The sequence below is a fragment of the Robertkochia flava genome (assembly GCF_020166515.1).
GTDB lineage: Bacteria > Bacteroidota > Bacteroidia > Flavobacteriales > Flavobacteriaceae > Robertkochia > Robertkochia flava.
In genome coordinates this window covers 1-114246 of the sequence record NZ_JAINZT010000005.1, presented here as the reverse complement: position 1 = coordinate 114246, position 114246 = coordinate 1, and the positions used below count along the sequence as shown (strand labels likewise).

General features: G+C 45.7%; 114 protein-coding genes, 1 tRNA gene, 1 rRNA gene and 1 pseudogene (1 of these 117 only partly in view). 72 read left to right on the top strand and 45 right to left on the bottom strand.

The features are described 5' to 3' along the window. Positions 1-1283 carry the 3' portion of a M20/M25/M40 family metallo-hydrolase gene (locus tag K7R11_RS07000; protein ID WP_224489830.1) on the top strand. It extends 220 nt beyond the left edge of the window, so the window shows 1283 of its 1503 coding nt (coding positions 221-1503); its start codon lies off the left edge, out of view; it ends in the stop codon at positions 1281-1283. A 67-nt stretch (positions 1284-1350) separates the two neighbouring features. Beyond that, positions 1351-1491, top strand: coding sequence for a hypothetical protein (locus tag K7R11_RS06995; RefSeq protein WP_224489829.1), 141 nt, complete (start codon positions 1351-1353; stop codon positions 1489-1491). A 62-nt stretch (positions 1492-1553) separates the two neighbouring features. Here K7R11_RS06995 and K7R11_RS06990 read toward each other — a convergent pair whose 3' ends face one another. Continuing rightward, positions 1554-2234 carry a uracil-DNA glycosylase family protein gene (locus K7R11_RS06990; RefSeq protein ID WP_224489828.1) on the bottom strand — a complete coding sequence of 227 codons (681 nt, stop codon included), beginning with the start codon at positions 2232-2234 and terminating at the stop codon, positions 1554-1556. 56 nt (positions 2235-2290) lie between these two features. On the opposite strand from K7R11_RS06990, the gene K7R11_RS06985 reads away from it, so the two are divergent. Further along, a complete protein-coding gene (locus K7R11_RS06985; protein ID WP_224489827.1) occupies positions 2291-2419 on the top strand; it encodes a 30S ribosomal protein THX in 129 nt (42 codons plus the stop codon). Positions 2420-2759: 340 nt separating this feature from the next. Here K7R11_RS06985 and yaaA read toward each other — a convergent pair whose 3' ends face one another. From yaaA to K7R11_RS06965, 4 genes are all read right to left on the bottom strand, one after another. Beyond that, a complete protein-coding gene (gene yaaA / locus K7R11_RS06980) occupies positions 2760-3521 on the bottom strand; it encodes a peroxide stress protein YaaA (protein ID WP_224489826.1) in 762 nt (253 codons plus the stop codon). A 6-nt stretch (positions 3522-3527) separates the two neighbouring features. Further along, positions 3528-4181: a VOC family protein gene (locus K7R11_RS06975; protein ID WP_224489825.1), complete on the bottom strand. Its 654-nt coding sequence runs from the start codon at positions 4179-4181 to the stop codon at positions 3528-3530. 80 nt (positions 4182-4261) lie between these two features. Then, positions 4262-5296: an RluA family pseudouridine synthase gene (locus K7R11_RS06970; RefSeq protein ID WP_224489824.1), complete on the bottom strand. Its 1035-nt coding sequence runs from the start codon at positions 5294-5296 to the stop codon at positions 4262-4264. 2 nt (positions 5297-5298) lie between these two features. After that, a complete protein-coding gene (locus tag K7R11_RS06965) occupies positions 5299-5871 on the bottom strand; it encodes a PASTA domain-containing protein (RefSeq protein ID WP_224489823.1) in 573 nt (190 codons plus the stop codon). A gap of 142 nt (positions 5872-6013) precedes the next feature. Between K7R11_RS06965 and K7R11_RS06960 the strand changes: the two genes are divergently transcribed. Both K7R11_RS06960 and coaD read left to right on the top strand, forming a co-directional pair. Then, positions 6014-6994: a D-alanine--D-alanine ligase gene (locus tag K7R11_RS06960; protein WP_224489822.1), complete on the top strand. Its 981-nt coding sequence runs from the start codon at positions 6014-6016 to the stop codon at positions 6992-6994. A 41-nt stretch (positions 6995-7035) separates the two neighbouring features. Next, on the top strand, positions 7036-7494 hold the full coding sequence (gene coaD / locus K7R11_RS06955) for a pantetheine-phosphate adenylyltransferase (RefSeq protein ID WP_224489821.1): 459 nt from the start codon (positions 7036-7038) through the stop codon (positions 7492-7494). A 50-nt stretch (positions 7495-7544) separates the two neighbouring features. Here the strand turns inward: coaD and K7R11_RS06950 are convergent, their stop codons facing one another. Then, positions 7545-9137: a SulP family inorganic anion transporter gene (locus K7R11_RS06950; RefSeq protein ID WP_224489820.1), complete on the bottom strand. Its 1593-nt coding sequence runs from the start codon at positions 9135-9137 to the stop codon at positions 7545-7547. A 228-nt stretch (positions 9138-9365) separates the two neighbouring features. Between K7R11_RS06950 and K7R11_RS06945 the strand changes: the two genes are divergently transcribed. Then, positions 9366-11069: a M14 family metallopeptidase gene (locus tag K7R11_RS06945; protein WP_224490231.1), complete on the top strand. Its 1704-nt coding sequence runs from the start codon at positions 9366-9368 to the stop codon at positions 11067-11069. Here the strand turns inward: K7R11_RS06945 and K7R11_RS06940 are convergent. Then, on the bottom strand, positions 11056-11658 hold the full coding sequence (locus tag K7R11_RS06940; RefSeq protein ID WP_224489819.1) for an NUDIX hydrolase: 603 nt from the start codon (positions 11656-11658) through the stop codon (positions 11056-11058). The two genes, K7R11_RS06945 and K7R11_RS06940, sit on opposite strands and share 14 nt — an antisense overlap. A gap of 7 nt (positions 11659-11665) precedes the next feature. Here K7R11_RS06940 and pyrE point away from each other — a divergent pair, with 7 nt between their 5' ends. Both pyrE and K7R11_RS06930 read left to right on the top strand, forming a co-directional pair. Next, positions 11666-12304, top strand: a complete 639-nt coding sequence (gene pyrE, locus K7R11_RS06935; RefSeq protein WP_224489818.1) for an orotate phosphoribosyltransferase — start codon at positions 11666-11668, stop codon at positions 12302-12304. Between the two features lie 9 nt (positions 12305-12313). Then, entirely contained in the window at positions 12314-12706 is a 393-nt protein-coding gene (locus K7R11_RS06930; RefSeq protein WP_224489817.1) for an SRPBCC family protein, read from the top strand. A gap of 108 nt (positions 12707-12814) precedes the next feature. On the opposite strand, the gene K7R11_RS06925 is transcribed toward K7R11_RS06930, so the two are convergent. Further along, positions 12815-13546, bottom strand: a complete 732-nt coding sequence (locus K7R11_RS06925) for a biotin--[acetyl-CoA-carboxylase] ligase (protein ID WP_224489816.1) — start codon at positions 13544-13546, stop codon at positions 12815-12817. A 94-nt stretch (positions 13547-13640) separates the two neighbouring features. Here K7R11_RS06925 and rsfS point away from each other — a divergent pair, with 94 nt between their 5' ends. From rsfS to K7R11_RS06895, 6 genes are all read left to right on the top strand, one after another. Then, positions 13641-14009, top strand: coding sequence for a ribosome silencing factor (rsfS, locus tag K7R11_RS06920; protein WP_224489815.1), 369 nt, complete (start codon positions 13641-13643; stop codon positions 14007-14009). A gap of 24 nt (positions 14010-14033) precedes the next feature. Continuing rightward, positions 14034-16007, top strand: coding sequence for an ATP-dependent zinc metalloprotease FtsH (gene ftsH, locus K7R11_RS06915; protein WP_224489814.1), 1974 nt, complete (start codon positions 14034-14036; stop codon positions 16005-16007). A gap of 111 nt (positions 16008-16118) precedes the next feature. Beyond that, positions 16119-16727, top strand: a complete 609-nt coding sequence (locus K7R11_RS06910) for an LUD domain-containing protein (protein ID WP_224489813.1) — start codon at positions 16119-16121, stop codon at positions 16725-16727. A gap of 1 nt (position 16728) precedes the next feature. Then, positions 16729-17544, top strand: coding sequence for a phosphatidate cytidylyltransferase (locus tag K7R11_RS06905; protein ID WP_224489812.1), 816 nt, complete (start codon positions 16729-16731; stop codon positions 17542-17544). Then, positions 17534-18184 carry a phosphatidylserine decarboxylase family protein gene (locus K7R11_RS06900; RefSeq protein WP_224489811.1) on the top strand — a complete coding sequence of 217 codons (651 nt, stop codon included), beginning with the start codon at positions 17534-17536 and terminating at the stop codon, positions 18182-18184. Before K7R11_RS06905 ends, K7R11_RS06900 begins: the two co-directional genes overlap by 11 nt. Positions 18185-18186: 2 nt before the next feature. Further along, positions 18187-18474 carry an acyl-CoA-binding protein gene (locus K7R11_RS06895; protein WP_224489810.1) on the top strand — a complete coding sequence of 96 codons (288 nt, stop codon included), beginning with the start codon at positions 18187-18189 and terminating at the stop codon, positions 18472-18474. 65 nt (positions 18475-18539) lie between these two features. Here the strand turns inward: K7R11_RS06895 and K7R11_RS06890 are convergent, their stop codons facing one another. Further along, the gene (locus K7R11_RS06890; protein ID WP_224489809.1) at positions 18540-21173 is read right to left on the bottom strand and encodes a valine--tRNA ligase; all 2634 of its coding nucleotides are present in this window, start codon (positions 21171-21173) and stop codon (positions 18540-18542) included. 129 nt (positions 21174-21302) lie between these two features. Here K7R11_RS06890 and K7R11_RS06885 point away from each other — a divergent pair, with 129 nt between their 5' ends. After that, positions 21303-21689, top strand: coding sequence for a DUF1573 domain-containing protein (locus tag K7R11_RS06885; RefSeq protein WP_224489808.1), 387 nt, complete (start codon positions 21303-21305; stop codon positions 21687-21689). A gap of 184 nt (positions 21690-21873) precedes the next feature. Here K7R11_RS06885 and K7R11_RS06880 read toward each other — a convergent pair whose 3' ends face one another. From K7R11_RS06880 to K7R11_RS06865, 4 genes are all read right to left on the bottom strand, one after another. Continuing rightward, a complete protein-coding gene (locus tag K7R11_RS06880; RefSeq protein WP_224489807.1) occupies positions 21874-23067 on the bottom strand; it encodes a M14 family metallopeptidase in 1194 nt (397 codons plus the stop codon). Further along, the gene (locus K7R11_RS06875; protein ID WP_224489806.1) at positions 23057-24901 is read right to left on the bottom strand and encodes a CBS domain-containing protein; all 1845 of its coding nucleotides are present in this window, start codon (positions 24899-24901) and stop codon (positions 23057-23059) included. Before K7R11_RS06875 ends, K7R11_RS06880 begins: the two co-directional genes overlap by 11 nt. Positions 24902-24989: 88 nt before the next feature. After that, the gene (locus tag K7R11_RS15125; RefSeq protein ID WP_410528196.1) at positions 24990-25256 is read right to left on the bottom strand and encodes a PDZ domain-containing protein; all 267 of its coding nucleotides are present in this window, start codon (positions 25254-25256) and stop codon (positions 24990-24992) included. Positions 25257-25283: 27 nt separating this feature from the next. Beyond that, on the bottom strand, positions 25284-26327 hold the full coding sequence (locus tag K7R11_RS06865) for a retropepsin-like aspartic protease (RefSeq protein ID WP_224489800.1): 1044 nt from the start codon (positions 26325-26327) through the stop codon (positions 25284-25286). A 158-nt stretch (positions 26328-26485) separates the two neighbouring features. On the opposite strand from K7R11_RS06865, the gene K7R11_RS06860 reads away from it, so the two are divergent. From K7R11_RS06860 to K7R11_RS06815, 10 genes are all read left to right on the top strand, one after another. Next, a complete protein-coding gene (locus K7R11_RS06860) occupies positions 26486-27676 on the top strand; it encodes a pyridoxal phosphate-dependent aminotransferase (RefSeq protein WP_224489795.1) in 1191 nt (396 codons plus the stop codon). Then, the gene (gene murB, locus K7R11_RS06855) at positions 27669-28685 is read left to right on the top strand and encodes a UDP-N-acetylmuramate dehydrogenase (protein WP_224489793.1); all 1017 of its coding nucleotides are present in this window, start codon (positions 27669-27671) and stop codon (positions 28683-28685) included. Before K7R11_RS06860 ends, murB begins: the two co-directional genes overlap by 8 nt. 144 nt (positions 28686-28829) lie before the next feature. Continuing rightward, a complete protein-coding gene (locus tag K7R11_RS06850; RefSeq protein WP_224489791.1) occupies positions 28830-29396 on the top strand; it encodes an RNA polymerase sigma factor in 567 nt (188 codons plus the stop codon). 5 nt (positions 29397-29401) lie between these two features. Continuing rightward, the gene (locus K7R11_RS06845; RefSeq protein WP_224489789.1) at positions 29402-30205 is read left to right on the top strand and encodes an anti-sigma factor domain-containing protein; all 804 of its coding nucleotides are present in this window, start codon (positions 29402-29404) and stop codon (positions 30203-30205) included. 162 nt (positions 30206-30367) lie between these two features. Further along, entirely contained in the window at positions 30368-30574 is a 207-nt protein-coding gene (locus K7R11_RS06840) for a membrane or secreted protein (protein ID WP_224489787.1), read from the top strand. Positions 30575-30683: 109 nt separating this feature from the next. Next, complete coding sequence (locus tag K7R11_RS06835; RefSeq protein ID WP_224489784.1) at positions 30684-31250, top strand: RNA polymerase sigma factor; 567 nt, start codon at positions 30684-30686, stop codon at positions 31248-31250. Positions 31251-31317: 67 nt separating this feature from the next. Next, positions 31318-32526 carry an Nramp family divalent metal transporter gene (locus tag K7R11_RS06830; protein ID WP_224489776.1) on the top strand — a complete coding sequence of 403 codons (1209 nt, stop codon included), beginning with the start codon at positions 31318-31320 and terminating at the stop codon, positions 32524-32526. Positions 32527-32575: 49 nt separating this feature from the next. Then, positions 32576-33454 (top strand): lipoyl synthase, encoded by an 879-nt coding sequence (gene lipA / locus K7R11_RS06825; RefSeq protein WP_224489773.1) that lies wholly within the window; start codon positions 32576-32578, stop codon positions 33452-33454. Between the two features lie 63 nt (positions 33455-33517). Beyond that, entirely contained in the window at positions 33518-34516 is a 999-nt protein-coding gene (gap, locus tag K7R11_RS06820; RefSeq protein ID WP_224489769.1) for a type I glyceraldehyde-3-phosphate dehydrogenase, read from the top strand. A 27-nt stretch (positions 34517-34543) separates the two neighbouring features. Continuing rightward, entirely contained in the window at positions 34544-36775 is a 2232-nt protein-coding gene (locus K7R11_RS06815; protein WP_224489766.1) for a response regulator, read from the top strand. 18 nt (positions 36776-36793) lie between these two features. Here K7R11_RS06815 and lpxK read toward each other — a convergent pair whose 3' ends face one another. Continuing rightward, positions 36794-37801: a tetraacyldisaccharide 4'-kinase gene (gene lpxK / locus K7R11_RS06810; RefSeq protein ID WP_224489764.1), complete on the bottom strand. Its 1008-nt coding sequence runs from the start codon at positions 37799-37801 to the stop codon at positions 36794-36796. Between the two features lie 43 nt (positions 37802-37844). Here lpxK and K7R11_RS06805 point away from each other — a divergent pair, with 43 nt between their 5' ends. From K7R11_RS06805 to K7R11_RS06750, 12 genes and pseudogenes are all read left to right on the top strand, one after another. Continuing rightward, positions 37845-38939: a Nif3-like dinuclear metal center hexameric protein gene (locus tag K7R11_RS06805; RefSeq protein ID WP_224489758.1), complete on the top strand. Its 1095-nt coding sequence runs from the start codon at positions 37845-37847 to the stop codon at positions 38937-38939. 5 nt (positions 38940-38944) lie between these two features. Then, positions 38945-39724 (top strand): zinc ribbon domain-containing protein, encoded by a 780-nt coding sequence (locus K7R11_RS06800; protein WP_224489743.1) that lies wholly within the window; start codon positions 38945-38947, stop codon positions 39722-39724. A gap of 499 nt (positions 39725-40223) precedes the next feature. Continuing rightward, positions 40224-41354, top strand: coding sequence for an NAD(P)/FAD-dependent oxidoreductase (locus tag K7R11_RS06795; protein ID WP_224489738.1), 1131 nt, complete (start codon positions 40224-40226; stop codon positions 41352-41354). Continuing rightward, positions 41354-41992, top strand: a complete 639-nt coding sequence (locus tag K7R11_RS06790) for a methyltransferase domain-containing protein (protein ID WP_317196471.1) — start codon at positions 41354-41356, stop codon at positions 41990-41992. The genes K7R11_RS06795 and K7R11_RS06790 overlap by 1 nt, the downstream gene beginning before the upstream one ends. 72 nt (positions 41993-42064) lie before the next feature. Further along, complete coding sequence (locus tag K7R11_RS06785; RefSeq protein ID WP_224489736.1) at positions 42065-43117, top strand: type III polyketide synthase; 1053 nt, start codon at positions 42065-42067, stop codon at positions 43115-43117. 1 nt (position 43118) lies between these two features. Beyond that, positions 43119-43913 carry an SDR family oxidoreductase gene (locus tag K7R11_RS06780; RefSeq protein WP_224489732.1) on the top strand — a complete coding sequence of 265 codons (795 nt, stop codon included), beginning with the start codon at positions 43119-43121 and terminating at the stop codon, positions 43911-43913. Between the two features lies 1 nt (position 43914). After that, a complete protein-coding gene (locus tag K7R11_RS06775; RefSeq protein ID WP_224489727.1) occupies positions 43915-44352 on the top strand; it encodes a 3-hydroxyacyl-ACP dehydratase FabZ family protein in 438 nt (145 codons plus the stop codon). A gap of 69 nt (positions 44353-44421) precedes the next feature. After that, positions 44422-45696 (top strand): beta-ketoacyl-[acyl-carrier-protein] synthase family protein, encoded by a 1275-nt coding sequence (locus tag K7R11_RS06770; protein ID WP_224490229.1) that lies wholly within the window; start codon positions 44422-44424, stop codon positions 45694-45696. 15 nt (positions 45697-45711) lie between these two features. Then, on the top strand, positions 45712-45963 hold the full coding sequence (locus K7R11_RS06765) for an acyl carrier protein (protein ID WP_224489700.1): 252 nt from the start codon (positions 45712-45714) through the stop codon (positions 45961-45963). Continuing rightward, a complete protein-coding gene (locus K7R11_RS06760) occupies positions 45963-46505 on the top strand; it encodes a 4'-phosphopantetheinyl transferase family protein (protein ID WP_224490228.1) in 543 nt (180 codons plus the stop codon). The genes K7R11_RS06765 and K7R11_RS06760 overlap by 1 nt, the downstream gene beginning before the upstream one ends. A 186-nt stretch (positions 46506-46691) precedes the next feature. Beyond that, complete coding sequence (locus K7R11_RS06755) at positions 46692-47108, top strand: DUF4174 domain-containing protein (protein ID WP_224489679.1); 417 nt, start codon at positions 46692-46694, stop codon at positions 47106-47108. Between the two features lie 10 nt (positions 47109-47118). Then, a pseudogene (locus K7R11_RS06750) lies at positions 47119-48961 on the top strand (ABC transporter ATP-binding protein). A 21-nt stretch (positions 48962-48982) separates the two neighbouring features. Here K7R11_RS06750 and K7R11_RS06745 read toward each other — a convergent pair. The 3 genes from K7R11_RS06745 to K7R11_RS06735 all read right to left on the bottom strand — a co-directional run bounded on the left by K7R11_RS06745 (position 48983) and on the right by K7R11_RS06735 (position 51600). Next, a complete protein-coding gene (locus K7R11_RS06745; protein WP_224489677.1) occupies positions 48983-49165 on the bottom strand; it encodes a hypothetical protein in 183 nt (60 codons plus the stop codon). 24 nt (positions 49166-49189) lie between these two features. Further along, a complete protein-coding gene (locus K7R11_RS06740) occupies positions 49190-50023 on the bottom strand; it encodes a VOC family protein (protein WP_224489675.1) in 834 nt (277 codons plus the stop codon). Positions 50024-50253: 230 nt separating this feature from the next. Then, complete coding sequence (locus tag K7R11_RS06735; RefSeq protein WP_224489673.1) at positions 50254-51600, bottom strand: FAD-dependent oxidoreductase; 1347 nt, start codon at positions 51598-51600, stop codon at positions 50254-50256. Between the two features lie 221 nt (positions 51601-51821). On the opposite strand from K7R11_RS06735, the gene K7R11_RS06730 reads away from it, so the two are divergent. The 5 genes from K7R11_RS06730 (at position 51822) to K7R11_RS06710 (ending at position 56186) form a co-directional block, all read left to right on the top strand. Further along, positions 51822-52064 (top strand): hypothetical protein, encoded by a 243-nt coding sequence (locus tag K7R11_RS06730; protein WP_224489671.1) that lies wholly within the window; start codon positions 51822-51824, stop codon positions 52062-52064. A 75-nt stretch (positions 52065-52139) separates the two neighbouring features. Then, the gene (locus K7R11_RS06725) at positions 52140-52334 is read left to right on the top strand and encodes a DUF2256 domain-containing protein (RefSeq protein WP_410528193.1); all 195 of its coding nucleotides are present in this window, start codon (positions 52140-52142) and stop codon (positions 52332-52334) included. Further along, positions 52259-53572 carry a DASH family cryptochrome gene (locus K7R11_RS06720; protein ID WP_224489668.1) on the top strand — a complete coding sequence of 438 codons (1314 nt, stop codon included), beginning with the start codon at positions 52259-52261 and terminating at the stop codon, positions 53570-53572. Before K7R11_RS06725 ends, K7R11_RS06720 begins: the two co-directional genes overlap by 76 nt. A 10-nt stretch (positions 53573-53582) precedes the next feature. Beyond that, a complete protein-coding gene (locus tag K7R11_RS06715; protein WP_224489666.1) occupies positions 53583-55118 on the top strand; it encodes a cryptochrome/photolyase family protein in 1536 nt (511 codons plus the stop codon). A 306-nt stretch (positions 55119-55424) separates the two neighbouring features. Further along, positions 55425-56186 carry an SDR family oxidoreductase gene (locus K7R11_RS06710; RefSeq protein WP_224489664.1) on the top strand — a complete coding sequence of 254 codons (762 nt, stop codon included), beginning with the start codon at positions 55425-55427 and terminating at the stop codon, positions 56184-56186. Between the two features lie 10 nt (positions 56187-56196). On the opposite strand, the gene K7R11_RS06705 is transcribed toward K7R11_RS06710, so the two are convergent. Continuing rightward, positions 56197-56622 carry a (4Fe-4S)-binding protein gene (locus tag K7R11_RS06705; RefSeq protein ID WP_224489662.1) on the bottom strand — a complete coding sequence of 142 codons (426 nt, stop codon included), beginning with the start codon at positions 56620-56622 and terminating at the stop codon, positions 56197-56199. A gap of 168 nt (positions 56623-56790) precedes the next feature. Between K7R11_RS06705 and K7R11_RS06700 the strand changes: the two genes are divergently transcribed. Continuing rightward, positions 56791-57450 carry a hypothetical protein gene (locus tag K7R11_RS06700; RefSeq protein ID WP_224489660.1) on the top strand — a complete coding sequence of 220 codons (660 nt, stop codon included), beginning with the start codon at positions 56791-56793 and terminating at the stop codon, positions 57448-57450. 17 nt (positions 57451-57467) lie between these two features. Here K7R11_RS06700 and K7R11_RS06695 read toward each other — a convergent pair whose 3' ends face one another. Next, a complete protein-coding gene (locus K7R11_RS06695; RefSeq protein ID WP_224489658.1) occupies positions 57468-58622 on the bottom strand; it encodes an MFS transporter in 1155 nt (384 codons plus the stop codon). Between the two features lie 97 nt (positions 58623-58719). Between K7R11_RS06695 and K7R11_RS06690 the strand changes: the two genes are divergently transcribed. Together K7R11_RS06690 and K7R11_RS06685 are read left to right on the top strand one after the other, a co-directional pair. Beyond that, positions 58720-59586, top strand: coding sequence for a helix-turn-helix domain-containing protein (locus tag K7R11_RS06690; RefSeq protein WP_224489656.1), 867 nt, complete (start codon positions 58720-58722; stop codon positions 59584-59586). A gap of 76 nt (positions 59587-59662) precedes the next feature. Further along, positions 59663-60391, top strand: a complete 729-nt coding sequence (locus K7R11_RS06685) for a pirin family protein (protein WP_224489653.1) — start codon at positions 59663-59665, stop codon at positions 60389-60391. A gap of 36 nt (positions 60392-60427) precedes the next feature. On the opposite strand, the gene kynU is transcribed toward K7R11_RS06685, so the two are convergent. Next, a complete protein-coding gene (kynU, locus tag K7R11_RS06680) occupies positions 60428-61696 on the bottom strand; it encodes a kynureninase (RefSeq protein ID WP_224489652.1) in 1269 nt (422 codons plus the stop codon). 129 nt (positions 61697-61825) lie between these two features. Here kynU and K7R11_RS06675 point away from each other — a divergent pair, with 129 nt between their 5' ends. Beyond that, positions 61826-62467: an O-methyltransferase gene (locus K7R11_RS06675; protein WP_224489651.1), complete on the top strand. Its 642-nt coding sequence runs from the start codon at positions 61826-61828 to the stop codon at positions 62465-62467. A gap of 7 nt (positions 62468-62474) precedes the next feature. Here the strand turns inward: K7R11_RS06675 and K7R11_RS06670 are convergent, their stop codons facing one another. The 4 genes from K7R11_RS06670 to gpmI form a co-directional block, all read right to left on the bottom strand. After that, complete coding sequence (locus K7R11_RS06670; protein ID WP_224489650.1) at positions 62475-63038, bottom strand: phosphatase PAP2 family protein; 564 nt, start codon at positions 63036-63038, stop codon at positions 62475-62477. Beyond that, entirely contained in the window at positions 63038-63310 is a 273-nt protein-coding gene (locus K7R11_RS06665) for a Sec-independent protein translocase subunit TatA/TatB (RefSeq protein ID WP_224489649.1), read from the bottom strand. Before K7R11_RS06665 ends, K7R11_RS06670 begins: the two co-directional genes overlap by 1 nt. Before the next feature lie 88 nt (positions 63311-63398). After that, positions 63399-63962: a thioredoxin family protein gene (locus K7R11_RS06660; protein WP_224489648.1), complete on the bottom strand. Its 564-nt coding sequence runs from the start codon at positions 63960-63962 to the stop codon at positions 63399-63401. 19 nt (positions 63963-63981) lie between these two features. After that, on the bottom strand, positions 63982-65502 hold the full coding sequence (gene gpmI / locus K7R11_RS06655) for a 2,3-bisphosphoglycerate-independent phosphoglycerate mutase (protein WP_224489646.1): 1521 nt from the start codon (positions 65500-65502) through the stop codon (positions 63982-63984). Positions 65503-65744: 242 nt separating this feature from the next. Between gpmI and K7R11_RS06650 the strand changes: the two genes are divergently transcribed. Continuing rightward, positions 65745-66134 (top strand): ankyrin repeat domain-containing protein, encoded by a 390-nt coding sequence (locus K7R11_RS06650; RefSeq protein WP_224489644.1) that lies wholly within the window; start codon positions 65745-65747, stop codon positions 66132-66134. Between the two features lie 81 nt (positions 66135-66215). Here the strand turns inward: K7R11_RS06650 and K7R11_RS06645 are convergent, their stop codons facing one another. From K7R11_RS06645 to K7R11_RS06630, 4 genes are all read right to left on the bottom strand, one after another. Further along, positions 66216-66383: a DUF6747 family protein gene (locus tag K7R11_RS06645; RefSeq protein ID WP_224489642.1), complete on the bottom strand. Its 168-nt coding sequence runs from the start codon at positions 66381-66383 to the stop codon at positions 66216-66218. A gap of 241 nt (positions 66384-66624) precedes the next feature. Then, positions 66625-67401, bottom strand: a complete 777-nt coding sequence (locus tag K7R11_RS06640) for a M48 family metalloprotease (RefSeq protein WP_224489639.1) — start codon at positions 67399-67401, stop codon at positions 66625-66627. Positions 67402-67461: 60 nt separating this feature from the next. Further along, positions 67462-68172, bottom strand: coding sequence for a M15 family metallopeptidase (locus K7R11_RS06635; RefSeq protein WP_224489637.1), 711 nt, complete (start codon positions 68170-68172; stop codon positions 67462-67464). A gap of 11 nt (positions 68173-68183) precedes the next feature. After that, positions 68184-69128, bottom strand: a complete 945-nt coding sequence (locus K7R11_RS06630; RefSeq protein WP_224489636.1) for a GNAT family N-acetyltransferase — start codon at positions 69126-69128, stop codon at positions 68184-68186. Between the two features lie 182 nt (positions 69129-69310). Here K7R11_RS06630 and K7R11_RS06625 point away from each other — a divergent pair. Then, positions 69311-69383, top strand: a tRNA-Gly gene (locus tag K7R11_RS06625). Positions 69384-69464: 81 nt separating this feature from the next. Beyond that, positions 69465-70196, top strand: coding sequence for a 23S rRNA pseudouridine(2604) synthase RluF (rluF, locus tag K7R11_RS06620; RefSeq protein WP_224489635.1), 732 nt, complete (start codon positions 69465-69467; stop codon positions 70194-70196). A gap of 1 nt (position 70197) precedes the next feature. Here the strand turns inward: rluF and pepE are convergent, their stop codons facing one another. After that, complete coding sequence (gene pepE, locus K7R11_RS06615) at positions 70198-70902, bottom strand: dipeptidase PepE (RefSeq protein WP_224489634.1); 705 nt, start codon at positions 70900-70902, stop codon at positions 70198-70200. A 182-nt stretch (positions 70903-71084) separates the two neighbouring features. Here pepE and K7R11_RS06610 point away from each other — a divergent pair, with 182 nt between their 5' ends. The 9 genes from K7R11_RS06610 to K7R11_RS06570 all read left to right on the top strand — a co-directional run bounded on the left by K7R11_RS06610 (position 71085) and on the right by K7R11_RS06570 (position 81800). Next, positions 71085-71825: a carboxypeptidase-like regulatory domain-containing protein gene (locus tag K7R11_RS06610; protein ID WP_224489633.1), complete on the top strand. Its 741-nt coding sequence runs from the start codon at positions 71085-71087 to the stop codon at positions 71823-71825. A 173-nt stretch (positions 71826-71998) separates the two neighbouring features. After that, entirely contained in the window at positions 71999-72502 is a 504-nt protein-coding gene (locus K7R11_RS06605) for a DUF6702 family protein (protein ID WP_224489632.1), read from the top strand. A gap of 60 nt (positions 72503-72562) precedes the next feature. Beyond that, positions 72563-74875, top strand: a complete 2313-nt coding sequence (locus tag K7R11_RS06600) for a M1 family metallopeptidase (RefSeq protein WP_224489630.1) — start codon at positions 72563-72565, stop codon at positions 74873-74875. Positions 74876-75002: 127 nt separating this feature from the next. Further along, the gene (locus tag K7R11_RS06595; RefSeq protein ID WP_224489628.1) at positions 75003-75677 is read left to right on the top strand and encodes a TetR/AcrR family transcriptional regulator; all 675 of its coding nucleotides are present in this window, start codon (positions 75003-75005) and stop codon (positions 75675-75677) included. Positions 75678-75682: 5 nt separating this feature from the next. Continuing rightward, positions 75683-77368, top strand: a complete 1686-nt coding sequence (locus K7R11_RS06590) for a peptidase domain-containing ABC transporter (protein WP_224489626.1) — start codon at positions 75683-75685, stop codon at positions 77366-77368. Further along, the gene (locus tag K7R11_RS06585; protein WP_224489625.1) at positions 77368-78723 is read left to right on the top strand and encodes an HlyD family secretion protein; all 1356 of its coding nucleotides are present in this window, start codon (positions 77368-77370) and stop codon (positions 78721-78723) included. Before K7R11_RS06590 ends, K7R11_RS06585 begins: the two co-directional genes overlap by 1 nt. A 1-nt stretch (position 78724) precedes the next feature. Continuing rightward, on the top strand, positions 78725-80119 hold the full coding sequence (locus K7R11_RS06580; RefSeq protein ID WP_224489624.1) for a TolC family protein: 1395 nt from the start codon (positions 78725-78727) through the stop codon (positions 80117-80119). Between the two features lie 86 nt (positions 80120-80205). Continuing rightward, complete coding sequence (gene map / locus K7R11_RS06575) at positions 80206-81021, top strand: type I methionyl aminopeptidase (protein ID WP_224489623.1); 816 nt, start codon at positions 80206-80208, stop codon at positions 81019-81021. 14 nt (positions 81022-81035) lie between these two features. Continuing rightward, complete coding sequence (locus tag K7R11_RS06570; protein WP_224489622.1) at positions 81036-81800, top strand: class I SAM-dependent methyltransferase; 765 nt, start codon at positions 81036-81038, stop codon at positions 81798-81800. A gap of 5 nt (positions 81801-81805) precedes the next feature. Here K7R11_RS06570 and K7R11_RS06565 read toward each other — a convergent pair whose 3' ends face one another. The 8 genes from K7R11_RS06565 to K7R11_RS06530 form a co-directional block, all read right to left on the bottom strand. After that, positions 81806-82852, bottom strand: a complete 1047-nt coding sequence (locus tag K7R11_RS06565) for an FAD:protein FMN transferase (RefSeq protein ID WP_410528192.1) — start codon at positions 82850-82852, stop codon at positions 81806-81808. Next, positions 82827-83189 (bottom strand): Na(+)-translocating NADH-quinone reductase subunit F, encoded by a 363-nt coding sequence (locus K7R11_RS06560; protein ID WP_224489620.1) that lies wholly within the window; start codon positions 83187-83189, stop codon positions 82827-82829. Before K7R11_RS06560 ends, K7R11_RS06565 begins: the two co-directional genes overlap by 26 nt. A 75-nt stretch (positions 83190-83264) precedes the next feature. After that, positions 83265-84557 carry an NADH:ubiquinone reductase (Na(+)-transporting) subunit F gene (gene nqrF, locus K7R11_RS06555; protein WP_224489618.1) on the bottom strand — a complete coding sequence of 431 codons (1293 nt, stop codon included), beginning with the start codon at positions 84555-84557 and terminating at the stop codon, positions 83265-83267. A 21-nt stretch (positions 84558-84578) separates the two neighbouring features. Then, on the bottom strand, positions 84579-85193 hold the full coding sequence (nqrE, locus tag K7R11_RS06550) for an NADH:ubiquinone reductase (Na(+)-transporting) subunit E (RefSeq protein WP_224489616.1): 615 nt from the start codon (positions 85191-85193) through the stop codon (positions 84579-84581). A 28-nt stretch (positions 85194-85221) separates the two neighbouring features. Beyond that, on the bottom strand, positions 85222-85944 hold the full coding sequence (locus K7R11_RS06545; RefSeq protein WP_224489614.1) for an NADH:ubiquinone reductase (Na(+)-transporting) subunit D: 723 nt from the start codon (positions 85942-85944) through the stop codon (positions 85222-85224). Between the two features lie 2 nt (positions 85945-85946). Further along, positions 85947-86675: an NADH:ubiquinone reductase (Na(+)-transporting) subunit C gene (gene nqrC / locus K7R11_RS06540; protein ID WP_224489612.1), complete on the bottom strand. Its 729-nt coding sequence runs from the start codon at positions 86673-86675 to the stop codon at positions 85947-85949. A gap of 2 nt (positions 86676-86677) precedes the next feature. Beyond that, positions 86678-87835, bottom strand: coding sequence for an NADH:ubiquinone reductase (Na(+)-transporting) subunit B (locus K7R11_RS06535; RefSeq protein WP_224489610.1), 1158 nt, complete (start codon positions 87833-87835; stop codon positions 86678-86680). An 11-nt stretch (positions 87836-87846) separates the two neighbouring features. Further along, positions 87847-89190 carry a Na(+)-translocating NADH-quinone reductase subunit A gene (locus K7R11_RS06530; RefSeq protein ID WP_224489608.1) on the bottom strand — a complete coding sequence of 448 codons (1344 nt, stop codon included), beginning with the start codon at positions 89188-89190 and terminating at the stop codon, positions 87847-87849. A 158-nt stretch (positions 89191-89348) separates the two neighbouring features. Here K7R11_RS06530 and K7R11_RS06525 point away from each other — a divergent pair, with 158 nt between their 5' ends. The 4 genes from K7R11_RS06525 to pruA all read left to right on the top strand — a co-directional run bounded on the left by K7R11_RS06525 (position 89349) and on the right by pruA (position 93902). Then, a complete protein-coding gene (locus K7R11_RS06525; RefSeq protein ID WP_224489607.1) occupies positions 89349-90605 on the top strand; it encodes a type IX secretion system plug protein in 1257 nt (418 codons plus the stop codon). Between the two features lie 3 nt (positions 90606-90608). Then, positions 90609-91799, top strand: coding sequence for a DUF3667 domain-containing protein (locus K7R11_RS06520; RefSeq protein WP_224489606.1), 1191 nt, complete (start codon positions 90609-90611; stop codon positions 91797-91799). A gap of 4 nt (positions 91800-91803) precedes the next feature. Next, positions 91804-92190 (top strand): Co2+/Mg2+ efflux protein ApaG, encoded by a 387-nt coding sequence (gene apaG, locus K7R11_RS06515; RefSeq protein ID WP_224489605.1) that lies wholly within the window; start codon positions 91804-91806, stop codon positions 92188-92190. Positions 92191-92276: 86 nt separating this feature from the next. Further along, on the top strand, positions 92277-93902 hold the full coding sequence (pruA, locus tag K7R11_RS06510) for an L-glutamate gamma-semialdehyde dehydrogenase (protein WP_224489604.1): 1626 nt from the start codon (positions 92277-92279) through the stop codon (positions 93900-93902). Positions 93903-94066: 164 nt separating this feature from the next. Here pruA and K7R11_RS06505 read toward each other — a convergent pair whose 3' ends face one another. Next, positions 94067-94921, bottom strand: a complete 855-nt coding sequence (locus K7R11_RS06505; protein ID WP_224489603.1) for a CHRD domain-containing protein — start codon at positions 94919-94921, stop codon at positions 94067-94069. A 347-nt stretch (positions 94922-95268) separates the two neighbouring features. Between K7R11_RS06505 and K7R11_RS06500 the strand changes: the two genes are divergently transcribed. Continuing rightward, on the top strand, positions 95269-95544 hold the full coding sequence (locus K7R11_RS06500) for a hypothetical protein (RefSeq protein WP_224489602.1): 276 nt from the start codon (positions 95269-95271) through the stop codon (positions 95542-95544). Between the two features lie 4 nt (positions 95545-95548). Here K7R11_RS06500 and rsmG read toward each other — a convergent pair whose 3' ends face one another. Then, complete coding sequence (gene rsmG / locus K7R11_RS06495) at positions 95549-96184, bottom strand: 16S rRNA (guanine(527)-N(7))-methyltransferase RsmG (protein WP_224489601.1); 636 nt, start codon at positions 96182-96184, stop codon at positions 95549-95551. Between the two features lie 152 nt (positions 96185-96336). Between rsmG and K7R11_RS06490 the strand changes: the two genes are divergently transcribed. Then, positions 96337-97449, top strand: coding sequence for a fatty acid desaturase family protein (locus tag K7R11_RS06490; RefSeq protein WP_224489600.1), 1113 nt, complete (start codon positions 96337-96339; stop codon positions 97447-97449). A gap of 16 nt (positions 97450-97465) precedes the next feature. Beyond that, complete coding sequence (locus tag K7R11_RS06485; protein WP_224489599.1) at positions 97466-98653, top strand: pyridoxal phosphate-dependent aminotransferase; 1188 nt, start codon at positions 97466-97468, stop codon at positions 98651-98653. A 78-nt stretch (positions 98654-98731) separates the two neighbouring features. Here K7R11_RS06485 and K7R11_RS06480 read toward each other — a convergent pair whose 3' ends face one another. Together K7R11_RS06480 and trkA are read right to left on the bottom strand one after the other, a co-directional pair. After that, the gene (locus K7R11_RS06480) at positions 98732-100189 is read right to left on the bottom strand and encodes a TrkH family potassium uptake protein (protein ID WP_224490227.1); all 1458 of its coding nucleotides are present in this window, start codon (positions 100187-100189) and stop codon (positions 98732-98734) included. A gap of 41 nt (positions 100190-100230) precedes the next feature. Continuing rightward, the gene (gene trkA / locus K7R11_RS06475; RefSeq protein ID WP_224489598.1) at positions 100231-101580 is read right to left on the bottom strand and encodes a Trk system potassium transporter TrkA; all 1350 of its coding nucleotides are present in this window, start codon (positions 101578-101580) and stop codon (positions 100231-100233) included. 128 nt (positions 101581-101708) lie between these two features. Between trkA and ubiE the strand changes: the two genes are divergently transcribed. Both ubiE and porT read left to right on the top strand, forming a co-directional pair. Then, a complete protein-coding gene (gene ubiE, locus K7R11_RS06470) occupies positions 101709-102443 on the top strand; it encodes a bifunctional demethylmenaquinone methyltransferase/2-methoxy-6-polyprenyl-1,4-benzoquinol methylase UbiE (RefSeq protein ID WP_224489597.1) in 735 nt (244 codons plus the stop codon). 74 nt (positions 102444-102517) lie between these two features. Further along, positions 102518-103219 (top strand): type IX secretion/gliding motility protein PorT/SprT, encoded by a 702-nt coding sequence (porT, locus tag K7R11_RS06465; protein ID WP_224489596.1) that lies wholly within the window; start codon positions 102518-102520, stop codon positions 103217-103219. Between the two features lie 7 nt (positions 103220-103226). On the opposite strand, the gene K7R11_RS06460 is transcribed toward porT, so the two are convergent. Further along, positions 103227-103958, bottom strand: coding sequence for a TrmH family RNA methyltransferase (locus K7R11_RS06460; protein WP_224489594.1), 732 nt, complete (start codon positions 103956-103958; stop codon positions 103227-103229). Positions 103959-104003: 45 nt separating this feature from the next. Here K7R11_RS06460 and tamL point away from each other — a divergent pair, with 45 nt between their 5' ends. From tamL to accD, 3 genes are all read left to right on the top strand, one after another. Further along, positions 104004-106538, top strand: coding sequence for a translocation and assembly module lipoprotein TamL (gene tamL / locus K7R11_RS06455; RefSeq protein WP_224489593.1), 2535 nt, complete (start codon positions 104004-104006; stop codon positions 106536-106538). 63 nt (positions 106539-106601) lie between these two features. After that, on the top strand, positions 106602-107675 hold the full coding sequence (fbaA, locus tag K7R11_RS06450) for a class II fructose-bisphosphate aldolase (protein WP_224489592.1): 1074 nt from the start codon (positions 106602-106604) through the stop codon (positions 107673-107675). Between the two features lie 44 nt (positions 107676-107719). Further along, entirely contained in the window at positions 107720-108577 is an 858-nt protein-coding gene (gene accD / locus K7R11_RS06445) for an acetyl-CoA carboxylase, carboxyltransferase subunit beta (protein ID WP_224489591.1), read from the top strand. Between the two features lie 86 nt (positions 108578-108663). Here the strand turns inward: accD and K7R11_RS06440 are convergent, their stop codons facing one another. Beyond that, positions 108664-109512, bottom strand: coding sequence for a hypothetical protein (locus K7R11_RS06440; protein WP_224489590.1), 849 nt, complete (start codon positions 109510-109512; stop codon positions 108664-108666). A gap of 147 nt (positions 109513-109659) precedes the next feature. Here K7R11_RS06440 and rpsO point away from each other — a divergent pair, with 147 nt between their 5' ends. After that, positions 109660-109929: a 30S ribosomal protein S15 gene (rpsO, locus tag K7R11_RS06435; protein WP_224489588.1), complete on the top strand. Its 270-nt coding sequence runs from the start codon at positions 109660-109662 to the stop codon at positions 109927-109929. A 229-nt stretch (positions 109930-110158) separates the two neighbouring features. Continuing rightward, positions 110159-112429, top strand: a complete 2271-nt coding sequence (locus K7R11_RS06430) for a polyribonucleotide nucleotidyltransferase (protein ID WP_224489586.1) — start codon at positions 110159-110161, stop codon at positions 112427-112429. 397 nt (positions 112430-112826) lie between these two features. Here K7R11_RS06430 and trhA read toward each other — a convergent pair whose 3' ends face one another. Beyond that, the gene (gene trhA, locus K7R11_RS06425) at positions 112827-113453 is read right to left on the bottom strand and encodes a PAQR family membrane homeostasis protein TrhA (protein ID WP_224489585.1); all 627 of its coding nucleotides are present in this window, start codon (positions 113451-113453) and stop codon (positions 112827-112829) included. Positions 113454-113928: 475 nt separating this feature from the next. Continuing rightward, positions 113929-114036: ribosomal RNA gene (rrf, locus tag K7R11_RS06420) — 5S ribosomal RNA — on the bottom strand. Positions 114037-114246: the final 210 nt, after the last annotated feature.

Sequence of the window (114246 nt, the reverse complement as noted above, 5' to 3'; positions counted from 1 at the left end):
CTTCTAATGTTCCCCTTTTCTTTGCCTCCGGAAAAATCAAGGAAGATCGTCCGACCGTACTCTTTTACATGCATTTTGACGGCCAGGCAACAGATCCGTCGAAATGGGATCAGACCAACCCGTACAATGTAGTACTGAAAGAAAAAAACGGAGAACAATGGAACGCCATAGACGAGAATGCACTTAATAATGAACTCGATCTCAACTGGCGCATCTTCGGACGCTCGGTCTCAGACGATAAAGGTCCTATTGTCATGTTCCTCAATGCCTATGACCAGTTCGTAGCCAGCGGACAAACCCCCGGGTTTAATATCAAGGTGATCCTGGATGGGGAAGAAGAAAAATCCAGCAAACCCCTGCCCGGGGCTGTTGAAAAATACCGGGAACTTTTTGAAGCAGATTTGCTTATCATAAATGACGGTCCTGTACACCCCTCGGGCAAACCTACCTTAGTTTATGGCTGCAGGGGCATCACCACCCTCAAACTAACCACCTATGGTCCGGTAAAACCCCAGCACAGCGGGCACTTTGGCAATTATGCCCCCAACCCCGCCTTTACCCTATCTCGCATGCTCAGTGCTTTCAAAGATGAAAATGGCAAGGTCCTGGTGCCCGGGTATCATGATGGTATTACCCTAAGCCCGGATATCAAAGCAGCACTTGCTGCTGTACCCGAAAATACAGAACTTCTGAAAGAACGGCAGCAAATCGCTGTCCCCGAAGCAGTAGGTTCCAGTTACCAGGAATCACTTCAGTTTCCCTCCCTGAATGTTCGCGGACTCCAGAGCGCATGGACCGGAAGCGAGGCAAGAACTATTGTTCCGGAAAAGGCCGTGGCCGAGCTCGACCTCAGACTTGTGCCGGAAACACCAGGGCAGCGCCAGAAAGATCTGATCCGCACCTTCCTGCAAGATCAGGGATACTATATTACCGCGGAAGAACCTTCAAAAGAAATCCGAATGGCACACCCCAATATCGTGCGATTCGAAGAAGGATCGGTCACAGAGGCATTTCGAACCGCTATGAATAGCAAGGAGGCGCTGTGGCTGCAAAACACATTGAGAACTGCTTTTAAGGAAGAGCCCGTAAATATTCGTATCATGGGAGGCACCGTTCCTATCTCCCCCTTTATCAATACCCTGAAAATTCCTGCTATTATCGTCCCACTGGTGAATCCGGATAACAATCAGCACAGCCCCAATGAGAACCTGAGCCTGGAACGTATCAATTACGGACTACACCTGTATGAGGCTTTGTTTTCCAGTGATTTAACAGGAATTTAAATCAATTTTAAGAAGAATTCACCTTCTGATGTGTATCTTATAGTGAATCAGTAAAAACAAAGATATTATGGGAGAGATTAGCGATAAGAAATGGAAAAGAAAAAAGGAACAAACCAACCCTACAAATCCAACAGGTAAAACCAATGCAGACCTGAACGATTTTGATATCGACGAGAAAACTATTAGAAAGCAACAAAATAAGAAGTAATTACCGCACCTACACGGTAAGCACTTTTTTAAAACCTCTGGAATAGGATTTCAGAGGTTTTTTTATAGATCCTCCCAAAACCGGGTTGTAAAGTACGGTGTATACTGCTGTACCCGGAAATCCAGGGTGGTGAATCCCGGATCCTTTCCCTTCTTCATTTTATAGGATTGCATTGCACCGATGGCCCTGTTGGCAGAACCACTGGGCGCCGTCAAAGAAACGGTATGAATGACCCTGCCACCGATCTCCACCCTGTGAATTCTTGGAACTTCATTGGCTATCGTGTTCATAGGTATTCCGAGCGTGCGAAGCTGCTGCCTGAAGAAGTACTCAGGACCATTTTTGGAATTCCCACCTGTAAACAGTAAGGCTTTGACCTGCTTAAGGTGTTTCAGGGCCCCTGCCAGGTTTCGAAGCTCCGCAGATTGCATCCCGATATCGGAAGCATCAATTTTTTCTCTGATGGCGCATTCCACCATATCATAAACTCCGATGCCATTGCTGGTAAGCAAGCTCTTTCGTTCTTCCACCGCCTTTTCGGTTGATGCATAGGTCAGACGGGTATTGAAAACTCTTTCGAGCACCGGCCATAACAGGCCATCGCGGCTGCCATAACAAAAGTCTACATCATCCGGCAGTAATTCCCGGGTTGTAAATCTCGGGGGAGGCAGAGTACCAACAATAAGGCGGTCTGCCCCGGAAGGCAGAAAGGGTTGGTATGGATGTGTATGCCGGAATGCCATTTGACTTGAAATTCTAAAATAATTAACTTTAAGGATAAACCAAAAACAAACAATATATGGGTAAAGGTGATGTTAAAACGAAACGTGGAAAAATAAACCGTGGAACTTACGGGGTAAGGCGAAGAAGAAAGATCAAAAAGCGTCGGCCTGTCGAGGAACAGCTTAGTGTGGACACCAAGAAATAAGCACCCCGCTCTGTCGGCCCCGGAAGAAAGCCATGGACCACCTCTATTTCCGCTATCCCGGGGCTGGATGACACCGGACACCCCCCTCTTTTTACAATCTTATGATCTCCATTTCAGATGGCGATCCCATTATCAGGTCGGGCTGAGGTGATGATACCCTAAGACCGGGAAAAGTCTCCTGGCTCCCGGTCCGGGAGGGTTCGTATGGCAGATGGAAAGCCTGAAAACAATTAATCGCAATCGGCCTCCTGGCAGGACGGGGGTCGGCACCCATGTGCTGCCAGAAGGGGTATGAGGTTATCCTGAACCGTTCTGCAGCCAGGGAGGTTAACAACATAAATTAGCGCACAAACACAGGTTCATGCTCCTTCTTTGTGTATTCTTTACTGTAACGATACCCATCCCAGTTAAACCCTTTCAGTTTTTCCAGGGTATCTACATCATTATCGATAATATAGCGAACCATTGCCCCACGGGCTTTTTTTGCGAAAAAACTGATCACCTTTAATTTGTCATTTTTCCAATCCTTGAAGGCCGGGGTGATCACAGGCACCTTAAGTGCTTTTTTATCAACTGCCTTAAAATATTCATTACTGGCAAGGTTAACGAACAGTTCGTCTTCTCTCAGTTCTTCATTGAGTTTAGCCGTTACCTTTTTCTTCCAGAAGTCATAGAGATTTTTACTGCCGTTTACTCCGAAGGAGGTTCCCATTTCCAATCGATATGGCTGCATAAGATCCAGCGGCTTCAAAACACCATAGAGTCCGCTTAGGATGCGAAGGCGTTCCTGAAGGGTCTCGATCTTATCTTCGGAAATCGTATAGGCATCCAGACCGGTATACACATCCCCGTTAAAAGCATAGACCGCCTGACGGGAATTCTTGTCTGTAAAGGGAAGCTCGAAGGCCTGGTTGCGCTCCCAATTTAACTGCGCCAGTTGATCTGAGATACCCATCAACTCTGATAATTGAGCAGGGGACTTCTTTCTCAAGGCTTTATTTAATTGTTCTGCCTCCTTATCAAATACAGGTTGAGTCGTTTTTTTTACCGGGATTTCAGATTCATAGTCCAGCGATTTAGCCGGGGATATTACCATCTTCATAAACTGTTATTTTATTTCGGTTATTTCTTGATCGTGATATTCAAAGTTAAGATCGCCCCTAACCCTCAGATGCGCCGGCAAAACCTTGTCCCCTGTTGGAAACCACGTTTTCTGATCGGGGTTGGCCAGGATAAAAAGTCCCTCCGGATCTCCTGCCGAGCCAAATCGCATGAAATCTCCGCTGTATTTGGCAATTGGCCCAAGGGTATTAAGCTTTTCATATAAGCCCTCCATGTCTGAAGCCGGCAATCCGACTTCTCCAATCCCGGTAATCTTCTCAGGTGAAAAATCGCCATGCAGGGTTCCTTTCACATCCCTCCGGGCTATGAACTCCACTATGTTGCGATCGGGATCATAAAAATACTGTGACTTGGCGTTCCAATTGGGGAAATCAATGATGTCATGTCCTTCATATGGCAGGTGGTCCACTCTTTCTGATAGAAAGGCATGGGCCTGTTTAAAGCTGTTTCCCGGGATAAGGAAGGCAAAATGAACCGGGTTACAAATCTCTGATTGTGAAAAAATCAGATCAGACCAACCTGCCTTATACCTCACATGGGTGGCCGATCCCTCCAGAAATGGAAGGCCCATTACACCCCCGTAAAACTGCTTTTGCTGTTCCAGGTTTTTGGTAAATAAAGTGAGTTCACTGATCTTCATCAGTATAAAAGTACAATTTACCCTTCGGGCTGAAAAATGACGAAAACATCTATTTTCTATTCAGGCATAATGCTTACCTATCAGGCATCGCGATGTTTGGCGTAATTGCGCCACTTTTCAATAGCCTGGCTCATGTCTTCCGGAATTTCAGAACTGAAGCTCATAAATTCGCCGGTCTCAGGATGCTCGAACCCAAGGGTTTTAGCATGTAAGGCCTGACGCGGCAGTACCTTAAAACAATTTTCAACGAATTGCTTGTACTTGGTAAAAGTGGTTCCCTTTAGAATCTTCTCTCCCCCGTACCGCTCATCATTAAACAGGGTATGTCCTGCGTATTTCATGTGTACCCTGATCTGGTGGGTACGCCCGGTTTCGAGTTTGCAAGACACCAGGGTAACGTACCCCAGCCTTTCCAAAACCTTATAGTGGGTTACGGCCTCTTTCCCCTGATCTCCATCAGGAAAAACGGCCATTTGAAGCCTGTTCTTGGGATGCCTGCCGATATGTCCTTCGACCGTACCTTCCTCTTCCTCTATATTGCCCCAAACCAAAGCCACATATTCGCGTTCGCTGGTCTTGTCAAAAAACTGTTTGGAGAGATGATTCAGCGCATGTTCCGTTTTCGCCACCACCAGCAAACCACTGGTATCCTTGTCGATACGATGCACAAGACCCGGGCGTTCATTACTGTTCATCGGGAGGTTGTTGAAGTGAAAAATCAACGCATTGATCAGGGTCCCTGAATAATTTCCGTGACCGGGGTGAACCACCATTCCAGCAGGCTTATTGATGACCAACAAACTGTCGTCCTCATAAACAATATCCAGGGGGATATCTTCGGGGGTCAGGAGGTATTCATGGGGAGGATGTTCAAACAGCACCTTTACCACATCAAATGCCTTCACCTTATAATTCGATTTGACCGCTTCTCCATTCACATAGATATTTCCATTCTTTGCGGCCTGCTGTATCTTATTACGGGTGGCATTCTCTATGAAATTCATCAGGAATTTGTCCACGCGTAAGGGCTCCTGCCCTTTCCCTGCTGTAAAACTGTAATGTTCATACAATTCATCATCCTGATTCAGGTCGTCTGTCTGATCTGTTAATGCCATATCTAATTATTAACCTTTACTCCCTCTTTGTTACCGTTTCCACACACCAGTACCAGTTTGGTGGTTTTAGGCAATTGCGTTCCGGGATTGATCCGCTTACCTTCAAACTCCACATAATAGACCATATCCTTACCTAACTCATTGATATATTCTATCCGGTCCAACTCCAGGCCAACGGCCTTGAGCATGGATTCTGCATTTCTTTTTGTTTTCTGAATCACATTGGGCACACTCACCTTTCGGTAGCCTGAGGGATTCAGGGTCAGGTAGATCTTTCTGCCTTGCTTTACCTGCTTATTGGGGGCGGGATTCTGTTCGATAACCGAAAACCTGGGGTAATCAGGATTAAAGTTTGTAGAATCCAGGATCACACTTCGCAAACCGGCGTCGCCCAGAATATCATTCACTTCCCTTATGGTTTTTTTAGACAGGTCGGGCACCAGTACAAATTCCCCGTGATTGGTAGTGCTTTTCAGGTACTGCATTACTCCAAAGGCCAGGGCTACCAGAACAATCACAGCAATTACAATTTGTTTTAAGAAGGTCTTACTAAATAGAAATTTAAATAGGTTCATGCATAAAATTTATTTGGCAAAGATATAAAAACCCGCTCCATCTCAGGGGTGCAAATTTTTTGAGAATTACCGTACATCGGGTTTTTAAATATTGTGCAATTAATAATACATTTGAATAACGAATAAAACATAAAATCGGTATATGACCAAAAAGAACATTGGGGTGATCATGGGGGGATACACTTCAGAATTCCAAATCTCCCTGAAGAGCGGACAAGTGGTCTGCGATACCCTCAATAAGGAGCACTACCGGGTATTTCCTTTACACCTGCTAAAGGACAAGTGGACCGGATTTCTTGAAGACGGAACAGAACTCGACATTGACCGCTCCGATTTTTCCCTGAATGCGGAGGGTGAAAAGATCACCTTTGACTGTATTTTCAATGCCATTCACGGCAGTCCCGGGGAGAACGGTTACATCCAGGCCTACCTGGAATTACTGGGCATTCCGCAAACATCCTGCGGTATGTATCAGTCTGCCCTTACCTATAACAAAAGAGATTGCCTCTCGGTACTGCGATCCTATGGCATCAAAACCGCCGGGTATTATTACCTCAACCTGGGAGACCCTATAGATACAGAAGCTATCATTGAGAAAGTGGGCTTACCATGTTTTGTTAAGGCCAACAAGGCAGGGTCCAGTTTCGGGATCTCAAAGGTATCGGATAAGAACGATCTGCTCAAGGCTATCGAAGTCTCCTTCAGGGAAGACGACGAGATCCTGATCGAGTCATTTCTGGAAGGCACAGAAGTTTCAGTAGGAGTTATTACCTATCGGGGAGAAGTTAAAGTAATGCCCGTAACAGAGATCGTTACAGAAAATGATTTCTTTGATTACGAGGCAAAATACCAAGGAAAATCCCAGGAGATCACTCCTGCCAGGATCAGCCATGAGGAAGAGGCCCGCGTAAAAGAGGTGGCAGAGCGTGTTTACCGGATTCTCCGGATGAAAGGCTTCAGCCGCAGCGAGTTTATTTTCGTAAACGGAGAACCGCACCTGTTGGAGATAAATACCGTTCCGGGACTCACCCGGGAAAGCATTCTCCCTCAACAAGCCAGGGTGGAAGGGATCAGCCTCAGCGATCTTTTTGAAAGTGCTATCGAAGAGGCCCTTCGGGGATAGCCTTTAAATTTGTTATCTTTAAGAAAAATCGATCTGAACATATGCGACGAGCCATATTCCCGGGATCCTTTGACCCGATCACTCTTGGACATTATGACATCATCACCCGGGGGGTTACCCTCTTTGATGAACTCATCATTGCCATAGGTATCAACGCCGAGAAAAAATATATGTTTTCTCTCGAGGAACGCAAACGATTCGTGGAAGAGGCTTTCGCCCATGAAAAGCGGATCAGGGTCATGACCTACCAGGGATTAACGGTAGATTTTTGTAAAGCCGTTGATGCAGAATTCATTCTGCGCGGATTGAGAAATCCGGCAGATTTTGAATTCGAAAAGGCCATCGCCCATACCAACCGTAAGCTCAGCGAGATCGAAACAGTATTTCTGCTGACCTCTTCGGGAAAAAGCTACATTTCCTCCTCCATTGTAAGAGATGTCATTCGAAACGGAGGGGATTACACCGGCCTGGTGCCCGATACCGTGCGCTGGAAAGAATAAGAGCTACTAGAAACAAAAAAGGCTGCCTTTCGGGCAGCCTTTATATTTTGCTATTTCATGACATTGGCCATGACGTGGTAACGCGGATCATCCACATCCTCCTCGATAACCTGGGCTAACTTTGGTGAAGCCTTGATCATTAATCGCTGACATTCTTCACTGAGGTGTTTTATCCTCACCTTCTTGCCCAGCGCCTCGTATTTTTCAACCAGGTTGAACAGGGCCTCCAGGGCAGAATGGTCGGCCACCTTGGATTCGATAAAATCGATCTCCACATGGTCAGGATCATTCTTTACATCAAATTTATTATTAAAGGCCTGAATACTTCCAAAGAACAGCGGCCCCCATATCTCATAAACCTTGGTACCGTCCTCACGAAGGTACTTCCTGGCACGGATACGCTTTGCATTTTCCCAGGCAAAAACCAGGGCAGAAATGATCACCCCTGCGATAACGGCTATGGCAAGATCAAAGAACACGGTAAGCGAGGAAACCGCGATAAGTACGATAGCATCGCTTTTAGGGATCTTATTGAGTATCCTGAAGCTACTCCAGGCAAAAGTTCCGATAACCACCATAAACATCACCCCTACCAAAGCGGCAATAGGTACTTGTTCAATGAGCCCGCTTGCAAACAGGATAAAAAACAAGAGTGTCACCGCGGCTACCACCCCGGAAAGCCGGGTGCGCCCACCTCCTTTGATGTTGATAATAGACTGTCCGATCATGGCACAACCACCCATACCTCCAAAAAGTCCGGTGATGATGTTCGCTCCTCCCTGGGCCATACATTCCCGGTTGGAGTTCCCGCGGGTCTCGGTAAGTTCGTCAACAAGATTCAGGGTCATCAGCGATTCTATCAATCCGATAGCTGCCAGAATAACCGCATAAGGACCAATAAATCTGAGGGTTTCCATGTTCATGGGCACCTTACTGAAGATATCCGCCTGGAACTGTGGCAGGCCTCCCTTGAGTCCTTCTCCTCCTCCGTCACGAATAAAGGAACCAACGGTAGCCACATCGAGTTTCCCGAAGATCACGATGGCCGATACCACGAGAATAGCGAGAAGAGCCTCCGGTAATTTCTTATTGAGCTTAGGCAGCCCCCACATGATGAGCATGGTAAGCCCCACAAGGCCCAGCATCATCCAAAGGTCGGCTCCCTGCATCCAGACCCGGTCTCCGTTTACCACATGTTTAAACATACCTAATTGAGACAGAAATATAACGATGGCAAGACCATTAACAAACCCCATCATTACCGGATGCGGAATGAGTCTCACAAATTTTCCCAGCTTAAAGATTCCGGCCAGCATTTGGATGATCCCCATTAGAATCACGGTGGCGAAAAGGTAGTACAACCCCAGGTTCTCTCCTTCTGCGCCCATGGCATTTCCCTGCGCTACAAGGGTTACCATAACCACAGCCAGCGCTCCGGTAGCTCCCGAGATCATGCCGGGCCTTCCACCAAAGACAGACGTGATCAAACCGATCATGAATGCAGCATAAAGTCCCACCAAGGGCGGAACTCCCGCCACAAAGGCAAATGCTACTGCCTCAGGAATAAGGGCTAGAGCCACTGTTAATCCACTAAAAATATCATCCTTGGCGTTAGCCGCCCGCTTTCTGATAAACTCTGTCATTGATGCCTGAATTTTGAGCCTGCAAAACTACTTCATTTTTTTAGATGCACAAGGATTTCCCCAAGGAGATACCGCCCTGAAAACCAACAGTGTGCAATACACCTCAATTTAACAGACAGGAATCTATAGAATTTCACCCCCTCTCATATGTCTTAAAATGGCTACTTTTGAATCCAAACCCACAGAAATCGCATTACTTTGAAAACATATTGTTCGCTATTTTTTCTGATGATCACAGTTTTGACTCAGGCTCAAAACCAGGCCACTGACCTAAGCACCCGATTTGAGAACTCAGGCGGAACGGAAACACCAACCTACCAGGAGGTTATCGCCTATTACCAGTTACTGGCCGATACCTTTGAAGAAATCAGTATGGAAGAAAAAGGCCTCACCGACAGCGGTTATCCCCTGCATCTTGTAAAGTACGATGCAGCTAGTCGAAAGGAGGATGCAACCGCCCCTTTGGTAATGCTTATCAATAATGGCATTCACCCGGGAGAACCCGATGGTATCGATGCCACGATGATGCTCTTCAGAGATCTGGCCACAGGCAAAATAACTGCTCCCGAAAATGCCATCATTGCCACCATACCGGTATATAATATCGGGGGCGCTCTGAACCGAAACAGCCATAGTCGCACCAACCAAAACGGTCCTGTCGCGTATGGCTTCAGAGGGAACGCCAGGAATTACGACCTGAACCGGGATTTTATAAAATCAGACACCAAAAACGCCAGAGCCTTTGCAGAAATTTTCCACGAGGTCCATCCGGATATTTTTATTGACAACCATGTGAGCAATGGCGCCGATTACCAGTATACCCTTACCCACCTTTTTACTCAGCACAACAAACTGGGAGGCAGTACTGGAGCGTTCCTTCACAATACCCTGCGCCCGGAACTGGAGAAAAAGCTGGCGGATGCCAAATGGGATATTACCCCCTATGTGAACGTGTTTAACGAAGTTCCTGAAAAAGGGTTCAGCCAGTTTTTTGATTCTCCCAGGTATTCCACCGGATACACCACTTTATGGAACACCCTGGGAATGATGGTGGAAACCCATATGCTTAAACCGTATAAGCCAAGGGTAGAAGGCACTTATGAACTCATGAAAGCCATGCTGGCCATCGCGGAAGAGCAACACGAGACCATCAAAAAAGTAAGGAGGCAGCGATTGGAATCCCTTATGACAACAGAGAACTATCCGATCTCCTGGTCCTTAGATACCACCAGGGGGCGGACCCTCAACTTTAAGGGTTACAAGGGAGAAATCACGACCAGCGAAGTGACCGGGCTTGACCGGTTAAAATATGACCGGAACCAACCGTTTACAAAAGAGGTCCGGTATCAGGACGAATTTGAGCCCTCAGCGACTGTGACCGTACCTGAAGCCTACCTGCTTCCCGTGGGATGGCACCAGGTTACAGAATTGCTGCGACTCAATGGTATTGAAATGGAATTATTGAAAAAAGATACGACCCTGAAAGCAGAGTCCTATAAGATCAAAGGATACAAGACCCGTACCTCAGCTTACGAAGGGCACTACCCCCATTACAGTACATCAGTGGAAAAATCAGTGGTTACCAAAACCTTTGAAGCTCATCTATACTACCTGATCCCACTCCGGCAGGAAGGTATCCGGTATCTGTTGGAGACCCTGGAGCCTGAGGCTACTGATTCTTTCTTCAACTGGAATTTCTTTGATACTATTCTCCAGCAAAAGGAAGGATTCTCTCCCTATGTCTGGGAGGATAAAGCCAAGGCAATACTGGATAACGACCCTGAGCTTGCCCAAGCCTTTGAGAAAAAACGCAGTTCAGATAAGGAGTTCAGGGAAAACTGGTACGCGCAACTGGACTGGTTACACAAACATTCTCATAATTATGAAAAAGCCCACCTGCAGTATCCTGTATACCGGGTTATGAGGCAATAACCTCCTGTTCAAAAAAACTCTTAATATTCTCGTAAGAATTCTCCAGGGCCTTGGACACCTCCTGCTCATCAAGCCAGGTAGCCACTTCTATTCCCTCATCACACTGAGGAGAAAGCGTTCCGGAATATTTGGAATGCATGAGGTACCAATGGGTTTCTTTAAGCTTGTATACCCCGTTCCTGCGAAAGATATGGTAGGTCTTTTTAAGAAAGTGATCTAATTTTAGTTTTTTTACCCCGGTCTCCTCTTCCACTTCCCTTACCGCAGCATCTGGTATGGCCTCCCCTTTATCTACCTTTCCTTTCGGCAGGTCCCATTTACCATTTCTGAAAATAAAAAGGGTCTGGCCCTCAGGATTGCGCACCAGTCCTCCTGCGGCGATGACCAGGGGTACCTTTTTAGTGAACTTTTTGAGTAGAGAAGCCTCCTCCGGATGATAGATCCTGGCCGCTTTGATCTTACCTTTTTCCAGCTGATCTATAACTTCAGCAATATCAACGGTATCCATGAGAAACAGCTTAAAATCGGTTTCTTTCGCAAGCCTGGAGGTCAAAAAAATGCGATGACCATTTACAAAAACTTCATACATTTGCATCATGATTTTAAACAAAGATACCGCTAGAAAAACAGCAGAACTTTTGTTGCAAATTAAGGCAATAAAGTTGAATCCAAAAAATCCTTTTACTTGGGCTTCAGGCTGGAAATCACCTATCTATTGCGATAACCGCATCGTTTTATCCTACCCACCTATTCGCAATTACTTCCGTGAACAGATGGCCCGGCAGATAGAGGAGCTCTATGGCACGCCTGATGCTATCGCCGGAGTGGCTACCGGTGCTATTGGAATCGGAATGCTGGTGGCAGAATACCTCAACCTTCCTTTCGTATACGTGCGCCCGGAACCTAAAAAGCACGGACGTGGAAATCAGATCGAAGGTAACCTGGATTCGGGTAAGAACGTGGTAGTGGTGGAAGATCTTATCAGTACAGGCAAGAGCAGCCTCAATGCGGTAAAGGCCCTAAAAGAGGCCGGGGTCAATGTAAAGGGAATGATTGCGATCTTTACCTATGGCTTTGAGGTGGCCGACAGCAATTTCAGGGACCAGGAGATAACCCTTCACACCCTTAGTAATTATCAGCATCTTCTGGATCAGGCCGTAGCCACGAATTATATCAGCGAAAAAGAATTACATACACTTCAAGACTGGAGAACAGCTCCGGATACTTGGAAATAAATTGAAAAGATGACAATAGACACTCCTAAAAAACTGGTGAACCGATCAAAGGAAGAGCTGTATAACTTTCTGGTTGATGTAAAGAACTTTGAAAAGCTCATGCCGGAAAATATAAGCAAATTTGAGGTGCTGGAAGAAGAGAAATTTCTCTTCGCACTTCAGGGCATGCCCGAGATCGTACTAAAGGTAAAGGAAAAACATCCGTATGAAAAAATCGTTCTGGGTGCGGCCAGCGATAAGCTTCCCTTTACCCTGACAGCCCATATTAATGAAACCGCATCAGGGAACAGTGAAGCCTCCCTGGTTTTCGACGGCGACTTTAATCCAATGATGGGGATGATGATCAAAGGACCGATAACCTCCTTCATTAACACGCTTACTGATAATATGGCGAAACTCTGATAAGAGGGAGAATAGAGAGTAGAGAGTAGAGAGTAGAATAAGATTATAAAGGGAGTCCGGTACGGAAGCGCCTTAATCTTTAGTATTTACGCTTTACTCTTTTCTTTTTTAATACAGCAGGGTAATTTCTTTTAATTCAAAGGTTTTTAGTATCTCGTCTTCCAGAAGTACTTTCAGGCGTCCGTCTTCATCGACCCCTTTAATAAAGCCCATAAAAAGATTTCCTTCGGTATCCTTAAAGGTAGAAGGCTTGTCTTTCCGGAAGAGCCGGGATTCGTACAATTCACGGATCTTTTCAAACTCCTTATTTGCCACCCAGGGCACATAATATCGTACCCGATCGGTGATCTTATACAACACTTCCTCCCTCACATAATGTGCTCCAGTGATCTTTTTCAAGGATGATGCACTCACCAACCCCTTGAATTCGGTTTGGTTCAGGTTGAGGCCTACTCCAATAATTGCAGCGGTAATTCTTCCGTTTCGAAGAATATTCTCGATAAGAATCCCCCCGACCTTATAGTTTGCTGACAAAATGTCGTTAGGCCATTTAATCTTTACCCCGGGAATTGAAAAGCTTTGCAACACGTCATATACGGCCAGGGAAATGACCATACTAATGTAAAATTGCCTATCCGTTTCCAATTGCAAGACCTTCTTATACAGGCTAAAGGTGAGGTTCTTACCCGGTTCTGCCTCCCAAACTGTCCCCATCTGCCCCCTGCCACCGGTCTGGTGATCTGCCAGCACCACCGTGTAATCTGCGGGCTGAATGCGGGCGACCAACTGTTTTAAATACGTATTGGTCGAATCAATGGCATCAAGTTTGATTAAATTCATACGGAATACTACATTTATTAAAAGGTAATCTTATGTTAATGGAGGTAGTTGAAAATTCAAAAAAATAATAACTTTGTGAAAATAACTTTTTTTAATGGTAAAAACGAGTAGTAGTGCAGATCAGTTGATCACATATATCTTAAAAGGGATTGAGGAGGTTAAAGGAAAGGATGTTACTATTTTAGATTTAAGAGAATTAGACAACACGGTTTGCGATTACTTCGTAATCTGCAACGGAACTTCAAATACGCAGGTAAAAGCCATCGTAAATTCCATCCAAAAAACAGTCAGTCGCGCGATCAAAGACAAACCCTGGCATGTGGAAGGTACCGACAATGCCGAATGGGTACTTATTGATTATGTGAACGTGGTAGTTCATGTATTTCAGAAAAACATTCGCGAATATTACGACATCGAAGGTCTTTGGGGCGACGCAAAGATGACCGCAGTCCCTATGAGTTAGAACCTATTAACTTCACTTATTTAAATGGCAAAAGAAACAAACAATACAAATCCGAAAAAACCCAGGTTCAGTTCTTACTGGATCTATGGGATCATATTACTCTTCATCATTGGGATGCAGTTATTTTCCGGTGGAAGCGGGTGGTCTACCCCTCCGGAAATTACGCCTGCCAAGATGGAGCGCTATCTTGCAGAAGGTGACATCACTAAAATTGAGATCATCACCAATACAAAAAGCGCCAAGATCTACCTTACTGAGGAAGCCCTTAAGAAAGATATTCACAAGAATGCACAGGGACAGACCCTGCTGCCCAGCGCATCTCAGGTGCCCTCGTATACTGTAAAGTTCGGGGACGCCCAGAATTTTGAGAATTCCATCAATGCGGCCCTGGAAAGCAACAGCATGCAGGACACTGTAGAGGTGAGATTCGACCAGGAATCCAACATGCTTGGGGAACTGTTACTCACCCTTCTGCCCTTTATCCTGATCATTGGGATCTGGATCTTCCTGATGCGCAGAATGTCCGGAGGTGCCACCGGCGGTGCCGGAGGTCAGATCTTCAACATCGGAAAATCGAAGGCGAGGCTCTTCGATGAAAAGACCGATATGAAGGTGACCTTTAAAGATGTAGCCGGACTGGAAGGTGCAAAAGAAGAGGTTCAGGAAATCGTCGATTTTCTTAAGAACCCTGAAAAATATACCTCCCTTGGAGGTAAGATCCCTAAGGGAGCCCTTTTGGTAGGCCCTCCAGGAACCGGTAAAACACTATTAGCCAAAGCTGTGGCTGGAGAAGCAAAGGTTCCTTTCTTTTCACTTTCCGGATCAGACTTTGTTGAAATGTTCGTAGGTGTCGGAGCCTCAAGGGTAAGAGACCTCTTCAAACAAGCCAAAGACAAATCCCCGGCCATCATCTTTATCGACGAGATCGACGCTATCGGAAGGGCCCGTGGAAAAAACAACTTCACAGGCAGTAACGACGAAAGGGAAAACACCCTTAACCAGCTCCTTACCGAAATGGACGGATTTGGCACCAACACCAATGTGATCGTGCTGGCTGCCACCAACCGCGCAGACATCCTGGACAAGGCCCTGATGCGAGCAGGTCGTTTTGACAGGCAGATCTATGTAGACCTGCCAGACGTAAGGGAGCGTAAAGAAATCTTTGATGTACACCTGCGACCTATAAAAACCTCTGAATCGCTGGACCTGGATTTCCTGGCCAAGCAAACTCCCGGTTTCTCCGGGGCAGACATCGCCAACGTATGTAACGAGGCGGCACTGATTGCTGCGAGAAAGGGTAAAAGCGCTGTAGACAAACAAGACTTCCTAGATGCGGTAGACCGTATTGTTGGAGGACTGGAGAAAAAAAATAAGATCATTACTCCCGACGAAAAGAAAACCATAGCCTATCACGAAGCCGGTCACGCCACAGTAAGCTGGCTGCTTGAACATGCTGCACCACTGGTAAAGGTCACTATTGTGCCGCGCGGTCAAAGCCTTGGTGCCGCCTGGTACCTGCCGGAGGAACGACTCATCGTGCGTCCCGAACAAATGGCAGACGAAATGTGTGCCACCATGGGAGGCCGGGCTGCAGAGAAGGTTATGTTCGATAAAATATCTACCGGAGCACTGAGTGACCTGGAGAAGGTAACCAAACAGGCCCGTGCCATGGTAACCATCTATGGCCTCAATGACCAAATCGGGAATCTCACCTACTACGATTCCACCGGTCAGTCAGACTATAACTTCTCTAAACCATACAGTGAAGAAACAGCGAAGATCATAGACAAGGAGATCTCCCGTATTATAGAAGAACAATACCTTCGAGCGATTAAGCTGCTGGAGGAAAACAAGGACAAGCTCACCACTCTTGCCGATCGCCTTCTGGAAAAGGAGGTTATTTTCAAAGACGACCTTGAGCGAATTTTCGGGAAGCGACCTTTTGAAAAAAAGGATGACTCGGAGAAAAAAGAGGAAGAGCTGCAAGAAAAGGAGTAACACAAAAAAGAGCGTAAATACAAAATTTGCGCTCTTTTTATACGTTATAGACCTATATTTTTTAATTTTATAAATGATAATTGCTAAACCTGCATTCCCCTAATATTTATAATGAACTTTCTTAAACGACTTTTTGGATCTAAGGAAAATAAAAAAAAGGACACTACCGTTGCCGGGGAGCGTGGTAAGTTCATGCCTGAGATCCAACTACCAACCGATGAGAAATTCACCATAAATTTTAAGAAGAACGGAGGCAAATTCCTGTATTGTGATTCCATGCAGGAAATCATGGAATGCTTCCACAATATTCTCGCTGAGAATTCCTGGTCTCCGGCTGATGTTTGTTGTATAGATGATACCCTGGCATCCAGATTCAGGACGTTCAATATATCCAGCAGAAAACACTGTTACGGAACCACCCTGCTTCTCACCCGCTGTGAGAACCTCGTAGCCGACAACGGCTCTATCCTGATCAGCTCCAACCAGATCAAGGAAAGTAAACTGCACGACCTGCCCGACAACTTCATTGTTTTTGCCACTACCAGTCAGCTGATTGACAACCTAGGAGAAGGGTTACACGGGATAAAGTCAAAGAATAAGGCGCAGATCCCTACCAACATCACTACCATTAAACATTTCAATAACCAGGAAGAAAAAGATTTTCTGTCTTACGGGAGTACATCAAAAAACTTATATTTGCTCTTATTGGAAGATTTATAAGATGCGAGAACTCCTCAAGCGCACCATTACAGGTGTTTTATACATTCTGCTACTGTTAGCCGCAGTTTTTTTAAGTGATGATGCCTTCGATTTTCTCTTCATGATCTTTGGAATAATCTGTTTATATGAGTTTAAAAAGATCATCAGACTTCAGGGCTATTACATTTTCATTGCCTTCCTGCTCTTGTGGTGGTTTCATATCTATCTTCTCGCCGGACTGGAAAGAAGGATCCTCATTAGCGGAATCCTGCTAACGGCAACCCTCATTGTTGACCTGATCATGATCAAAAAGCTGTATTCCACCGATCGGCCCAGTTACTCCAATGCTCAGAAATTCATGATCTCCCTCCTGTATATCGGGGGCGGATGTATCTTTCTCACCATGATTCCCTATACCAAAGGATATTTCACAAAATCCCTGATCATCGGTATTTTCATCCTGATCTGGGTAAACGACTCTTTTGCCTACCTGGTTGGGCGCAGTTTCGGGAAACACAAGCTATTCGAGCGGGTATCTCCTAAGAAAACCATAGAAGGCTTTTTGGGCGGATTTATTTTTGCAATAATTGCTTCGTATTTTTTATACCTATACAGTAATGAATTAACTTTGCTTCAATGGGCCATCCTGGCGGTAGTGGTAGTTATTGCCGGAACCCTTGGCGACCTTGTGGAGTCAAAGTTTAAGCGAATGGCCGGAGTAAAAGACAGCGGTGCCATCCTGCCGGGACACGGGGGATTGCTGGACCGATTGGACAGCCTGGTATTCGCAGCCCCTTTCGCCTATTTAACCCTTCAAATTTTCGACTATGTTTCATAAGGAAGGATATAAAATCATCATTGCCACGCTATTTGTGGTTATTGCTGGAATTCTGCTTGCACAGTTCTATATTCCCACACCCTGGCTACAGAAAACAGTCCAGGTAGTTTTCCTGATCCTGCTGATTACCATCCTCCAGTTTTTCCGCAACCCAAAGCGGATAGCCACCCTTAATGACACCCACGTGATCGCTCCGGTAGACGGAAAGGTCGTGGTTATCGAAGAGGTTTATGAAAAGGAATATTTTAAGGACCAGCGCATGCAGGTATCCATATTTATGTCGCCGGTTAATGTTCACGTCACCCGCTATGCCATTGGAGGAACGGTGAATTTCAGCAAATACCACCCCGGAAAATACCTGGTGGCATGGCACCCAAAGGCTTCCGAAGAAAACGAACGCACAACCATAGTGGTAGAGAATCCGCATTTTGGAGAAGTACTTTACCGGCAGATCGCAGGAGCGCTGGCTAAGCGTATCGTAAACTATGCAAAGGAAGGCATGCAAGTTATACAAGGAGAGGATGCCGGGTTTATTAAGTTCGGCTCCCGGGTAGACCTGTTTCTGCCACTCGATGCCGAGATCCATGTAAGCCTTAATCAAAAAGTAAAGGGCGGAATTGATATCATCGCAAGTAAATAAGAATGAAAAAGAAGGAGCTTGACAAGGAATTTGAACAAGCGGTGGAATTCATGAACAATTATCACGATCCGCTGCCTGCCGATCTCTTGTTACGCCTTTACGCCTATTATAAAAAAGCCACCCGGAGCGAGGCGCCACCGGGAAGCAGGCGCGCCATCATTAATGCCTTCAAGACCAATGCCCTGTTCCAGGCGGGCCAGATCAGCGAAAAAAAGGCAAAGCAACTATACATTGAGCTGGTGCAAACTTATTTTAGCGACACCTATCCCGATCATCCGGAAACAAAATAAAAAACCCACTTTCTTAAAGTGGGTTTTTTATTTGAACTAACCTGCCGGATCGCAGGTTTGGGATACTATTTTAAGGAGGCAAGACTCTCCTTTATCGTCTCTATCTTGGCAAGGGCATCGGCCTCTTTTTTCTTCTCCATAGCCACCACCTGATCCGGGGCGTTATTTACAAATCGCTCATTAGAAAGTTTCTTCTGTACGCTCTTGAGGAACCCTTCGGTATACTTTAATTCCTCTTCCAGCTTTTCGATCTCTTCCTCTACATTCACCGCTCCTGTTACCGGTATAAAATACTCATTGGAACGCACCCTGAAGGATAATGCCCCTTCCGGTTTTTCATCTGTATAGGTAAGCGCATCTACATTCCCAAGCTTGCGAATGATGGCATCGAGAGCCTTTCCGGCATTCTCGTTATTCAGCACCTTAAGATCGATCGCATTTTTAAAGGCTATATTCTTTTCCTTTCGGATGGTTCGTATTCCGGAAATTACTTCTGCTGCCAATTCGAAATCAGCAATAAGCTTTTCGTCACCGGCTTCAGCCTCCGGCCATGGAGAAATAATAAGCGCCTCTTCCGGAGTTCTCACCTTCATATGCTGCCAGATCTCCTCCGTGAGAAAAGGCATAAAGGGATGAAGCACTTTAAGGTTATCCTCGAACAAGGCAATGACCTCATTAAAAGTTTTAATATCTATTGGCTGCTGATATGCAGGCTTCACCATTTCAAGAAGCCAGGAACAGAAATCATCCCAGATAAGCTTGTAGGTCGCCATCAGGGCATCAGATATCCTGTACTTGTCGAACTGATCCTCAATATTCTTAAGCGTCAGGCTGAATTTACTTTTATACCAGGCTATGGCTCTTTCTGCAGCCTCCGGTTGCTCAAGGGCATCGTTAACCTCCCAGCTCTTAACCAAACGGAAGGCATTCCAGATCTTATTGGCAAATCCCTTCCCCTGCTGGCAGAGTGCCTCATCGAACAACAGGTCATTACCTGCCGCCGAACTCAGTAAAAGCCCTACCCGAACTCCGTCTGCACCATACTCCTTAATGAGTCCGAGGGCATCCGGAGAGTTCCCGAGGGATTTAGACATCTTACGCCTTTGCTTGTCCCTTACCAACCCGGTGAGATAGATATTAGTAAAAGGCTTCTCCCCCCTGAATTCATATCCGGCAATGATCATCCTGGCCACCCAGAAGAACAGGATGTCCGGACCGGTAACCAGGTCGTTGGTCGGATAGTAATACTTTATCTCTTCATTTTCAGGCTCAAGAATACCTCCGAAGACACTCATCGGCCATAACCAGGCTGAGAACCAGGTATCCAGGGAATCTTCCTCCTGTTTAAGATCGGCAGCAGAAAGATGTTCATTTCCAGTTATCTTCCGGGCCTTCTCAAGTGCCTCCTCCTCATGTTCTGCAACTACAAAATCTTCTTTCCCTTCTCCGTAATACCATGCAGGGATCTGGTGCCCCCACCACAGCTGTCTGGATATATTCCAGTCGCGGATGTTTTCCATCCAGTGCCTGTAAGTGTTTTCAAATTTCTTTGGAAAGAGTTTGATCTCTTCATCTTCCAGCACCGCCTTTATAGCAGGCTTTACCAACTCTTCCATTTTCAGGAACCACTGATCAGACAACCTCGGCTCGATGACCGCTTTGGTCCGCTCGGAGGTCCCTACTTTATTAATATGATTTTCTGTTTTAACCAGGTATCCCTTTTCCTCCAGTTCTTTGGAGATGGCCTTACGCACGGCAAAACGGTCTAAACCTTCATAATGCAGGCCGTGGGCATTCAGCGTGGCATCATCGTTAAAAATATCGACAACCTCCAGGCCGTGCTTGTCCCCAAGCATTTTATCGTTCTCATCGTGTGCAGGAGTTACCTTCAGGCACCCGGTACCAAACTCCACATCCACATATTCATCTTCGATGATCGGTATCGCCCTGTTTGCCAGCGGCACTATAGCTTTCTTCCCTTTAAGGTGACGGTAACGCTCATCCTCAGGGTTAATACAAATGGCAGTATCTCCGAGAATGGTCTCAGGACGGGTGGTGGCAATGGTCACCTTTTCGTCACTTCCTTCAATAGGATACTCCAGGTAATACAACAAGCCCTGACGCTCCTCATAGATGACCTCCTCATCAGAAAGGGTGGTTTTCGCCTCAGGATCCCAGTTCACCATCCGGTGTCCTTTATAGATCAGGCCTTTATTGTAAAGATCCACGAAAACCCGGATCACCGAGGCCGACATATCGTCATCCATGGTGAATTTGGTTCGGTCCCAATCACAGGAACACCCCAGTTTTTTAAGCTGCTCCAGGATCACCCCCCCATACTCTTCTGTCCATTCCCAGGCATGCTCCAGGAACTCCTCCCTGCTAAGATCACTTTTTTCAATGCCCCGGGCCTTGAGTTTGGCCACTACCTTTGCCTCTGTTGCTATGGAAGCATGATCGGTGCCCGGCACCCAGCAAGCGTTAAACCCTTTTAAACGAGCCCTTCTGATGAGAACATCCTGTATGGTATTGTTAAGCATATGTCCCATATGCAACACCCCGGTAACGTTTGGCGGAGGAATTACGATCGTATAAGGATCTCTCCCATCGGGAACCGAACGAAAGTAACGGTTCTGCATCCAGTAATCATACCATTTACCTTCAATGGTATTGGCCTCGTATTTAGAAGGAATATTCATCTTGAGAAACTCAGTTTTGGCATTAAAGTTGCAAAAGTAGCCATAAGAACAGGATTTTAAAAGAAAAGATTAAATTTTGAAGACTGTACAAAATCAATTACATTTACCTTTCACTTAAATCTTATAATGATGAAAAAATTACTAATGCTTTTATTTGTGGGATTCACCTGCCTCGGTGTTTCAGCACAGGAAAAAGTAGCCAAGATCGAATTCAAAAGCGATGTTATCGATTACGGTGAGATCGCTCGTGGCAGCGATGGAGTTCGTGTTTTCGAATTCACCAATACAGGAAATGCACCTCTTATTATTTCTAAAGTAACTTCATCCTGCGGATGCACCATTCCAAAGAAACCGGAAGAACCCGTTATGCCCGGACAAACAGGGCAGATCGAGGTAAAATATGACACTCAAAGGGTAGGACACATCAGAAAGACCATTATGGTTACATCGAATGCCGACACCCCGAAAGTGCCACTTAAGATCAAGGGCCAGGTATTGCCTGACTCTGGCAAATAAGCCATTTCAATGTAAAATTTTAAAGGCCTGAGTAATCAGGCCTTTTTTTATGGATTCTCCTTCCGCGCTTTTACTTCTTTTTTCAATGAAAAATTCATTTCTTATATACAGCGCCCGGGGCGGTACAAGCCGTTTAAAAAAGATAATGACAAAGGACCATCCCGCAATTAAAAAATGACTTCTTTCAGGGACGTGAATATCGAAGGGGGTAGCGTTCTTTTCTTGCAATGCGTTCCCGGTTATAGACCAGCAAATGGTCCTCATCTTCCACCACTTCCCGGTATCCCAGAAAATGAAACACAGACTTAGCCATGAAGCTCGCTGTTTTAAGATCAACTCTGAGCCCCTGTTTCTCCCCATCGATCCAGGAAACCCCTGGCAACCATGCAAGCACTGCATCCAGACGCAATAACCGGAACAGCGCCGAGAGACCTAATACCCAGGATGGAATTCTGCGCACAAAGAAAAAACCATCTTCTCCTTGTTGCTGATACAAAGGCATAAATATAACCCTGTCCTTTCCTGCTCTGATCACCTTTCCATTGCTTTCTGCCAATTCCCGGCCTTTTTTCACCGGCTGAAAATTACGGAACCCCGGACGCATGGTGAATTGTTCTCCCTCCTGAATACCATAGCGGTAAATGACCTCATAAAAATGCCTGCGCCCCAGGGTTAAGCGCTGCAGGCGTTCTTTATGCAGGGCAAGAGTGCGCTCCTCCAAAACAGCGATCTTCGCAACGTCAAGAACGAGGTATAAAAAGCTCTCCGCATTGCAAACGGCCTGTTCATCATCATGCCTACCGGCCTCGAAGCCGAGGCTCACAAACCCCATCTGATTGATAAAACTCAGAAGTGCCCCATGAAGGTATTCCTCGATACCCAAAACCACCGGCACCGGAAACACCTTGGTAAATCTCCTGTTGATGAGGGCATCATCGATGGTTATAAAAGGAATGGAAGCAGCAGAGGTGGTATGCACATCGATAAAATACAGCGGACCCAGGACCTGCTTTCGGATATCGGATATGATACCCAGGATTTCCTTGCGGTCCCGGTTTTCCGAAATCCGCTTTTGCTTCGCCGCGTTTAGGGAAGTCATGTTCCTTGACCACACCCGGTTCAGGTCCATATCAATAAAGCGCTGATCGTTGATCAGTGCAGGGATATTACCTGTTAAAACGTAGAGTGACCCTTTGAGCATACCCTTTTTCAGAAAAGGCATCATGCGCTGCACAGCCTTTATTCCGGCCTTTTCATTTCCATGAATACCGCAGAAAACAACTACGCAAGGGGCCTCGGTACCTGCATAATGCTCGAAGAGTATCCTGCTTACATCAATTTCTGTTCTTTTCCTGGAAGATGGGGTATCAGACATCATTCTTTGTTATTATTCCTATCAGGTATTCATCCTGCACAACTGGCAAACTTCCTATTTTATGCCTGGAAAGCATCTCCCTGGCTTCAAGAATATTCTGGTCCGGGGCAATGGTTATCACCACCTTATTCATGATCTCAGCCACGGTAAGCTCTTTGAGGTCTTCGCTCCTTTTCTCCAGATCTGTGGAAGTTACAATTCCCTTCAACAGGCCTTTTTCATCAATAACAGGCATATGATGAATACCCCGCCAGAGCATGAGTTGCCCTATAAATCCGGCATTGTCATCCACCCTTGCAGTTTCTACATTGCGGTTCATATACTGGTGAACACATTTATCCGATTCCAGCCGGATATCAACATCTTCTTTAAGAACACGCCATGCAGAAACGGGAATCTCCCTTTGCTGGTAGGTATAAATTGCTGCAGTAAGCGCCCTGCAGGCATCTGTTTTCTTCATCTGGGTTCGCAAGGCCCTAAAGCTCTTTCTCATCCATCGGCTCGCGTTCTGATGGTCAATACGGTTTTCAATAACACCCAGAAAATAGGAAACCTCCTCCCTGTCGACTCCGGAATCCAGAAGTCCGCGATAGGCAATCGGAAGCAGTTCTTCCTTCAGTAATCGGTCGGCAGGGATAAGCTCACCCCCCCAATAGAACCCGGCTCCCATCCCATAACGGGCAGCCATAAGAAAGTTATTTTTTACATCCTTAAAATCATGTGTTGAATGCAGGTTATCATAGGCCCCTGGCCTCCCTTTCATAAGCCCCACCCAGAACGCCATATTCGCCACCTCGTCGGTGAGGGTTGGCCCTGCAGGGATATAGCGATTTTCAATGCGAAGATGCGGCTTCCCATTAGTCACCCCGTAACAGGCCCTGTTCCACCGGTAGATCGTTCCGTTATGCAATCCCAGCGCCTTAAGTCCAGGAACTTCTCCCCTGGCCAGAATATCGTCGCTAGGCTCCTGAAAATCTGAAGTCAGCAGACTCCGAAATCGCAGCACTTCCTGCTTGAAGAGATCAGCCACGTTAGAAGGCGCCCATTGATCCCCAAAACTCACCCTTGACTCTCTTTCATTGAGCTGGAAAGAACTCGCCCGGGTATCGATACTTTGAGAAAAAAGAGCAATCCGGGTTTCATCCCACAGTTCTTTCCCGAGTAACAGGGGAGAGTTGGCACAAATACTCAATACCGGTCCGGAGATCATTTGAGCCCAGTTATAACTTTTAATAAAATCATCGGCCCCAATTTGCAAATGACTCTGAAAGCTGGTATTACACCCTTCAAAGAGCACTGAATCATGTTTTAGCGACACCTCATCGACCCCTTTAATGTGCAGGTCAAACTCCCTGCCCCTTAATTCTCTCATAAGATTATTCAGGGCGTAATACCGGTCTACTGGGGCCATATACTCTGCCCGGAGATGTTTAAGACCTATGGTTGGTAGAATGCCGGTTAACACGGTTCGAACCCCGAGCGCTGCCCCTTTTTGCTCAAGCAGGTGCAGGTCGCTTTTCAACTGATTGTACACAGAGCGAAAGCAATGCCCCCCAAGTTGGAGGGGGTCAAGGTTGATCTCCAGATTATACCTGGTGATTTCTGTGGTAAACCTTTCTTCTGCTGCCAGCTCAAGAAGTTCCATGGCCATGGGAGCCGGATACCAATTGCGATCGATAAGGCACAACTCCTGCTCGGCCCCAATTCGGGCAATCCCTTCTTCGATAAGTCCTTCCCGGCACATGATCTCCAGGGCCCGAATATCGGCCAGCAGGTGCTCGTTATACAACCTCCGCTCATCAACAGAGTCTATCTTTCGTACGATTTTTATTCCCATGATCGCGAAATATGCATGGAATTTAGTCGAATAACCGATAAAAATTCATGATAAATATCACCTGGCAAGCACTTTGACCGGAGATGAATTACAACACCTTTTTAAGCTTAAAGGCGAACTTAAGTTGCGACCCGTTCCTGTCTACCACCAAGTGAAGAGTTTTTCCAGGCTTTTGATTGAGCATTTCCTTTACCTCCTGAATATTGTAACGGTGCGTAGCTTTGCCGTTAACACTGAGAATCACATCTCCTTCCTGGAGTCCAACCTCCTTGGCAGGGCTGTCTTCCCTGAGGGTTGCAATCTCCAGGGCTGGTTTTAATTCGAGTGAAAGGGCACGACGGGTACTGAAGGTTATTCCTCCGGACGCATCGTCGGCGGTTTGCTAGAATATACTCCCAAGGTCTGCGGCGCTGGATTCGGCCACTACCCTGAATCCGTTATGTTCCAGTTCAATTCCACTCATATTGTAATGAAACGGCGCCCGGAAGTTCCCGTTCTTAGCCAGGGTGATCCGTTCATAAGGATAATCAATAATCAGGTTGAACCGTTTGAGAATCTCGGATCCCAGGCTTCCGTTTCGCGCGCCTTTAAAAGTGATATTCCGCACCGAACTGGAATCCGGAAAAGCGACTTTTGCATCTTCCAGTTCAAAATTACCAATGTTAAAACTTTTCAGTTTAGATCGTTTCCCGTAAACATCCCCGCTGAGCCCCCGGCCCATATAATCATCGAAATGCTTTTCCGGGACTTCTATCCCCTGATCCTCATCTTCAAACAGCCACACAGCATCTGTGCTTCCGCTATCCACCAGCAGATAGACCGGCCTGGTCTCATTTTCCCCAAAGGCTACCCTGGCATTCATAAACGGCTTGTTACCCACAATATCGAGGCGGTAGGTTTCGCATTTCCCGCAACGTTTATAGGTATAGCTCTCAGGATCGTGAAATCGAATTTTTTTGCGATTGTATTTCACTTCCACAATAAAATTTTTCAAAAGGTCATATCCTATGATGCCATGTACGGGAAAACCCAATCTTGGAGAAAAATTAATATTGCTGTCTGTAATCATATACAGCTCCTGGTTCGTATTGAAAAGGTCATCCATCCGGAAGGTATTCCCTCTTGAACGTATCGCCTTAACCGGTTGCCCGTCTCCAAGCCCTTTAAGCTCGATTTCTTCGTAATTGTAGAGTTCAGGAGCATCTTCCCCGGTGAGATTGAACAGTATGGGCTTACTCACTCCGGTATCCAGAATAAAGGACAATTCGACCCCATTTACCTCAATAGGGAGAATGATCAGATTGTTGATAAACTTAAAACGGATGGTTTCATAGTCTTTACCGGCCTTCAGATGGTATCCGTTCTGAGCCCGGAGCGGAACCAAGGCAAGTGCAAAAAATGCCCATATGAATACGACATATTTCAAAATTGAAGTGATTAGATTGATGAATTCTCTTAAAGTTAATAATTTCAGGCATTTAACACCAGTCTTTTAACATTCTTTAACCGGGGTATATTTCGGGTGACAGTCGGCCTGTTTTTTAAAATATATTTCGCAAATTTGCCACCGTTAAATTGTGAGATATGCCAAAGATTTCAGCCAAAGGGCAAGCGATGCCCGAATCACCCATCAGGAAGCTGGTTCCCTATGCGGAAGCCGCCAAAAAAAGAGGGACCCATGTCTATCACCTGAACATCGGACAACCGGATATCAAGACGCCACAGGTGGCATTGGATGCGATCAGGAACAATGACATCGAGATCCTGGCCTACAGCCACAGTGAGGGTTCTGAATCGTACAGAACCAAACTGGCCGAATATTACAACGCCCGGGGACTGAATGTACAGCCACAGGAGATCATTATCACCACAGGGGGGTCAGAGGCCCTTATGTTTACCATGGGGAGCATCTGTGACACCGGTGATGAAGTCATCATTCCTGAGCCCTTTTACGCCAATTACAACGGGTTTGCCACGGCCTCAGGGGTAAATGTGGTGCCAGTGGTATCCAAGATCGAAAATAACTTTGCGCTACCTCCTATTGAAGAGTTTGAAAAGCTCATCTCTCCAAAAACCAAAGCTATTCTGATCTGTAATCCGGGGAATCCTACGGGATACTTGTATTCCAGAGAAGAAATTGAAAAGCTGGCCGCTATTGTTAAAAAACACGACCTCTTCCTTATTGCCGATGAAGTCTATCGCGAATTCACCTATGACGGCAAGGATCATGTCTCTATACTTGAAAGGGAAGACCTCAATGACCACGCCATCGTTGTGGACTCGGTTTCCAAGAGATACAGCATGTGCGGGGCACGCATCGGATGCATGATCTCCAGGAACAGGCAGGTGAAGGCTACTGCCCTGAAATTTGCTCAGGCCCGCCTTTCTCCCCCAACCTTCGCCCAGTTGGCCAGTGAAGCAGCCCTGGAGACTCCCCAGAGCTACTTTGATGAAGTGATCAGCGAATATGTGGAGCGCCGCGACCTTGTGATCAAAGAACTCTCGGCCATTGAAGGAGTTAAGGTTGCCAAACCCCAGGGAGCTTTTTACTGTATCGCAGAACTCCCTATTGAAGATGCGGATAAATTTGCGCAGTGGCTGCTTGAGGACTTCCAGGTAGACGGAGAGACCGTTATGGTGGCTCCTGCTGCAGGATTCTATTCCACTCCGGGAATAGGAAAGAACCAGGTAAGAATAGCCTATGTCCTTAAAAAGGAAAACCTCCTGAAGGCAGTGAGCATCCTGAAAGAGGGGCTTAAAGCATACCATGGATAAAGGATATTCCAAAAACATATCGTTAAAACCCTACAACACATTCGGCATTGATGTCAGGGCTTCCCAATTCGTCTCGGTGACCACCGCAGACGAATTGAGAAAAGCCCTGCTTGCCGATATACCCCGAAAATTCATTCTGGGTGGTGGCAGCAATATGCTTCTTACCCGGAACATTGAAGCCCTGGTGATCCATATCGGCCTGAAGGGGATTGAAATTACCGAGAAGAACGATCAATACGCCCTGGTAAAGGTTGGAGCCGGCGAGAACTGGCATCAATTCGTTCAATGGGCCATAGCCCATGATCTTGGAGGTGTGGAAAATCTCTCCCTGATCCCCGGAAATACCGGTACGGCTCCGGTACAGAACATTGGCGCCTACGGGGTGGAGTTAAAGGATGTTTTTCACAGCTGTGAGGCTATGGAAATCAGCACAGGTCATCTAAAAACTTTCTACCTGGAGGATTGTGCCTTCGGTTACAGGGATTCTGTATTCAAAAGGCACCTCAAGGATCAATACGTAATTACCTCGGTTACATTTGAACTCACCACGACCCACCACCTACTCCATACCGGATACGGAGCCATCTCCTCCGAACTGGAGAAAGCAGGCATTGCCAAGCCGGGCATCCGCGAGATTTCCAAAGCGGTGATCGCCATCAGAGAAAGTAAACTACCCGATCCGGCCAAACTTGGAAACAGCGGTAGTTTTTTTAAAAATCCTGTGATCGGCGAATCGCGCTTCCGACAACTGCAGGCAGATTATCCTGAAATGCCACACTACCCTGCAGGTACAGGCCTTATCAAGGTTCCTGCAGGCTGGCTTATTGAGCAATGCGGTTTAAAAGGCTATCGGAAAGGCGATGCAGGAGTACATAAAAATCAGGCCCTCGTGCTGGTCAACTATGGCAATGCTACAGGAGCTGAGCTCTACGACCTGTCCTGCTACATTCAGGATCAGGTCAGGAACAAATTCGGCATTACCATTGAAGCAGAGGTCAATATCTTCTAGAAAGGAAGAGAAAAACTGAACCCCTACCCTGCTGACAATCAACAGATAACATATAATTGATACCTTTGCAGGTACGCTAATGCGCTTTTATTTCGTTATTTAGCACAAGATTCAGAACCCCATTTTTACCTAAATACAATTCTGATGAGCAAATTGCTTGAACAAAATATCATAAGCCTCCTCAGGGAGAAAGATGAAAAAGGCATGGAATTGCTCTTTGATCATTATGGCGATGCCCTTTTCGGAGTGGCGAACAAAATCACCAAAGACGAAGACCTGGCCAAGGATGTCGTGCAGCTTAGCCTGATGAAGATCTGGAAGAAAATAGACACCTACAATGAGAAGAAATCCAAATTATTCACCTGGATTTTCCGCATTACACGCAATACCGCTATAGACAAGTTGCGGAGTGCCAATTTAAAAAGCGATCAGGAAATCCAAATCGAAGTTTCTGACGTATATAGTTTAGGGACCGAAGCGGTTAATCCCGACCACCTGGACGTGCGCAAGCATCTCTCCTCTCTTGACGAGAAGTACCAGGTAGTCATGGAAGCACTGTTTTTTCAAGGTATGACCCAACAGGAAGCCAGCGAGGCCCTGGATATGCCCCTCGGTACCATCAAGTCACGATTGAAGATTGGTTTAAGAGAACTTAGAAAAATCTACGATCCGGCCTTGGTTGTTTTTATATTTAGTATGATGATGAATTAGTTACCATGAAAGACACTGTACGCTTATTTTTGGAAAGTGATCTGCTGGAACGCTACCTAACCGGTGATACCGATTTTGAAGAAAACCTGCAGACCGAGCATTTTATTGACACCTATCCTGAGGTTGCTCAGGAATACGACAAACTGCAGATTGACCTGGAACAATATGCCCGCAGTTTTTCCAAACCGCTTCCTGAAGCTGTGAAGAACACTGTGCGGGAACAACTTTCCACCCCGGAGATCTCCCTGGATGCCGCTACCACATCCTCAGGAAAAAGATCCCTGCCATGGTATTTTGCCGCAGCCATCATCAGCACGTTTCTTATGGGAGCAGCCACTGTTGCCCTGTGGAATCAGAATCAAATGCTGACCACTGAAAAGAGTTCCGTGGTCGATCAGATGCAAACCCTGAAAAACGATATTGTAGAGACGAATTCAAAATTGGAATTGCTCAAGAGTAAATATGCCGTGTTGAGCGACCCGGATACTAAACAATACATTTTCGAAGGTAATGAGCGTGCCAAGAACCTCCGTTCTGTGGCGTATATCAACCCGAAAGAAGGGCTGAGTGCCATTAATGTGGTTTCCCTTCCTGACCTACCTAAAGAAAAGGTTTTTAAAATGTGGGCAGAGGTGAACGGAAAAATGGTATGTCTGGGCGAGCTTCAAAAGGCCGATCTTAAACTGATGTCATTACCGTTGGAGGCCGAAAACGCTTCCAGTATTAAAATTACTATCGAAAGCAAAGCAAATAAAGACTTCGCCGCAATTGACAGTGAAGTTGCCAAAATAGATTTTAACAGAGATTAATAGTTTATTACCATCTGTTCATAAGGCAGTGCATTCCTTCGGGAAATCACTGCCTTATGTTTTTAACACCCCTTAACGAACTGTGTTAAATCCGAAATAATTTAGCCGCCGGCCCTCTTCTACATCTTTACATTTTATTAAATTTGCACCAAATTAGACACTATGAAACTGGTTTTGATCAGCATTGTTTTATTAGGCCTGGCTTTTGCAGGTATTGCCATCAAAATATGGGGTAAAAAAGACGGTAAATTTGCCGGTACATGTGCAAGCCAATCCCCGTTTTTGAACAAAGATGGAGAAGCTTGCAGTTTCTGTGGAAAAATGCCTGACGAACAGGACTGTCGCAAGCCCGATCCACAACACAACTGATCGACCCTTCATAGAACAGCTTCCCATCCCTCTCCATTGAATCCCGGCATTTAAACATCCGGACTATCATAGTTTTCTTATCTTTAGGAGAGACAAACATCTTCTGCCTGTGGAGCACCATCCGGATCTGATTAAAGAACACATACAAAACGCAAAAAAAGGCAACCAAAAATCCTTTAGCTTTCTGCTAAACACTTTTTGGAGCAACGTCTACAGCTTCCAGCTCCTGCGCACCAAAGATGAGAATGAAGCGGAGGACATCACCATACGCACCTTTACCAGGGCCTTTGACAAGATCGATTCCTTTGACGAGTCTTATGAATTCAAAACCTGGCTTATTACCATTTCCAAAAATATTCATATCGACCTGCTTCGCAAACAAAAAAGCCGGGCTTTACACCAGACGCAACACGAGGAGGAAAGCGGGCTGTATGACCTTGCAGACGATACGCCTACTGCCGAAGACCAGCTGATCAAGGAACAAAACCTGGCTTCCCTGCTGGAAGACATTAAAAAACTGAAACCGCATTACCAAAAGGTGATCAACCTCCGGTATTTTCAGGAGCGCTCCTACCAGGAAATAGCCAATGAACTTAACGAACCTCTTAACAGCATAAAAGTAAAACTGCTGAGAGCCCGGAAACTCCTTGCCGAATTGATTAGTCAGAAAAACTGACGATCCGCGCTGAATACTTTTCTTTCAAATCATAAAAAACTGTATTTTTCGGGAAACTAACCCACTTATGCAATTTCTCAGAAAGCTTGGCCCGGGACTCTTATTCGCCGGGGCTGCCATCGGGGTATCTCACCTGGTGCAATCCACCAGAGCCGGGGCCGAGTACGGCTACGGACTTCTCTGGGCGCTGTTTGTAATCCACCTCTTTAAATACCCTTTTTTCCAGTTCGGTCCGCGTTACGCCATCGCTACCGGCGAGAGCCTGCTTCAAGGATATCAAAGACTGGGCAGGGGGGTACTCCTGGCCTATTTCATACTCACCATGGCCACCATGTTTACCATACAAACTGCCGTAACCATAGTTACCGCCGGACTTGCCGTCAACCTTTTCGGCATTTCCACAAGCCCTGTTACCTGGAGTATCGCTATAACTGCTATAAGTACAGCCATCCTGCTTCTGGGCCATTACAAACTACTCGACCGGCTAATGAAATATATAGTGCTCCTGCTTAGCCTCTGTACACTTACCGCGGTAATCATCGCCTTCGGCGGTGGCAGCGTTCCGGACTTCGGACAGGTGTTCCCAACCGAATCGGCTTCCATTGCATTTCTCATAGCATTTATGGGGTGGATGCCCGCCCCCATGGATATTTCGGTATGGCACTCCCTCTGGGCAATTGAAAAAAAGAAACTGGAGCCCCAGTACAACAGTAAAAAAGCACTCGGGGACTTTAATCTCGGATATTTCAGCACCATCATACTGGGGGTGTTCTTTGTTAGCCTGGGTGCTATGGTGATGTTCGGTTCGGGAAAATCCTTCAGTCCCGGAGCAGGTGCATTTGCATCCGAGTTCATCGACCTGTACACTTCTAACCTTGGAGGGCAAACGTTTATCGTCATCGCCCTTGCAGGCTTCACCGCCATGTTCAGCACTACCCTGACTACCCTGGACGCATCGCCCAGATCTATGGCCCAGGCCACCCAGTTATTAACCGGAAAAAAAACCGCACTGAACTTTACCTTCTGGATTATTATACTCGCTCTGGGCACCATCAGCATTCTGTTATTTTTTCTCTCGGAGATGACCACCCTTATCGACATAGCCACCATCCTGTCTTTCGTTACTGCCCCCTTCTACGCGATCGTAAATTTCAAACTGGTCACTTCCCGACACATGCCGGAAAATGACCAACCTGGAAAATGGCTGCGCCTGCTAAGCTGGTCCGGTATTGTTTTCCTCACCGGTTTCAGCATCTGGTATATAACAACGCTTTAAGGAAAATTCTAACAGGAACTTTGTATCTTTGCGCGAAGAAATCATTGCTATGAGTACAGTAACTGCATCAAAGGTCGCTGCACCTAAGAAAGGTAAACCGAAATGGTTACGGGTAAAGCTTCCAACAGGAAAGAAATACACGGAGCTTCGCGGCCTGGTTGACAAATACAACCTCCATACCATTTGCACCTCCGGAAGCTGCCCCAATATGGGAGAATGCTGGGGAGAAGGTACGGCTACATTTATGATCCTCGGAAACGTATGTACGCGTTCCTGTGGTTTCTGCGGGGTAAAAACCGGGCGGCCTGAAACGGTAGACTGGCAGGAGCCGGAAAAGGTGGCCCGATCTATCAAACTCATGAAGATCAGGCACGCTGTGCTTACCTCCGTAGACAGAGATGACCTTAAGGACATGGGTTCCATAATCTGGGCAGAGACCGTAAAGGCAGTCAGAAGGATGAATCCTGAGACTACGATGGAAACACTTATCCCCGATTTTCAGGGGGTAGAACGCAATATCGACCGAATCGTAGAAGTGGCACCCGAGGTAGTCTCCCACAATATGGAAACCGTTAGGCGGCTAACCAGGGAAGTTCGCATCCAGGCAAAGTACGACCGGAGTCTCGGCGTTCTTAAATACCTGAAAGACCAGGGCATCCGCAGAACAAAATCCGGAATTATGCTGGGGCTGGGTGAAGAAGAAAGCGAAGTTATCGAGACGCTTCATGATCTCAGGGAAGCCAATGTAGATGTTGTTACCATAGGACAGTACCTGCAACCCTCCAAGAGACATTTGCCGGTACATTCCTTTATTACCCCGGATCAATTTGATAAGTACAGGGATATTGCCCTTGACCTGGGCTTCCGCCACGTGGAAAGCGGCGCCCTGGTGCGATCGTCGTACAAGGCCCATAAACACGTTGAATAATCACAGAATAACGAAATACACAACCCCGCCCAGGCGGGGTTTTTCATCCTCAATATCCGAAAGTTGAAAAAGATCAGTATAGGAATCAATGGTTTTGGAAGGATCGGAAGAACCCTGTTCCGCCTGCTGTTAAACCACCCTTATATAGAGGTAACGGCTATCAATGACCTTGCCGACGCCAGAACGCTGAGCCACCTCTTAAAATACGACAGTATCCATGGGGTACTTGGCGATACTGTGGGGTTCAGGGATAATACCATCATCGTTAACGGAAGAGAAATCCCGCTTTACTCAGGAAAGACACCGCGGGATATTACCTGGCCTTCGGGAACCGACCTTGTGGTCGAAGCCACCGGTAAGTTTAAGACCCGCCCACAACTGGAAGGGCATTTTCAAAGTGGGGTAAAAAAAGTGATCCTGAGTGTACCTCCCGAGGATGACGACATCAAAATGGTAGTTATGGGGGTTAACCAGGATATGCTCACCGGAGATGAAGACCTTGTTTCCAATGCTTCATGCACCACCAATAATGCCGCCCCCATGATCAGGGTCATCAATGACCTTTGCGGGATAGAACAGGCTTACATAACCACCATACATTCGTACACTACCGACCAGAGCCTGCACGATCAGCCACACCGGGACCTGAGAAGAGCCCGGGCTGCCGCCCAATCCATCGTGCCTACCACAACGGGTGCTGCCAAAGCCCTCACCCATGTTTTCCCGGAATTACATGAAGTGATCGGAGGATGTGGTATACGGGTACCTGTACCCGATGGTTCGCTTACCGATATCACCTTTAACGTAAAAAGACCAACTTCCATTGAAGAGGTTAACAACGCCTTCAAAAAGGCCGCAGAGACCGACCTGAAAGGGATTCTGGTTTACACGGAAGACCCCATCGTTTCAGTAGACATTCTGCATTCTTCGGCATCCTGCACCTTTGATGCACAGATGACCTCAGTGATTGGGAAAATGGTGAAGATCATTGGATGGTACGATAATGAATATGGCTATAGCAATCGATTGGTCGATTTAATTGAACACTTAAGCAAGAAATAGCTATATTTAGGTTCTTAACTTACTCCTATGCGGTTTATAACCCTGGTCATAGCGTTGTTATTTGTGCCCATTTCAATGAGTGCACAGAACGACTTAATGATCATGGACAGCCTTCAGGGCATCGTTCAAAAGTTCTATACCAAAAAGAATCTCGGGGATTATGAAGGCGCACTGAAAGACCTGAACCGCGCCGCCAAACTCGCTTCTGCATTGAACGATGACAGGATCTACATTGACCTGTATAACCTGAATACCATTCTCAACCTCGAATTCAATAAAAACATCAGCCCGGAATTAAGTTTACGCCTGGCCAAGGCGAATTTTATAGACGCTGAGACCTACCCGGAAGGGAATGCCAAGACCACCATCCTGGAAGCCTATGTTCAGGCCAGGAAGAATAATGACGAAGACGCCCTGGAAAAAATGAAGCAGGCAGACCGGATCCTTGACCAGATAGACAAGGAACTGCTGGATGCAAATACGGCACTTACCGTTAATTATTACAAGGCCTTAATTTATAAAGAACTCAATGACTATCCGAGGTCAAAGATCTATTTCAGCAAGGTCATGCAGAATGATCACGGATACGAAGACGAATACCTCAGGGCCAAAGCCTACCTGAATATGGCTGATATCTTCCTGGATGAAGATAACCTGGCCAGTGCGCAGTACCAGCTTAAGAATGCACTTTTGGTGGCTTCCGATAACGAATACCCAAAGATCCTTAAGGACGCTCATATCCTTACGTACAAGCTTCTGGAGGAACAGGGCGAATACCGGGAGGCACTTTATCACCTAAAGCAGGTAGATAGTATCATAGCCCTGTATTTTAATCCCGATGTCTTGAAATCTCAGGAAGAAGCTTCCCATGAGAATGATATGGAGATGTACATACAGACCATCGACCAGATGAGTCAGAGCGTAAAAGACCAGGCACAAATGGCCAACCGGTCAAAGCTCACCTCCGTATTAAGTTCGGCCTTGCTCATTATCATCTCTCTGCTTACGATCTCCCTGTACAGAAATAACCAGATCAAGGTAAAGACCAATGAACTGCTTATCAAGAAGAACCAGGAGCTTCAACTGGCCAAAGAAGAGGCCGAAAAGGCTATGAAAACCAAAAGTCAGTTCCTCTCCACGGTGAGTCATGAGTTGCGCACTCCGCTTTATGCGGTTACGGGGCTTCCCCACCTGTTGCTGGAGGAAGACCCGAAAGAAAGTCAGAAACCCCACTTAAAATCCCTGAAGTTTTCAGGAGAATACCTGCTGGATTTTATTAATGACATCCTGCAGATCAACAAGATCGATGCCAATAAGGTAGCTGTGGAACACCACAAATTCGATCTGAGAAAAACCCTGGAAGATGTTGCCAACTCCCTGGAGCAGACCGCAAAAGAGAATCAAAACCAGATCAAGCTGGACATTTCAAAGGAGATCCCGGAGAAACTCCTGGGAGACCCACTGAAACTTTCACAGATTTTCCTTAACCTGGTAGGCAATGCCCTGAAGTTTACTAATGATGGCACGGTAACCATTCAGGCCAGGCCGGTAAAAAAGACCGACACCACCCAAACGATCCATTTTGAGGTCATTGACGAAGGAATCGGAATCTCCAAGGAGATGCAGGAAAGCATATTTGACAGTTTCTCCCAGGGCTCGGTACAGATCAACAGAAAATACGGTGGCACCGGATTAGGCCTTACCATTGTAAAAAGCCTGTTAGGACTCTTCAACAGTGATATTAAGCTTGAGAGTGAACTGGGTAAGGGAAGCCGGTTTTTCTTTGAAATTTTATTTGATATCCCGGAGGCAGTGGCAGAGCCGGAGATCAAGGAAGACACCTCAGCCCCTCCACCCGAATCCGTTATCGATGAGTTTCTTGCCAACCTGCATATCCTGGTTGTTGAAGATAACAAGATCAACCAGGTGATCACCAAGAAAATGCTGGACAAAAAAGGCATGTCCTGCGATATCGCAAATGATGGCTATGAAGCCATTGACATGACCCAAAAGAACACCTACGACCTTATCCTCATGGATATTCACATGCCCGGGATAAGCGGCCTTGCTGCAACAGAAAAAATCAGGACGTTCAACACACAGATTCCGATTGTTGCCCTTACCGCAATAACCCTGGATGAAAATACAGACGACTTTTACGAAGCCGGATGTACAGATATCATCACCAAACCCTTTAAGCCTGAAACCTTTTACGGTACGATAGCCAAGGTAATCAGCAACTCCAAGGCCCGGGTCTAAGCAGATCGGAACATCCCACTACGCTTCATATCCTGAAACATAATTCTTTAATAACTCCCGAAATTCCTCTTCCCTTGATAAAAGCCTTGTGCGTATAGGCAGGTACCACAGGTTATCGAGCTGACCTTCCAACCGCATGAAGTCCTTCTCGGTGGTAAACAGAAAAGCGTGTTTGCTGAGTTTTTTAACCTCATGAGGCGCAAAATTGTGATGGTCGGAATAGGCCTGATGTGTAAATGAAAGCCCGAGGGAATTTAAATGATGTAATAAAGGACCCGGAGAGGCAATCCCGGTGATCAGGGGTGCCCCGGGGGGCAGGTCAGATAACGGCATGGAGGCTCCTGCGGCATTGTATAAAAAGGAATCGTAATCGATGGTAGCAAAGAACACTTCCTGTCCCGGCAAGGGATCAAGTTGTTGCGTAACATCCTTCATTTCAGCGACACTGAGATGAGCAGGGCATTTAGTGACCACGATTACCTGGGCCCTTGATGCCTGGTTCCGCGTATCGCGCAGATTTCCGGCCGGCAAGACAACATCATCGGTATACAGGTCGCCGTATACGGTTAGCAGGATATTTAAGCCGGCCTTTACTTTGCGGTGCTGAAAAGCATCGTCCAGCAGGATGACTTCGGGGGCTGCCTTTTCCTGCAAGAGACGGATCCCCTCTCTCCTGTTGGCATCCACTGCGACAACTACCTCAGGAAACTTACGAAAAAACTGGAAAGGCTCATCTCCCAGCTCCTGAACTGTCGTGTTTTCATCGGCCATCACAAAACCTTCTGATTGACGTTTATAGCCCCGGCTAAGCAAGGCAAGCCGATGCTCCTTACAAAGAATGCGGGTAATAAATTCCGTCATCGGGGTTTTACCCGTACCTCCAACCCGGAGGTTACCGATACAAATCAAAGGAATTTCATAAGATGTAGTGCTAAACCAGCCCCAGTCGTAGCATTTATTGCGAAGCAGGATCACCAAACCATAGAGCCAGGAGAAAGGTAGCAGTATTTTTCGCAGGGTGCGCATAAAAGCGAAATTAGAATAATTATCTTTGAAAAAAAACCTGCCTATGACAATTAAGGATATCACTGACCTGGTTGAAGAGATCGCTCCACTGCCCTATGCAGAAGATTTCGATAACGTGGGGATGCTGATAGGAGATCCAAAGCAAGAATGCAGCGGGGTCCTGGTAAGCCTGGATACCCTGGAGAATGTGGTGGATGAGGCTATCGAACAAAAGTGCAATCTCATCCTGAGTTTTCACCCGATCATTTTTAAGGGATTGAAAAAGATCACCGGAAAAACCTATGTAGAGCGGGTTGTATTAAAAGCCATCCGGAATAACATCGCCATTTACGCCATTCACACTGCCCTTGATAACAGCTTCCAGGGGGTAAACACCCGGATGTGTGAAGTTCTTGGACTGGAAAACAGAAAAGTGCTTATTCCGCAGAAGGATACGGTAAAGAAGCTTACCACCTTTGTTCCGGCCGAACATGCCGAGGCCCTGCGTAAAGCCCTGTTTGATGCCGGAGCAGGAAATATTGGGAATTACAGTCATTGCAGTTTTAATGTGGAAGGAGACGGCACCTTTAAAGGGGAAGAAGGCTCTGACCCCCAATTCGGAAAAAAAGGGCAATTACATACCGAAAGAGAAGTACAGGTCGGGATCACCTTCCCGCGACACCTCGAATCGGCAGTACTGAAAACTCTCTTTGCACATCATCCTTACGAAGAAGTGGCCTATGAGGTTCTAACCCTTGAAAACAACAACCAGCACATCGGGATCGGTATGACCGGGGAATTGCCCGAAGCCATGAACGCCTCTGAATTCCTTCAGCGTGTAAAAACCGTATTTAAAACCGGATGTGTCCGACACTCCGAATTCACGGGAACTCCCATCAAAAAAGTGGCAGTGCTGGGAGGAAGCGGTGCTTTTGGCATAAAACACGCAATAGCCGAAGGAGCAGACGCTTACGTAACCGGAGATCTCAAGTATCACGACTTTTTCAGTGCCGAAGGAAAAATTCTTTTGGCAGACCCCGGACACTACGAGACGGAACAGTTTACAAAAAATCTTTTAGTTGACCATCTTAGAAAAAAAATTCCTAATTTTGCAATCGTTTTATCAGTTTGCAATACAAATCCCGTCAAGTATTTATAATTCATATGGCAAAGAAAACAGAAGTAACCGTTGAAGAAAAGTTAAGGACGCTTTACGACCTTCAACTCATAGACTCCAGGATTGACGAAATCAGAAATGTTAGAGGAGAACTTCCCCTGGAAGTGGAAGACCTGGAAGATGAAGTGGAGGGCCTTAAAACCAGATTAGACAAGCTGAACGGGAATCTTGAAGAGATCCATACCGAGATCGCCAATAAGAAGAACCTTATCGAAGAAGCCAAGGCGCTGATCAAAAAATACAGCGAGCAGCAAAAGAATGTTCGTAATAACAGAGAATTCAACTCCCTTTCCAAGGAGATCGAATACCAGGAACTGGAAATTCAGTTAGCCGAAAAACACATTAAGGAATTCAAAGTTCAGATCGAACAGAAGAAAGAGGTTATCGCCCAGACCAAGGAACGTGTTTCCGAGCGTGATTCTCACCTGAAGCACAAAAAGAACGAACTCAACGATATCCTGTCTGAAACTGAGAAAGAGGAAAAGGCACTTATTGGGAAGAGTGAAGAATACCAGGGACTAATCGAGGACCGACTGCTTAAGGCTTATAAAAGAATCCGTGAAAGTGTTAAGAACGGACTGGCTGTAGTACCCATCGAGCGTGGAGCTTCAGGAGGATCCTTCTTTACGATCCCGCCACAGGTGCAGATGGAGATCGCTTCCAGAAAAAAGATCATCATCGATGAGCATAGCGGACGAATTCTTGTAGATCCGGCCCTTGCTGATGAAGAAAAAGAGAAAATGCAGGAGTTGTTTGATTCCTTCTAAAAAATTAAATTCATAAAAAAGACCGTCTTCCTGACGGTCTTTTTTTTTATTGCTATATCACCCTCCCCTCCCCTATAACTTTCCCTCATTGTAATTCAGAGGCTACCTGATACCGATAGCTGTATTGCTCACCCTGACCTGGCTTGAATGTCTGTGTTCAAAAAAGTAAGCGTAACTGCTGTTTCAGAAAAAACGGAAGCATCAGGTATGCCTTTCCATCAGATATGGAAAGACTCAGGGCACGGTTTCCTGCATCTTACAGTATCCAAAAAACACACGCCCCCTTTGGGAAGTGTAATCCATATGATCAAAATTCAGGTAAGGTTTAACTTGACTATAAAATTTAGAAGATGCATTAAACAAATATGCCTGATAAAGCACAGATGTTTACAAAATAACTTCTAACTTAACCATCATCCACTTGATTCCCATTTCAGGGAAGATATTTTTTTAAGATGAAAACTTTTAAATCGGTATGGTCAACTTTGAACAATTGTAAATGACAAGTAAACGATTTGAAGTGATAATTATTGGAGGAGGACTGGCCGGGTTAACGTGTGCCATTCATTTGGGAAAGTATAATTTCAAGGTACTTCTTATTGAAAAAAACAATTATCCCAAACACAAGGTCTGTGGTGAATATATATCTAATGAAGTATTACCGTATTTAAACCAGTTAGGGTTCGACCCATTTAAATTTGGTGCCCAACGCATCACCCATTTTGAGCTGACCACTCATAACAACAAGACCATTAAGGCTGAATTACCCCTTGGCGGATTTGGAATGAGCCGATATGAAATGGATTTCCAGCTCTACCAATTAGCATTGAGGCAAGGGGTTTGCGTAGAGAAGGATACTGTGAACGATGTAGTGTTTGAAAATGATTCTTTTCAAGTGCATACCAAATCCAATCAAAACTTCGATGCTAAAGTGGTCATCGGGGCCTTTGGGAAAAGATCTAATTTAGATCTTAAGTTACAGCGTTCTTTCATTGCGCAGAAATCGCCATACCTGGGTATAAAGGTTCATGTATCCGGTAATTTTCCTGAAAACAAGGTGGCCCTTCACAATTTTAAAGGGGGGTATTGCGGGGTATCCAAAGTTGAGAACGGCCAAATTAATCTGTGCTACATAACCAACTATAAGGCATTTAAGAACTATAAGGATATCGACGCGTTTCAAAATGAAATTATTTTCAAAAATCTTGCCTTAAAGAAAATTTTCCTCAATTCCATTCCTGAATTTGATAATCCATTGGTCATCAGTCAAATTTCCTTTTTGCCGAAAAATCCAATTGAAAACCATATGATTATGTGCGGTGATTCGGCGGGAATGATTCATCCGCTTTGTGGAAATGGCATGGCAATGGCCATAAGAAGTGCTCAATTGGCATCAGATCTGATTATTGACTATCATCATAAGAAAATAAATACAAGAGCAGAATTGGAACGACAGTATGCCAAAACCTGGAATAATACGTTCAGGCTGAGGTTAAAAACAGGTCGTGTGATCGCCTATTTATTCAGTCAGGATTGGTTGGCACCAAAATTACTTGTAATTTTAAGATATGTGCCCTTTTTGGTTCCCTTGATAATTAGAATGACACATGGAAAACCTATGAAAGCTTAATGAGGTTATTTGCAGATACTACAAGCAGAAGCAATTCGACGGAACTCATGGATGATTTTTCCATGAAAGGGGAGTTACTTCGTGACAGCCTGGAAAAACTGGGAACAATTAACAGGTGGTTAGGGGGAAACTCCACAACCCTGGATGGTCTGCGTTATTTACTGAAAGGACAGCCCAAAGACCAAACCTATACCATCATAGATTTAGGTTGTGGTCATGGGAATATGTTAAGACTGGTTGCTGAATATGGCAGAAAACATAAGTATTCTTTTAATCTGATCGGCATTGATGCCAACCAGGACGCCATTAGCTATGCCTTAGAGCTTTCCGAAGATTATGGTGAAGTTTCATTCAAGAACCTGGATGTTTTTTCCGAGGAATTCCAAACCTTCAAATACGATATTGTGCTTTCCACCTTGTTTCTCCATCATTTGAATCAGGAAGAAATCCATTCACTTTTACAAACATTGACCTCGAAGGCAGGCCTGGGCATCGTTATCAATGATTTACATCGAAATAAAGTAGCCTACGGATTGTTTAAACTGTTGGGCCTGGTGATTTCAAACCCTATGATCGTACAGGATGGTTTGACCTCTATTTTAAGAGGATTCAAGCGTCGTGAGTTGGAAAACATTTAAAAGCAACTGAATCTTGAATCTAAAATTTGTTGGAAATGGGCATTCCGCTACCAATGGCTAATTAAATCCTGAATGGCAGTAAAAATAACATCGGTTGCAAAGCAGCTTCCAAAATATACAAGAGAAACCAAGGATATTTTACCCTTTGTAGAATTCTGGCTCGAGGGGCAGGAAGAACGTTTTAAGCGCAAAGTCCTTAAGATTTTCGAGAACGCAGCGGTTGACAGGCGTTATTCCATTATGGATGCTGAAGAGGTGTTCTTAAGAACTTCATTCGAAGAAAAAAATAACCTTTACGCCCACGAAGCCATAAAACTGGCAGAAAACAGCTTAATGAAGGCTTTGTACAAGGCGCATTTGGCTCCGGCAGACCTGGACTATATCATAACAGTTAGCTGCACGGGTATCATGATTCCGTCCCTGGACGCTTATCTGATCAATCGTTTAAAGTTAAAGCAGGATATTGTTCGATTGCCGGTGACCGAAATGGGATGTGCAGCAGGGATCTCCGGCATCTTGTATGCAAAAAACTTTTTGAAGGCCAATCCCAACAAAAGGGCTGCTGTTATTGCTGTCGAGTCACCCACTGCAACATTTCAGCTGGACGATTATTCGATGGCCAACATTGTAAGTGCGGCGATTTTTGGTGATGGGTGCGCAAGCGTAATTCTTTCGTCTTACCAGGATGAGGTTGGCCCGGAGATCAGGGATGAAGCCATGTATCACTTCTATGATGCGGAACATATGATGGGATTTAAATTAAGGAATACAGGATTGCAGATGATCTTAGACCCATCGGTTCCTCAGACCATAGCCGATCACTTTCCTAATATTATTTATCCCTTTCTTGAGAACAATGATCTGACTATTGAAGATATTGATCATTTGATTTTTCATCCCGGAGGAAAGAAAATTTTACAGACAGTAGAGGATTTATTTGGTGCTTTAGGCAAGAACATCAATGATACAAAAGAAGTTTTACGGCTGTATGGGAATATGAGCAGTGCCACGGTATTATATGTTATGGAAAGGTTTATGGACAAAAAGCTGCCAAAGGGAGATAAAGGAATAATGCTAAGTTTTGGACCGGGTTTTTCCGCCCAGAGCATACTATTAGAGTGGTAAGATGAAAGAATTCAAAGATAAAAATTATTGGGCCTTGATACTTGGCGGCAGCAGTGGCCTGGGTTTGGCAACTGCCAAAAAATTGGCCAGGCATGGCATGAATATTTGTATCGTACACCGAAATCCCAGAATTCAGGAAGAAGCCATATTAAAAGAATTTAATCGCATAGAGCAAGAGGGTGTAAAATTCAAGGCATTCAACAGTGATGCATTTAAGGTAGAGAAAAGAGAGGCTATTGTTCAGGAATTGCAATCGATCTTAGGGGGGGATCAAAAAATACGTACCATGGTCCATAGTTTGGCCAAAGGCAACCTGAAATCCATGGTTTCCGACGAAAAAGAAGTTCTGCAACACCAGGACTTTGTCCTGACCATAGCATCCATGGGAATTAGTTTGTACGACTGGGCCAAATCAATTTTTGAAGCAAATTTGTTTGCAGACGATGCACGGATATTAAGTTTTACCAGCGAAGGAACTTCCAGGGTCTGGAATGGATATGCGGCGGTTTCGGCGGCCAAAGTTACACTGGAGGCTATTACCCGAAATCTGGCATACGAGTTTGCTCCCTATGGAATCAAGGCAAACTGTATTCAGGCAGGAGTAACAGACACTGCCTCTTTAAGAATGATTCCCGGAAGCGAAAAGATTATCAAGCATACTTTAAAACGAAATCCAAATAAACGCCTGACCACACCGGAGGACGTTTCAAACGCGGTGTACTTACTTTCAAAGGACGAGGCCTCCTGGATCACAGGTACGGTAATTCCTGTTGATGGCGGGGAACACCTAATTTAATATGAAAGCATCTGATATCATAGCATTATTACCTTATCAAAGACCTTTTTTGTTTGTTGACGATATCGGGATGATAACTGAAGATGCCATTGAAGGGCACTACACATTCAGGAGGGATGAATACTTTTACCAAGGGCATTTTAAAAACAATCCTGTTACCCCCGGTGTTATCCTTACCGAATGCATGGCACAGATTGGCTTGGTGTGTCTTGGAATTTACCTGATGAAAGATGAGTTAAAGAAAGATCTAAGCACACAAATCGCCTTGACCTCACATCAAATGGATTTTTATTTACCGGTGTTCCCCGGTCAAAAAGTAACTGTGTATTCAGAAAAAGAAGTGTTCCGCTTTAATAAATTAAAATGTAAGGTAAAAATGCTTACAGAAGATGGAGACCTGGTGGCAAGAGGAATAATTTCCGGAATGCTTAAGGCCTGAAGGATCTCTAAAAACAGACAATCACCGGTATTTTAAACAGATAAATTCCCAACGCTGATGGAAAATAATATAAACAAAAGAGTCGTCGTAACAGGTATGGGAGTAGTTGCACCCAATGGTGTTGGGATTCCTGAGTTCACCAAAGCGCTGCAAAATGGGACCTCGGGAATCACATTTCATCAAAAATTGAAAGACCTCAATTTTTCCTGTCAAATAGGAGGGGTTCCAAACCTTCCCCATGAATTGCAATCTCAATACTTTACAGATTTACAACTGAGAGGATTTAACAGTTCCGGGATATTGTATGGATGCATTGCCGGTATAGATGCCTGGAAGGACGCGGGATTTGAAACAGATCCCGATAGTGAACCGGATTATAATACCGGGCTCATTTTTGGAGCAGGGACGTCGGGTGTTGAAAAATTCCGGGAAGCGATATACAAACTCGATGGTGGCGAGGTAAGGCGCCTGGGGAGTACGGTAGTCCTCCAAACCATGACCAGCGGTATCAGCGCTTATTTAAGCGGTATGCTCGGGTTGGGAAATCAGGTCACCACAAATTCATCGGCATGTACAACCGGTACGGAAGCTATTTTGATGGGATATGACAGAATCAGGAGCGGAAACGCAAAACGGATGCTGGTGGGCAGCTGTAGTGATCATGGCCCCTATGTTTGGGGAGGTTTTGATGCTATGCGGGTAATGACCTACAAGCACAATGATGACCCGGAAAAAGGATCGCGACCCATGAGTGCGTCTGCCTCAGGTTTCGTACCCGGAAGCGGTGCAGGTGCCCTGGTATTGGAATCCTTGAAATCTGCAATGGAACGTGGTGCAACTGTTTATGCGGAGGTATTAGGGGGTGACATTAATGCTGGCGGACAACGCCAGGGAGGCAGCCTGACTGCGCCGAATCCAATAGCTGTACAGCGATGTATTAAAAATGCCTTAAAAAACTCTAAAATAAACCCGAATGAGGTGGATGCTATCAATGGTCATCTTACAGCCACATCTAAAGACGCTTTGGAAATTGAAAACTGGACCAGGGCACTGGGAAGAAAACACCAGGACTTTCCCCTGGTAAATTCTACAAAATCATTGGTTGGCCATTGCCTGGCCGCTGCAGGATCAATTGAATGTGTAGCCAGTATCCTGCAACTACAGGAGCAATTTATCGCTCCAAATGCGAATTGTGAAGATCTGCACGAAGATATTAAGAAACTCATCGATGTTTCAAGGGTACCCCAGCAGGCAATTAATCGGGATATTGAGGTTATTGCCAAGGCCAGTTTCGGGTTTGGAGATGTCAATGCATGTGTTTTATTTAAGCGATTTATAGCGTAACTTACCATAAAAAATATGACAAAGGAACAATTGATCACCAAATTAAAACCACTGATTGAACCATATGTTCAAGATGAAGAAGCTTTCAAAAACTTGTCCGAAGACACAGATTTCGTCAAAGATCTCAAAGTAAACTCGGCAAACCTTGTGGATATCATATTGGATATTGAGGATGAATTTGATATCCGTTTGGAAAATGAGGACATGGAACAAATGCTAGACGTAAAATCTGCCATGGAAATAATTGCTGTAAAACTTGGCATTTGATGGTGGGGAATGATATTGTTGATCTTAACGAAGCGCGGCATGCTTCTAACTGGCAACGGGCAAGATTCCTGGATAAGCTTTTTACAGAATTAGAGCAAAGTTATATCAGGGATGCCAAAAACCCTTTTATTATGGTTTGGCGATTATGGAGTATAAAAGAAGCTTCCTACAAACTGCACACCCAAATGTACCCTGCCCGTTTTTATAATCCCAAAGGATTCGAATGTACCCTGGATAAGAATTCCGCAACTGCAAAATTCAAGAATTTTCAATGTCATGTTCAAACTAGGGTTACCTCAGCATATGTGATTTCTGAGGCGCACCTGGATAAAAAAAAATTGAGTTCTGTAATCGTAAAATTCAAGGGACCCGGTCAAAAGGCCCAAAGTGAAGAACTAACAACAAGATTGTTGAAATATGCAGGAGGTGCTTACCAGCTTAATAAGAATACATTGGGCATCCCGGCCTTGAGCAATGGAGAAGAACATCGCTATGTAAGCCTGACCCATCACGGCAGCTATGGAGCCTTTGCAATAAGCTGATGGTTGAATCACGACCTAATATTCACATATTAGTTAAAGATTGATCCGATTTAATTTTTTGATCCCTTTTAAAAATTCACCATAGATTCATAAAAAGACTGCCCTCGGCGGTCTTTTTTTGCATTGCTGTTACAGTTGTAATTCTGCCTTAATTCGTAAATTACAGAATCGCACAAGAATTTCCTCATGAGCATTTCTCTGGTTCTGATACTATTGAGCACCACATTGACACAGGAATTTACTCCGGAGCAGTTCCGGTGGAAAAATCGCTTACTGATAATTGTCACCCCAAATCATGAACCTCCCGGTATTTCAGAGCACTACCAGTTATTTTCTAAAGCGCCGGAAGCCAACACAGACAGGGACCTCCTGATCATTACATTGTCGGGAGATAAGGTCTGGATCGGCAATACAGCAACGACCGCCTCTGCCGGGGTTTGGAGAACCCATTTCAGTATTTCTCCCCGGTATTCCGGAGTTATCCTGGTCGGGAAGGATGGCAGCGTTAAACTTAAAGAGGAGAAAATCACTTCTCCGGGAGTGGTTTATGACCGTATTGACAGCATGCCTATGCGAAAACAGGAGATGAGTAAAAAGAATTAAACCGACTCCCTTGGCCAGACACAACCTTAAATCCATAAAAGACCTGAATGCCGGCAAGCCCTCCTTTCGGGCTTCCTTTTCGGCCTTCCGCTTCATTCCCCGGTTTTTTAAGGAGATCTGGGAGCATCACAGCAGGATGTTTCTCCTCAACTTTACCGCCCGGCTCATAAACGCATTCTCCCCCGTAGCTATTTTATGGACCGGGAAGCTCATCATTGACGAGATCGTTACCCAGATGAACAACACCTCCCCATCGACAGACCTGCTCTGGAAATATGTAGCTCTTGAATTTGCTATCGTATTGTTTGCCGACCTGGTGAACAGGGCAATCACCCTTACCGACGGGCTATTGGGCGATCTTTACGCGAACGCCTCTTCCATCAGGATCATAAAAAAAACCAGTGAGATCGGGATCAGTGAGCTGGAAGACCCGGATTTTTACGATAAACTGGAAAGGGCCCGAACCCAAACCAGCAGCAGGGTCAACCTGTTATCTAATATCCTGGGACAATTTCAAAGCCTGGTAAGTATGGTCTCCCTTATCGCCGGTCTCATCTATTTTGAGCCCTGGCTCATTGCCCTTCTTATCGTTAGCATCATACCTTCCTTTATCAATGAGATCCATTTTAGTGCCACCTCCTATTCCCTGGCCCGCAGCTGGACCACAGAACGCAGGGAACTGGACTACCTTCGTTATATAGGGGCCAACGACAAAACGGCCCGGGAGATCAAACTATTCGGATTGACAGGTTTCATCGCCGACCGCTTTAAAAGATTATCTGATGAATATTACAACCTGAATAAAAAACTTGCCATTAAGCGCACAGCATATGCAGGTGTTTTTTAATCTTTTAGGGACCCTCTCCTATTATGCAGCTTATGTACTTATTATTACCAGGGTGCTTAACGGGGTCCTCACCCTTGGAGAACTCACCTTTTTAAGTGGTGCGTTTAACCGCCTGAGAAATAACCTTCAGGCTTTTTTCTTCCGGCTTACCAGAATAGCAGAAAGTGCGTTATACCTGAAAGACTATTTCGACTTTACCGATCTGAAACCTAAAGAGACCTCCCCTGATACCAGCAAACTTCCTAAAGGGATTACCGACGGATTCGTGTTTGAAAATGTGTCTTTTGCCTATCCCGGAAGCAACCAGAAGGTACTGGACAATATCAGTTTTAAATTAATGGCTGGTGAAAAAATGGCATTTGTGGGTGAAAACGGTGCGGGAAAAACCACCCTCATCAAGCTGTTACTCCGGTTTTATGAGCCATCATCAGGACGCATCCTCCTGGACGGGACCGATATCAGTACCTTCGACCGGGTGGCGTATCAGAAGATGTTTGGGGTGATTTTTCAGGATTTCTTCCGTTATGAATTTACGGTCAAAGAAAATATAGCCGTTGGCAAGATCGAAGCACTCGATGACCTGGATAAAATAACGGAGGCGGCACGACTTAGCCTGGCCTCGGAAGTTGTGGAAGAACTGGAACACGGATTTGAGCAACAACTGGGCAAACGCTTTAAAAAAGGAATTGAACTCTCGGGCGGACAATGGCAAAAAATAGCCCTGGCCCGCGCATACATGAAGGATGCAGATATGCTTATTCTGGACGAACCTACTTCGGCCCTGGATGCCAAGGCCGAGTTTGAGGTATTTCAACGCTTTATGGAACTTACCCGGGGTAAAACGAGCATCATCATTTCTCACCGTTTTAGTACGGTACGAATGGCAGATCGTATTTTGGTGCTAAAACACGGGCGGATCCTGGAAACCGGCACGCATGAAGCACTCATGAAGAACAAATCTCTGTATGCCGAATTGTTTTCTCTTCAGGCAGCCGGATACAGGTAGTTCATTAAAGTGTACGGTAATTTACCACCTACCTCCGTTATAAACTCCCATACTGATGTTGGGCTGCACCCTTGGCCCCCCCGGGCCCCAAACCACATCGACCCCGGCACTGGTTCCCCACCTTGCATTCCCGCAGCCAGCAAAACCTGCACCAATTAACATCAGAACAAAAACAACAGCTATCAGATATCTCAATTTTTTCATTTTCTTACCTATTTAAATTTCCTTTTACCTTTTCTGTACACAAACCATAGCCCCCTGTGGATCCTGGAATATCCCAACATTGCCGTTTCTTACCTCAGCAGCGGGTTCCAGTACGATAAAAGCGCCCTCCTCTTTTGCCTTTGCGATGGAACCCGGAGGATCTTCTGACTGTACATAAGGCACCCATTGTGTACCCTCGTTGGTGATCGGATTCTGTATCATTCCCGCCAGCTTGGTATCCCCGGAATGAAACACCCAATAGGGTTTCTCATTAGCGCTTGTACTTTCTGTATTCACGCCAAATACCGCCTCATAAAAGGATTGTGAAGATTCCGGGGAATCTGCCCATAATTCAGACCATAACCAGTGATTATTCCCTGTTACCATTCCTGCAGCAAACCCGGCATCGGCATTTCCTATAAATGAAAATTCTTCTCCATCAGCCCCCTCCATAATTACCTGGGTGCCCCGTCCGGGAATTTCAGCAGGAGGTAAAACGACCCTTCCGCCACTCTTTTGCACAATATCAACACGTTTCTTCAGGTTATCCACCAGGATTGCCTTGATCCATACCGCGGAATTTGCCCCCGGCACCTCTATGACGCCCCCAATTCGCATATCTCCGGAATATATGGTAGCCAGCCGTAATCCCTTAACTTCCACATCCTTAAAAGTCCATCCGAAGACAGCGGAATAAAACGCCATGGAGCTATCCAAATCCGGGGTTACCAGGTCATGCCATATGAAATTTTCTGCGGAGGTAATTGGCCTTGCAGGTTCGGGAGAAAGATCGAATGCAGTTAAACTCAGAAATAACAAGACTGCCAGGCTACACTTAAGATGATTTTTTAGTTTCATTGTTGATCGTATTTTAATATCGGTATTAGCGGTTGCAGCTAAAGGGGAAAGCACCAACCATGCCTTAAAGATATAACAACTTTGCAGAAAATACCAACAACTAATTGATTATCAATATCTTACAATTGTGATTTTAAAATACTTAAGGTGTAGCATAATGTTCACAACATTCAAGTGGATATGGCCTCTGGCCTGGAAACACCAATAGAGACAACCGGGGAGTAAGAAGGTTATTGCGCTTCGAGAAGCTCAAGAATTCTTTGTTCAACGTCCCTGGAATTCCAGTGTTCATGAATTCCTTCCATCTTCATGACCTCATCCATGATTCGCTGCTGCTGCCTGTCTTCTTCGAGAGCCTCAGCATAGGGTTTTGTGCTGAAGGTAACCCTGGAGTATAATGGAATCCACTTGTTGGGATACTTCTCAGAAAACCACTTCTCGATCTTTTTTCTTAAGAGAAAATCCGTATCTGCCGTTTTGGAACTCATCTCCATAAAATTGCTGAGACTAAGTTCCGCAATGGCATCAGCATTGGGTTTACGAATTTCTTCATAGCGTTTAAAGATGGTTTCCCAATCATCCTCATGCACATTCATGAGATCATTCAATAAGGTGATATCTTCAAACCCCGCATTCATGCCCTGACCGTAAAACGGAACAATGGCATGGGCAGAATCGCCCACAAGTGCCACCTTATCCCAGTAGGTCCACGGGAAACACTTTATGGTAACCAGCGTACTGGTAGGATTTTTAAAGAAGTAGTGCTTCAGGTTCTGGATCTCATCCCTGACATCGGAAAAGTAATGACTGAAAAAGGCTTCTACGGTACTCTCATCCTTCAGCGCTGCAAAGGAGTTTTCTCCTTCAAGCGGCATGAACAGCGTACAGGTAAAAGAACCGTCGAGATTGGGAAGGGCGATCAGCATGAATTTCCCCCTTGGCCATATGTGAAGGGAATTCTTCTCCAGCTTATGGCTGCCGTCGGGATTTGCCGGGATGGTTAATTCTTTATATCCGGCCTCCAAAAACTGCTGACTGTAGTTAAAGAGACTGCGGCGCTGCATTTTATGACGTACCCGCGAAAAGGCACCATCGGCACCAAAAACGTGGTCATAAGGGACCGGGGTCCAGGGTTCATTTTCCTGTTCGCCAAGATATATGGTGGCTTTTGGCAGCTCCACATCCCAAACTTTGGAATTGAAGAGAAACCGGGCCCCGGAGGCTTCTGCCAGATCGATCATCTTTTTATTGAGCACGCCCCGGGAGATCGAATAGATGGCCTCCCCTTCCTTTCCGTAATACTGGAAATACATCTCCCCCTCCATTGGATGTATCGCCCTTTTATCCATAGGAATCCCCAATTTTCGAATCTCTTCTTCAATACCTACATTACCAAGGGCACTCCAGCCCCGGGTAGACATAGCAAGATTGATAGATCTTCCTGAAAATTCGGTTTGCCTGATATCGGACCTTCGGTCATAAACATCTACAGAATGACCTCTTTTCTTCAAATAGATCGCCAAAAGGCTCCCTACTAAACCACTGCCGATTACAGCAATATTTTTGGGCGTTTGCATAATAAATAAAAAAATTCCCGCTATAGCGGGTTCTCTTACAAAGTTAACAAATTATAATGGGTTATTCCCTGCTGATCTCATAAACCCTGATGCAGGAACAAGTTAGTTTTTACTTTCTAAGATTCCCCTTGCTATGCCGCTCGACACCCCGCATAAACACTTAAATAATAACTATTTAGTAATTTATTGTATCTTATAGGGAATCCAAAAACCGAAATATTATGGACGAAGCTAAACTTGAAAGGATGCGAAAGATCCTTTCAAAACTGGAAGACATTAAGAACACCCAGGAGAGCAGTATCGACAAAATCAACCACGTCATCACCGATCTGTTCCAACACCCTGATCCCAAACTTGAGAAAGTTATGGAGGATGCGCATCAGCGGGCATCAGATAATGTAGACATGGTTCGCGAAGCCATAAATCAATATGAGGAGCGCATCCAAAAAATGATTCCACAATAATTTTGTTTAATATTAACTATTAAACAGTTAAACAAATATTATCTTAGAGGACCGGTTCACCCGGTCCTTTTTCTTATGAAAAAAAAATCTAAAATGGATTTACCCGAAAAGGTCTGTATCGTATGCGGGCGCCCTTTCACGTGGAGAAAAAAATGGGAACGCGACTGGGACCGGGTAAAATATTGCAGCAAAAAATGCATAAAAAACAAAGGGCAAACGGAATCATCTGGTTCAGGAACAATCTCCGGGTTACAGACAACAAAAGTCTGAAGCGGGCCATAGAGGAATGTCAGACGGTAATCGCTGTTTATTTTTTTGACCCTCGCCAGTTTGCACCAACCCCCTGGGGATTCCCCAAAACCGGAGCACACAGGCTCAGATTTCTACTGGAGAGTCTTGAGGCGTTAAAGCAGGAATTACAGCGACTCCGTATACCCCTACATTTCCAGATCGGCACTCCTGAAAACCATTTGCCGGTCCTTGCAAAAAAATGGAAAGCAGAAGGTCTTTATACCCAAAAGGAATGGACCTCGGAAGAAGAAACAATAAATCGCAGCATTCGAAAGATGCCGAATCTGCACTTTAAGGAAGACTATGACCAATTCCTGATTCATCCGGACGACCTGCCCTACAAAGACATCCATGGGTTACCGGAGGTCTTTACCACCTTTCGCAAGACGGTGGAGAAAAATTGGTACGTAGCTCCGATAACCCTTCCGGAAGAAAAGCCTGCCCAGGAAAATATTCCCGACGATCTTTGCCAATCCCTTCCCACCCTTGAAAAGCTGGGTCTTACCCTTCCGGAGCCCGATTCGAGATCTGCATTTCCGTTTCAGGGAGGTACCGAAAATGCCCTGGAACGAATCGAACATTATTTCTGGAAAACCAAAAAACTCCAATACTACAAACGCACCAGGAACGGACTCTGCGGTATTGACTACAGCTCCAAATTATCGCCATGGCTGGCCAATGGAAGTATTTCTGCCAAAATGATCTTTCATGAAGTGAAAGCATTCGAAAAAAAGGTGATCAGCAACCAGGATACTTACTGGCTGATCTTTGAACTGTTATGGAGAGATTATTTTAAATACCTTTCTCTCAAGCATGGAAACCTCCTGTTTAAGTCCGGAGGAATAAAAAAAAGAAAATATACCTGGAATTTTGATGAGGCCGTTTTCCGCAAATGGACTGAGGGAAAAACAGGAAATGATTTTGTGGATGCCAATATGCTTGAACTCATTCAGACCGGATGGATGAGCAACCGCGGAAGACAAAATGTTGCATCCTATTGGGCTAAAGACCTGGAACAGGACTGGAGGGCAGGTGCGGCATGGTTTGAAAGCCTGCTGATCGATTACGATGTACACAGTAACTGGGGCAACTGGAACTACGTGAGTGGTGTTGGCAATGACCCAAGAGATCGAAAATTCAACACAAAATTGCAGGCCGAACGATACGATCCCTCCGGGACCTTTCGCAAACTCTGGTTGCAGAACCCGCTATTTTAAATGATATGCAATGACTAGGATTCGTCTTATTTTAGGGGATCAACTCAATGAAAATCACTCCTGGTTAAGCTCGACCGATACAGAGGTGATCTACCTCATGGCAGAAATGAAGCAGGAAGCCACCTATGTTACCCACCACATTCAGAAGCTCATCGCTTTTTTTGCAGCCATGCGCAAATTTGCTGCACACCTTGAGAACGAAGGACACCGTGTCGTGTATTTCAGGATAACAGACCCTGATAATCCTCAGAACCTTCGGGATCTCATTTACAGGACCATAAAGGAGTACAATGCGGATACATTTGAATACCAGATGCCCGATGAGTACCGGCTGGATAAGCAACTGGAAAGGGTCTGTGAAAGCCTGGATATCTCCTGTAATAAATGGGATTCGGAGCATTTTTTTACTTCACGCACCACCCTGTCAGAATTCTTTAAAGGAAAGCGGCAACTGCTTATGGAAACATTTTACCGAATGATGCGTAAAGAACATCATATCCTTATAAACGAAGATGGAGATCCTGAGGGTGGCAAATGGAACTATGACAAGTCTAACCGGAAAAACTGGAAAGGAGATCCCGGCATCCCGTCCATCCCGAAGTTCCATCATGATATCCGGGAGATTTATGACGACATAGAAAAAGCAGGGCTCCCCTTCTTAGGAAGGGTAGATCCAGATGCATTTAACTGGCCAATACAAAGAGAAAATGCCCTGACGCTTCTCGAGCATTTCAATTGTAACCTCCTGCCCCATTTCGGAGATTTCCAGGATGCCATGGACACCGGCGAACCTTTTCTCTTCCACTCCAGGCTTTCATTTGCCCTGAACGCAAAGATCATTTCTCCCGGAGAGGTCATCGAAAAGGTCATCCATCATTACCGGAACTCCTCCGGGGATATCCACATCAGTCAGGTAGAAGGGTTTATAAGGCAGATTCTGGGATGGAGGGAGTTTATGAGAGGTATATACTGGATGCAGATGCCCGGTTATAAAGACAATAACTTTTTCAACAACAGTAATCCCTTACCGGATTTTTACTGGACCGGAAAGACAAAAATGAACTGTTTACACCACTGTATTGAAACCAGCCTGAACCACGCCTACGCTCACCATATTCAGCGGCTCATGGTTACCGGAAACTTCGCCCTGCTTACCCAAACCCATCCCGATGAAACGGATCTCTGGTACCTCGGAATTTATATCGATGCCGTGGAATGGGTAGAAATAACAAATACACGGGGCATGAGCCAATATGCCGATGGTGGCATTCTTGCCACAAAACCCTATATCGCTTCTGCCAACTACATCAATAAAATGAGTAATTATTGTAAAAGATGTGAGTACGATCATAAAAAACGTACGGGAGATACTGCCTGTCCCTTTAATGCGCTTTACTGGAATTTTCTCGATAGTAAGAAAGAACAGTTAAAAGACAATCCCAGAATGGGTATGATGTATCGATTACTGGATAAAATAGATGAAAACGAATTGATCGCGATCAGAAAAAGAAGCAGAGCTATCATGGAAAACCCGGATAAATTTTAAGGTCTCACCATGATTATGGGGTAATGACAGTGCTTTTAACATGGACTAAAGCTTTTTACCTACATGATTATAAAGAAGTTACATCCAATTGTAAAAAACCAGTATTTTTTTTCAAAAAAAACAAAATCTCATGATCCAAAGGTGTTAAATCAACGTATATAAAGTAATCATTACATAGTAGTAGGTATTAGTTTAGGGAAGAAAGCCCTTTGGTCGATCTAAGATCAAAGGGCTTTTTGTTTGTACAGAGTTTCTATTCCTATTCCTCTGCATTTATGAGTATATTCGTATTCAAGCAGTTATCGTATGTGGAATCTTCAAAATAAGAAAGCTTTAATTACCGGTGGCTCAAAAGGGATCGGCAAATCCTGTGTTGAGGAGTTTGCATCGCTCGGAGCAGAGATCATTTTTACCGGACGTAACAAATCGGACCTGGACGCAACAGAACGTGAATTCCTGGAGAAAGGCTATAAGGTAAAAGGCGTGGTTAGCGATGTAACCTCGGAAACAGACAGAACAAAACTATGGGCCCTGGTCAGGGAAGAGTTCGGAGTTCTTGACATTTTGGTTAACAATGCCGGAATGAATATACGAAAAGCGGCGGTTAGCTATACGGAGGAAGAATACAGGGATGTTGTTGAAGTGAACCTGATGGCGCCCTTTATGCTTTGCAGAATGTTCTTCACCCTGCTTAAAAAATCCGGAAAGGCTTCTGTAATCAATGTATCCTCTGTAGCGGCAACCCTGGATGACCATACAGGTGCCCCATACGGCATGGCCAAGTCCGGACTCCTGCAAATGACAAGGAGCCTGGCAGTGGAATGGGCTTCCTACGGCATCAGGGTAAATGCCGTATCACCCTGGTTTACCTTAACGCCTTTAACGCGCGGATTACTGAAACAGCCGGAAAAGATCGGCCCGGTACTGCAGAGAACCCCTATGAGAAGAATCGCTGAACCGGAAGAAGTCGCGGCTGCCATAGCCTTTCTTGCGATGGATAAAGCTTCCTATATTACAGGACAAAATATTATTACGGACGGGGGAATGAGTATTAACGCCCTGATGTAGTAAAAGAAAGTTAACCTGCAAACCCGGCCTTGCGGTGCGCCCCGTCACAGAAAGGTTTATTGCCCGAATGCCCGCATCTGCAAAAAGCCGTGGTTTTTTCCTTTTCTTCGGTCGTACCATCGGGATGATTCACATGCAGTTTTCCATGTACCAGCAGAGGTCCGTCTTTTAACACCTCAACCAGGGTTTCTCTTTCATGGCCGGCCGTGGTAGCCTGGGCCTCACTATCGTTCATAAAGTAACTCAACGCCCCCGAGGGACATTTTTTAACCTGCTCAATGATCTCATCTGTACTGCCTCCTTCTGTCTGAATCCAGGGTTTCTCATCCGGCCTGAACACCTTGGGCAATCCTTTGACGCAAACTGCAGAATGTATACAGATTCCGGGTTTCCAAACAACGGTAACCTCCCCGTTCGAATATTCCTTTTTTGACATCTCTTCGTTTTTCTTTTAAAGATACAAAATCGGCGCATGCTTTTCCAGACTTCCTGACAAAAGACCGCAGAGATCCTGTAACCCCGTACAGTTAAAAAATATTCCTTAAGTTTATCGTTGTTAGGAGGATACGCGATAATTCTTTAATTTTATCGAAAATCTATACTTATGCGATATATCTTTTCTGTTTTGCTGGTGCTTGCTGCAATTACATTCTCCTGTAATGATACCCCTGAAAAACCTTTAAGTTTTACGGAAAAGGTAGCTATGGCCAATGGCCTGGACAACTGGAACACCATTGATGAACTGCGCTTTACCTTCAATGTGGACCGCGATACCATGCATTTTGAAAGAAGCTGGATCTGGAATCCTAAAACAGGACAGGTTTCCATGACGGTTAATGGAGAAACCATAACCTATAACCGTGATGCCGTAGACGAAAGATCCCTGCAGGCAGATAAGGCCTTTATAAACGATTCATACTGGCTCCTTGCTCCCTTTAAGCTGGTATGGGATGAGGGCTACAGCATGGACTCCATTATCAAGGCAGAGGCCCCCATCAGCAAAGACAGCCTGTACAAGCTAACCATCTTATACGAGGATACCGTTGGATATACCCCGGGAGATGCATATGATTTTTACATTGGGGAAGATTATATGGTAAAAGAATGGGTATACAGGGAAGACAACTCCGAGAGCAATTGCATGATGACCACCTGGGAAGAATACGAGGAAGAAGGCGGGCTGAAGCTTTCTACCCTGCACCGGGATGACACAGGCCATTTCAGCCTGTACTTTACCGATATCGCTGTCAGTACAGACAACTAAAAGACATTACGGGCTCTTCAGGAGCCCTTTTTGTTTCTTCTAACCATAATCCATGCTGCTATTATTGCGCCGGCTAATAAAGCCAGGAAACTCAATTTAAGAGAATACAACTCCGCAAGAATACCAAGTATCACCGGTCCCGTCAAAAAACCCAAATATCCCGTTCCTGCAATGAAGGATATACCTTTTGCTGTATCTACATCCTTTTGACTCCCCCCCAACCGGAACAACTCAGGTATGATAACTGAAAATCCAAGGCCTACACAGCCAAAGCCCGTAATGGCCAATGCCGGGTAAGCAGAAAGGATAAGCAGATAGCCCCCTGTTCCTAAGAGCAACCCGCAAATAATAATGGTATACGAGCCAAAGCGATGACTTACCTCGTCACCAAAGAACCGACCCAGGGTCATAAAAACAGAAAATACAGTATATCCCATCCCGATGAGAAAAGGAGTTGGCGCCTTGGCCACTTTTTCCAGATACAAACTGCTCCAGTCTACCATGGCCCCTTCGCTTGCCATGATAATAAAAGATACCAGGCCAAGGGCAAGCAACGGATGGAGTAATTTCACACAAAAAGGCTCTGAGGTTCGTGGCGGGGTAGTGATACGGCTGTAGTGACGTGCCAGGACCAGGTTAATAGCGATAACTACAACAGAAACAATTAGGATATGCCAGAGAGGCGTCCTGAAATACCCCATTAAGAGACTGCCAAGCCCTGCCCCTAAAACCCCTCCGAGACTAAAGAAGCCATGGGAGGCAGACATGATCTGTACCCCGCGCCTGGCTTCCAGTTCTGAAACCAGGGTATTCATCGCAATATCGGTAAAGCCCGAGGTAGCCCCCACCACGAAAAGGGCAACGGATAAACCAACATGATCTGCAGCCAGGAATGGGCCGACAAAACTTAAACAGACCAACAAAACTCCGGTAATAACAGATTTCCCCAGTCCCAATCGCTCTGATATCAATGGAGCGGCAGGAATACTGATCATGGTACCCAGGGCAAAGAAAAATAAGGCAATTCCCAGGGCTCCCTCAGAAATCCCGAGTCGCCCGGTGATCACCGGAATGTATACCGCCCAGGTCCCGATCAGGATGTTGATAGAAGCGAACACCCATGCCGGACCCAGAAACTCCGGCTGCGTAAGTATGAGTTTTAGTGCTCTCATAAAAAGGAAGACTAAATTAAAACATATCCTACTGTAATCGTACAAGTTTACCGTATTTTTGAGTACCAGCATTTCAAAAAAAGCGTGAAGTCGGGCTATGAAACAACTGCAGTTTAAGAATACATTTCAGGACGATTCTTTCTTTAATATCGCCCGGATCAACCCTGACCCGGATCCCGGAGTCCCCGCAACCTACGAGCCTCACTCTCATGATTACTACGTGATCATCGTGATCACCTCCGGGGAGGGGATGCATAAAATCGATTTTAATGCCTACCCCATCCGCCCGGGGAGTATATTTTTTATCAGCCCCCACCAGGTCCACCAGGTCGTTGAAGAAGACACCCACCAGGGATTTGTCATTGCATTTAACCGCGAATTCCTTATTCATTCCAATATCAGCAAACACTTTCTGGATCACATCAATCTTTTCAGGCAGTACGGTGAGAGTCCCCCCCTGTCTCCTGCTGCGGAAGTGATGGGCTCCCTGGTAAAGCACTGCACAGAAATGGAGCGGTGTTTCCGGGAGCGGTCAGAGTTCAGGTACCAGGCCCTGGGCTCTTATTTAAAGCTCTTTTTGATTGAATGCCATGCTATTTGTGAGCTCTCTGGCAGCCATGTCAACCAGACCCTGGACAATGCGATCAGTACGATAAGTGCTTTCAAAGACATGGTGGAAGAGAAGATCACAATATGGCACAAAGCCTCTCAATACGCAGAAGCCCTGCATATCAGCCCGAATTACCTCAACAAGCTCAACAGGGAGTACATGAATACCTCGACCAAGGAATACCTGCAAAACCGGCTTGTCCTGGCGGCCAAAAGAAGGCTTCTCACCTCCCCGGCATCGGTAAAAGAGATCGCCTATGACCTCGGATTTCAGGACCCTTCCCATCTCAGTAAAATGTTCAGAACCTGCACAGGAACCTCGATAAGTGAATTCAGAGCATCGCTTAAAGCGTAAACCTACAGGAGTTTTCCGCATTTTTACATGGACATGAAGAAGAAGGATGCAGATCTTTGACAAAAAGAAAAATCCTATGCATACCATCATTCACAAAGCAGACAGCAGAGGCCATGCCAACCACGGGTGGCTAAATAGTTTTCACACCTTTAGTTTCGCAAACTATTACGATCCGGAACGTATTCATTTTGGTGTACTCAGGGTATTAAATGATGATACCGTGGCACCCGGAATGGGATTTGGCAAGCATCCTCATGATAATATGGAGATCATTTCCATTCCCTTATACGGCGACCTGGAACACGAAGACAGCATGGGAAATAAAACGGTGATCCGGGAAGGCGATGTACAATCGATGACCGCCGGTACCGGAGTATTCCACAGCGAGTATAACAAGAACAAGGATAAGGAGGTTAAATTTCTTCAGATCTGGATCCTGCCCAAAAAACGTAATGTAACCCCTTCTTACGACCAGATCTCCATGGCTCTTGAAGAACGTCACAATAAACTTCAGCAGATCGTTTCTCCGAATGCCGATGACGAAGGTGTAACCATCAACCAGGATGCCTGGTTTCATATCACCAAGCTGGACAAAGACAGGGAACTCACATACGCACTGAAAGGACAGGACACCGGGGTGTATGCCTTTGTTCTGGAAGGCAGTGTTTCCATTAATAACACCGATCTCGGGCGGAGGGATGGACTGGGAATCAGCGAAACCGATACACTCGAGATCAAAGCGATCACAGATGCCCAGGTACTTCTCATGGAAGTCCCGATGCGACTCCCGTCTGTAAATGGGTAAAAAAGAAAAGCCCGGGATTACCCGGGCTTTTCTTTTTTATTTTTGAAGAATTCCTTTTTTAAGAATTTGTCCGAATTGATACATTTCCTCGAAAGAATTGTAGAAGGGTACCGGAGCCAGCCTGATCACGTTCGGCTCCCTCCAGTCGGGTAAAACGCCTTCAGCCATCAGGTAATCAAACAGGCGCTTCCCTTCTCCGTGCAGCAATACCGAAAGCTGACAACCCCGTTGTTCCGGAGTAATGATCTCGAAGGTACCTCCGACTTCCTCTTCGATGGCCCGCAACACAAATTCCAGGTAAGCGGTTAATTTCTTGCTTTTTTCCCGAAGGCTATCCATTCCTACCTCCTCAAACATAGTAAGAGAGGCCAGGTAGGGAGCTATTGACATGACCGGAGCATTACTCAACTGCCAGGCTTCTGCATTGGGCATGGGTTCAAATTCCGGTTTCATCAAAAAACGCGTCTCTTTTTTGGTGCCCCACCAACCTTCAAAACGCGGAATATCTTCTTTACCGTGATAACGCTGATTTATGAATACCCCGGAAAGGTTACCCGGGCCACTGTTCATATATTTATAGCTGCACCAGGCCGCAAAATCAACATCCCAGTCGTGAAGTTTCAACTCGATATTCCCGGCAGCATGAGCGAGGTCCCATCCTACCATGATCCCATTTTCCCTGGCCTTTTTTGTTATGACTTCCATATCCATGACCTGACCGTTGTAATAGTTCACCCCCCCGATAAGTACCAGGGCGAGCTCATCCTTATGTTCTTCTATGGCCTGGAGAAAATCTTCTGTTCGCCAATGGTGCTCCCCTTCTCTTTTCTTCACCTCAATCAAGGCCTCTTCCGGGTCGTACCCGTGAAATCTCGCCTGGCTCTTCAGCATATACTGATCTGATGGAAAAGCCTTTTCTTCGCACAGGATCTTAAATTTGTTCCTGGCAGGCCGGTAGAAAGACACCATTAAAAGATGTAAGTTCACCGTCAGGGTATTCATCACCGTCACCTCCTCCTCCATTGCTCCGACGATCTTTGAAAGCGGCTTTGCCAGTCGTTCGTGATAGTCCCACCAGGGTTTTTCAGCACTAAAATGCCCTTCAACTCCAAGGTTGGCCCAATCGTCCATTATATCCTTCACATATTTCTCTGTGCGCCTGGGCTGCAATCCAAGGGAATTTCCGGTAAAATATATAACCGGTTTTCCCCTGTGCTCAGGGATAATAAATTCTGAACGGTATTTCGCCAAAGGATCTTCGGCATCCATCTTCCTTGAAAATGCTAAGGTATTTTCCAACTGCATGTGCTAATTATTTGGGTCTAAAAATACAAATAAGAATAACTTTATCAGTCATACCGGGTTTAGCCATTGCAATTAAACGGGCTATGACATCTGGAGCAGAGGTAGTACCTTTGCATAAACTCTTGTATTATGCATTTTATCCCTAAGGAGCTGGAAGATTATGTGGAAAAGCACTCCCAGGAAGAACCTGCTATTCTTAAGAAACTCTCCAGAGAAACCCATTTAAAGGTCTTGCAACCCCGAATGATAAGCGGTCATTTTCAGGGTAGAGTGCTAAGCATGCTCTCCAAACTTATCCGTCCATCCAGGATATTGGAAATAGGCACCTATACGGGGTATTCTGCGATCTGTCTTGCTGAAGGCCTGGCGCCCGAAGGCCAGTTACACACCATTGACGTTAATGAAGAGCTCTTTGATATGCAGCGAAAATATTTTGATCTTAGCGGATGGGGCAAGCAGATCTATCAGTATACGGGAAACGCCCTGGAGATCATCCCGGAAATGGGAGAGAAATTCGACCTGGTGTTTATCGATGCGGATAAGGTAAATTACCCCGCCTACTTTCACTGTATCATTGATAAAATGAATACCGGCGGAGTACTGCTCACCGATAATGTATTGTGGAGTGGAAAGGTACTGGAAGAGGTTAAAGCCAACGACAAACAAACAAATGCCTTACTGGAATACAACCGGCTGGTCAATGAAGATCCACGGGTAGAAACGGTCCTGCTGCCTATACGAGACGGGTTAACCATTACCCGTGTCATCTGAGCAGTCCTCAGGAGTCGGTTGCATTCGCCCTCCAACGATTGTGCAGGGCATACGCTCCGAAAGCAATGCCCATACCCACCAGCATCCCCACCAGAATATCAGAGGGATAATGTACCCCGACATAGATACGGCTGAAACTAAAGAGGATTGGCCATAGATAAAACAGGTGTACCCAGGGATACCTCCGTTGGGTTAACAGCACCACTACGGTAGTCAGGGCAAATGAATTTGCCGCATGCCCGGAAAAAAAGCTAAAGCTTTCTGACTGGTGAAGAACCCGTATCAATTTTGAAAACTCCTCTTCTCCGCTGGGACGTAACCTGGCCACCCAGGCTTTCACAAAAAGGGTAAGAGCCATGGTACATAAAAAGGTACCCAGAGCGGTTAACTGACTTATCCAGGGCTTGTTGCCTTTCCAGGTGTTTTGAATTACATAAATAAAGAGGATGAAAAGCGGGATCCAGAACGCAGTTTTAGTGATGGAACTCCAGAAAAAGTCGTATTGTTCGATCCCCAGATTATTCAGGTAGACCAGGATTTTCCGGTCGTATTCCAATAACTGTTCAAACATTAAAGTTTACGTTTAACAGAACCGGTAAATTGTTCCAGGTCGTCCTTTACCTCATCCACCGTTTCCTTGATATCCTTGGTAAAGCTGGTATCCACCCCGTTTCTTTCGGCGCTTCGCTGAATCTCGTTCTTCACATCATTGGTAGCATCCTTCAATTGTCGCATCCCTTTTCCAAGGCCCCTGGCAATCTCAGGCAATTTATCTGCCCCGAAAACCATCACCACGATGAACAGGATAAAAACGATCTCTCCTCCGCTAATAAATAAAAACATAGCTACTTTTATTAGATAAGGCGGCCGGATCGCTCCGGCAGCCATTTCAGCCTACAAATATAAACAAGAATTATTCGGTACGGATACATTACCACGCATAGGCATGCTTATATTCCTGCCCACTCAGAATTTTGTACATATCCTCCTCCAATGTATCTATTGGAAACTCAACGATCCGGTTAAGTTCCTTTCCGTTCTTTGTAAAGATCAGGGTAGGTACATTGGTAATCTCCAGCCCCTTTTCAAGGTTTTCCGGAGTGGTCTTTTCCCTGTTCATAGTGATCAGGGTAACAGCTTCTTCAGAAACCTGCAATTCATCAAGTAATTTAAAGAAGGCCGGGACTTCTCTCTGGCTGTCTTCGCACCATGTCCCCATGAACACGGTAATTTTTACCCCCTCAACAAGTGGCTTTAACTTTTCCACGAATTCGGCATCGGGCGTATATTCCTTGTAATTGGCCTGGTACCATCCCTTATAAGGGGCTTCTTCCAGGGCTGCTCTCTCCTGTGTTCCCAGCAGCATCTGCTCCTGTGCGGGTTCTGCATTCAGGGCTACCTCCTCAACTTCGGGGGTTGCTGTTGCTTCCCCCTTCTTCTGGCCTTCGCAGGAAAACATGCTAATGGATAATAGGATAAAAAAGAACTTTTTCATAAGATGGTTTCGATTAATTTCAGATTAAGGGTTTTTGGGTCATGGCTTCTGGTTGTGCCACACCCATTAATTTCAGAACGGTAGGAGCTATATCCCCCAAAATTCCCGGTTTCACCTCTTTTATATCCGGATCCACTATGATCACAGGCACAGGGTTAGTGGTATGGGCCGTATTAGGCGAACCATCCGGATTGATCATGGTATCACAATTTCCGTGATCGGCAATAATGATGGTAGCATATCCGTGCTCCAGGGCGGCACCTACCACATCCGAGGCACAGGCATCTACAGTCTCACAAGCCTTTATTGCAGCTTCCATAACTCCGGTATGCCCCACCATATCAGGGTTGGCAAAATTAAGACAGATAAAATCTGCGGACTCCTGCTTTATCCGGGGTATAATTTTATCCCGGATCTCATAGGCACTCATTTCCGGCTGCAGGTCGTAGGTGGCAACTTTCGGGGAAGGACACAGGATACGTTCTTCGCCTTCAAAAGGCTCCTCCCGGCCGCCGTTAAAGAAAAAGGTAACATGCGGATACTTCTCCGTTTCTGCTATTCGTATTTGTATACGGCCTGCATTGGCCAGGGTTTCCCCGAGGGTCTCTGCAATATTTTCTTTATCATAAACCACTTTAACCCCTTTAAAGGTATCGTCATAGTTGGTCATGGTTACGTAATAGAGATCCATTTTATGCATGTTCTGCTCATGGTAATCCTCCTGGGATAATGCCATGGTGATCTGGCGTCCCCGGTCGGTCCTGAAGTTAAAACAGAACACCACATCCCCCTCTTCTATCCGGGTCAGGGGTTTATCATCAGCGCCCTGAATCACAACAGGCTTTATAAATTCATCGGTAACCCCGTTGTCGTAGCTTTCCTGTATGGCCTCCAGGGCATTCTTATGGGGTGCTCCCTTACCATAGACCATTAGATCATAGGCGAGCTTAACCCTTTCCCAGCGCTTATCACGGTCCATCGCATAATACCGGCCTATGACCGAAGCCAGCCTGCAATGCGTTTTAGCGCAATGCCTGAGCAAATCGTCTATAAAACCTTTCCCGCTTTTGGGGTCAACATCTCTTCCATCAGTGAAGGCATGAATAAATACCTGATCCCGAAGTCCGGTAGCATAGGCGGCATCCATAAGTCCTTTGAGGTGTTCAATATGCGAATGAACCCCCCCATCACTTACCAGCCCCATTAGGTGCACTTTTTTATTGTGCTTCAGAGCGTATTCAAATGCATCCCTGATCTCCTTTTCCTTCGCCAGGGTATGCTCCCGGACAGCCATATTGATCTTGGCTAAATCCTGGTACACGATACGACCGGCCCCGAGATTCATATGTCCTACTTCACTATTCCCCATTTGTCCTTCCGGGAGGCCCACATTCAAGCCATCTGTTCTCAGGGTCGCATTAGGATACTGAGTATAGAGGCCATCCACAAAAGGAGTATTGGCCTTGGCAATTGCAGACACCTCTTTATTTGAAGAGATCCCCCATCCGTCGAGGATCATCAATAACACTTTCTTATTCATTTCAAAAATAAATTCTGGATACCAAAGATACTACTATCACTGCACTTCTGAAAACTTCGCAAATATTCTCCGTCAAAGAAAAAACCTCATGTACGGCCACCTTTTAAAAGACTTAAAATATTGACAATAAAATACATAAGAATGTTAAATCTGAGTTAACCCCTCACAAAACGTGAAACATTTTCAAACCTCAGGCGTCTTTTAGGCATAACCATTTATCAATCATTAAACATTTATCAATCATGAAAACGTTAACAGTTTTAGCCGCACTTCTTTTTGCGGTAACCACACAAGCCAACTACGAAGAGCCGGTATCCCTTCATACGGGAATTTCGGATCCTGTCACTGAAACCGCATCCTACAACCTTTCTCCCTTTTGCTTTGCAATTGCCAAAGGTGATTATGATACGGTTAAAAAGCTTATTGAATTGGGGGCAGACATCAACTCCCGCTCCAGAGGCTTAACACCTCTAATGTATGCCGCCAAGTTTAACAGGGTAGAGATCACCAAACTTTTGCTGGAAAATGGCGCTGACACCAAAGCGAAAGATCGTCGCCTGGATTTTACAGCCTATAAATACGCCGAGATCTCTAACGCCAAAGACGTTATGAAGGTTCTAAAAGACTCCTGATCTCCTGTATTTGGAATATTGAATTAGCAAAAAACCCCGGGAAGTTCCCGGGGTTTTTCTGTTTTTTCATCTTGTAGTACCTTAAAAAACGAAGCCGGTAGCGAGTCGGTAAACAAAAGCATAAAGCACGATCATTAACCCTAAAAAGCTAACGATGCTCATAAACTTAAAGAATACTTCGGCAAAGCGGTTATTCAGTTCTTCAAATGCATTACGGTAAAGATCTTTTAAAAGTAAAATTGTTGTCATAAAATGTATTTAAAACTAATTAAACAATGGTTTTTTAGCTTTAAATAGATTGTTACAGAGCAGATTTTTGGGCAAAATCCAAGCAGGTGAAGAACGCTTTCAGATAACCTCCGAAAAACAAGAAATAAGCTGGGGCAAATTTGTTTTTCTCAACACTTCAAACGTAAGAAAAAACCTATTCTAAAAGAAAAATTCTTACATCATTCCGATAAAAAGCAAACAAAAAGAGACGAATGGGAAATCAATATTGGGACTCATATTTTCGAATCGCTTCCTTGATCCTGGCAATACGATTATCCGGGTCGGGGTGTGTACTTTGAAACTCCGGAGTGCGATTCGGTCCGGCGGCTGCCTTAAGGATCTCCTGTACCCCGATCATATCGTTCGGGTCATATCCGGAACGGATCATGAAGCGTACTCCGAGCTCGTCACTCTCCAGCTCGTCATCCCTGCCGTACTTCATATTGATCATATTGGCAACTACGGCAGCCATCTGGGCGGCGGCCAAATCATCACTTCCCACAGCGATACCGCTTATGACGCCCTGGGTAAGCCCCTGTTTCGACATCTGGTCGGCGCTGTGTCTCCCGACAACATGCCCGATTTCATGACCGAGCACCCCGGCCAGCTGGCCTTCAGTTTCCAGCTGGGAAAACAAGCCATAGGTAATAAAAATCTGTCCGCCGGGCAAAGCAAATGCATTTATGGTTTGCGGATCTGCGAGAAGATGAAATTCAAAATTATAAGGTGTTTCCCGGGCCACCGTATTGTTCACCAACTTTCCTCCTACGGCATCCACCAGGGCCTGAGCCTTGGTATCAGGGAATAAACCGCCAAATTGCTCTGCCATGGCCGGTGCACTTCTTAGGCCCAGGGCCACCTCCTCATCTGGTGATATCGTAATATGCTGTTCTTTTCCTGTGTAAGGATTGGTTTCTGAGGAGGAGCAATACTTAACTACTGCAAATAAAACAATGACCAACCCGATCAAAAATCGAAATCCATTTCGCGTTCTCATATCTCCATAAATTTAAAAGTGGCGGCACAGGAGCACAGGGAAAGCTTAAATTACAAAAAATCAATCGATTAAATCTTTATTAATATCTGAAATCTGTTCCCTTTTATACTGCTCCAGAAAGCTTTCACTGAGCAATTGACCTCCCAGCAGATCTGCTGTTTGAACGATTTCATTGATATCCTGCGCCAGATACGCTTTTAACATAGGCACGGAGATGGGCGCATAACTGTAGTGCCAGGGTTCATAGTGAAACCCTTTTCTTCCCGGGGCATTGGTATACACTAGGTAAAATCCGTAGGATTCAGCATGTTCATCCATCCATAGTTTCATCTTATAAAAAGGTCCGCCCTCCTCGAATTTCTCCGGATCCAGAACCTTTTCACGCTCATCCGGGGCCTCGTCTATAATATCCAGATCGGTTCCCCAGTGATGTCTTGAAGTACCCGGAATGGTTGAATACTCAATGATCTTCTCAACGGCCTGAGGCGGGGTTAGTCCTTCTTTTCGGTATTTTTTATACTTGTCGTTCCAAATCTCCAGCTGACGTTGATAATTGCGAAAACCCGAAACCACCTTTAATTCAATCCCTTCGGCCGCCGCTGCTTCCTGCATTTTCAGAAACGCCGACACTACCTCGGGCTTAACCCCGGAGAGGTCATGTTCCATGGTCACATCCACTTTCCCGGTAAGTATCTCAACAGGATATTCCTGGGCATGCAGGACCCCAAATCCTGCTACGACAATAAGAAAGGTGCAGATCAGTTTTTTCATGTATTTTGTTTTTAAAAGTTTAACGTCTTTTTCATCCTGTAATGCGGGCCTACCCCGGGAATCTCAAACAGTTCCCCGTGAATCTCGTACCCCAGTTTCAGGTAAAAGCTCACAGCTTTTTCCCTGGCATTCATCCATATCCGGCAGCTTCCGGATTTAAGGACCTCGGTTTCCGCTGCCTTTACCAGGGCCATTCCTACGCCCAGTCTTCTGAAACCTCCGTTAACCCCCATACCTCTTAACTGGTACGCGTTTGGTTCATCTCCTTCCGGATCGGGTCGTTTCATCAGGGTAACCACCCCGGCAAGGATCTGCCTGTAGTACACCCCGACATGAAAGGTCTCCGGATCCGTATCCCCATCAAAGATGGCGTCCTTCCTCGGCCGGCCTTCCCGCAACACAGGGTGTCGTACTTCCAGTACCTCCGTGGCAGTTATTTTGGAAATCCTGTAATCAGGATTGTCTAATTTATAAAACTTTGCAGGCATCCCCTCGTAGTCGATCACTGCTTCAAGATGCATTCCCAATTTCTTCAGCACTTTTTCGGAGGCCGTATTCTGCACATGAACATGCGCATGAATCGTCATAAGCCTGTGAGCCCTGAAACCAAACTCAACGGCTATTTCTGCCGCCTCGGTGGCATATCCATTCCCCCAATACTTACGGTACAACCGAAAGCCTATTTCCGTAATCCCCTTATCAGGGTGAAATTTTAATCCGCACCAGCCCAGAAATGCCTGATCCGATTTTCTGATCACCGCCCACCGGCCAAGACCATGACGAAGATATTCCTTATAATTTTTCAGAAAATCCAAAGCTTCTGCCCGGGAACCAAATGGCTGATCCCCCGTGTATTTGAGCACCTCTTCATCGTTGTTCATCTCATAAAAATGAACGCTGTCATCTAATAAAAACTCTCTCAGATAGAGCCTGGGTGTTTCCCCGATCATCTTCATATGTCAGAATTTTTCCCAAGGTAACTTTTATTTGAATATCTTAAACCTTCAGGATAAAAAGCCTGGGTTCTGAAAATCAGCGACTTTAAAAAATAAGGCTTTCTGAATCTCATTTTTTTTGATTTTCGGAGTGGATTTTTTTGGAGGGAAATTCAAAGAATCTTTATATTTGCCTCCGGAATGCGGGAGTAGCTCAGTTGGTAGAGCGTCAGCCTTCCAAGCTGAATGTCGCGAGTTCGACCCTCGTCTCCCGCTCTAAGCCCAACCCTACGGTTGGTTTTTTTTATGGACTAAAACCTCCGGGGGATCCCCTGCGGTTTATGTACCTTTGTGCCCATGGAGGAGAAACAACTCACACGCATCAACAAATACCTCAGCGAAGTGGGGTACTGTTCAAGAAGAGCAGCAGACAAGCTGATCGAACAGGGAAGAGTAACGGTAAACGGCGAGGTGCCCGAAATGGGGACCAAGGTAGGTCCTGATGATGAAATACGGGTAAACGGAAGACTTATTACCGAACCGGAGGACGCCCCGGTATATCTGGCTTTTAACAAACCGGTTGGCATTGTATGCACCACAGACACCCGGGTGGAAAAAGATAATATTATCGATTTCATCAATTACCCGAAACGCATCTTTCCCATCGGCAGATTAGACAAACCCAGTGAAGGATTGATCTTTCTCACCAACGACGGCGATATCGTCAACAAGATCCTCAGAGCCCGAAACAATCATGAGAAGGAGTATATCGTACAGGTAAACAAACCGGTAACCAAAGAATTCATCCGGCGCATGCGAAGCGGCATTCCAATTCTGGGCACAGTTACCCGCAAGTGTTTTGCAGAACAAACAGGCCGCAATGAATTTCGCATTATTCTAACCCAGGGATTAAACCGCCAGATCAGGCGTATGTGCGAATACCTGGATTACAGGGTAACCAAATTAAAACGTGTCCGCATCATGAACATTCCCCTGGATGTGGAGGTTGGTAAGTGGAGACATCTAACCCCCAAAGAAGTTCATGAGATCCAAAACATGGTTTCAGACTCTACCAAAACACACCAGTAGTTTACTCTAAATGCAACTCAGACCCGGTTTCGATCTCGAAGGGCTCCTTTCCCTGCAGGAACACCCTTGCCGTTAAGGTCCCTCCAAGTGTAATCACTTCACCCTTAACCTCCAGCCAGCTTCCCTCTCTGAGTCCCACCACTGGGATCGCATTGAGCTGGTGAAATTCTTTAATTCGCGTTTCACGTGTTTCCCCCATATGCGTACTCCCTTTTACAGGATCCAGGTAATGAGGGTTGATATTAAAAGGCAGCGCACCCAGGGTTTTAAAACTGGGAGGATATATAATTGGCATATCATTAGTGGTCTGCATACTAAGCCCGGTGATATTTGACCCGGCACTACTACCCAAATAGGGCAACCCGTCAAAAACCCGTTCGCGAAGCACGGGCATAACCCCGGTCTTATACAATGCATGTACCAGCAGAAAGGTATTCCCCCCTCCTGTAAATACGGCTTCGGCATTATTCAAACCCTCCACAGGATCATCGAACGTATGCAATCCCACTACCTTTTTACCCAAAGAAGCAAGTCCCTTGGCGGCTATTTCGGTATACCGGTCATGGGTGATCCCCCCCGGCCTTGCATAAGGGATAAATGTGATGGTTTTCACATCCCTGAAAAAATTCTCCAGTGCCGGCAAAAGGTATTCCAGATATGCAGAACCATGTACCGTAGAGGTACTGGCCACGATCATATTCTTCATAATTATTGGTTTATGATTCCAAAGACAAAGATCTGCATTTTTAAACGAAAACCACCGGACTTCCCTCCAGCCTCTGCCCTGATTTCAGGGCAGCTTCATACCCCGACTCTTAACAATACTTTATCAACGCATTTATTTTGATTAGATCTTTTTAATGAGTAATTTAAACAAAAATCGCCCTTGTGAAGAAACTCATCGCCATTCTGATGCTCTTGTTACCTGTGCTAATTTTTAGCCAGGAAGAACGCGCTCCTATTCGGGGAAAGGTCATGTACATGAACACGAATGTTCCCAACGAAAATGTGATCAATGTAACTTCGGCCAAGGCCACCGTAACAGATGATAACGGAGAATTCATGATCGAGGTCATGGACGGGGATGTATTAGCTTTTACCTCCCTTAATTACCAGTTTAAAACCATCACCATAACCCCGGAAATGATCCAAAAAAATCGTCTTGTGGTTACGGTAGACGAGAAGGTAACCGAATTGGACGAGGTGGTGATCACGCCGGAAAACCGGGAGCGATTCCTGGAACTTAAAGGAGAGGAATTCAAGAAGGTCGACTACCAGACCGATATGTCCACCAGGGTTCAGAATACTGCCCTGCCCTTGCAGGACCGCGGCATGCAGTACGGCTTAAATTTTGTAAATATCTTTAAGGCTCTCTTTAATGTAGAAGGAGAGAATGCAGAGAATGCACCACAGGTGAAGGTTTCTGAGATTCTGCGCCAGGTGTATGACGACGAATTCTTTGTCGCCGACCTTCAGATACCACAGGACAAGATTGACGAGTTCCTGTTCTATGTAGACGAGAAAACCCCGCCCAGAGAATTACTGAGAAAGAGCAATGAATTCCAACTTATAGACTACCTGGTCAATCAGAGTAAGGCCTACAATCAATTGCTGGCAGAGCAGAATTAAACTACTATAGAGCCGGTCAAGCTTGCACATTCGTCCTGGCCGCCAACCTCCATCCTGAATGAGTCCAAGACAGATTAAAAATTACAGGCCCGGGTTTGGTGCGTTTGTTACCAACTTTTTAACAGTGATACTCGCAAAAAAAACATATTTTCCGCCCTTTATTGTTAAGACGAATGAAAAAGACTATTGCCCTGATCCTATGCTGCCTGCCACTTTTCGCTGCCGGCATTTTACACAAGTACTACGTAAGTGTAAGCGACATCACCTATTCCGAAGATGCAGGCTCCATTCAGATCATTTCCCGGTATTTCACAGACGACCTCGACCAGTTGCTGAAAGCACGCTATGGAATTAAAGCCGGGTTAATGACGGATAACGAACTAAAGGAAGCCGACTTTTACATTGAAAAATACCTGAACGATAAGTTCAGGCTCTATATTAACGGAGAACTTAAATCATTCCGTTTTCTGGGTAAGGAGTACGACACCGACCTCACCAAGTGTTACCTGGAAATCCCCGATATTAAGGGGCAGCAAATTAAAAGCATTCGCATAGAGAATGAAGTATTCTTCGAACTCTTTGACGACCAGCAAAACATTATCCATCTGGATTTTCCCGGGAAACAGAAGAGCTTCCTGCTGCACCGGGGAAATTATAAAGCTTTGTTAAACTTATAGCCCGACGGGCATTGAGAATTTAAAATTTTTATTTTTCGCGACTTAAATCACAAAAACATCATGAAGAAAACTAAATTTCTTTTTGCAGCCTTAGCGGCGGCCTCTTTCGGAGTTCTTCAGGCTCAGGAGAAAGAACAGGAGGTCACCCAGGAAGGGCACTACAACAATAATCGTTTTAAACAGCTTTACGAAGAGTTTGCCTCCCCGAATCAGTACAGAACTGCTGCCGGTGCACCAGGACATGCTTATTATCAGCAGCAGGCAGACTATAAGATGAATATTGAGCTTGACGATAAAACGCAAAAGCTCTATGGTACCGAGGTGATTACCTACACCAACAATTCACCTGACGTACTGGAATATCTCTGGGTGCAACTGGACCAGAACATTCGAAAAAAAGATGCTCCTGCCCTGCTCAAAAATCCTGAGGAAATGAGAGTAGCAGAAACTGCAGACCGGTTCGCAGGTAAATTCCTGAACGAACCATTTGATGGTGGTTTTAACATCGAATACGTAAAAGATACCAAAGGGAACCCCATTAAATATACCATCAACCAAACCATGATGAGGGTAGACATCAGTCAGCCCCTTCAACCTGGAGAAACTATTGCTTTCCAGATCAAGTGGTGGTACAACGTAAACAATCACGTGGTAAACAGAGCCCGAAGTGGTTACGAGCACTTTGATGAAAACGGAAACAACGCATATGTGATCGCGCAATTCTTCCCAAGAATGGCCGTTTATAATGATGTTGAAGGATGGCAGAACCATCAGTTCTGGGGGAACGGAGAATTCGCCCTTCCTTTCGGAAACTACGAGGTAAATATTACCGTACCTGCAGACCACGTTATGGAAGCTACTGGTACCCTTCAAAATGCTAAAGACGTACTGTCCAAAGACCAGTACAAAAGATTTGAAGCTTCTAAGACTTCTTACAACAAACCGGTATTTATTGTAACGGAGGAAGAAGCCAGAGAAACGGAGAAAGGATTTGCCGAAAACAAAAATACATGGACCTTTAAGGCAGAAAACGTAAGAGACTTTGCCTTTGCCACTTCCAGAAAATTCATCTGGGAGCGTCAGGCCGTAAAAATGAATAACGGGAAAACCGTAATGGCCGTTTCCCTTTACCCCAAGGAAGGAAATCCGCTGTGGGAAGAATATTCCACCAAAGCTGTGATCCAGACACTGAAGACGTATTCCAAGCACACTTTTGACTACCCTTACCCTAAGGCTGTATCCGTACATGCTAAGAACCAGGGGATGGAATACCCAATGATCTGCTGGAATTACGGCCGTCCTAACGAAGACGGAGAATACAGCGACCGTACAAAATTCGGAATGATCTCGGTGATCATCCATGAGGTAGGTCATAACTTCTTCCCAATGATCGTGAACTCTGACGAGCGCCAGTGGGGATGGATGGACGAAGGACTGGACACCTTTATGCAGTACCTGGCAGAGCAGGAATTCGGTAAGAACCACCCGGAAGCTATCAAAGGGTATGAAGCCTATCCTTCAAGAAGAGGAGAGCCCAAAAAGATCGTTCCTTACATGAAAGGAGACCAGAATTTTATAGCCCCTATCATGTCTAACCCGGAAAATGCATACCAGCTTGGACCCAATGCATACGGAAAGCCGGCAACCGCACTTAACATTCTTCGCGAAACAGTAATGGGCCATGAGTTGTTTGATCATGCCTTTAAAACCTACGCGCAAAGATGGATGTTCAAACATCCTACGCCTGAAGATTTCTTCCGCACCATGGAAGATGCTTCAGCAGTTGATCTTGACTGGTTCTGGAGAGGATGGTTCTACACTACAGAAGTAGTAGACATGGGTGTGAAAGACATCAAGAAAGGTGTGGTTACCTCTACCCCAACACAGAGAATCAAAGATATCTATGAGCAAAGAGGTATTAATGCTGCAGATCTCCCTCCTATGGTATACATGGTGAGCGAAGACAGCGAAGAATATGCGAACGAAGTAGCAAAACAAAGCCAGTCTGAGCGCTTCAGCACACTTACTGAATATATGCTGGAAAACTTTGACGTGGAAACACGCTCAAACCTGGAAGTACCAAAATACTTTTACGAGGTTACCTTTAACAAACCGGGAGGAATTCCGATGCCATTGATCGTGGAATACACGTATGAGGATGGAAGCAAGGAATTGATCAACTATCCTGTACAGATCTGGAGAAAGAATGACCAGGAGGTAAAAGTTGTAATTCCTACCAATAAGGAGATCCGAAGCGTGGTGGTAGACCCTAAAGAGGAAACTGCCGACGTGAACCCGGAAAACAATCAGTGGCCAAGAAAAACAGCTGATTCTGAATTTGACAAATTCAAAGAAAAGGTTCAGGGAAAATAGAAAACATCCTTAACCAATAAATATTTGCCGCCTAATAACTTAGGCGGCTTTTTTTTGTTAAAAATCTACTAATGCTCCTTCAAAATAATAGTAATACTATTATATTCGCGAGTGTAATTAGTAGTTCATGAAACAGATACTATCAAATTTTAAGATCCAGGTCAATGAGAACATCTATCTTAAAGATCCGGAATCTTCCAAGCTGGGCAAGAAGATCATCGATCACAGTATTTTATTGATCGATGAGATCGGCTTCGAGCACTTTACCTTCCGGAAGCTCGCAGAGCAGATCCAATCTACTGAGAGCTCGGTATACCGCTACTTTGAAAACAAACATCAGCTGTTGGTATACCTTACCAACTGGTACTGGTCGTGGATAGAATACAAACTGGTTTTCAGCACCCATAATATTGCAGATCCGACTACCAAACTGGAGCTCGGCCTGGAAATTGCTACCCGGGCTCCCGCAGAAGACGAGCAGTTTTCTCACGTCAATGAGGTGAAGCTGGGCGGCATTGTGGTTGCAGAGTTTTCAAAATCTTACCTCACCAAAGAGGTAGACCAGGAAAACCAGGAAGGCTATTTCGCGACTTTTAAGCGACTTGTATCCCTTTTGGCGGAGATGATAAAAGAGGTTAACCCGGAGTACCCTCACCCAAAAAGTCTCATCTCCACGGTAATTCAGGGAGCCTTACACCAGCAATACAGCCGTGAACACCTACCGAGTCTGACCGACTGTAAAAATGATGACGAACTGGTGCAATTCTATAAAAATCTTGTCCTTAAACAGATCAACTTCTAAAGCAAATGAAAGACGATAAAAAGGTTATTTCCTCATGGCAGCGATTTGTAAATCTGCTTAGCCTGGATAAGAAAGACATTTACCAGATTGCGTACTACGCGATTTTTGCCGGACTGGTGAGCCTTACCCTACCCCTTGGTATTCAGGCGATCATTACCCTGCTGCAGGCTGCCCAGCCCACCACCAGCTGGGTGGTACTGGTGATCCTGGTAACCCTTGGGGTTGCCTTTACCGGGGTACTCCAATTAATGCAGTTGCGTATTATTGAAAACATTCAACAGAAAATATTCACCCGATCGGCTTTTGAATTTTCATACCGTTTTCCCAAGATTAAAATGAGCGAATTGGAGGATTTTTATCCACCGGAGCTGGCGAACCGGTTTTTTGATACCCTCACCATTCAAAAAACCCTGTCAAAACTTCTGGTAGAAGTACCTGCTGCATTCCTCCAGATCGTATTCGGGCTGGTTCTACTCTCCTTTTATCACCCTTTCTTTATTGCATACGGCCTGTTGCTCATTGTTCTGATATACATCGTATTCAAATTCACCTACAGCAGGGGGCTGTCTACCAGCCTGGATGAATCGAAGTACAAATACCAGATCGCGCATTGGATCCAGGAGGTGGCTCGTTCTATAGTAAGCTTTAAACTTTCGGGAAGGACGACCCTGGCGATGAACAAATCTGACGACCTGGTAAGTGATTACCTCGATGCACGGGAGAGTCACTTTAAGATCCTGATCCTGCAATTTGCGCAAATGATAAGTTTTAAGGTATTGGTAACGGCAGGGCTTCTAGTAGTCGGTGGTTTACTGGTACTGAACCAGCAAATGAACATCGGGCAGTTCGTAGCCGCCGAGATCATTATACTTTTAGTGATTAACTCCGTGGAGAAACTCATTCTGGGGCTCGAACCCTTTTACGATATGCTCACCTCTCTGGAGAAACTGGGACAGGTGGTTGACAAGCGTCTTGAGTTACAGGAAGGGGAACTGGATTTTGATGAAGAAAAAGATGATCTGAATATCAGTCTTGAAAAAGTAAGCTACCACTTACCGGGGAGCAATATCAACATCATCCGCAACATCAACCTGGATATCGGCCCCAAAGAGATCATCGTGGTTCAGGGAGCAAACAGTTCAGGAAAATCGACCTTATTAAAGATCATCGCCGGACTTTTTGAACCCACCGAAGGCAGCTTCTTCATTAACAACACCAACAGCAAGATCGTTCGACCCAATGCCTATCGGGGGCTTTTGGGGCAGTCAATTTCGGAAGAATCCCCATTTGAAGGGACCATTTTGGAAAACCTGACCTTTGGCGATACAAGCCTGACCAAAAAGGATGTGGAATGGGCAATAGACCTGGTAGGCTTACGGGACTTCGTTAAGTCTCAGCCCATGGGATTGAATACGGTTTTAAAACCTGAAGGGTGGCAGATGTCTTACACCCTTTCAAAGAAGATCGTTTTAGCAAGGAGTATAGTACGGAAGCCAAAACTTCTTATCCTTTCCAATCCGCTCGACCAGTTTGACAAAGAAGAAAAGACCCGTATTATCAAAGAACTTACAGCGCCGGAGCGACCCTGGGCCATTGTTGTAGAAAGCAACGAACCACTTTGGGCATCCTCCGGGAACCGAATCATCACAATGAGTAACGGAGAGATTATCAATATTAAAGAGGTACAATAATGCTCAACATATCAACCAACAGCTTAAATAAAAAAGTGGATATATCCCACTTTATTTCCAGCAAGAAGGTGTTTCATAAGGAGCACCACAAGAACTTCAGCAGGCTTCTGGGAGCATTCTTCCTCATTTTGTTTGCTATCATGTTCCTGCCCTGGACACAGAACGTGCGTGCTGAAGGGTTTATTACCACCCTGACTCCCGGGCAACGTCCGCAAACCATACATTCGGTTATCCCCGGAAGGGTAGAGGAATGGTTTGTACGGGAGGGAGACCATGTAAAAAAAGGCGACACCATTGTCTACCTTTCAGAAATCAAGGATTCTTACTTCGACCCTACCCTGCTGGAACGCACCCAGGCACAGCTGGATGCGAAAAAACAAAGTGTAGTCTCTTACTCGGGAAAGATCAAAGCCCTGGACCTGCAGATCAGCAATCTGGTCAACGAGCGGGAATTAAAGCTTATGCAGTTGAAGAACAAACTCGTTCAGGCAGGACTAAAGGTGGAAAGCGACAGTATTGACCTGGAGGCTGCCCGCACGAACTTTATCATTGCAGAACGCCAGTTTAACCGGGCCGACATTCTGAATCAGGAAGGATTAAAGTCACTGCAAGAGGTGGAAGACAAAAAAATGAAACTACAGGAAGCTCAGGCCAAAGTGATCTCCCTGGAGAATAAACTGCTCTCCAGCAGAAATGACGTGATCAATACCGAGATCGAAAAAGGACGTTTACTGGCAGAATACGGAGAAAAGATCTCCAAGGCCGAAAGCGACAAGTTTAGTGCGATGAGCATGCAATTTGAAGGAGAAGGCGCAGTAAACAAATTACAGAACGAGTATACTAATTACGAGGTGAGGCGTACGTTTAATTATGTTACCGCCCCGCAAGACGGATTTGTAAACAAGGCCCTGCAATCGGGTATCGGGGAAACGGTCAAGGAAGGAGAACCATTGGTAAGCATCATGCCAGCCGGCATTGATATCGCTGTAGAGAGCTACGTGGCTCCCATTGACCTGCCGCTGATCCATTTGGGGGAGAAGGTAAGGTTACAATTTGACGGATGGCCAGCCATCATCTTTTCAGGATGGCCTAATGTCTCCTACGGAACTTATGGAGGTACCGTCGTTGCCATTGAGAACTACATCAGTTCCAATGGGAAATACCGTATTCTTATCGCCCCTGATGAGCAGGATCATCCCTGGCCTAAAGAGATCAGGGTAGGCTCCGGAGCACAGACCTTTGCCATGCTACAGGACGTACCTATCTGGTTCGAATTGTGGCGACAACTAAACGGATTCCCTCCTAATTATTACCAACCCAGCAAGGAGGATAACAGTGCCATGAAAAAGAAATAGCATGCAAAAAAGCATTTTCATATTACTCTTTTTACTCTTCAGTGCGCCGGCATGTGCTCAACAGACCGACAGCATCTTCGACCTGAATGAATTCCTGGGATTCGTAAAGAAGAACCACCCCATTGCAGCCCAGGCCAACCTGAAGATCGACGAGGCCCAGGCCAATCTCCTGAAGGCACGTGGGGGTTTTGACCCTAAGATCGATGTGGATTACAACCGTAAGGATTTCAAAGATACCGAATACTACGATCTGCTCTACGGCACCTTTAAGATACCTACCTGGTATGGAATTGAATTGCAGGCCGGATACGAACTCAACGACGGTTCATTTCTGAACCCCCAGAACGTAGTGCCTGAAGACGGATTGTACAGTGCAGGTATTTCCATTCCTATCGGACAGGGGCTGTTCATCAATGAACGCATGGCCACCCTCAGGCAGGCGAAGATCTTTACCGATCTCAACGAGGCGGAGCGGGAATTACAGATCAACGAATTGCTTTTCGGGGCGGTGGTCACCTACATGGACTGGTACCGCGCCCACCTGGAGTACTCCCTCTACAGAGAATTCCTGGAAAATGCAGATCTCCGCTTACGCAACCTGAAACGGCAAATAGAAGAAGGCGACAAGGCCCCTATAGACAGCATAGAACTGGGGATCACGGTACAAAACAGGAGGATCAACCTCAGGGAGGCAGAGCTGGACCTTTTAAAAGCCAGGCTGCAGCTCTCCAATTACCTCTGGGATGAGGCTTACATCCCCCTGGAAGTAGCAGAAGGCATAATTCCGGAAAACAATGCCACCGCCACCCTGGATGCCTTCTTACTGACACAAAACGATACCATTTCCAATTTCCAGGTAGATGAACACCCCAAGATCCGCTCGATGCGGGCAAAGATCGAAACCCTGGAGGTAGACCGGAGGTTGAAAGCGGAAATGCTCAAGCCGGAATTAAACCTGAACTACAACTTTATCACCAGTGATGCCCGACGGGTGAACACCATCAATACGGGCGATTACAAATTCGGACTGGAATTCAGTTTCCCCCTCTTCCTGAGAAAGGAACGCGGAGCCCTGCAATTAAGCAAGTTCAAGATACAGGATGCCAGCCTGGAATTCGACCGGGAAATGCTGGCCCTGAGAAATAAGGCCACCGTAGCCGTATCTCAGGTAGAGAACTACAAGGCACAGCGCGACCAGGTAAGCAGGGTAACGACCGACTACCAGTCGCTTTTGCAGGCGGAAGAGCGAAAATTCAGCTTTGGAGAGAGCTCTGTATTTCTGCTGAACACCCGGGAAAGGAACCTCCTCCAGGCCCGCCTTAAACAGATCGAACTGGAATACAAACTAGCCACGGCACAGGCCGAACTTATTCGCACCCTCGCCCTGGACCTGTAGGCATGCAATTCTAAAAATAATATTCTATTTTTGCAGACCAACCAATGGCCTGTTAATTGAAATTCAGTTTATCAAACATATTTAAGATGATAAAGATCAAAACGCCCGAAGAGATTGAGTTAATGAGGGAAAGTGCCCTGGTAGTTTCAAAAACCCTGGGGATGCTTGCCGGAGAATTGAAACCGGGTGTTACTACCAACCATCTGGACAAAATGGCCGAAGCCTTTATCCGCGATATGGGTGCCGAGCCCGGTTTCCTGGGGTTGTATGATTGTCCGTCTACCTTACTTACCAGTGTAAATGAAGCCGTGGTACACGGATTACCAACAGACAAGCCGCTTGAAGAGGGAGATGTTGTTTCCATCGATTGTGGCGCCCTTATGAACGGTTTCTACGGAGACCACGCCTATACCTTCGAGATCGGCGAGGTGGCCCCGGAAACAAAAAAACTGTTGCAGGTTACCAAGGAATCCCTGTACATCGGAATCCGGGAGTTCAAAAACGGAAATCGCGTGGGAGACGTGGGATACGCCATACAAAACTTCTGCGAAGCCGAGGGATATGGGGTAGTTCGGGAGCTTGTCGGGCATGGTATTGGAAGAAAAATGCACGAAGATCCTGAGATGCCTAATTACGGAAAAAGAGGTCGTGGCAAAAAGTTCGTGGATGGAATGGTCGTGGCTATTGAACCCATGATCAATATGGGTACCCATCGCATCAAGCAGCTAAAGGACGGATGGACCATCGTAACTGCCGATGGGAAACCCAGCGCGCATTTCGAACATGATGTGGCTATGATCAATGGAAAACCGGAGATCCTTTCCACCTTTAAATACATCTATGATGTTCTTGGCATTGAGAGCGACGAGGAAAAAGAATTTAAACAAGCCCTTAAGGTTTAATAAAGCCCTTTTTCTTGAAGCGAATTTTTAAATACATCCTCAATACAGTACCGCGCCCCCTGCTTATCCGACTGAGTTACCTGGTTCGTCCTGCTGTCGCTTTATACTACAAGGGCAATACGTACACGGATCCCATAGACGGGAAAGGTTACAGGAGCTTTCTGCCCTACGGATACGGCAGGCAACGCGAAAATGTACTTGCCCCCGGAACCCTATCCCTGGAAAGGCACAGGCTGCTATGGCTGTATTTGAAAGAAAAGACCCCTTTCTTTACAGCACGTTTGAAGGTATTGCATTTCGCTCCAGAACAGGCTTTCTACAGCCGGTTCAGAAAGATGAAAAACCTGGACTACACCACTACCGATCTGAATTCTCCCCTGGCCGATGTAAAGGCAGATATCTGTGATCTCCCCTTTGAAGACAATAGCTTTGACGTGATTCTTTGCAATCATGTTCTGGAGCACATTCCGGACGACCGCAAGGCCATGGAAGAGCTCTACCGCATCATGAAGCCGGAAGGCTGGGGCATTCTCCAGATCCCCCAGGACCTAGGCCGCGAAAGCACCTTTGAAGACGACAGTATTACCGACCCTGCCGAACGGGCCAGGATTTTCGGGCAATACGATCATGTCAGGGTCTATGGGCGCGACTACTTTGACAAGCTCAGGGCCGTTGGCTTTAAGGTGATCGAAGAAGATCTTGCAGGGCGACTTTCAAAAAAAGAGGCCGATACCTATCGTATCGACCCCAAAGAAATTATTCCTGTAGTAAGGAAATAATCGTTTTACTGCTCCTCTTCTATAACCAAATCCTCGAATCCATCGGTTCTGAATTCTACCAGATCCCCCTTATCATCCACAGCGATCACATATGCCTCCAGTCCGGGAAGTTCCCTGAGTGACGATCTGATGCTGTCCAGAGGCATGAGCATAAAGGCGGTGGCATAAGCATCGGCTTCCATACAGGTAGATGCGATGACCGATGTACTTAATACATTATTCTTAAAGGGATAGCCCGTTCTGGGATCTATGGTATGCACATACTTCTCTCCTGTAGTCTCGTCCACACGATATTTGCGGTAATTACCACTGGTGGCCATGGCACGGTCCACCAGCTTGATCTTTGAGATCAGTAAGCGGTCCTTCTCTCCCTGTAAAGGATTATCAATAGCTACCACCCAGTTCTTCACCCTGCGTGTGTTACTACCCTTACAAAGGATCTCCCCCCCAACTTCAACAAGGTAATTCTCCACCCCCTTTTCCTCGAGCATCCGGCCGATCAGATCAATACAATAGCCCTTTGCCAGCGCATTAAAATCAAGATACACCTGAGGATGCGCCTTAACCACACGGTTAAGCGAGTCGATAAAGACCTTTTCAAGACCTGTGAATTGCAATATACTGTCTACCTGGGTTGAATCCAGATCTCCCAGCCCCTCTTCAGGGCCAAAGCCCCAGGCGTTAACCAGGGCCCCTACTGTAGGATCAAAGGCTCGGTTGGTTTGCCTCCAGACCTCTTTAGACTTCAGGAATACCTCCTTAAAATAATCATCAACCACCACGTCGGCTTCTCCGCGATTCACCCTGGAAATATCGCTATTGGGAATATAGGTGGACATGGAAGCATTTACCGTATCAAATACAGCAAGAATTTCTTCATGGTAAGACACGTCCTCATCGGGCACATCATAGATGATGGTATAGGTTGTTCCCAGGGCCCGTCCTTTTTCGCTTTGTTGGTAAGGCTCATTGCCGGGGATACCGCAGGAGGTAACCACAAGAAGAATTATCAGCACCGAAAATAAACTAGTCCTTAATCTCAATGATTCCATTATAATTTACAATATAGTTATCGTTCTTGCTCACTGGTTTATCGTAATCTGAGGCATTGGCCAGACCCACCCCGGCATAATAGGTACGGGCTTTAAACTTAACGGCATGGGCACGAATGGTCTCCATAAAGACCACATCGTAAGCCTTGGGATCTTCCGGATAGGGCACGGCCTTCACGATAATAAAATGTAGTTTTTTGTCTTTAAGACACACGAATTGCGGATCCTTTTTTAGCTGGCTGTTGACCGCCATAAACTCAAAGCCATTTTTCTCGAGGTCCTCCCCAACGATATTCATAGCAAGGTTATGCAATTCCTGCTCTGTTAATACGCTCATAAGAATGAAGATATCACAAAAAAGCCGACACAGAAAGTGCCGGCTTATATTTATTAATTAAATACTTTAAAAGGATTAACCTCCAAAGTCATCGAATCTTACATTTTCCGGCGGAACTCCGAAGTCCTCACACATCTTCTCCACAGCCTTGTTCATCAAAGGCGGTCCACAGAAATAGAATTCAATATCCTCAGGAGCATCGTGATGGTTCAGGTAATTGTCAATAACCACCTGGTGTACAAATCCTACAAACCCATCTCCTTCTCCATCAAGGCCATCCTTCACTTTCCAGTTATCTTCCTCCAGAGGCTCTGAAAGGGCGATATAGAACTTAAAGTTCGGGAAGTCACGCTCCAGGGCTCTGAAGTGTTCGATATAGAACAATTCCCTTTTTGAACGACCACCATACCAGTAGGTAACTTTTCTTCCTGTTTCAAGGGTTTTGAACAGGTGGTACAGGTGCGATCGCATTGGAGCCATTCCGGCACCACCACCAACATAAAGCATTTCTGCCTCACTGTGGTTGATAAAGAATTCTCCATAAGGCCCTGAAATGGTTACCTTATCTCCCGGTTTACGGGAAAAGATATATGAAGAAGCGATTCCCGGATTTACATCCATCCAACCGTTCTTACTACGATCCCATGGCGGGGTGGCAATACGCACATTGAGCATAATGTCTCTACCTTCGGCAGGGTAAGAAGCCATCGAATAGGCGCGCTCTACGGTCTCGGTATTTTTCATCACCAAAGGCCACAGATCGAATTTATCCCATTCCAACTGGAATTTCTTAGGATCATCGTGCTCTTCGGGGTGGGCGGTGATATCAATTTCCCTGTAACTCACCTCACAAGGAGGGATCTCGATCTGGATATATCCTCCGGCCTCGTAATCCATATCTTCAGGAATACGCACCACGAATTCTTTAATAAACGAAGCCACGTTCCAGTTACGAACAACCTCAGCCTCCCACTTTTTAATTCCAAATACCTCTTCAGGCACCTGGATAACCATATCCTGTTTAACCTTTACCTGGCATCCCAATCGCCAGCCTTCGGCAATTTCCTTCCGGGTAAAGTGAGGAGCCTCGGTAGGAAGGATCTCTCCTCCACCTTCCTTAACAACACACTTACACTGGATACAGGTACCCCCTCCTCCACAGGCAGAAGGCAGGAAAATTTTATTATCTCCAAGAGTTGAAAGCAGTGTTCCTCCGGAAGAAACCTCCACATCTTTTTCCCCGTTGATCTTGAGGGTCACAGGACCTGAGGGAACCAGTTTGGCTTTTGCTCCGAGCAGGATCGCCACAAGGGCAAATACCAGCACCAGAAATACTACTAAACTCGCTATGATTACTGAATAATCCATTCTTTCTTAACTAATGATTTATTATAATTTAATTCCCATAAAACTCATGAACCCTAAGGCCATAAGTCCTGTAATAATAAAGGTGATCCCAAGACCTCTAAGGGGTGCAGGTACATTCGAATAGGTAATCTTCTCCCGAATGGCGGCAATGGCTAGGATCGCAAGGAACCATCCGATTCCTGAACCCAGACCGTAAGTAGCGGCTTCCCCGATTCCGGCGAAGTCCTTTTGCTGCATAAAGAGCGATCCACCAAGGATAGCACAGTTTACCGCGATAAGCGGAAGGAAGATTCCCAGAGCACCGTAAAGTGCCGGAGCAAATCGTTCCACGATCATTTCCACCAGCTGCACCATGGATGCGATCACCGCAATGAACATGATAAAACTCAGGAAGCTCAGGTCGATACTGGCATACTCCTCACCCATCCAGGAAAGGGCTCCCGGACGAAGCAGGTAGTTATCCAGCAAAAAGTTAATGGGAACTGTGATCGATAATACGAAGATTACCGCAGCTCCAAGCCCCACTGCTGTATTCACAGTTTTCGATACCGCCAGATAGGAACACATTCCCAGGAAGTAAGCGAAAACCATGTTTTCTATAAAAATACTTCTGACAAAAAGATTTACGTAATCCATTCTTCTGTTATTTTATTAAGCCCGGAGCTTAGTTCTTTTCAATTAATTTTCTGTTTCTGGAACGCTGTACCCAGATCAGTACTCCAACCACCAAAAGGGCTGCAGGAGACAACAGCATCAAACCGTTGTTTTCATATCCAAGGGCGTACAGTCCGGTAGACTCTGCCAGGGTAGCGCCTTTATGTCCCAGTACCTCGAATCCGAAAAGTTTCCCGGATCCCAACAATTCCCTGAAGAAGGCAACGATCACCAGGATCAGTCCGTAACCGGCAGCATTTCCGATTCCGTCAAGAAAGGATTTCCATACCCCGTTACCCAGGGCAAAAGCTTCCAGACGACCCATTACAATACAGTTGGTAATGATAAGTCCGACGAATACGGAAAGTTCCTTACTCACATCATAGGCAAAGGCTTTTAACACCTGGTCTACAAGAATTACCAGGGCAGCAACCACCACCAGCTGAACGATAATCCGGATCCTGTTCGGGATCAGGTTACGAATCATGGAGATGATCATGTTGGCAAAGGCCATTACAGCCATTACCGCGATTGCCATAACTATGGCCGGTTTTAATTGCACCGTAATTGCCAGGGCCGAACAAATTCCCAGTACCTGTACGGTAATAGGGTTATTATCGTCCAGCGGATCCGTCAATAACTTTCGGTTCTTTTTAGAGAATAACGGCTCCTTTTCTTCGGCAACGAAAAGCACCAAAGGAGACTTCTCTTTGTTATCTTTCTTATTGGCCATAATTAGTTATTTAATGCTACTTTAACGTTCTTTTCTTTAAGGTAAGGCAGATAGTATTGCAGCCTGTTGTAGATCATATCGGTAACCCCGTCACCGGTAATGGTCGCACCTGAGATGGCATCAATGGCATTGTCATTCTTATCGTTACCTCCGGAGTATCCTTTCATTACAGTTACCCCAACAAAATCACCACTTTCCGGATCGAAGATCTTTTCTTCCTGAAAACGTTCCTCGAACCAGCTTTGAGTGATCTCTGCACCAAGTCCGGGAGTTTCCCCTTTATGGTCGAAAACGGCTCCTTTAATGGTATTGATATCGTCTTCCAGGGAAATATATCCCCAGATCGCATCCCAAAGTCCGGCTCCGCGAAGCGGGATAATGAAATATGACTTTCCGTCTACCTCAGCCCTGTACAGTGGAAAGCGCTGCTCTTCCACAGGCTTCTTCAACTCCTTGGCCAGGTCAATATTAAAGGCGTTCACGCTTTCATCAATATCACCTTCGGAGGTCAGTGCGATCTCTTCCTTAATATAGGCATTGAATTCTTGTTCTGCCTGGTCTCTTTCTACTTCGATTCCGATCGTAGAAAGGATATTTTGCATTTTCTCTTTACGTACATTTTCCGCCTGCATAGGCTGCAGGGAGGTTGCTGCAATGGCGAGAGCCGATGCAACCACGATCACCATAACAGCGGCAAAAATAAATGTATACGCGTTACTGTCTCTGTTCATAATTAAGCGGATTTTGCGGTTACAGTTGCCAATCGTTTCTTTCTTCTCTTGATATTGGCCTCGATCACGTAGTGATCAATGGTAGGTGCGAATACATTCATCAGCAGTATTGCCAGCATAACCCCTTCAGGATAGGCCGGGTTAAACACCCTGATCATGATACTGAACACCCCGATCAGGACCCCATAGATCCATTTCCCTTTAAAGGTTTGTGCAGCAGACACCGGGTCGGTAGCCATAAATACGATCCCGAAGGCAAAACCTCCGACGATCAGGTGCTGGTACCATGGAAAGCTCATAAGGGCATTTGCGCCCCAGATGTTGAACAGGAATCCCATAACGGCTGCTCCTACAATACCACCAATCATGATCCTCCAGCTACCAACGCCGGTAGCGATTAGGATAAGGGCGCCCACGACGATCCACAGGGTAGAAGTTTCTCCAATGGATCCTGGAATGGATCCGGCGAACATACTCCACATATTATAGGTCACCTCTTTCCCAGCTGCAAGAGATCCCAGGATGGTTTCTCCGGAGATGGCATCAACGCTGCTGGCTTCGGAAACCCACACCTTGTTACCGGACATATAGGTCGGGTAAGCAAAGAAGGCAAAGGCACGTGCCATAAGGGCAGGATTGAGGATGTTCATCCCTGTTCCTCCGAAAGCCTCTTTCCCGATCAATACCGCGAAGGCTACAGAAACTGCCACCATCCAAAGCGGAATATCCACAGGCATGATCATAGGAATAAGCAATCCTGTTACCAGGTACCCTTCATTCACCTCGTGACCGCGATAGATCGCAAAAATAAATTCAATACCCAGACCCACAGCATAGGAAACCACGATCATTGGTACGATCTTCCAGGCTCCGTGCAGGAAGGCATCCATAAAAGTAAAGGCCTCTCCGGTCTGAGAGAAATACTGATACCCGGTATTATAAATACCGAAGAACAGTGCAGGAAGCAGTGCCAGCACCACGGTAATCATGGTTCGCTTTAAATCCACAGCATCCCTGATATGAGCTCCTTTTTTGGTCGTATGATCAGGTACGAACAAAAAGGTATCGAACGCGTTAAAGGCAGGAGCAAACTTCTCCCACTTCTGACCCTTATCAAAGGGCCTTCTTAATTCATCTAACTTTTTTCTTAAAAAACTCATAGCTTCCTTTTTTAACCCACTTCTTTTATCATCAGGTCAAGTGCCTCCCTGATAATAACCTGGGCTTCAATTTTTGAGGTATTCGTATAATCGATAAGCGCGAAATCTTCAGGAGCCACCTCGTAAATTCCAAGATTCTCCATCTTTTCGATATTCGACGCCATACATTCCTTCAGCAGTTGCATCGGGTAAATATCCATAGGCATCACCTTTTCCATTTCCCCGGTCACCACCAAGGCACGCTCTTCCCCATTGAGGTTGGTATTTACCTTATAGCGCTTGTTCGGGAACAACCAGGAAAGCGATGTACGCGACATACTCGGGATATGGTTATCCATAAATGGCATCCATCCAAACATACGATGATCCTTACCTTCCGGGATCAGGGTGAGCACATTGTGGTAGTACCCTACAAACCCGTTATTTGCCAGCTGGTCTCCAGTGAGCACATCCCCACTGATAATACGCACTGACGAGGGTATTTTCCCTACCAGGTCCAACACATTTGACCCGATACGCATTTTATAATATTGTGCATTTGGCGCTTCGGTTCCCGCCACCGCCAACAGACGGTCGGCCTGGAACTTTCCGGTTCGGAAAAAAGCTCCAATGATAGCTACATCTTCCGGCCCCACAACCCATACGCGCTCTCCGAAATTGATCGGATCGACATGATGGATCTGAACCCCGACATTACCGGCAGGGTGCGGTCCGTTCACCTTGTGAAGTTCGACTCCTGAGATGCCGTCGAGCAAACCACTTCCTCCGCCGGCGACAGACACATGGGTCTTGCCACTGCTAAGTTTGGAAATAGCTTCAAGCCCGAGCTTAAAATCATCCAGACGATCCTTCAGAAGAAACTCCACGTCTGCAGAAAGAGGGGCGGTATTCATCGCCGAAACGAAGATAGCCTTAGGCGCCTCCTCCGGGTTAGCAATGATATCATAAGGACGTTGCTTGATAAAAGGCCAGCAGCCTCCTTCAAGCATATGCTCCTTTACCTCTTCTCCAGACATCTTGGAGATATCCCTGGAACCGTGTTCCATAAAGGTATCTTCCGCATCTGCGTCAATAACTACTTCTAAAATTCTTCGCTTAGCACCTCTGCGAATTTCCGAAAGCGTACCACTTACAGGCGAAACAAACTTAACGCGATCGCTGTACTTGGAAAAGAAGATCACCTCTCCCGCCTTAACGGAAGCACCTTCTTTTAGTACCATTTTAGGGGTAACACCGTGAAAATCGGTGGGTTTAATAGCGAACTTCTTAGACCTGGGAGCAACAGATATTGTTTTCTCTGCCACACCTTTAAGCTTAATATCTAAGCCTTTTCTAATCTTAATGTCGTTTGACATGCTATTTATCTAATGAAATTAGTTAACTCAAAAATCCGTGCAAATTTAATAATTATAAGATTGTTGCCATAATAAAACCCTATATTTTTGGAGAAGGAAAAGCCTGAGAAAAAGCACTTTTAAATTTGTTTATCTTTAGAAAAAAAATACCGGCATACATGCGTAACCTTATCGGTACCGTCATATTATTCTTTCACGGGTTAGCTGTGGTTTTCGGGCAGACACAAATTGAGGTGGCTCCCCCCGAAAATATTCGCTCTGTAGTATTCCAGGGCACCAACAACGCGGCTCAGTTCCCCCTGGTACAACTGGGCGAAAAAATGACCCTCACTTTCGATGACCTCTATGCAGATGAGGCCGACTACTACTATCGCATTATCCATTGCAATTACGACTGGACCCCCTCTAACCTGATCAAGAACCAATACCTGGACGGACTGGACAACCAGCGCATCATCCAATACGACAACTCCCTGGCATCCCTTCAGCCCTATACTGCTTACCGCCTTGAACTCCCAAACCGATTCACCGGATTCAGGTTAAGCGGAAATTACATTCTGAAAATATATGACAACAAAGATCAACTGGTATTTTCGCGCCGATTCATCATTTATAAAAACGCCGTAGGTGTTGGCGGGGTAGCTAAAAGACCGCGTGACTTCGATATGATCAATACAGGGCAACGCATCGAATTTACGGTAAATGCCGGCGATTTTGACCTGGTAAACCCCCTGCAGGAGGTCAAGGTAAGCATCCTGCAAAACAGCAACTTCAACACCGCCAAACACCACATCAGCCCTCAGTTTATCTCGGGAAGCCAGCTCTTGTACAAATACGAAAAGGAAACCAGTTTTGAAGGAGGTAACGAGTATTTAAACATGGACACCAAGGATATCCGTACAGCCACCAATACAGTTGCCGGGGTAGAACTTAAAAACCGCTACCACCACTACCTTTACACGAATGAAATCCGGCGCGATAAGATATACACCTACTTCCCCGACATCAACGGGGATTTCAGGGTACGGTTAGGAGAGGGGGTTCAAAATGACCAAAATAGTGAAGCCGATTACTCCTTTGTACATTTTAGCCTTGACTATGAACCCTGGTTGGGGCTTCAGGATATCTATGTGTATGGCAAATTCAACAATTACGAACTACTAGAGGAAAATAAGCTGGAATTCAATGCCGACAATAACACCCTGGAGACCACGCTGTTTTTGAAACAGGGGTTCTACAACTTTAAATACGTGATACGAAATCCGGACGGAAGTATCGATTATAACGCGATTTCGGGCAACCACTGGGAAACCGAGAATGAATACCTGGTTCTGGTATATTACCGGAACTTCGGCGACATGTATGACAGCGTGATCGGTATGGCAAATATCAGTTCGGTTAACATCTCGAATTAGATCATGGAAAACAAACCTGCCAAAAGACCTCCTTACGTACCTGCCAGGAAACAGTTTAAATACCGCAGCAATCGCTGTCGCAACTGCGACCACCCGTTAGATCTCAGCGACAAATACTGCCCCAACTGCGGACAGATCAACTCGGTAAAGAAACTCTCTTTGCGGGACCTCTTCGACGAGTTCTTCGGTAACCTGGTTAACTACGACTCCAGGCTTCGACAGACGCTCAAAGCATTACTTCTGAAACCGGGAAAGATCACCCGGGAATACATCAACGGAAAGCATGCCTCCTACACCAATCCCTTCAGGTTCCTGCTAAGCCTGTGTATTATCTACTTTTTAATGCTCGGTTCATCCTCCGACTTTGAAAGGCTGGACAAAATAAACAATGAACCCGTAGACATTAACGCGCTCGATACGGAGGACCAGGCTAAACTATTAGACTCCCTGGAATCCCGTGGCATCATTACCGGGATGCCTGAAAACCCGGAGAAGAAACAAGCCCTGAAAGATTCCTTAAATGTAGCCATAGACACCATCCGATCGGCAGCAAGGATATTCGAAGCCCTGGACCACCGAAAAGACTCCCTGGCCAAGAACGATCCGATCACCTACTACCGGGAGGTCCTCCAGGATTCTGCAACAGGCATTGAACACTTTGCCAAAAAAGCGGAGTTCTTTTACAGGACCATAAAAAATGAACACTACACCACCCCGGAGGAAGCAAGCAAGTTGCTGAACACCCCGCTTACGGGATCGGAACTCTGGGCCTTTCGCATTGGAAAAAGCATGCACAGGGTTGTAGAAGAACCCGGAACTTTCCTGAACACCACCATTTCCAGACTGCCTTTCTTTATATTTTTCTTTTTACCCCTGTTCGCCTTATTCATCTGGCTGATCTATATAAGACGTAACTTCAGCTATATGGACCACCTCATCTTTAGTTTTCACTCGCAATCACTCTTTATTATCCTTCTTATTTTTGCTTATATCGTAGACTGGATCACGAACTGGAATGTGCTATGGGTGGCAGTCCTGGTATTTTCCTTCTACCTGTACAAGGCCATGAGGGTATTCTACCAGCAGGGACGTCTTAAAACTATTGTAAAATTCATGATCCTGAACACTATTTTTGTAATTTTAGTGAGCATAAGCATCATTCTCTTCCTTTCCGGAAGTGCTTTGACCTATTAATCTCATGATCACTCAGGTAACGAAAGGCATAAAAATTTCTGTAAGAACCAGTTTTGAAGGCACATTCTTCAAGAACTACAGGAAGCATTTTGCCTTTGGCTACCATATTACCATCGAGAACCAGAGCAAGGATCCCGTCCAGTTGCTCGCCAGGCACTGGCAGATATTCGATGCGCTCAACGAGACAGAAGTGGTAGACGGGGAAGGGGTTATCGGCAAGAAACCGGTATTGCACCCCGGAGACACCCACACCTATAGTTCCGGATGCCTCCTCACCTCTCCGATCGGGGCCATGAGAGGACATTATGTCATGATTAACTACGCTACTACCAGGCATTTCAGGGTTATTGTACCCACCTTTCGGCTAAGCGCTCCCTTCACCTTAAATTAGTATTTCCTTTAACTTTCTTTTGATTTTTTTAAGCAAAGGCCATTCACTACATTTGCTCTAGTGTAAAATCTCAAAAGAAAAGAAGAATGGGAAAAGGATTTTTTCAAGTTCCTGTGGCTGTAAATGAACCTGTAAGGTCATACGCCCCGGGGTCTCCGGAGAGAGAATCTGTATTAAAACAGTACAAAGAATTTTATAACAGCACGGTCGATGTACCTCTATATATAGGGAGTGAAGAGATCAGAACCGGGAATACCCGAACCATGTCGCCTCCTCACGACCACAAGCATGTGGTAGGAACCTATCACCTGGCAGAAAAGAATCACGTAGAGAAAGCCATCTCTACTGCTCTTGAAGCCAGAGAGAAATGGGCAAACCTGAGTTGGGAACAGCGCGCAGCCATCTTCCTTAAGGCTGCCGACCTTATCGCAGGCCCTTACAGGGATAAGATGAACGCATCAACGATGATCGCCCAGTCTAAAAACATTCACCAGGCCGAGATTGACGCTGCCTGTGAGATCATTGACTTCCTCAGGTTTAATGTGGAATACATGACTCAGATCTACAGCGACCAGCCCGTTTCTGATGATGGTATCTGGAATCGTGTAGAATACAGACCCCTGGAAGGATTCGTATACGCCATTACTCCTTTTAATTTTACCGCTATTGCCGGAAACCTGCCTACCAGTGCAGCCATGATGGGGAACGTGGTCGTATGGAAACCCAGTGACCACCAGATCTTCTCTGCAAAAGTAATCGTAGACGTACTCAAGGAAGCCGGACTACCTGACGGGGTGATCAACGTGGTTTACGGAGATCCTGTCATGATTACCGACACCCTCCTGGATAGCCCTGATTTTGCCGGAATTCACTTTACCGGATCTACAGAGGTATTTAAAGGACTCTGGAAGAAGATCGGAAATAACATAGACCGCTATAAGACCTACCCGAGAATAGTAGGAGAAACCGGTGGAAAAGATTTTATCATCGCACACCCCAGCAGCAATGCAAAACAGGTAGCAACAGCAATAACCCGGGGAGCATTTGAGTTCCAGGGACAAAAGTGTAGTGCCGCATCCAGGGTATACCTGCCAAAATCGCTGGCACAGGAAGTTCTGGATTTTGTAAAGAAAGATATTGAATCGTTCAAGATGGGGTCTCCTGAAAATATGGAGAACTTTATTACAGCGGTGATTCACGAAGGATCTTTTGACAAGCTTGCCGGCTTTATAGATCGCGCAAAGGCAGACAAGGAAGCAGAGGTGTTTGCCGGAGGTAACTACGATAAATCCAAAGGGTATTTTGTACAGCCCACGGTGATCGTAACCACCGATCCGCAATACGTCACCATGACTACCGAGCTCTTCGGACCCGTGGTAACTGTTTATGTTTACGAAGACCAAAAGTGGAGTGAGACCCTTAAACTGGTTGACAACACTTCTGAATACGGACTTACAGGTGCCGTATTCTCAGCAGACCGCTATACCATTGAAGAAGCCACCAAGGCCCTTCAGAACAGTGCCGGAAACTTCTATATCAACGACAAACCTACCGGAGCTGTGGTAGGTCAGCAACCTTTCGGTGGCGCCAGAGCATCAGGAACCAACGATAAGGCCGGATCTATGCAGAACCTGCTGAGATGGGTTTCTCCAAGACTGATCAAGGAAACCTTCGTTTCTCCAACAGACTATCGCTATCCTTTCTTAGGATAATCAGGATATATCCAACAAAAAAAGCCGGTAAGTTCATTTACCGGCTTTTTTTATCTGCCTATATGAGAGGGTTACGAGATGTAAGGCCGCTCAATTAAACCTCCTGCGCTAAAAGCCCCTGCTATTATTCCGGCTTCAGAATACCCGGGGCAGTCCCTCCGGACTTAGTTTCCTTCATTGCTTCCGATATTCCCCTGGGCTACCAGCGTACCCAGGTCTTCTGCACTGAGATGCACATTCACATAGCCATTCACCTCCAGAATATCCGCATAGGTTAGCGGGTCGCCATTATCGAATTCAGCAACCTGGGTCCTGCTGATCCCGGTATCACCACTTACAGGATTAAAGGTAAAAATGATACCTCCCCCTGTGGCCACATCGTTCTCATGAATATGCGCCGGATGAGATCCGCCTTCGGGCGTACCTGTAAGTGCAATGGTAGCAAGCGCAGTGCCGTTCTCCCGCTCGGCGAACTCTATCGTACCGGAAATCCCCGCTACTGCCTGCTCAGAGAGCGGATAGGTTTTAACAGTTCCCGTAAGGTCATTTTGACCAATATCGCCCTGAGCCACGATGGTTTCGAGTTCATTGGCACTGAGATGAACATTGATATACCCGTTATAATCCAGAAGATCCTGGTAGGTCACCGCGGAACCGTCATCAAATTCAGTCACATTAATAGTACTCTCTCCCGAACTTCCATCTACCGTACCCAGTGTCAAGGCAATCCCTCCGCCTTCTGCAGCAGTATTAAAATGAATATGAGCAGGGTGTTCACCCCCGGATGGGGTTCCTTCCAGATCAAGAGAGATAGTCACTGATCCATCACTCATATCTGCAATTCGGGCAGTACCAAAAACACCGGATCCATTCACCTCAGCCAGATCATAGGTAGTAGCATCTACCTCCGTGATTTCACCATTGTTATTATCGTTTCCATCGTCATCTGAACTGCATCCAGGAAGAAGGAATACAAACAAAAGCAAGGTCAGACCGTAATATTTTCTACATGTTCTCATCATTTTGAAATTTATTGGTTCGCCCCGAATGTACGCAAAACATCTGATTTTCAATGCCTTATATTCGTCATGCACAAAACCCTTCAACTACTTAACAGCCATAACCACTACCTGCACCCACTGGAAATCAACCTGAGCAAACTATATAAATCCTTTAATTACCGGGGTACACCCTCCCCGAACTCCCGTGGAATTCAACCTTTGGAATCCGGATCCCAGAAGCAAGAATTGAACGAATGCTCTCCAAACTGCTTCCAATGTTAATTTAATGTTACGTAATTGTTACCTCAATATTTCTTTATTGTAAATTTTTTGTATCTTTAACAAGAACCAAAAGCCCCGTGATTATGAAAAAAGACGAAAAATTCTGCATTTTAAGTGTAAAGTACTCCATTCTTGAAGGCACCGAGGAGGGTACAGGAAGTATTGACACCACGGAGATGGAACACATTTTTGTGGCCAGAAAAAAATCAGCTGTGCTTAAAAAGATCAGGCGATTCGAGGAGCGGTTGAAGAACAACACCAATACTCAAAAAGCCTCAGCGTACGATCGCCTTAGTGGGGGTTTAAGAAAATTCCTGGACCGCTACCGGTATAGCTACGAGTCGCTACTTCGACTTTAAAAGATCAGGACTTATATTTGAGCGGAAGATGTACCACCTTTTTCGTCTCAAAGAAGTCCTCCTTAAAATAATCAGAGAGTTCATAAAGGGTAACGTTCTTGTACACTGCAAGTTCTTCACTCAGATCTCCCCCTTTCAAATAGAGGATTCCGTTTTTAAGTTCATGAACGGAATCTTTTTTTATTTTACCCTTGACCCACTTCACAAAATCCGGCATTCGGGTAACAGCCCTGCTCACGACAAAGTCAAATTCCCCTTTCAACTTTTCTGCCCGTTCGTGTGATGCAGTGACATTTTCCAGTCCCAGGGCTTCGCTCACAGCATTAACCACCTTGATCTTCTTACCGATGGCATCCACGAGGTGAAACCTGGTTTCCGGAAAGAGAATCGCCAGGGGAATTCCGGGAAATCCACCCCCTGTTCCCACGTCGAGTACAGCACTTCCGGGTTTAAATTCCTGCACCTTGGCAATGCCCATGGAATGCAGGACATGCCGTATATAAAGCTCATCAATGTCCTTCCTGCTCACCACGTTGATCCTCGAATTCCAATCCTTGTAAAGCCCTTCCAGGGCTTCGATCTGTTGGAGCTGATCCGGGGTGAGATCCGGGAAATAAGAACGTATGACTTGCAAGGACATAATCTGAAATTTTTCACAAAAATACATCTTAAGTTCCTTTTTATCGTATAATTAAGAAGGCTCTCTGCATTAATTCTTATTTTTGTCCTTTGCTCGTACACCCGAATCAAAGAAATGAACGAGCCACATTAATTGACTAATGGTTTTAAATTATGCAAGAAGGAATTCAATCCACAGTACGCTTTTCAAGAAAAGATCCCGCTAAATTTTTCAAGACCCTGAATTCCAGGGTTAACGATTACTTCAAAGAGAACAATCTTAAAAAAACCGGAAACTGGAAACTCCACCTCAAATCGGTGGTCATGTTCTCCCTTTTCCTTACCCCCTATTTTCTGATCCTGACCCTGGACATGAACCAGTGGCTGCAACTATTGCTCACCATCGTTATTGGCATTGGAATGGCCGGCGTGGGAATGAACGTGATGCACGACGGAAATCACGGTTCTTATTCTTCTAAAAAATGGCTCAATAAGCTCATGGGAGCCAGCATTTACATCCTTGCCGGAAACGTATACAACTGGAAGGTACAGCACAATGTACTTCACCATACATATACCAATATCCCGGGACATGACGAAGACCTGGATGCCGGAAGGATCATTCGTTTTTCCAAGCAGGCTCCATGGCACAGGTTCCACCGTTTTCAGCACTTTTACTCTGTTTTCCTGTACGGACTTCTTACCCTGAACTGGGCGATCACCACCGACTTTAAGCAGATGCGTCGCTATCTGAAAAGAAAACTGTCTTACGGAAGCTTCCCGAATCCGACCAAAGAATGGAGCATCCTGATCATCACCAAGGTTATTTACCTGACCATCTGGATCGTTCTCCCGATGCTGGTTCTTGATATTGCCTGGTGGAAGGTTCTTATCGGCTTTTTTGCCATGCATTACACAGCCGGACTTATTCTGAGCATCGTATTTCAGCTGGCTCATATTGTCGAGGAAACCGAGACTGTTGCTCCCGATAAAACGGGAACCATCAAAAATACCTGGGCTATACACCAATTGTTTACCACGTCGAATTTTGCAACAAAGAACAAGATCATTAACTGGTTTACCGGAGGGTTAAATCACCAGGTTGAACATCATATATTTCCTAATATCAGTCACGTGCATTATTCGGAAATCGCTAAGATTGTCAAAGAAACTGCAAAAGAGTTCAACTTGCCCTACTACGAATACAAATCGACCAGGAAAGCCATATTCTCTCATTTCAGGCACCTGAAGGCTTTAGGGCAAAAACCAACACTAGCTTATCAATAAAAATTTCAAATCCGTTATGAGCAACCCTTTATCTGAAAGGATCTTACAAATGAGTACCTCTGCGACCCTAGCTATGGCAGCCAAGGCCAGAGAACTCAAATCTGAGGGAAAGGACATTATTGGTCTGAGTTTAGGAGAACCGGACTTCAATACCCCTGACTTTATCAAGGAGGCTGCCAAAGAGGCGATCGACCAGAATTACAACAGCTATTCTCCTGTTGACGGCTATGCCGACCTGAAGCAGGCCATTATTAAAAAATTTAAAAGAGACAACGGCCTGGATTACCAACCGGGACAGATCGTGGTATCTACAGGTGCCAAGCAATCACTGGCTAACGTAGCAATGGCGGTGATCAACCCCGGCGACGAGGTGATCCTTCCTGCGCCCTATTGGGTAAGTTATTCGGAGATCGTCAAGCTTGCAGAAGGGGTTCCGGTAGAGGTTCCCACCTCGATCGATACCGATTTCAAAATGACTCCGGAACAACTGGAAAAGGCTATTACCCCAAAGACCAAAATGCTTTGGTACAGCTCTCCCTGCAACCCCAGCGGCTCGGTATACAGCAAAGAAGAGCTGGAGGCCCTGGCAGTGGTATTGCGAAAGCACCCCGGCATCATTGTGGTATCCGACGAAATTTACGAACACATAAATTTCAAAAATGCGCACCACAGCATGGCTGCCTGTGAAGGCATGTACGACAGAACAGTAACCGTAAACGGGGTTTCAAAAGCTTTTGCCATGACCGGATGGAGAATCGGTTATATCGGCGCGCCTGAGTATATCGCCAAAGCCTGTAATAAAATTCAGGGGCAGATCACCAGCGGTGCCAATTGTATTGCGCAGCGGGCTACCATTGCTGCCCTCGAAGCTCCTGTGAGCAATATCAAGTATATGATAGACAAGTTCCATGAACGCAGGGATCTTGTGTTAAAGCTCCTGGGTGAGATTCCCGGCATGAACCTCAATGTACCCGAAGGGGCGTTCTACGTATTCCCTGACATTTCTTATTACTTCGGTAAGACCATTAAGGGAAAAACGATCAATAACGCGACCGATTTCTCTCTGCTCCTCCTGGAAGAGGCGCTTGTAGCCACTGTAACCGGAGAAGCTTTCGGGAACCCGAACTGTATACGTATTTCATATGCAGCTTCAGAGGCCGAACTTCAGGAAGCCATTAAAAGAATCAAGGAAGTACTCAGCTGAATCCTCAGCTCATAATTACCATAAAAAAACGAGGCTTAGCGCCTCGTTTTTTTGTTTTATGACCCGGCTGTAAACCGGTTATATCTTTTTCCAGAAGATGGGCGAAAGCAGTATCAGTACGGTGAATACTTCCAGACGCCCTATAAGCATTAAAAACGAACACCACCACTTGCCTAGAACCGGCAGTCCGCTGAAATTCGCCAGCGGGTGCAGATCGCCGAAAGCAGGACCTACATTTCCAAGGGAAGAAGCTGCTCCCCCGATAGCTGTTTCAAAATCGAGTCCTAACACCCCCAGGAAGAGCGCCCCGATAATAAACAGCAACATATAGAGTATAAAGAATCCGAGGATATTAAAAATAATATTTTCAGACACCATCTTACCATTAAACCGAACCGGGATAATGGCGTTGGGATGCAGGGTTCTCTTAAACTCGAGCAAGCCATTTTTGATCATCAGCATATGCCTCACGACCTTCACCCCTCCTGAGGTTGATCCGGCCGACCCGCCAAGAAACATCAATCCAAAGAAAACCACCGTAAGGAAGGGCGTCCAGCCGGTAAAGTCAGCCGAAACGAATCCGGTAGTGGTCACTACCGAAATCACCTGGAACAAAGCATGCCGGAAGGCACTCTCTGCAGATCCAAAAACCATGGGATGGTAATCGCTCTCATCCACAGCTGCCTGAAAATAAATAGATGCCGTGGCCACCAAAGTAACCATAAGGATGATCAGGGCATAAAACCGGAATTCATTATCCCTGAAAATTTTGGAAAACCTCCCCTTAAACATATAGTAACTTAAAACGAAGTTGGTTCCTGCAAGAAACATGAAAAGTATCACGATATACTGCACCAGAGGATTGTCATTCCAATAGGCAAGACTGGCGTTCTTTGTTGAAAAGCCCCCGGTGGAGAGCGTAGCCATAGCGTGATTCATGGCGTCAAAGAAATCCATTCCCGCCAACTTAAGCAGGATGGTCTCTGCCACCGTATATCCCACATAGATGAACCAAAGGCGTTTTGCCGTATCGGTAATCCGGGGGTGAAGCTTATCGGCACTGGGGCCCGGAGCTTCGGCAGCAAACAGCTGCATACCCCCGATCCCTAGAAGTGGAAGAATGGCGATGGCAAGCACAATGATCCCCATCCCACCGATCCAGTGCGTCATGCTTCTCCAGAAAAGAATGCCTTCCGGAAGCACCTCGATATCATTCAGGATTGAAGCCCCCGTAGTGGTGTACCCGCTCATGGTTTCGAAAAAAGCGTCGGTAACCGAGGGAATGGTTCCTGTAAAGAGATAGGGAAGCATCCCCACCAGGGACATGGATAACCAGCCCATGGTAACGATCATGTATCCTTCCCGTTTCTTGATCTCCTTTTTATGTTCACGGGTATAGTACATCATCAGGGTACCCAGGATAATGGTGGTTAATCCCGCAAAGGTGATCTCCATGGTATATCCATCAGAATAGAGGGCACTCACCAGGGCAGCGAGCAGCATAAATACCCCGTTAAAGAGCAAAAGCAGCCCCATTAAGTGAATAATGATCCGGGTGTTTAATTTCTTTATCAAAATCAGAAAAATAATTTTTCGACCCTGGAGATCGAACGCGGCAGGCAACACACCACTACCCGATCACCGGCCTGAATTTTAAAATCTCCCAAGGCGATGATTCCTTCCCCATTTCTGATAACCCCACCAATAATGGCCGACCTTGGAAAATCGAGATCCTTAATAACCTTCCCGTTCACTGCCGAGGAGGGCTTAACGATAAACTCAAGCATTTCCGCATTGAGATTGTTTAACCGGGTGAGTGCCACTACCTCGCCTCTTCTGACATGGCGAAAGATATTATTTGCCGCCAATAGTTTTTTATTGATCAGGGTATCGATCCCGATAGAGTGCGACAACTGGAAGTAGTCCATGTTCTCAACCAGGGCGATGGTCTTCTTTATATTCTTGGACTTGGCTACCAGGCAGGACATAATATTGGTTTCCGAATTTCCTGTAACTGCAATAAAGGCGTCCATATCTTCAATATCCTCCTCTTCCAGGAGCTCCACATTGCGTCCGTCTCCGTTAATGATCAAAGCATTTGGCAACATATCGGCCAGATCAAAAGCCTTGACCTTATCCTTCTCGATAAGTTTAACGTTGAATTTGCTTTCACAGAGATCCCGGGCGGTCTTATACCCGATCTTACTACCACCGAGTATCATTACGTTCCTGATCTCCTCCCGGGTTTTCCCGGTTAACTTATACAGTTCGTCCACCCCTTCCTTGGAGGTCACAAAATAGGCCTGATCGCCTTCCTTAAAAACGGTATCTCCCCTCGGAATCAGGGTGTACTGGGTTCCGAACCGCTGTATGGCGATGGGTACAAAATGGAGCTCGGGAAATATACTGGCAGCTTCCTTCACGGTTTTTCCAATAAATGGTGCCGTACGCTGCAAACTGGTACCCACCATAATCAAGGCCCCGTCTTCAAATTCATAACTGTCGTTAAAAGCACTCTGGTCTAATAACAACTGAATCTCTTCCGCAGCGAGTTGCTCCGGAGAAATAAGTTCATCTATGCCCAGGGACGCAAATCCAAGCTCTTCCTTATTGTAAATAAATTCTGTGTTGGAAATCCTGGCAATGGTACGTTTACAACCCAATTGCTTTGCGAGCAAACACAAGGTGATGTTCGTGGTTTCTGAAGCGGTAACCCCGATAACCAGATCTGAATTTTCCACCCGGGCTTCCTTTAAAACTGAAATAGAGGTGGCATCCCCTTTTAATACTTTTATGTCAAGATGGGTATCTGCGTAATTGAGATTTTCTTTATCGATATCGATAAGTGTGATGTCCTGGGATTCAAAGGATAGTAATTTGGCCAAATGAAACCCTACTTCACCAGCACCTGCAATAATTATTTTCATTGAAGTTCGTGTGCTATTCTCAAGCAAATATATGTTAAAATTAAATTTCTGACTAAGAAAGCCGATGGCTTTCTTCATTAAAGGCTTTGAGATTACTGCATTATGTTATCTTTGCCAAAAATTTCGCTATGGCAAAGAAAGTGACCCCATATAAGGATTCGGATTTAGGCAAAAAGCAGCAGGTCACCCAGATGTTTGATACCATTTCGGGCAACTATGACGGACTGAACCGGGTGATCTCTTTTGGTATTGACGTCAAATGGCGTAAAAAAGTGGTTGCCGCCATAGCAGCATCCCGGCCATTGACCGTTCTCGACATCGCCACCGGTACCGGCGACCTGGCCATTCAGATCGCTGAGGCTGTTCCGCAGGCGAAAATAACCGGGCTGGATATCTCCCCGGGCATGCTTAAGGTTGGTAAGGAAAAGGTGAGTAAAAAAAACCTGGACTCCCGCATAGACATGGTCATCGGAGACAGTGAAGCCTTACCCTTTGACGAAAATACCTTTGATGCCATCACCGTGGCCTTTGGAGTACGCAACTTTGAACATCTGGAAAAGGGACTTACAGAGATCTGTCGCGTACTGAAACCCGGAGGAATCTTTATGGTTCTGGAAACTTCTGTCCCTGTAAAATTCCCCTTTAAACAGGGGTACCGGATCTACAGCAAAACACTCCTCCCCCTCATTGGACGGATATTTTCCAAAGACCGCTCGGCCTATGCCTACCTATCAGAATCGGCCTCAGTTTTTCCTTACGGGGAAGCTTTCAACAATATTTTGAGAAAATCAGGGTTTATTAATGTTAGTGACAAACCGCAAACCTTTGGGGTCGCCACCATTTACCAGGCCTCCAAAAAATAATAAGTTCAGGAAGGTTTCCGCGGTTGTATCCTAATAGTTTTTATATTTAAGAACTGTAAATCAATTTGAACGCAGTGAACAAATCATCCATAGTAGCCCTGATCGCACTTTTCCTTGTAACAGGCCTGAAGGCGCAATTCAACGAAAATCCCATTCTCAACCTGGAGAACGAAGACAAGAAGTTACTCAACTGGGGGTATTACCTTGGGTTTAACCAATACGGCTTCAAAATCGATTACAAAACTAACGAAGACATCAGTTATATTCAGGAAGGAAAGTCCACAGGCTTTAACGTAGGCCTGATCGGAGAGCTTCGTTTGAATAATTACCTGGACCTAAGAATCGAACCAGGACTCTATTACACCCAAAGGGATCTGGGCTTCCCGAACTTCAGCAATGAAAACGACTTCCTCAGGGAGGTAAAGTCGACCTACATCCACATCCCGCTATTGTTAAAAGCCAGCACCAAGCGATTGGGGAACTTTAAACCCTATGTGGTTGGCGGTGTATCCACCTCCATTAACCTGAGCAGTGAAGAAAAAAGCAAGGAAGACAATGAGTCGGGTAAATTCCGGATGACCACCAATACCTATTATTACGAATTAGGGTTTGGGATCGATTTTTATTTCTACTATTTTAAGTTTTCGCCTTCTATCCGCGGGGTATTCGCCTTATCCAATGAGCTGGTCCCTGATGAAAAAGCAGACAGTCCGTGGACCGGAAACATTGACGGATTATACAGCAGGGCGGTATTCATCAATTTCACCTTTGAGTAGATTTTGATCAGGGGTGATGCCTTCTGTATTCACTTAACAGCACCGCAGTAGCCGTTGCCACATTGAGACTTTCTGTTTTATGCAGGGCCCCGAAGCGGGGGATACTAAGTATTCCGGAAGCCAGGCGTCCAACTTCAGCAGAAATCCCATTGGCCTCATTTCCCATAACAAGGATAAATTCTCCCGGCAGGGTACTCTCATAAACGTTCTCGCCATCCATATCAGCAACCCAGACCGGCCTCTTGTCGTTTGCCAGGAATTGCGGAAGGTCGACATAGGAGATCCGGACCCGGGACAGCGACCCCATGGTGGCCTGAACTACCTTCGGATTATAACAGTCTGCCGTGGTTACAGAACACACCAACTGCGGAATCCCGAACCAATCGCACAACCGGATGATCGTTCCCAGGTTCCCAGGGTCCCTGACATCGTCAAGAGCCAGTGCAATTCCGGATGCTAAAGGCTTGATTTCCGACGGAATTTCAAACACCCCCAGCACTCCTGCCGGTGTTTTAAGGTTGCTCATCTGCTTTAACTGCGCAGCACCCACAGGAGTACAGTCAAAAGCGATCTGCTTCATTATCCCGAAATCATCTGCATATACAGCTTCGCATTTCAGGTTTGAATCCAACAACTCGGTAACGCATTTTCGCCCTTCAGCTATAAAGAGCCCGTGTTCTTCACGATACTTTTTTTGCCGTAAGCTTTTTATTAGTTTTATCTGACTTTTACCAACCATACAAATAATGTAGTATTTTTGACCTTTAACAAACCAATTGCCCGATTGAAAGACCATTGTGTAAAAATAACGGTATTCCTGTTATTATTGATTTTCGCTTCCTGCAATGCTGTAAAAAGAGTGGATGAGGAGGAGTACCTATTACGCAAAAATACCATATTCCTGAATGGCGAAAAACTCCAGGACCCGGAAGTCGAAAATATTCCTTTACAAAAACCCAATAGTCTTAGCCGGCTGCATATCTACAACCTGGCTAAAGCCAACTCAGATTCCATATATGATGCCCGACTGAGGGCCGACCTGGCAGAACCGGACTTCAAACAACGCATGCTTTCTGCCAAACAACTCGCCCAGGCCAGCAGTTATAAAAAGCGATTTCACGAATGGTTACGCAGAACCGGGGAAGCCCCGGTGATTATCCGGGAAGACCTCACCAATCGCACGGTTAAAAGGCTCAAGCAGTACTATGACAATAAAGGATACTTCAACTCTGAGGTCGCTTTCGAAAAAGACACGGCCGATTACGGCGAGCGAAAAGCAGGGATCAATTATTTTGTGGAAACAGGAGACGCCTACCTTCTGGACACTATAAAAACCTATATCCCCTCTCCGGCCGTAGATTCCATATACCAAAAATACGAAGAGGCCTCCTACCTGAAGATGAACGAACGGTTTGACCTTGCCAATTTCAATGCCGAACGGGAACGCCTAAACCGACTCTTCTTAAATTCGGGCATATACAAGTTTCAGCTCTCCAGCATCACCTTTGATCTTGAAGCTGATACCCTGGCCACCTCAGACGATCAGAAAATGCCGGTAACGGTTAACATCGACAACATGGTTACCCGTTCGGGAGATACCCAGAATGTAACACCCTACAAGGTGCACCAGATCAAGGAGGTGAACATCTACGCCGATCACAACTTTGAAACCGAACCCACAGACAGTATTCACCACGATGGGTATGTGATCTGGTTTCACGACAAACTAAAATACAAGCCCAGTGCGCTCACCGATGTAATGGCCATCGCCCCCGGGAATATTTACAAGGACCAGGAGCGAACCCTGACCTCTAGACAGATCGGAAACCTGCAAACATTCAAGTATCCGAACATCAACTACGAATATGTTCCGGGTACCGATTCGCTGCTCAATACAAACATCTACCTCTCACCCCGGAAACGATTTTCACTGGGATTTAACCCGGAGGTCACCCACTCCAATATCCAGGATATCGGAATTTCCTTCTCTACCTCCCTGGTGAGCAGAAACATATTTCGCGGAGCCGAAACTTTGGAGTTTGCCCTCAGGGGTTCTGTAGGTTCTTCTTCTGAGCTCAGCAATTCAAGCCAGAGCTTCTTTAATATTGCGGAATTTGCCGGAGACATCAGGCTTAATTTTCCAAGGATCGTCTCCCCCTTCAATACGTCCGATTTTATCCCGAAGTATATGGCCCCGCAAACCCGGATGTCAATAGGTAGTATTCTCCAGAAGAACATCGGTCTGGACAAACAAAGTCTCAATGGCATCCTGCGGTATAACTGGTCTCCCAACGCATACAGAAAGAATGTTTTTGAGCTGCTCAACATCCAGTACATCAAAAACCTGAACACGGAACGCTACTACGAGGTGTACCGCAACAGCTATAATGACCTCAATGATATTGCAAGAGGATACAGAAGCGATCTTCCCTCCTCTTATTTCAATACCAGGGGAGACCTGATCATCCCGGAGGGTACAGCCGCCTTCACCGATGACGTCTTAACCAACGACTTCACCGTAAACGAAAACGAGCTGGAAGAGGTTAACCGCATCGAGGAACGCAGAAAGCGACTTACAGCAAACAACCTGATCCTGGGATCGAGTTTCAGCTGGTCCAAGAATAACCGACAGGGATTTCAGGACAATAGTTTCTATTCGTTCAGAACGAAACTGGAGCTGGCAGGAAATACCCTGTCCCTTCTTGGCAACCTTGTTGACTACGACAAGACGGAAGACGGGAAAAACCTGGTGTTCGGGGTTCAGTATTCTCAATTCGCCAAAACCGATATCGACTACATTAAATACTGGAGTTTATCCCGGGACCAGGTTCTGGCATTTCGAAGCTTTCTCGGGCTGGCCATCCCCTATGGCAATGCAGAAAGCATTCCGTTCCTGAGGTCTTATTTTGCCGGTGGATCGAACGATAACCGCGCATGGGAGGCCTATTCCCTGGGACCGGGAAGAGTAGACAACCTCAATGATTTTAATGAAGCTAACCTTAAGATCGCCCTGAACCTGGAGTACCGCTTTGGAATTATCGGGCAGTTTAAAGGGGCCGTTTTTGCCGATGCCGGTAACATCTGGAATGTCCTGGATAATGTGACCCAGGAGGAGGCCGTATTTGAAGATCTGAGCTCCCTGGCAGAACTTGCCCTGGGTACAGGGTTCGGACTCCGGTACGATTTCAGTTATTTTGTATTTCGTTTCGATGTGGGCTTCAAGACCTACAATCCCGCATTCGAAGGGCCTGAACGCTGGTTTTCCGAATACAATTTTGGCAATGCCGTATACAACATTGGTATTAATTATCCTTTCTAAGCGCACTAATTTTATTATTTTTGCAGGGTCTATTGATCAACTTAATACCGTAAAATCAATTCTATGAGTCTAAATATTCAACCAGGGGTAGCCACCGGAGATGATGTACAAAAAATCTTTGAGCACGCTAAAAAGCACGGTTATGCTTTGCCGGCAGTAAATACAATTGGAAGCAACAGTATCAATGGGGTTCTGGAAACCGCTGCAAAACTGAATTCTCCTGTTATCATACAATTCTCTAACGGAGGGGCGCAGTTTATCGCCGGAAAAGGACTTTCCAATGAAGACCAGCGCGCTGCCGTTGCCGGTTCTGTAGCAGGTGCCAAGCACGTGCATGAATTAGCCAAAGCCTATGGGGTTGTGGTGATCCTTCATACCGACCACTGTGCGAAAAAACTCCTGCCCTGGATCGACGGACTTCTGGATGCCAGTGAAGAACACTTCAAAGCCACCGGAAAACCCTTGTTTAGTTCACACATGATCGACCTCTCTGAAGAACCTATTGAAGAGAACATCGCCATTTGCAAGGAGTACCTGGCCCGTATGGACAAGATGGGAATGACCCTTGAAATTGAACTGGGAATCACAGGCGGAGAAGAAGACGGAGTTGACAATTCTGATGTAGACGATTCTAAACTGTATACACAACCTGAAGAAGTAGCCTATGCCTATGAAGAGCTGCTTAAGGTAAGTCCCCGATTTACCATTGCTGCGGCCTTCGGAAATGTTCACGGGGTATACAAACCTGGTAACGTGAAACTTACTCCTAAGATCCTTAAGAACTCCCAGGAATACGTTTCAAAAAAATACAATGTACCTCATAATACCATCAATTTCGTATTCCACGGAGGGTCCGGATCTACCCTGGAAGAGATCCGCGAAGCCATTGGTTACGGGGTAATAAAGATGAATATAGATACCGACCTGCAATACGCTTTTACGGAAGGGGTACGGGATTATGTTCAAAGCAAAAAAGACTATCTTGCGTCCCAGATCGGAAACCCGGAAGGGGAGGATGTCCCCAACAAAAAGTTCTACGATCCGAGAGTTTGGCTAAGAGAGGGCGAGAAAACCTTTATCACCCGACTGGAAAAAGCTTTCGAAGATCTTAATAACACGAATTCAATAAACAAGTAATAAGGCCGCCACAGGCGGAGGTATAAATTCTAAATCCTACAATAATGGCTTGGTTTAAGAGAAAAGAGAAAGGGATTCAAACCGCTACCAAGGAGAAAAAAGACACTCCCAAAGGGTTGTGGTATAAATCGCCTACAGGAAAAATCGTTGAAGCCGATGAGCTTGCCAAGAACTTTTATGTAAGCCCTGAAGATGATTATCATGTTCGAATTGGAAGCAAGGAATACTTTGAGATCCTTTTCGACAACAATAAATACGAAGAGCTCAATCCGAACCTGGAATCGAAGGATCCTTTAAAGTTCGAAGACACCAAAAAATATACCGACCGTCTTAAAGACGCCATGAGCAAAACCGACCTTAAGGATGCGGTTCGTACCGCGGTTGGGAAATCCAAGGGGAAAGACCTGGTCATTGCCTGTATGGACTTTGCCTTTATTGGAGGCTCGATGGGAAGTGTTGTTGGCGAAAAGATTGCCCGCGCCATTGATTATTCCATTCAGAACAAGATTCCGTTTATGATGATCTCCAAATCCGGAGGAGCCCGTATGATGGAAGCAGCCTTGTCGCTGATGCAATTAGCGAAAACCAGTGCTAAACTGGCGCAGCTGGCCGAGGCCGGAATTCCTTATATCTCCCTTTGTACCGATCCTACCACAGGGGGTACCACTGCTTCTTATGCCATGCTGGGAGACATAAACATCGCAGAGCCAGGAGCACTTATCGGGTTTGCCGGACCGAGGGTGGTTAAAGAAGCTACCGGAAAGGACCTGCCAAAAGACTTCCAGACCTCCGAATTCCTTCTTGAACATGGATTCCTGGATTTCATCTCTCACAGAAGAGAGCTCAAGAAAAAGGTGAACCTGTATCTGGACCTGATCCAAAATCAGCCTATTCGAAAATAGCATCCCGTTAGTAAACAGAACACATAAAAAAACGCCCTCTTTTCTGAGGGCGTTTTTTATTTCATTCAAGAACGTACAACCTAATGTTAACGGAGTTCGATCTCTTTTGTTCTCCCGGAGGAAGTGGTTAGCAAGGCTTTATTATCGCAATTACCATCCCCGTAATTCAAGGTGGCAGAAAACAGGGAATTGCTGAGTGAAAGGGTGCCCGATACAATAAATCGGCAAGCCCACTCTCTTCTCAGGTTATCAGTGATCTCCATTTCATAGGTATTGAGAAGGGAATCGTTCATATAGGTCTGCACTCTTCGGTTCCCACCGATAAGAACCACATTATCGGCCCAGTTACCAGTCCCAAATCCAGCGATCCATTCCCGGGTGGTCGTCCCTGTAACCCTGGCATTCAACCCACTGGGGTGAGCCACCACAAGATCGCTTTGTACCTCCGAATTCGGATACCCTCCCTGATCAGCAGCCGGCCAGGTTCTTAGGATCTCCTTTCTTCCGGTAATCATCAGGTCATTCACCCCCAGGTTATCGGTTCCTACCACGATATTTGCCTGCCGTAGTTCATTATTCCAGATATACTCGACGATAATCTGCCCGGAATAGGCTACCCCGTTAGCAAGGGTACATCCGTTTCCGAAATCTATGATCTTTTTTACCTTATCCCCATTAGCCGTTTTGGTAATGGTTACACAGGCAGGAAGCTCCACACGTTGTGAAATAACCGATTTTGCAGCAGCAGATTCATCAACTACCACAGAGGCAGCGATGTCGTCGATCTGATCAGACAGTAATTCTGCCTGGGCATTGATCTCTATATCCGCTACCGGGATCTCCAGGTTTTCGGTGAGGTTGTCTGCTTCGTCGGAACAGGACGTCCACAACACCGCTGAGAGCGCCATAAACGAAGCTAAAATTCTAGTTTTCATAGGAAATAGGTTTAATTATTTAAGATTTAAGACAGCTATAAATATATTTAGTTTAAAACGAAACCTAAAAGAATTTATTGCTATATTTGCAGCCTTGTTAGTAAAAGCTACTGACATATACATAAAAATCATTTAAATAATATTGGCATGTATTTAACCAAAGAAGTTAAAGCAGAGATCTTCAAAAAGCACGGTGGTAAAGAGAACAACACCGGTTCTGCAGAAGGTCAGATCGCGTTATTCACGCACAGAATCAATCACCTTACAGGTCACCTTAAAAAGAACCGTAAGGATTTCAACACCGAGCGTTCACTGGTTCGTTTGGTAGGTAAAAGAAGAAGTCTTCTTGACTACCTGAAAAAGAAAGATATCAACAGATATCGTGCAATTGTAAAAGAATTAGGATTGAGAAAATAAGATTAAGGGGGCATTTCGCCCCCTTTTTTAGTTTCCCTGTCGAGAAATTAAACTTATATTACGGTGGTTTAATAGCTTTTAGGCCGTAATTCACATAAAAAAGCTCAAATTACATAGTTTTTCATTGGGTAACCGCAACAACTACACAACAACACAACACCCACTGTACCTGGTACAGTACCCATTGTATAACACCAACCCGGCATGACCGGGTTAAATGAAAAACTTTATGATTCCTGAAGTACACAAAGAAATTATTGATTTAGGAGATGGAAGAACCATTTCCATTGAAACAGGGAAACTAGCCAAACAAGCAGACGGTTCTGCAGTGATTCGCATGGGAGATGCCATGTTATTAGCCACTGTGGTATCTGCCAGAACGTCCAATCCGGACATCGACTTTTTACCCCTTACGGTAGATTACCGTGAGAAATTCGCTGCAGCGGGAAGATTCCCTGGCGGATTCTTTAAAAGAGAAGCACGACCAAGCGACCAGGAGGTACTTACCATGAGATTGGTAGACCGGGTGTTGCGTCCGCTTTTCCCTAAAGACTATCACGCCGAGACTCAGGTGATGATCCAACTGATGTCGCATGACGACGAGGTGATGCCGGATGCTCTGGCAGGATTAGCTGCCTCTACAGTGATCCAACTTTCTGACATTCCTTTTGAATACCCTATCTCTGAGGTACGTGTAGCACGCGTTAACGGAGAATTCGTCGTTAACCCAAGCAAGAGCCAGCTGGAGCAGGCCGATATCGACATGATGGTTGGTGCCTCAGAAGACTCTGTAGCGATGGTAGAGGGAGAAATGAAAGAAGTATCCGAGAAAGAGATGGCCGATGCCATTAAATTTGCTCATGATGCGATCAAGATCCAGATCGAAGCTCAAAATCGTCTCGTAGAAAAGGCAGGAGGTAAAAAGCCTGTTCGCGAATACGACGGGGAGAAGGAGAACGAAGAAATGGAGAAAAAGATCTGGGACTTCGCTTATCAAAAATGCTACGATATTGCAAAGGGGGGAACTTCGAAGCAAGAACGTGGCGAGAAATTCTCTGAAGTTAAGGAAGCCTGTGAAGGACTCTTTACTGAAGAGGAACTTGAAGAAAACGGAGACCTTGTTGGTAAGTATTTCGGTAAAACCCACAAGGAAGCCGTTAGAAGACTTATCCTTGACGAAGGTATCCGCCTTGATGGCAGAGCCACCGATGAGATCAGACCTATCTGGTGTGAAGTAGACTACCTGCCATCGACCCACGGATCGAGTATCTTTACCCGTGGAGAAACCCAGGCTCTGGCTACGGTAACCCTTGGAACCTCCAAGCAGGCTAATGTAATTGACCTGCCAACAGAACAAGGAGAAGAGAACTTCTACCTGCATTATAACTTCCCTCCGTTCTCTACAGGAGAAGCACGCCCGATCAGGGGTACTTCCCGAAGAGAGATCGGTCACGGAAACCTGGCACAGAGAGCGCTGAAAGGAATGATCCCTGCAGACTGCCCTTATACTGTACGTGTCGTATCTGAAGTTCTGGAATCTAACGGATCTTCTTCTATGGCTACGGTTTGCGCCGGAACCATGGGACTGATGGATGCCGGAGTACAGCTGAAAAGCCCTGTTTCCGGAATTGCTATGGGACTTATTACTGACGGAGAGAAATACGCCGTGTTGTCGGATATCCTTGGAGATGAAGACCACCTTGGAGATATGGACTTTAAAGTAACCGGTACTGCCAATGGTATTACAGCCTGCCAGATGGATATCAAAATCAAGGGACTTTCCTATGAGATCCTGGAGAACGCTTTGGAACAAGCCAAGGAAGGACGTTTACACATCCTGGGCAAACTTACCGAAACCATTGAGTCGCCAAGACCAACGGTTAAGGCACATGCGCCGAAGATCGTTACTGTAAGGATGCCCGGAGAGTTTATCGGTGCCCTTATCGGTCCTGGTGGAAAGGTTATCCAGGAACTGCAAAAAGAAACCAAGACTGAGATCGTTATTAATGAAGAAGACGAGCAAGGTATTGTAGAAATCCTGGGTACAGATCAGGAAGGTATCGACAAGGTTATTGCCAAGATCGATTCCCTTACCTTCAAACCTCAGGTTGGAGAAACCTACGAGGTACAGGTGATCAAGATCCTTGATTTCGGTGCCGTTGTAGAATATGTTGAAGCACCGGGTAATGAAGTATTACTGCACATCTCAGAACTTGCATGGGATCGTACAGATAACGTTACCGATGTGGTAAATATGGGAGACGTATTTGACGTGAAATACTTCGGTATCGATCCCAAGACCAGAAAAGATAAGGTTTCAAGAAAAGCCCTGCTTCCTAAGCCGGAAGGCTATAAAGAGCGTCCACCGAGAAGTGATCGCGATGGCGGAAGAAGAGACTCACGCGGTGATAACCGCAACCGTGGAAGTCGCGATCGCGATAACCGCGGAGGTGACAGAAGAGGTCGCAATGACCGCAACGAACGCAACAATAACAGATAATCTTTTTTATCTGCATACGAAAGCCCGGCAATACGCCGGGCTTTTTTTTTGATGATGAGAGGTACGTAGGTACGTGGGTACGGAGGTAGAGTTTTAAAAATAGATGTCTTCGCGAGCTTGTCTGCCGAAGGCAAGGGGATCCCGATACTTCGGGAGACCGCGGCGATCTTTTTAAGATTATCCAAATGCCAATTAGAAATCCCCAGGACAGCTACTAAGCCGGATGCAGATGGCCACATTGGATTCCACCCTCCTTACAAAGACGTCCTGATATTCTCTGTAATACGGTTTACTTCCTCACAACTTTACGCCTTTACAACTTCACGACTTTACCCATCCTTCTATCCGAAAGTCCTGGCAGATGGCCACGTCGGGTAAAGACGTCCTGAAATTATTTTCAACGCACCACTTCCAGCACCATAAAAAAGTGCGCCATTGCACCGGCGAGCACGAAAAAGTGCCAGATCACATGCTGGAAACGCAGTCTTTTTAAAAGATAAAAGATCACCCCGGTAGAATAGAAGGCTCCACCAAGAAACATCAGGTATACCGCCTTCTCTGTCAAAGCAGTTTGAACCTTTCCCCAGTACAGGACAATGAGCCATCCCATGCCCAGGTAAAGCAAAACAGAAAGTAACTGAAACCTGCCTGTAAAGAACACCTTCAGCAAAGTTCCAATAAGCACCATAGACCAGACGATGGTAAAAATGGTGACTCCGGGATCCTTATAGAGCGAAATTAGCGCAATTGGGGTATAGGTGCCGGCAATAAGGAAATAAATGCTTATATGGTCCATTTTGCGCCACAACAGCTTACTTTTCTCACTGGTCACGTAGTGATAGATGGCTGAAGAGGAAAATAGAAGTATCATGGAACAGGAATACAGGATGATACTCGCATAGCTCCAGGGCGAATGTTGATTATTCATTGCCAGCAGCACGAAGAGTCCGGGGACTCCCAATACAGCACCCAGTGCATGCGACCAGGTATTCCATTTTTCCTCTCGGGGACTTTGGTTTCTCATATAGGTTTGGGTTACGAAGGTACGTAGGTACGTAGGTACATAGGTACATAGGTACATAGGTACGAAGGTACGAAGGAAAGTTATAAAGTTACAGAGGTTACAGAGGCTACAAAAGTGATAAGAGCTCTGAGTATTGCGTACGCCTGTATTGTAAAGTTTCGCTTTGTCTTTACTCTTGATTCTTAATTCTTGGCTCTTTCCCCTTTCTTCTTTTTAATGTGACAGGAGCTAGGAGGGCACAAAGGAAAGGGTTATTGGGAGTCGGGAGCTTGCCATCCCTTCCGGAAGGAAATCCTGCCTGTGCGAAGCACGGTAGGTCGGGAGTAGAGAGTACCAGTTGTACTTGTAACTTGTAACCTGTACCTGGTCACGCATCCCGCATCACACATCCCGCATCACACATCACGCGGTAACCTGTAACCTGTAACCTAAACGCATAAAAAAACCCTCACCATTTTCATGATGAGGGTTTCAAAGAAGGCGGCGACCTACTCTCCCACTTTCGTAGTACCATCGGCGCTGACGGGCTTAACTGCTCTGTTCGGAATGGGAAGAGGTGAGCCCCGTCGCAATAACCACCTTAAGTTGTACGGATGCCTTAAGCATCCTAATAAGTTAACATATTGAGATAAAAACGTTCGAGGGTATAAATTCTTGGATCTTACTTTATGAAAGAGGTTGCGCCCCCTGCCCTTTTGCGTGGCAGGGGACTACAGTACATAAGCTTACGGGTTATTAGTACTACTCGGCTATGACATTACTGCCTTTACACCTGTAGCCTATCAACGTGATC

Excerpts from the sequence above, each read along its gene's own strand:
- K7R11_RS06995 (WP_224489829.1), top strand. The coding sequence starts at position 1,351 with ATGGGAGAGATTAGCGATAAGAAATGGAAAAGAAAAAAGGAACAAACC.
- K7R11_RS06990 (WP_224489828.1), bottom strand. The coding sequence starts at position 2,234 with ATGGCATTCCGGCATACACATCCATACCAACCCTTTCTGCCTTCCGGG.
- K7R11_RS06985 (WP_224489827.1), top strand. The coding sequence starts at position 2,291 with ATGGGTAAAGGTGATGTTAAAACGAAACGTGGAAAAATAAACCGTGGA.
- yaaA (WP_224489826.1), bottom strand. The coding sequence starts at position 3,521 with ATGAAGATGGTAATATCCCCGGCTAAATCGCTGGACTATGAATCTGAA.
- K7R11_RS06975 (WP_224489825.1), bottom strand. The coding sequence starts at position 4,181 with ATGAAGATCAGTGAACTCACTTTATTTACCAAAAACCTGGAACAGCAA.
- K7R11_RS06970 (WP_224489824.1), bottom strand. The coding sequence starts at position 5,296 with ATGGCATTAACAGATCAGACAGACGACCTGAATCAGGATGATGAATTG.
- K7R11_RS06965 (WP_224489823.1), bottom strand. The coding sequence starts at position 5,871 with ATGAACCTATTTAAATTTCTATTTAGTAAGACCTTCTTAAAACAAATT.
- K7R11_RS06960 (WP_224489822.1), top strand. The coding sequence starts at position 6,014 with ATGACCAAAAAGAACATTGGGGTGATCATGGGGGGATACACTTCAGAA.
- coaD (WP_224489821.1), top strand. The coding sequence starts at position 7,036 with ATGCGACGAGCCATATTCCCGGGATCCTTTGACCCGATCACTCTTGGA.
- K7R11_RS06950 (WP_224489820.1), bottom strand. The coding sequence starts at position 9,137 with ATGACAGAGTTTATCAGAAAGCGGGCGGCTAACGCCAAGGATGATATT.
- K7R11_RS06945 (WP_224490231.1), top strand. The coding sequence starts at position 9,366 with ATGATCACAGTTTTGACTCAGGCTCAAAACCAGGCCACTGACCTAAGC.
- K7R11_RS06940 (WP_224489819.1), bottom strand. The coding sequence starts at position 11,658 with ATGTATGAAGTTTTTGTAAATGGTCATCGCATTTTTTTGACCTCCAGG.
- pyrE (WP_224489818.1), top strand. The coding sequence starts at position 11,666 with ATGATTTTAAACAAAGATACCGCTAGAAAAACAGCAGAACTTTTGTTG.
- K7R11_RS06930 (WP_224489817.1), top strand. The coding sequence starts at position 12,314 with ATGACAATAGACACTCCTAAAAAACTGGTGAACCGATCAAAGGAAGAG.
- K7R11_RS06925 (WP_224489816.1), bottom strand. The coding sequence starts at position 13,546 with ATGAATTTAATCAAACTTGATGCCATTGATTCGACCAATACGTATTTA.
- rsfS (WP_224489815.1), top strand. The coding sequence starts at position 13,641 with ATGGTAAAAACGAGTAGTAGTGCAGATCAGTTGATCACATATATCTTA.
- ftsH (WP_224489814.1), top strand. The coding sequence starts at position 14,034 with ATGGCAAAAGAAACAAACAATACAAATCCGAAAAAACCCAGGTTCAGT.
- K7R11_RS06910 (WP_224489813.1), top strand. The coding sequence starts at position 16,119 with ATGAACTTTCTTAAACGACTTTTTGGATCTAAGGAAAATAAAAAAAAG.
- K7R11_RS06905 (WP_224489812.1), top strand. The coding sequence starts at position 16,729 with ATGCGAGAACTCCTCAAGCGCACCATTACAGGTGTTTTATACATTCTG.
- K7R11_RS06900 (WP_224489811.1), top strand. The coding sequence starts at position 17,534 with ATGTTTCATAAGGAAGGATATAAAATCATCATTGCCACGCTATTTGTG.
- K7R11_RS06895 (WP_224489810.1), top strand. The coding sequence starts at position 18,187 with ATGAAAAAGAAGGAGCTTGACAAGGAATTTGAACAAGCGGTGGAATTC.
- K7R11_RS06890 (WP_224489809.1), bottom strand. The coding sequence starts at position 21,173 with ATGAATATTCCTTCTAAATACGAGGCCAATACCATTGAAGGTAAATGG.
- K7R11_RS06885 (WP_224489808.1), top strand. The coding sequence starts at position 21,303 with ATGAAAAAATTACTAATGCTTTTATTTGTGGGATTCACCTGCCTCGGT.
- K7R11_RS06880 (WP_224489807.1), bottom strand. The coding sequence starts at position 23,067 with ATGATGTCTGATACCCCATCTTCCAGGAAAAGAACAGAAATTGATGTA.
- K7R11_RS06875 (WP_224489806.1), bottom strand. The coding sequence starts at position 24,901 with ATGGGAATAAAAATCGTACGAAAGATAGACTCTGTTGATGAGCGGAGG.
- K7R11_RS06860 (WP_224489795.1), top strand. The coding sequence starts at position 26,486 with ATGCCAAAGATTTCAGCCAAAGGGCAAGCGATGCCCGAATCACCCATC.
- murB (WP_224489793.1), top strand. The coding sequence starts at position 27,669 with ATGGATAAAGGATATTCCAAAAACATATCGTTAAAACCCTACAACACA.
- K7R11_RS06850 (WP_224489791.1), top strand. The coding sequence starts at position 28,830 with ATGAGCAAATTGCTTGAACAAAATATCATAAGCCTCCTCAGGGAGAAA.
- K7R11_RS06845 (WP_224489789.1), top strand. The coding sequence starts at position 29,402 with ATGAAAGACACTGTACGCTTATTTTTGGAAAGTGATCTGCTGGAACGC.
- K7R11_RS06840 (WP_224489787.1), top strand. The coding sequence starts at position 30,368 with ATGAAACTGGTTTTGATCAGCATTGTTTTATTAGGCCTGGCTTTTGCA.
- K7R11_RS06830 (WP_224489776.1), top strand. The coding sequence starts at position 31,318 with ATGCAATTTCTCAGAAAGCTTGGCCCGGGACTCTTATTCGCCGGGGCT.
- lipA (WP_224489773.1), top strand. The coding sequence starts at position 32,576 with ATGAGTACAGTAACTGCATCAAAGGTCGCTGCACCTAAGAAAGGTAAA.
- K7R11_RS06815 (WP_224489766.1), top strand. The coding sequence starts at position 34,544 with ATGCGGTTTATAACCCTGGTCATAGCGTTGTTATTTGTGCCCATTTCA.
- lpxK (WP_224489764.1), bottom strand. The coding sequence starts at position 37,801 with ATGCGCACCCTGCGAAAAATACTGCTACCTTTCTCCTGGCTCTATGGT.
- K7R11_RS06805 (WP_224489758.1), top strand. The coding sequence starts at position 37,845 with ATGACAATTAAGGATATCACTGACCTGGTTGAAGAGATCGCTCCACTG.
- K7R11_RS06800 (WP_224489743.1), top strand. The coding sequence starts at position 38,945 with ATGGCAAAGAAAACAGAAGTAACCGTTGAAGAAAAGTTAAGGACGCTT.
- K7R11_RS06795 (WP_224489738.1), top strand. The coding sequence starts at position 40,224 with ATGACAAGTAAACGATTTGAAGTGATAATTATTGGAGGAGGACTGGCC.
- K7R11_RS06790 (WP_317196471.1), top strand. The coding sequence starts at position 41,354 with ATGAGGTTATTTGCAGATACTACAAGCAGAAGCAATTCGACGGAACTC.
- K7R11_RS06785 (WP_224489736.1), top strand. The coding sequence starts at position 42,065 with ATGGCAGTAAAAATAACATCGGTTGCAAAGCAGCTTCCAAAATATACA.
- K7R11_RS06780 (WP_224489732.1), top strand. The coding sequence starts at position 43,119 with ATGAAAGAATTCAAAGATAAAAATTATTGGGCCTTGATACTTGGCGGC.
- K7R11_RS06775 (WP_224489727.1), top strand. The coding sequence starts at position 43,915 with ATGAAAGCATCTGATATCATAGCATTATTACCTTATCAAAGACCTTTT.
- K7R11_RS06765 (WP_224489700.1), top strand. The coding sequence starts at position 45,712 with ATGACAAAGGAACAATTGATCACCAAATTAAAACCACTGATTGAACCA.
- K7R11_RS06760 (WP_224490228.1), top strand. The coding sequence starts at position 45,963 with ATGGTGGGGAATGATATTGTTGATCTTAACGAAGCGCGGCATGCTTCT.
- K7R11_RS06755 (WP_224489679.1), top strand. The coding sequence starts at position 46,692 with ATGAGCATTTCTCTGGTTCTGATACTATTGAGCACCACATTGACACAG.
- K7R11_RS06745 (WP_224489677.1), bottom strand. The coding sequence starts at position 49,165 with ATGAAAAAATTGAGATATCTGATAGCTGTTGTTTTTGTTCTGATGTTA.
- K7R11_RS06740 (WP_224489675.1), bottom strand. The coding sequence starts at position 50,023 with ATGAAACTAAAAAATCATCTTAAGTGTAGCCTGGCAGTCTTGTTATTT.
- K7R11_RS06735 (WP_224489673.1), bottom strand. The coding sequence starts at position 51,600 with ATGCAAACGCCCAAAAATATTGCTGTAATCGGCAGTGGTTTAGTAGGG.
- K7R11_RS06730 (WP_224489671.1), top strand. The coding sequence starts at position 51,822 with ATGGACGAAGCTAAACTTGAAAGGATGCGAAAGATCCTTTCAAAACTG.
- K7R11_RS06725 (WP_410528193.1), top strand. The coding sequence starts at position 52,140 with ATGAAAAAAAAATCTAAAATGGATTTACCCGAAAAGGTCTGTATCGTA.
- K7R11_RS06720 (WP_224489668.1), top strand. The coding sequence starts at position 52,259 with ATGCATAAAAAACAAAGGGCAAACGGAATCATCTGGTTCAGGAACAAT.
- K7R11_RS06715 (WP_224489666.1), top strand. The coding sequence starts at position 53,583 with ATGACTAGGATTCGTCTTATTTTAGGGGATCAACTCAATGAAAATCAC.
- K7R11_RS06710 (WP_224489664.1), top strand. The coding sequence starts at position 55,425 with ATGTGGAATCTTCAAAATAAGAAAGCTTTAATTACCGGTGGCTCAAAA.
- K7R11_RS06705 (WP_224489662.1), bottom strand. The coding sequence starts at position 56,622 with ATGTCAAAAAAGGAATATTCGAACGGGGAGGTTACCGTTGTTTGGAAA.
- K7R11_RS06700 (WP_224489660.1), top strand. The coding sequence starts at position 56,791 with ATGCGATATATCTTTTCTGTTTTGCTGGTGCTTGCTGCAATTACATTC.
- K7R11_RS06695 (WP_224489658.1), bottom strand. The coding sequence starts at position 58,622 with ATGAGAGCACTAAAACTCATACTTACGCAGCCGGAGTTTCTGGGTCCG.
- K7R11_RS06690 (WP_224489656.1), top strand. The coding sequence starts at position 58,720 with ATGAAACAACTGCAGTTTAAGAATACATTTCAGGACGATTCTTTCTTT.
- K7R11_RS06685 (WP_224489653.1), top strand. The coding sequence starts at position 59,663 with ATGCATACCATCATTCACAAAGCAGACAGCAGAGGCCATGCCAACCAC.
- kynU (WP_224489652.1), bottom strand. The coding sequence starts at position 61,696 with ATGCAGTTGGAAAATACCTTAGCATTTTCAAGGAAGATGGATGCCGAA.
- K7R11_RS06675 (WP_224489651.1), top strand. The coding sequence starts at position 61,826 with ATGCATTTTATCCCTAAGGAGCTGGAAGATTATGTGGAAAAGCACTCC.
- K7R11_RS06670 (WP_224489650.1), bottom strand. The coding sequence starts at position 63,038 with ATGTTTGAACAGTTATTGGAATACGACCGGAAAATCCTGGTCTACCTG.
- K7R11_RS06665 (WP_224489649.1), bottom strand. The coding sequence starts at position 63,310 with ATGTTTTTATTTATTAGCGGAGGAGAGATCGTTTTTATCCTGTTCATC.
- K7R11_RS06660 (WP_224489648.1), bottom strand. The coding sequence starts at position 63,962 with ATGAAAAAGTTCTTTTTTATCCTATTATCCATTAGCATGTTTTCCTGC.
- gpmI (WP_224489646.1), bottom strand. The coding sequence starts at position 65,502 with ATGAATAAGAAAGTGTTATTGATGATCCTCGACGGATGGGGGATCTCT.
- K7R11_RS06650 (WP_224489644.1), top strand. The coding sequence starts at position 65,745 with ATGAAAACGTTAACAGTTTTAGCCGCACTTCTTTTTGCGGTAACCACA.
- K7R11_RS06645 (WP_224489642.1), bottom strand. The coding sequence starts at position 66,383 with ATGACAACAATTTTACTTTTAAAAGATCTTTACCGTAATGCATTTGAA.
- K7R11_RS06640 (WP_224489639.1), bottom strand. The coding sequence starts at position 67,401 with ATGAGAACGCGAAATGGATTTCGATTTTTGATCGGGTTGGTCATTGTT.
- K7R11_RS06635 (WP_224489637.1), bottom strand. The coding sequence starts at position 68,172 with ATGAAAAAACTGATCTGCACCTTTCTTATTGTCGTAGCAGGATTTGGG.
- K7R11_RS06630 (WP_224489636.1), bottom strand. The coding sequence starts at position 69,128 with ATGAAGATGATCGGGGAAACACCCAGGCTCTATCTGAGAGAGTTTTTA.
- rluF (WP_224489635.1), top strand. The coding sequence starts at position 69,465 with ATGGAGGAGAAACAACTCACACGCATCAACAAATACCTCAGCGAAGTG.
- pepE (WP_224489634.1), bottom strand. The coding sequence starts at position 70,902 with ATGAAGAATATGATCGTGGCCAGTACCTCTACGGTACATGGTTCTGCA.
- K7R11_RS06605 (WP_224489632.1), top strand. The coding sequence starts at position 71,999 with ATGAAAAAGACTATTGCCCTGATCCTATGCTGCCTGCCACTTTTCGCT.
- K7R11_RS06600 (WP_224489630.1), top strand. The coding sequence starts at position 72,563 with ATGAAGAAAACTAAATTTCTTTTTGCAGCCTTAGCGGCGGCCTCTTTC.
- K7R11_RS06595 (WP_224489628.1), top strand. The coding sequence starts at position 75,003 with ATGAAACAGATACTATCAAATTTTAAGATCCAGGTCAATGAGAACATC.
- K7R11_RS06590 (WP_224489626.1), top strand. The coding sequence starts at position 75,683 with ATGAAAGACGATAAAAAGGTTATTTCCTCATGGCAGCGATTTGTAAAT.
- K7R11_RS06585 (WP_224489625.1), top strand. The coding sequence starts at position 77,368 with ATGCTCAACATATCAACCAACAGCTTAAATAAAAAAGTGGATATATCC.
- K7R11_RS06580 (WP_224489624.1), top strand. The coding sequence starts at position 78,725 with ATGCAAAAAAGCATTTTCATATTACTCTTTTTACTCTTCAGTGCGCCG.
- map (WP_224489623.1), top strand. The coding sequence starts at position 80,206 with ATGATAAAGATCAAAACGCCCGAAGAGATTGAGTTAATGAGGGAAAGT.
- K7R11_RS06565 (WP_410528192.1), bottom strand. The coding sequence starts at position 82,852 with ATGGAATCATTGAGATTAAGGACTAGTTTATTTTCGGTGCTGATAATT.
- K7R11_RS06560 (WP_224489620.1), bottom strand. The coding sequence starts at position 83,189 with ATGAGCGTATTAACAGAGCAGGAATTGCATAACCTTGCTATGAATATC.
- nqrF (WP_224489618.1), bottom strand. The coding sequence starts at position 84,557 with ATGGATTATTCAGTAATCATAGCGAGTTTAGTAGTATTTCTGGTGCTG.
- nqrE (WP_224489616.1), bottom strand. The coding sequence starts at position 85,193 with ATGGATTACGTAAATCTTTTTGTCAGAAGTATTTTTATAGAAAACATG.
- K7R11_RS06545 (WP_224489614.1), bottom strand. The coding sequence starts at position 85,944 with ATGGCCAATAAGAAAGATAACAAAGAGAAGTCTCCTTTGGTGCTTTTC.
- nqrC (WP_224489612.1), bottom strand. The coding sequence starts at position 86,675 with ATGAACAGAGACAGTAACGCGTATACATTTATTTTTGCCGCTGTTATG.
- K7R11_RS06535 (WP_224489610.1), bottom strand. The coding sequence starts at position 87,835 with ATGAGTTTTTTAAGAAAAAAGTTAGATGAATTAAGAAGGCCCTTTGAT.
- K7R11_RS06530 (WP_224489608.1), bottom strand. The coding sequence starts at position 89,190 with ATGTCAAACGACATTAAGATTAGAAAAGGCTTAGATATTAAGCTTAAA.
- K7R11_RS06525 (WP_224489607.1), top strand. The coding sequence starts at position 89,349 with ATGCGTAACCTTATCGGTACCGTCATATTATTCTTTCACGGGTTAGCT.
- K7R11_RS06520 (WP_224489606.1), top strand. The coding sequence starts at position 90,609 with ATGGAAAACAAACCTGCCAAAAGACCTCCTTACGTACCTGCCAGGAAA.
- apaG (WP_224489605.1), top strand. The coding sequence starts at position 91,804 with ATGATCACTCAGGTAACGAAAGGCATAAAAATTTCTGTAAGAACCAGT.
- pruA (WP_224489604.1), top strand. The coding sequence starts at position 92,277 with ATGGGAAAAGGATTTTTTCAAGTTCCTGTGGCTGTAAATGAACCTGTA.
- K7R11_RS06505 (WP_224489603.1), bottom strand. The coding sequence starts at position 94,921 with ATGAGAACATGTAGAAAATATTACGGTCTGACCTTGCTTTTGTTTGTA.
- K7R11_RS06500 (WP_224489602.1), top strand. The coding sequence starts at position 95,269 with ATGAAAAAAGACGAAAAATTCTGCATTTTAAGTGTAAAGTACTCCATT.
- rsmG (WP_224489601.1), bottom strand. The coding sequence starts at position 96,184 with ATGTCCTTGCAAGTCATACGTTCTTATTTCCCGGATCTCACCCCGGAT.
- K7R11_RS06490 (WP_224489600.1), top strand. The coding sequence starts at position 96,337 with ATGCAAGAAGGAATTCAATCCACAGTACGCTTTTCAAGAAAAGATCCC.
- K7R11_RS06485 (WP_224489599.1), top strand. The coding sequence starts at position 97,466 with ATGAGCAACCCTTTATCTGAAAGGATCTTACAAATGAGTACCTCTGCG.
- K7R11_RS06480 (WP_224490227.1), bottom strand. The coding sequence starts at position 100,189 with ATGGGGCTGCTTTTGCTCTTTAACGGGGTATTTATGCTGCTCGCTGCC.
- trkA (WP_224489598.1), bottom strand. The coding sequence starts at position 101,580 with ATGAAAATAATTATTGCAGGTGCTGGTGAAGTAGGGTTTCATTTGGCC.
- ubiE (WP_224489597.1), top strand. The coding sequence starts at position 101,709 with ATGGCAAAGAAAGTGACCCCATATAAGGATTCGGATTTAGGCAAAAAG.
- K7R11_RS06460 (WP_224489594.1), bottom strand. The coding sequence starts at position 103,958 with ATGGTTGGTAAAAGTCAGATAAAACTAATAAAAAGCTTACGGCAAAAA.
- fbaA (WP_224489592.1), top strand. The coding sequence starts at position 106,602 with ATGAGTCTAAATATTCAACCAGGGGTAGCCACCGGAGATGATGTACAA.
- accD (WP_224489591.1), top strand. The coding sequence starts at position 107,720 with ATGGCTTGGTTTAAGAGAAAAGAGAAAGGGATTCAAACCGCTACCAAG.
- K7R11_RS06440 (WP_224489590.1), bottom strand. The coding sequence starts at position 109,512 with ATGAAAACTAGAATTTTAGCTTCGTTTATGGCGCTCTCAGCGGTGTTG.
- rpsO (WP_224489588.1), top strand. The coding sequence starts at position 109,660 with ATGTATTTAACCAAAGAAGTTAAAGCAGAGATCTTCAAAAAGCACGGT.
- K7R11_RS06430 (WP_224489586.1), top strand. The coding sequence starts at position 110,159 with ATGATTCCTGAAGTACACAAAGAAATTATTGATTTAGGAGATGGAAGA.
- trhA (WP_224489585.1), bottom strand. The coding sequence starts at position 113,453 with ATGAGAAACCAAAGTCCCCGAGAGGAAAAATGGAATACCTGGTCGCAT.